This is a genomic window from Kitasatospora sp. NPDC004723, assembly GCF_040609255.1.
In the GTDB taxonomy this organism is placed as follows: domain Bacteria; phylum Actinomycetota; class Actinomycetes; order Streptomycetales; family Streptomycetaceae; genus Kitasatospora.
Window position 1 is genome coordinate 1 of the sequence record NZ_JBEXJT010000015.1, and the last position, 110,869, is coordinate 110,869.

At 74.6% G+C, this 110,869-nt stretch carries 104 protein-coding genes and 2 pseudogenes; 60 read left to right on the forward strand and 46 right to left on the reverse strand.

Features of this window, described 5'->3' with window-relative positions; all coding sequences use genetic code 11:
* Positions 1-88: 88 nt before the first annotated feature.
* Positions 89-1,528, reverse strand: coding sequence for a cation:dicarboxylase symporter family transporter (locus tag ABZW10_RS17115; protein ID WP_355365666.1), 1,440 nt, complete (start codon positions 1,526-1,528; stop codon positions 89-91).
* A gap of 275 nt (positions 1,529-1,803) precedes the next feature.
* Between ABZW10_RS17115 and ABZW10_RS17120 the strand changes: the two genes are divergently transcribed.
* From ABZW10_RS17120 to ABZW10_RS17135, 4 genes are all read left to right on the forward strand, one after another.
* The gene (locus ABZW10_RS17120) at positions 1,804-3,516 is read left to right on the forward strand and encodes a sensor histidine kinase (protein WP_355365669.1); all 1,713 of its coding nucleotides are present in this window, start codon (positions 1,804-1,806) and stop codon (positions 3,514-3,516) included.
* Complete coding sequence (locus ABZW10_RS17125) at positions 3,513-4,295, forward strand: response regulator (RefSeq protein WP_355365672.1); 783 nt, start codon at positions 3,513-3,515, stop codon at positions 4,293-4,295. The genes ABZW10_RS17120 and ABZW10_RS17125 overlap by 4 nt, the downstream gene beginning before the upstream one ends.
* A 147-nt stretch (positions 4,296-4,442) precedes the next feature.
* The gene (locus tag ABZW10_RS17130; protein ID WP_355365675.1) at positions 4,443-5,459 is read left to right on the forward strand and encodes a hypothetical protein; all 1,017 of its coding nucleotides are present in this window, start codon (positions 4,443-4,445) and stop codon (positions 5,457-5,459) included.
* 169 nt (positions 5,460-5,628) lie between these two features.
* A complete protein-coding gene (locus ABZW10_RS17135) occupies positions 5,629-6,534 on the forward strand; it encodes an NADP-dependent oxidoreductase (protein ID WP_355365678.1) in 906 nt (301 codons plus the stop codon).
* A 10-nt stretch (positions 6,535-6,544) separates the two neighbouring features.
* Here ABZW10_RS17135 and ABZW10_RS17140 read toward each other — a convergent pair whose 3' ends face one another.
* Both ABZW10_RS17140 and ABZW10_RS17145 read right to left on the reverse strand, forming a co-directional pair.
* Positions 6,545-6,910: a PH domain-containing protein gene (locus tag ABZW10_RS17140; protein ID WP_355365681.1), complete on the reverse strand. Its 366-nt coding sequence runs from the start codon at positions 6,908-6,910 to the stop codon at positions 6,545-6,547.
* 64 nt (positions 6,911-6,974) lie between these two features.
* Positions 6,975-7,760 carry a methyltransferase domain-containing protein gene (locus ABZW10_RS17145; protein ID WP_355365684.1) on the reverse strand — a complete coding sequence of 262 codons (786 nt, stop codon included), beginning with the start codon at positions 7,758-7,760 and terminating at the stop codon, positions 6,975-6,977.
* Positions 7,761-8,020: 260 nt separating this feature from the next.
* On the opposite strand from ABZW10_RS17145, the gene ABZW10_RS17150 reads away from it, so the two are divergent.
* Positions 8,021-9,379 carry a diaminobutyrate--2-oxoglutarate transaminase family protein gene (locus ABZW10_RS17150; protein WP_355365687.1) on the forward strand — a complete coding sequence of 453 codons (1,359 nt, stop codon included), beginning with the start codon at positions 8,021-8,023 and terminating at the stop codon, positions 9,377-9,379.
* Complete coding sequence (locus tag ABZW10_RS17155) at positions 9,376-10,962, forward strand: pyridoxal-dependent decarboxylase (RefSeq protein ID WP_355365690.1); 1,587 nt, start codon at positions 9,376-9,378, stop codon at positions 10,960-10,962. The genes ABZW10_RS17150 and ABZW10_RS17155 overlap by 4 nt, the downstream gene beginning before the upstream one ends.
* Before the next feature lies 1 nt (position 10,963).
* On the opposite strand, the gene ABZW10_RS17160 is transcribed toward ABZW10_RS17155, so the two are convergent.
* Entirely contained in the window at positions 10,964-11,422 is a 459-nt protein-coding gene (locus tag ABZW10_RS17160) for a hypothetical protein (protein ID WP_355365693.1), read from the reverse strand.
* Here ABZW10_RS17160 and ABZW10_RS17165 point away from each other — a divergent pair.
* On the forward strand, positions 11,412-11,573 hold the full coding sequence (locus tag ABZW10_RS17165) for a hypothetical protein (protein ID WP_355365696.1): 162 nt from the start codon (positions 11,412-11,414) through the stop codon (positions 11,571-11,573). The two genes, ABZW10_RS17160 and ABZW10_RS17165, sit on opposite strands and share 11 nt — an antisense overlap.
* Positions 11,574-11,695: 122 nt before the next feature.
* Here ABZW10_RS17165 and ABZW10_RS17170 read toward each other — a convergent pair whose 3' ends face one another.
* Positions 11,696-12,493, reverse strand: coding sequence for an inositol monophosphatase family protein (locus ABZW10_RS17170; protein WP_355366036.1), 798 nt, complete (start codon positions 12,491-12,493; stop codon positions 11,696-11,698).
* 304 nt (positions 12,494-12,797) lie between these two features.
* Between ABZW10_RS17170 and ABZW10_RS17175 the strand changes: the two genes are divergently transcribed.
* Complete coding sequence (locus ABZW10_RS17175; RefSeq protein ID WP_355365699.1) at positions 12,798-13,199, forward strand: VOC family protein; 402 nt, start codon at positions 12,798-12,800, stop codon at positions 13,197-13,199.
* A 108-nt stretch (positions 13,200-13,307) separates the two neighbouring features.
* On the opposite strand, the gene ABZW10_RS17180 is transcribed toward ABZW10_RS17175, so the two are convergent.
* The 5 genes from ABZW10_RS17180 to ABZW10_RS17200 all read right to left on the reverse strand — a co-directional run bounded on the left by ABZW10_RS17180 (position 13,308) and on the right by ABZW10_RS17200 (position 16,814).
* Positions 13,308-14,015, reverse strand: a complete 708-nt coding sequence (locus tag ABZW10_RS17180) for a VOC family protein (protein WP_355365702.1) — start codon at positions 14,013-14,015, stop codon at positions 13,308-13,310.
* A 363-nt stretch (positions 14,016-14,378) separates the two neighbouring features.
* Complete coding sequence (locus ABZW10_RS17185; RefSeq protein ID WP_355365705.1) at positions 14,379-14,897, reverse strand: GNAT family N-acetyltransferase; 519 nt, start codon at positions 14,895-14,897, stop codon at positions 14,379-14,381.
* A 70-nt stretch (positions 14,898-14,967) separates the two neighbouring features.
* A complete protein-coding gene (locus ABZW10_RS17190; protein WP_355365708.1) occupies positions 14,968-15,438 on the reverse strand; it encodes an NUDIX domain-containing protein in 471 nt (156 codons plus the stop codon).
* 105 nt (positions 15,439-15,543) lie between these two features.
* Positions 15,544-16,404: a hypothetical protein gene (locus tag ABZW10_RS17195; protein WP_355365711.1), complete on the reverse strand. Its 861-nt coding sequence runs from the start codon at positions 16,402-16,404 to the stop codon at positions 15,544-15,546.
* Complete coding sequence (locus tag ABZW10_RS17200) at positions 16,401-16,814, reverse strand: hypothetical protein (protein ID WP_355365714.1); 414 nt, start codon at positions 16,812-16,814, stop codon at positions 16,401-16,403. Before ABZW10_RS17200 ends, ABZW10_RS17195 begins: the two co-directional genes overlap by 4 nt.
* 177 nt (positions 16,815-16,991) lie before the next feature.
* Between ABZW10_RS17200 and ABZW10_RS17205 the strand changes: the two genes are divergently transcribed.
* Entirely contained in the window at positions 16,992-19,058 is a 2,067-nt protein-coding gene (locus ABZW10_RS17205; RefSeq protein ID WP_355365717.1) for an SMI1/KNR4 family protein, read from the forward strand.
* A gap of 77 nt (positions 19,059-19,135) precedes the next feature.
* Here ABZW10_RS17205 and ABZW10_RS17210 read toward each other — a convergent pair.
* From ABZW10_RS17210 to ABZW10_RS17220, 3 genes and pseudogenes are all read right to left on the reverse strand, one after another.
* Positions 19,136-19,627: pseudogene (locus ABZW10_RS17210) on the reverse strand (GNAT family protein); the annotation flags it as partial.
* Between the two features lie 24 nt (positions 19,628-19,651).
* On the reverse strand, positions 19,652-20,641 hold the full coding sequence (locus ABZW10_RS17215; RefSeq protein WP_355365720.1) for an iron-siderophore ABC transporter substrate-binding protein: 990 nt from the start codon (positions 20,639-20,641) through the stop codon (positions 19,652-19,654).
* Positions 20,642-20,785: 144 nt separating this feature from the next.
* Positions 20,786-21,562 (reverse strand): MerR family transcriptional regulator, encoded by a 777-nt coding sequence (locus ABZW10_RS17220; RefSeq protein ID WP_355365723.1) that lies wholly within the window; start codon positions 21,560-21,562, stop codon positions 20,786-20,788.
* A gap of 180 nt (positions 21,563-21,742) precedes the next feature.
* On the opposite strand from ABZW10_RS17220, the gene ABZW10_RS17225 reads away from it, so the two are divergent.
* From ABZW10_RS17225 to ABZW10_RS17235, 3 genes are read left to right on the forward strand one after another with little or no spacing between them, the layout of a single operon-like run.
* Entirely contained in the window at positions 21,743-23,431 is a 1,689-nt protein-coding gene (locus ABZW10_RS17225) for an NAD(P)/FAD-dependent oxidoreductase (protein ID WP_355365726.1), read from the forward strand.
* The gene (locus ABZW10_RS17230) at positions 23,428-24,462 is read left to right on the forward strand and encodes an alpha/beta hydrolase (protein ID WP_355365729.1); all 1,035 of its coding nucleotides are present in this window, start codon (positions 23,428-23,430) and stop codon (positions 24,460-24,462) included. The genes ABZW10_RS17225 and ABZW10_RS17230 overlap by 4 nt, the downstream gene beginning before the upstream one ends.
* The gene (locus ABZW10_RS17235) at positions 24,459-25,352 is read left to right on the forward strand and encodes an SDR family oxidoreductase (protein ID WP_355365732.1); all 894 of its coding nucleotides are present in this window, start codon (positions 24,459-24,461) and stop codon (positions 25,350-25,352) included. The genes ABZW10_RS17230 and ABZW10_RS17235 overlap by 4 nt, the downstream gene beginning before the upstream one ends.
* A 114-nt stretch (positions 25,353-25,466) precedes the next feature.
* Here ABZW10_RS17235 and ABZW10_RS17240 read toward each other — a convergent pair whose 3' ends face one another.
* The 4 genes from ABZW10_RS17240 to ABZW10_RS17255 all read right to left on the reverse strand — a co-directional run bounded on the left by ABZW10_RS17240 (position 25,467) and on the right by ABZW10_RS17255 (position 28,734).
* Positions 25,467-26,504 carry a serine hydrolase domain-containing protein gene (locus tag ABZW10_RS17240; protein ID WP_355365735.1) on the reverse strand — a complete coding sequence of 346 codons (1,038 nt, stop codon included), beginning with the start codon at positions 26,502-26,504 and terminating at the stop codon, positions 25,467-25,469.
* A gap of 54 nt (positions 26,505-26,558) precedes the next feature.
* Positions 26,559-27,536 carry a hypothetical protein gene (locus tag ABZW10_RS17245; RefSeq protein WP_355365738.1) on the reverse strand — a complete coding sequence of 326 codons (978 nt, stop codon included), beginning with the start codon at positions 27,534-27,536 and terminating at the stop codon, positions 26,559-26,561.
* Positions 27,533-28,438: a hypothetical protein gene (locus ABZW10_RS17250; RefSeq protein WP_355365741.1), complete on the reverse strand. Its 906-nt coding sequence runs from the start codon at positions 28,436-28,438 to the stop codon at positions 27,533-27,535. The genes ABZW10_RS17245 and ABZW10_RS17250 overlap by 4 nt, the downstream gene beginning before the upstream one ends.
* 95 nt (positions 28,439-28,533) lie before the next feature.
* Positions 28,534-28,734 carry a hypothetical protein gene (locus ABZW10_RS17255; protein WP_355365744.1) on the reverse strand — a complete coding sequence of 67 codons (201 nt, stop codon included), beginning with the start codon at positions 28,732-28,734 and terminating at the stop codon, positions 28,534-28,536.
* A 186-nt stretch (positions 28,735-28,920) separates the two neighbouring features.
* Here ABZW10_RS17255 and ABZW10_RS17260 point away from each other — a divergent pair, with 186 nt between their 5' ends.
* Together ABZW10_RS17260 and ABZW10_RS17265 are read left to right on the forward strand one after the other, a co-directional pair.
* On the forward strand, positions 28,921-29,694 hold the full coding sequence (locus tag ABZW10_RS17260) for an SDR family oxidoreductase (protein WP_355365747.1): 774 nt from the start codon (positions 28,921-28,923) through the stop codon (positions 29,692-29,694).
* Between the two features lie 273 nt (positions 29,695-29,967).
* The gene (locus ABZW10_RS17265; protein ID WP_355365750.1) at positions 29,968-31,782 is read left to right on the forward strand and encodes an ABC transporter ATP-binding protein; all 1,815 of its coding nucleotides are present in this window, start codon (positions 29,968-29,970) and stop codon (positions 31,780-31,782) included.
* Positions 31,783-31,906: 124 nt separating this feature from the next.
* On the opposite strand, the gene ABZW10_RS17270 is transcribed toward ABZW10_RS17265, so the two are convergent.
* Positions 31,907-32,575, reverse strand: a complete 669-nt coding sequence (locus ABZW10_RS17270; RefSeq protein WP_355365753.1) for a lysophospholipid acyltransferase family protein — start codon at positions 32,573-32,575, stop codon at positions 31,907-31,909.
* Between the two features lie 215 nt (positions 32,576-32,790).
* On the opposite strand from ABZW10_RS17270, the gene ABZW10_RS17275 reads away from it, so the two are divergent.
* Positions 32,791-33,003: an EF-hand domain-containing protein gene (locus tag ABZW10_RS17275; RefSeq protein ID WP_355365756.1), complete on the forward strand. Its 213-nt coding sequence runs from the start codon at positions 32,791-32,793 to the stop codon at positions 33,001-33,003.
* Between the two features lie 104 nt (positions 33,004-33,107).
* Here the strand turns inward: ABZW10_RS17275 and ABZW10_RS17280 are convergent, their stop codons facing one another.
* Positions 33,108-35,318: a CDP-glycerol glycerophosphotransferase family protein gene (locus tag ABZW10_RS17280; RefSeq protein WP_355365759.1), complete on the reverse strand. Its 2,211-nt coding sequence runs from the start codon at positions 35,316-35,318 to the stop codon at positions 33,108-33,110.
* A 666-nt stretch (positions 35,319-35,984) separates the two neighbouring features.
* Here ABZW10_RS17280 and ABZW10_RS17285 point away from each other — a divergent pair.
* Positions 35,985-36,260 (forward strand): hypothetical protein, encoded by a 276-nt coding sequence (locus ABZW10_RS17285; RefSeq protein ID WP_350542760.1) that lies wholly within the window; start codon positions 35,985-35,987, stop codon positions 36,258-36,260.
* Between the two features lie 221 nt (positions 36,261-36,481).
* Positions 36,482-36,931 carry a YjbQ family protein gene (locus ABZW10_RS17290; protein ID WP_355365762.1) on the forward strand — a complete coding sequence of 150 codons (450 nt, stop codon included), beginning with the start codon at positions 36,482-36,484 and terminating at the stop codon, positions 36,929-36,931.
* 52 nt (positions 36,932-36,983) lie between these two features.
* On the opposite strand, the gene ABZW10_RS17295 is transcribed toward ABZW10_RS17290, so the two are convergent.
* On the reverse strand, positions 36,984-37,763 hold the full coding sequence (locus tag ABZW10_RS17295; protein ID WP_355365765.1) for a DUF1990 domain-containing protein: 780 nt from the start codon (positions 37,761-37,763) through the stop codon (positions 36,984-36,986).
* Between the two features lie 68 nt (positions 37,764-37,831).
* Here ABZW10_RS17295 and ABZW10_RS17300 point away from each other — a divergent pair, with 68 nt between their 5' ends.
* Entirely contained in the window at positions 37,832-38,095 is a 264-nt protein-coding gene (locus ABZW10_RS17300) for a hypothetical protein (RefSeq protein WP_355366069.1), read from the forward strand.
* Positions 38,096-38,201: 106 nt separating this feature from the next.
* Here ABZW10_RS17300 and ABZW10_RS17305 read toward each other — a convergent pair whose 3' ends face one another.
* Positions 38,202-41,369 carry an SMC family ATPase gene (locus ABZW10_RS17305; RefSeq protein ID WP_355365768.1) on the reverse strand — a complete coding sequence of 1,056 codons (3,168 nt, stop codon included), beginning with the start codon at positions 41,367-41,369 and terminating at the stop codon, positions 38,202-38,204.
* Complete coding sequence (locus tag ABZW10_RS17310; RefSeq protein WP_355365771.1) at positions 41,366-42,535, reverse strand: exonuclease SbcCD subunit D; 1,170 nt, start codon at positions 42,533-42,535, stop codon at positions 41,366-41,368. The genes ABZW10_RS17305 and ABZW10_RS17310 overlap by 4 nt, the downstream gene beginning before the upstream one ends.
* A gap of 400 nt (positions 42,536-42,935) precedes the next feature.
* Between ABZW10_RS17310 and ABZW10_RS17315 the strand changes: the two genes are divergently transcribed.
* From ABZW10_RS17315 to ABZW10_RS17330, 4 genes are all read left to right on the forward strand, one after another.
* Positions 42,936-43,784, forward strand: coding sequence for a hypothetical protein (locus ABZW10_RS17315; protein WP_355365774.1), 849 nt, complete (start codon positions 42,936-42,938; stop codon positions 43,782-43,784).
* Positions 43,785-44,000: 216 nt separating this feature from the next.
* Positions 44,001-44,879, forward strand: coding sequence for a hypothetical protein (locus tag ABZW10_RS17320; RefSeq protein ID WP_355365777.1), 879 nt, complete (start codon positions 44,001-44,003; stop codon positions 44,877-44,879).
* A 38-nt stretch (positions 44,880-44,917) separates the two neighbouring features.
* Entirely contained in the window at positions 44,918-45,259 is a 342-nt protein-coding gene (locus tag ABZW10_RS17325; protein ID WP_355365780.1) for a glyoxalase, read from the forward strand.
* A gap of 226 nt (positions 45,260-45,485) precedes the next feature.
* The gene (locus ABZW10_RS17330) at positions 45,486-46,265 is read left to right on the forward strand and encodes an SGNH/GDSL hydrolase family protein (protein ID WP_355366039.1); all 780 of its coding nucleotides are present in this window, start codon (positions 45,486-45,488) and stop codon (positions 46,263-46,265) included.
* Positions 46,266-46,597: 332 nt separating this feature from the next.
* Here the strand turns inward: ABZW10_RS17330 and ABZW10_RS17335 are convergent, their stop codons facing one another.
* Together ABZW10_RS17335 and ABZW10_RS17340 are read right to left on the reverse strand one after the other, a co-directional pair.
* Complete coding sequence (locus tag ABZW10_RS17335; RefSeq protein ID WP_355365783.1) at positions 46,598-47,755, reverse strand: polysaccharide deacetylase family protein; 1,158 nt, start codon at positions 47,753-47,755, stop codon at positions 46,598-46,600.
* A gap of 227 nt (positions 47,756-47,982) precedes the next feature.
* Positions 47,983-49,827 carry a long-chain fatty acid--CoA ligase gene (locus tag ABZW10_RS17340; RefSeq protein WP_355365786.1) on the reverse strand — a complete coding sequence of 615 codons (1,845 nt, stop codon included), beginning with the start codon at positions 49,825-49,827 and terminating at the stop codon, positions 47,983-47,985.
* Positions 49,828-50,290: 463 nt separating this feature from the next.
* On the opposite strand from ABZW10_RS17340, the gene ABZW10_RS17345 reads away from it, so the two are divergent.
* From ABZW10_RS17345 to ABZW10_RS17365, 5 genes are all read left to right on the forward strand, one after another.
* Positions 50,291-53,251 carry a nitrate- and nitrite sensing domain-containing protein gene (locus ABZW10_RS17345; protein ID WP_355365789.1) on the forward strand — a complete coding sequence of 987 codons (2,961 nt, stop codon included), beginning with the start codon at positions 50,291-50,293 and terminating at the stop codon, positions 53,249-53,251.
* Positions 53,252-53,378: 127 nt separating this feature from the next.
* A complete protein-coding gene (locus ABZW10_RS17350; protein ID WP_350542745.1) occupies positions 53,379-53,798 on the forward strand; it encodes a roadblock/LC7 domain-containing protein in 420 nt (139 codons plus the stop codon).
* Positions 53,799-53,953: 155 nt separating this feature from the next.
* Positions 53,954-54,358, forward strand: a complete 405-nt coding sequence (locus ABZW10_RS17355; protein ID WP_355366042.1) for a DUF742 domain-containing protein — start codon at positions 53,954-53,956, stop codon at positions 54,356-54,358.
* Between the two features lie 109 nt (positions 54,359-54,467).
* Positions 54,468-55,016 (forward strand): ATP/GTP-binding protein, encoded by a 549-nt coding sequence (locus ABZW10_RS17360; protein ID WP_355366045.1) that lies wholly within the window; start codon positions 54,468-54,470, stop codon positions 55,014-55,016.
* A gap of 1,292 nt (positions 55,017-56,308) precedes the next feature.
* On the forward strand, positions 56,309-56,872 hold the full coding sequence (locus ABZW10_RS17365; RefSeq protein ID WP_355366048.1) for a winged helix-turn-helix domain-containing protein: 564 nt from the start codon (positions 56,309-56,311) through the stop codon (positions 56,870-56,872).
* A gap of 64 nt (positions 56,873-56,936) precedes the next feature.
* Here ABZW10_RS17365 and ABZW10_RS17370 read toward each other — a convergent pair whose 3' ends face one another.
* Positions 56,937-57,719, reverse strand: coding sequence for an IclR family transcriptional regulator (locus tag ABZW10_RS17370; protein ID WP_355365792.1), 783 nt, complete (start codon positions 57,717-57,719; stop codon positions 56,937-56,939).
* Between the two features lie 400 nt (positions 57,720-58,119).
* Between ABZW10_RS17370 and ABZW10_RS17375 the strand changes: the two genes are divergently transcribed.
* From ABZW10_RS17375 to ABZW10_RS17400, 6 genes are all read left to right on the forward strand, one after another.
* Complete coding sequence (locus ABZW10_RS17375; protein WP_355365795.1) at positions 58,120-59,181, forward strand: ABC transporter substrate-binding protein; 1,062 nt, start codon at positions 58,120-58,122, stop codon at positions 59,179-59,181.
* A gap of 122 nt (positions 59,182-59,303) precedes the next feature.
* Positions 59,304-60,323 carry an ABC transporter substrate-binding protein gene (locus ABZW10_RS17380; RefSeq protein WP_355365798.1) on the forward strand — a complete coding sequence of 340 codons (1,020 nt, stop codon included), beginning with the start codon at positions 59,304-59,306 and terminating at the stop codon, positions 60,321-60,323.
* 80 nt (positions 60,324-60,403) lie between these two features.
* Positions 60,404-61,210 (forward strand): ABC transporter permease, encoded by an 807-nt coding sequence (locus ABZW10_RS17385; RefSeq protein ID WP_355366051.1) that lies wholly within the window; start codon positions 60,404-60,406, stop codon positions 61,208-61,210.
* Positions 61,207-62,007, forward strand: a complete 801-nt coding sequence (locus ABZW10_RS17390) for an ABC transporter ATP-binding protein (protein WP_355365801.1) — start codon at positions 61,207-61,209, stop codon at positions 62,005-62,007. The genes ABZW10_RS17385 and ABZW10_RS17390 overlap by 4 nt, the downstream gene beginning before the upstream one ends.
* 96 nt (positions 62,008-62,103) lie before the next feature.
* Complete coding sequence (locus tag ABZW10_RS17395) at positions 62,104-63,042, forward strand: ABC transporter substrate-binding protein (RefSeq protein WP_355365804.1); 939 nt, start codon at positions 62,104-62,106, stop codon at positions 63,040-63,042.
* A gap of 3 nt (positions 63,043-63,045) precedes the next feature.
* Complete coding sequence (locus ABZW10_RS17400; RefSeq protein ID WP_355365807.1) at positions 63,046-64,122, forward strand: LLM class flavin-dependent oxidoreductase; 1,077 nt, start codon at positions 63,046-63,048, stop codon at positions 64,120-64,122.
* Here ABZW10_RS17400 and ABZW10_RS17405 read toward each other — a convergent pair.
* Together ABZW10_RS17405 and ABZW10_RS17410 are read right to left on the reverse strand one after the other, a co-directional pair.
* A complete protein-coding gene (locus tag ABZW10_RS17405; RefSeq protein ID WP_355365809.1) occupies positions 64,093-64,260 on the reverse strand; it encodes a hypothetical protein in 168 nt (55 codons plus the stop codon). The genes ABZW10_RS17400 and ABZW10_RS17405 overlap by 30 nt on opposite strands.
* 170 nt (positions 64,261-64,430) lie before the next feature.
* Positions 64,431-65,423 carry an aldo/keto reductase gene (locus ABZW10_RS17410; protein ID WP_355365812.1) on the reverse strand — a complete coding sequence of 331 codons (993 nt, stop codon included), beginning with the start codon at positions 65,421-65,423 and terminating at the stop codon, positions 64,431-64,433.
* A 209-nt stretch (positions 65,424-65,632) separates the two neighbouring features.
* On the opposite strand from ABZW10_RS17410, the gene ABZW10_RS17415 reads away from it, so the two are divergent.
* The 6 genes and pseudogenes from ABZW10_RS17415 (at position 65,633) to ABZW10_RS17440 (ending at position 69,997) form a co-directional block, all read left to right on the forward strand.
* Positions 65,633-66,199, forward strand: coding sequence for a TetR/AcrR family transcriptional regulator (locus ABZW10_RS17415; RefSeq protein WP_355365815.1), 567 nt, complete (start codon positions 65,633-65,635; stop codon positions 66,197-66,199).
* 96 nt (positions 66,200-66,295) lie between these two features.
* Entirely contained in the window at positions 66,296-66,871 is a 576-nt protein-coding gene (locus ABZW10_RS17420; RefSeq protein ID WP_355365818.1) for a DUF4865 family protein, read from the forward strand.
* 17 nt (positions 66,872-66,888) lie between these two features.
* On the forward strand, positions 66,889-67,410 hold the full coding sequence (locus tag ABZW10_RS17425) for a carboxymuconolactone decarboxylase family protein (protein ID WP_355365821.1): 522 nt from the start codon (positions 66,889-66,891) through the stop codon (positions 67,408-67,410).
* Complete coding sequence (locus ABZW10_RS17430) at positions 67,407-68,345, forward strand: phosphotriesterase (protein WP_355365824.1); 939 nt, start codon at positions 67,407-67,409, stop codon at positions 68,343-68,345. The genes ABZW10_RS17425 and ABZW10_RS17430 overlap by 4 nt, the downstream gene beginning before the upstream one ends.
* A pseudogene (locus tag ABZW10_RS17435) lies at positions 68,341-68,920 on the forward strand (IS5/IS1182 family transposase); the annotation flags it as partial. The gene ABZW10_RS17430 and the pseudogene ABZW10_RS17435, both read left to right, overlap by 5 nt.
* Positions 68,921-69,088: 168 nt before the next feature.
* Positions 69,089-69,997, forward strand: coding sequence for an aldo/keto reductase (locus ABZW10_RS17440; protein WP_355366054.1), 909 nt, complete (start codon positions 69,089-69,091; stop codon positions 69,995-69,997).
* A gap of 247 nt (positions 69,998-70,244) precedes the next feature.
* Here the strand turns inward: ABZW10_RS17440 and ABZW10_RS17445 are convergent, their stop codons facing one another.
* The gene (locus ABZW10_RS17445) at positions 70,245-71,009 is read right to left on the reverse strand and encodes an SDR family NAD(P)-dependent oxidoreductase (RefSeq protein WP_355365827.1); all 765 of its coding nucleotides are present in this window, start codon (positions 71,007-71,009) and stop codon (positions 70,245-70,247) included.
* Between the two features lie 130 nt (positions 71,010-71,139).
* Here ABZW10_RS17445 and ABZW10_RS17450 point away from each other — a divergent pair, with 130 nt between their 5' ends.
* Positions 71,140-71,760 carry a TetR family transcriptional regulator gene (locus ABZW10_RS17450; protein ID WP_355365830.1) on the forward strand — a complete coding sequence of 207 codons (621 nt, stop codon included), beginning with the start codon at positions 71,140-71,142 and terminating at the stop codon, positions 71,758-71,760.
* Positions 71,761-71,966: 206 nt separating this feature from the next.
* Positions 71,967-73,115 carry an alpha/beta hydrolase-fold protein gene (locus ABZW10_RS17455; RefSeq protein WP_355365833.1) on the forward strand — a complete coding sequence of 383 codons (1,149 nt, stop codon included), beginning with the start codon at positions 71,967-71,969 and terminating at the stop codon, positions 73,113-73,115.
* Positions 73,116-73,217: 102 nt separating this feature from the next.
* On the opposite strand, the gene ABZW10_RS17460 is transcribed toward ABZW10_RS17455, so the two are convergent.
* Together ABZW10_RS17460 and ABZW10_RS17465 are read right to left on the reverse strand one after the other, a co-directional pair.
* Positions 73,218-73,547, reverse strand: a complete 330-nt coding sequence (locus tag ABZW10_RS17460) for a hypothetical protein (protein WP_355365836.1) — start codon at positions 73,545-73,547, stop codon at positions 73,218-73,220.
* 292 nt (positions 73,548-73,839) lie between these two features.
* A complete protein-coding gene (locus ABZW10_RS17465; RefSeq protein WP_355365839.1) occupies positions 73,840-74,637 on the reverse strand; it encodes an IclR family transcriptional regulator in 798 nt (265 codons plus the stop codon).
* Between the two features lie 129 nt (positions 74,638-74,766).
* Between ABZW10_RS17465 and aceB the strand changes: the two genes are divergently transcribed.
* Positions 74,767-76,443, forward strand: a complete 1,677-nt coding sequence (gene aceB, locus ABZW10_RS17470) for a malate synthase A (protein WP_355365842.1) — start codon at positions 74,767-74,769, stop codon at positions 76,441-76,443.
* Positions 76,444-76,563: 120 nt separating this feature from the next.
* Here aceB and ABZW10_RS17475 read toward each other — a convergent pair whose 3' ends face one another.
* Positions 76,564-77,661 carry a winged helix-turn-helix domain-containing protein gene (locus tag ABZW10_RS17475; protein ID WP_355365845.1) on the reverse strand — a complete coding sequence of 366 codons (1,098 nt, stop codon included), beginning with the start codon at positions 77,659-77,661 and terminating at the stop codon, positions 76,564-76,566.
* Positions 77,662-77,716: 55 nt separating this feature from the next.
* Between ABZW10_RS17475 and ABZW10_RS17480 the strand changes: the two genes are divergently transcribed.
* Positions 77,717-78,979: an MFS transporter gene (locus ABZW10_RS17480; RefSeq protein ID WP_355365848.1), complete on the forward strand. Its 1,263-nt coding sequence runs from the start codon at positions 77,717-77,719 to the stop codon at positions 78,977-78,979.
* Between the two features lie 110 nt (positions 78,980-79,089).
* Here the strand turns inward: ABZW10_RS17480 and ABZW10_RS17485 are convergent, their stop codons facing one another.
* From ABZW10_RS17485 to ABZW10_RS17510, 6 genes are all read right to left on the reverse strand, one after another.
* On the reverse strand, positions 79,090-80,475 hold the full coding sequence (locus ABZW10_RS17485) for an 8-oxoguanine deaminase (RefSeq protein ID WP_355365851.1): 1,386 nt from the start codon (positions 80,473-80,475) through the stop codon (positions 79,090-79,092).
* Positions 80,476-80,519: 44 nt separating this feature from the next.
* Complete coding sequence (gene pucL, locus ABZW10_RS17490) at positions 80,520-81,437, reverse strand: factor-independent urate hydroxylase (protein ID WP_355365854.1); 918 nt, start codon at positions 81,435-81,437, stop codon at positions 80,520-80,522.
* A gap of 28 nt (positions 81,438-81,465) precedes the next feature.
* The gene (uraH, locus tag ABZW10_RS17495; RefSeq protein WP_355365857.1) at positions 81,466-81,801 is read right to left on the reverse strand and encodes a hydroxyisourate hydrolase; all 336 of its coding nucleotides are present in this window, start codon (positions 81,799-81,801) and stop codon (positions 81,466-81,468) included.
* Positions 81,802-81,890: 89 nt separating this feature from the next.
* Complete coding sequence (gene uraD / locus ABZW10_RS17500; protein WP_355365860.1) at positions 81,891-82,394, reverse strand: 2-oxo-4-hydroxy-4-carboxy-5-ureidoimidazoline decarboxylase; 504 nt, start codon at positions 82,392-82,394, stop codon at positions 81,891-81,893.
* Positions 82,395-82,535: 141 nt separating this feature from the next.
* Positions 82,536-82,916 (reverse strand): helix-turn-helix domain-containing protein, encoded by a 381-nt coding sequence (locus tag ABZW10_RS17505; protein ID WP_355365863.1) that lies wholly within the window; start codon positions 82,914-82,916, stop codon positions 82,536-82,538.
* Entirely contained in the window at positions 82,913-83,185 is a 273-nt protein-coding gene (locus ABZW10_RS17510) for a thiamine-binding protein (RefSeq protein WP_355365866.1), read from the reverse strand. The genes ABZW10_RS17505 and ABZW10_RS17510 overlap by 4 nt, the downstream gene beginning before the upstream one ends.
* A gap of 230 nt (positions 83,186-83,415) precedes the next feature.
* Between ABZW10_RS17510 and ABZW10_RS17515 the strand changes: the two genes are divergently transcribed.
* The 8 genes from ABZW10_RS17515 to ABZW10_RS17550 all read left to right on the forward strand — a co-directional run bounded on the left by ABZW10_RS17515 (position 83,416) and on the right by ABZW10_RS17550 (position 93,093).
* The gene (locus tag ABZW10_RS17515; protein ID WP_355365869.1) at positions 83,416-84,561 is read left to right on the forward strand and encodes a glycerate kinase; all 1,146 of its coding nucleotides are present in this window, start codon (positions 83,416-83,418) and stop codon (positions 84,559-84,561) included.
* 131 nt (positions 84,562-84,692) lie between these two features.
* The gene (locus ABZW10_RS17520) at positions 84,693-85,130 is read left to right on the forward strand and encodes a DUF6882 domain-containing protein (protein WP_355365872.1); all 438 of its coding nucleotides are present in this window, start codon (positions 84,693-84,695) and stop codon (positions 85,128-85,130) included.
* Between the two features lie 114 nt (positions 85,131-85,244).
* Positions 85,245-86,621: an allantoinase AllB gene (gene allB / locus ABZW10_RS17525; RefSeq protein ID WP_355365875.1), complete on the forward strand. Its 1,377-nt coding sequence runs from the start codon at positions 85,245-85,247 to the stop codon at positions 86,619-86,621.
* Between the two features lie 525 nt (positions 86,622-87,146).
* Positions 87,147-87,926: an IclR family transcriptional regulator C-terminal domain-containing protein gene (locus tag ABZW10_RS17530; protein WP_355365878.1), complete on the forward strand. Its 780-nt coding sequence runs from the start codon at positions 87,147-87,149 to the stop codon at positions 87,924-87,926.
* Positions 87,927-88,133: 207 nt separating this feature from the next.
* Complete coding sequence (locus ABZW10_RS17535; protein ID WP_355365881.1) at positions 88,134-89,048, forward strand: metal-dependent hydrolase; 915 nt, start codon at positions 88,134-88,136, stop codon at positions 89,046-89,048.
* 195 nt (positions 89,049-89,243) lie between these two features.
* Complete coding sequence (locus ABZW10_RS17540) at positions 89,244-90,332, forward strand: PDR/VanB family oxidoreductase (RefSeq protein ID WP_355365884.1); 1,089 nt, start codon at positions 89,244-89,246, stop codon at positions 90,330-90,332.
* A 14-nt stretch (positions 90,333-90,346) separates the two neighbouring features.
* Entirely contained in the window at positions 90,347-91,297 is a 951-nt protein-coding gene (locus tag ABZW10_RS17545; RefSeq protein WP_355365887.1) for a M24 family metallopeptidase, read from the forward strand.
* The gene (locus ABZW10_RS17550; protein ID WP_355365890.1) at positions 91,294-93,093 is read left to right on the forward strand and encodes an SDR family oxidoreductase; all 1,800 of its coding nucleotides are present in this window, start codon (positions 91,294-91,296) and stop codon (positions 93,091-93,093) included. The genes ABZW10_RS17545 and ABZW10_RS17550 overlap by 4 nt, the downstream gene beginning before the upstream one ends.
* Positions 93,094-93,156: 63 nt before the next feature.
* On the opposite strand, the gene ABZW10_RS17555 is transcribed toward ABZW10_RS17550, so the two are convergent.
* Both ABZW10_RS17555 and ABZW10_RS17560 read right to left on the reverse strand, forming a co-directional pair.
* On the reverse strand, positions 93,157-93,597 hold the full coding sequence (locus tag ABZW10_RS17555) for a PIN domain-containing protein (RefSeq protein WP_355365893.1): 441 nt from the start codon (positions 93,595-93,597) through the stop codon (positions 93,157-93,159).
* Positions 93,594-93,872: a CopG family transcriptional regulator gene (locus tag ABZW10_RS17560; RefSeq protein ID WP_355365896.1), complete on the reverse strand. Its 279-nt coding sequence runs from the start codon at positions 93,870-93,872 to the stop codon at positions 93,594-93,596. Before ABZW10_RS17560 ends, ABZW10_RS17555 begins: the two co-directional genes overlap by 4 nt.
* 144 nt (positions 93,873-94,016) lie before the next feature.
* Here ABZW10_RS17560 and ABZW10_RS17565 point away from each other — a divergent pair, with 144 nt between their 5' ends.
* The gene (locus ABZW10_RS17565) at positions 94,017-94,934 is read left to right on the forward strand and encodes an SDR family oxidoreductase (RefSeq protein WP_355365899.1); all 918 of its coding nucleotides are present in this window, start codon (positions 94,017-94,019) and stop codon (positions 94,932-94,934) included.
* Here the strand turns inward: ABZW10_RS17565 and ABZW10_RS17570 are convergent.
* Positions 94,925-95,971, reverse strand: coding sequence for a WYL domain-containing protein (locus ABZW10_RS17570; RefSeq protein ID WP_355365902.1), 1,047 nt, complete (start codon positions 95,969-95,971; stop codon positions 94,925-94,927). The genes ABZW10_RS17565 and ABZW10_RS17570 overlap by 10 nt on opposite strands.
* Positions 95,972-96,090: 119 nt before the next feature.
* On the opposite strand from ABZW10_RS17570, the gene ABZW10_RS17575 reads away from it, so the two are divergent.
* Both ABZW10_RS17575 and ABZW10_RS17580 read left to right on the forward strand, forming a co-directional pair.
* Entirely contained in the window at positions 96,091-96,309 is a 219-nt protein-coding gene (locus tag ABZW10_RS17575) for a cold shock domain-containing protein (protein ID WP_355365905.1), read from the forward strand.
* Between the two features lie 79 nt (positions 96,310-96,388).
* On the forward strand, positions 96,389-97,045 hold the full coding sequence (locus ABZW10_RS17580) for a LysE family translocator (RefSeq protein WP_355365908.1): 657 nt from the start codon (positions 96,389-96,391) through the stop codon (positions 97,043-97,045).
* A gap of 25 nt (positions 97,046-97,070) precedes the next feature.
* On the opposite strand, the gene ABZW10_RS17585 is transcribed toward ABZW10_RS17580, so the two are convergent.
* Positions 97,071-97,364 carry a hypothetical protein gene (locus ABZW10_RS17585; RefSeq protein WP_355365911.1) on the reverse strand — a complete coding sequence of 98 codons (294 nt, stop codon included), beginning with the start codon at positions 97,362-97,364 and terminating at the stop codon, positions 97,071-97,073.
* A gap of 180 nt (positions 97,365-97,544) precedes the next feature.
* Here ABZW10_RS17585 and ABZW10_RS17590 point away from each other — a divergent pair, with 180 nt between their 5' ends.
* The gene (locus ABZW10_RS17590) at positions 97,545-97,841 is read left to right on the forward strand and encodes a hypothetical protein (RefSeq protein WP_355365914.1); all 297 of its coding nucleotides are present in this window, start codon (positions 97,545-97,547) and stop codon (positions 97,839-97,841) included.
* A gap of 11 nt (positions 97,842-97,852) precedes the next feature.
* On the opposite strand, the gene ABZW10_RS17595 is transcribed toward ABZW10_RS17590, so the two are convergent.
* From ABZW10_RS17595 to ABZW10_RS17610, 4 genes are all read right to left on the reverse strand, one after another.
* Positions 97,853-99,082 carry an XdhC/CoxI family protein gene (locus ABZW10_RS17595; protein WP_355365917.1) on the reverse strand — a complete coding sequence of 410 codons (1,230 nt, stop codon included), beginning with the start codon at positions 99,080-99,082 and terminating at the stop codon, positions 97,853-97,855.
* 190 nt (positions 99,083-99,272) lie between these two features.
* Positions 99,273-101,645: a xanthine dehydrogenase subunit D gene (pucD, locus tag ABZW10_RS17600; RefSeq protein WP_355365920.1), complete on the reverse strand. Its 2,373-nt coding sequence runs from the start codon at positions 101,643-101,645 to the stop codon at positions 99,273-99,275.
* Positions 101,642-102,202, reverse strand: coding sequence for a (2Fe-2S)-binding protein (locus tag ABZW10_RS17605; RefSeq protein ID WP_355366057.1), 561 nt, complete (start codon positions 102,200-102,202; stop codon positions 101,642-101,644). The genes pucD and ABZW10_RS17605 overlap by 4 nt, the downstream gene beginning before the upstream one ends.
* The gene (locus ABZW10_RS17610) at positions 102,199-103,092 is read right to left on the reverse strand and encodes an FAD binding domain-containing protein (protein WP_355365923.1); all 894 of its coding nucleotides are present in this window, start codon (positions 103,090-103,092) and stop codon (positions 102,199-102,201) included. The genes ABZW10_RS17605 and ABZW10_RS17610 overlap by 4 nt, the downstream gene beginning before the upstream one ends.
* Before the next feature lie 372 nt (positions 103,093-103,464).
* On the opposite strand from ABZW10_RS17610, the gene ABZW10_RS17615 reads away from it, so the two are divergent.
* Positions 103,465-105,075: a helix-turn-helix domain-containing protein gene (locus tag ABZW10_RS17615; protein ID WP_355365926.1), complete on the forward strand. Its 1,611-nt coding sequence runs from the start codon at positions 103,465-103,467 to the stop codon at positions 105,073-105,075.
* 104 nt (positions 105,076-105,179) lie between these two features.
* Here ABZW10_RS17615 and ABZW10_RS17620 read toward each other — a convergent pair whose 3' ends face one another.
* Positions 105,180-106,304, reverse strand: a complete 1,125-nt coding sequence (locus tag ABZW10_RS17620) for an alpha/beta hydrolase-fold protein (protein WP_355365929.1) — start codon at positions 106,302-106,304, stop codon at positions 105,180-105,182.
* Positions 106,305-106,676: 372 nt separating this feature from the next.
* Here ABZW10_RS17620 and ABZW10_RS17625 point away from each other — a divergent pair, with 372 nt between their 5' ends.
* The 4 genes from ABZW10_RS17625 to ABZW10_RS17640 are packed head-to-tail and all read left to right on the forward strand — an operon-like array spanning position 106,677 to position 110,765.
* Positions 106,677-107,690 carry a substrate-binding domain-containing protein gene (locus tag ABZW10_RS17625; protein ID WP_355366060.1) on the forward strand — a complete coding sequence of 338 codons (1,014 nt, stop codon included), beginning with the start codon at positions 106,677-106,679 and terminating at the stop codon, positions 107,688-107,690.
* Complete coding sequence (locus tag ABZW10_RS17630; protein ID WP_355365932.1) at positions 107,687-108,727, forward strand: ABC transporter permease; 1,041 nt, start codon at positions 107,687-107,689, stop codon at positions 108,725-108,727. Before ABZW10_RS17625 ends, ABZW10_RS17630 begins: the two co-directional genes overlap by 4 nt.
* Positions 108,724-109,662: an ATP-binding cassette domain-containing protein gene (locus ABZW10_RS17635; protein ID WP_355365935.1), complete on the forward strand. Its 939-nt coding sequence runs from the start codon at positions 108,724-108,726 to the stop codon at positions 109,660-109,662. Before ABZW10_RS17630 ends, ABZW10_RS17635 begins: the two co-directional genes overlap by 4 nt.
* Before the next feature lie 41 nt (positions 109,663-109,703).
* Complete coding sequence (locus tag ABZW10_RS17640) at positions 109,704-110,765, forward strand: ROK family glucokinase (RefSeq protein ID WP_355366063.1); 1,062 nt, start codon at positions 109,704-109,706, stop codon at positions 110,763-110,765.
* Positions 110,766-110,869: the final 104 nt, after the last annotated feature.

Here is a 110,869-nt window from a genome sequence, read left to right on the forward strand (position 1 = left end):
CATGGCGGTGATCTTCGCGGACGCCACGCCCGCGAAGATCACCGCCAACGCATCACGGCACGCAGTTGATCAATTACCCAACACTTTCTCAGGCGGCGGGCGCCGGGGCCGGGGCGGTGGTGGTGACGGGCCCGGGGGCCGGGGCCGTGGCGGGGCTCGTAGCCGTGGCGGGGGCCGGGTCCGGGTGCGGGGCCGGGGCGCCGTGGGCGTCGGCGTCCAGCAGCGTCCGCTCGTCGAACGGCACCGTGCCCGCCAGCACCTGCCGGGCCCGCTCGCGGTCGAACTCGCCGGTCCACTGGCCGATCAGCACGGTGGCGACGGCGTTGCCCGCGAAGTTGGTCATCGCCCGGGCCTCGGACATGAACCGGTCGATGCCGACGATCAGGCCGACCCCGTCCACCAGCGCGGGCTTGTGCGACTGCAGCCCGCCCGCCAGGGTGGCGAGTCCGGCGCCGGTGACGCCGGCGGCGCCCTTGCTGGCGATCACCATGAAGACCAGCAGCGACAGCTGCTCGCCCACCGACATCGGCTTGTCCATGGCCTCCGAGATGAAGATCGAGGCCATCGTGAGGTAGATCGCGGTCCCGTCCAGGTTGAAGCTGTAGCCGGTCGGGACGGTGATGCCGACCACCGGGCGGCTGACGCCCAGGTGCTCCATCTTGGCGATCAGCCGGGGCAGCGCGCTCTCCGAGGAGGAGGTGGAGAGGATCAGCAGGAACTCGCGGCCCAGGTAGCGCAGCAGGGCGAAGACGTTGACGCCGGCGACCAGGCGCAGCAGCGTGCCGAGCACCACGACCACGAACAGCGCGCAGGTCAGGTAGAAGCCGATCATGATGACGGCGAGACTCCTCAGCGCGGCCGTACCGGTGGCGCCGACCACCGCCGCCATCGCCCCGAACGCGCCGACCGGGGCCACCCACATGATCATCGCCATCACCCGGAAGACCAGCCGCTGCACGTGCTCGACGCCGCGCAGCACGGGCGCGCCGGCCGGGCCCATCGCCTGCAGGGCGAAGCCGACCAGCAGTGCGACCAGCAGGGTCTGCAGCACCTTGCCCTCGGTCAGGGCGGAGAGCAGGGAGGTCGGGATCATCCCGAGCAGGAAGTCGGTGGTCGACTGCGCGCCGCCGGCGGCGGCCTGGGCATGGCCGGACTTGGCGAGCGCGGCGGTCAGGTGGAGGCCGCCACCGGGCTCCAGCAGGTTGCCGACCAGCAGCCCGATGCCGAGGGCGACGGTCGACATGGCGAGGAAGTAGCCGAGGGCCAGGCCGCCGACCCGGCCGACCTTGGCGGCCTTGCTCACCGAGCCGATGCCGAGCACGATGGTGCAGAAGATGACCGGGCTGATCATCATCTTGATGAGGTTGACGAAGCCCGTGCCGACCGGCTTCAGCTCCACCGCGAAGCCCGGCGCGGCCAGGCCCACCACGACGCCCGCGACGACCGCCGCGATCACGGCGAGGTAGAGGTAGTGGGTGCGGTCCTTCGTCGCGGTGCCCGCGCGTGCGGCTCCTGCGGTGATCGACATCTGCGGCTCCTTCGCCACTGCTGTTGCGCGGTCGCGCGTGCGCCGGTGTGTCCGTGGAGGCGCTCTCGTAGGGGGTGAGCCCTGGGGGCGAGCTCGTGAGGGCGAGCTCGTGAGGACGCGCGACCGTGCGGTCCTGGCGGCCCCGGGGGGAGGGCCGCTCCGACTATGCGGGCAGGCGTGACGCGGGTCACGCTTGCGTTCATAGAGTTCACGAGGCCGCCGCTCACGCCCCGGCCCGGACGGGACGACCGGGCCCGTGGTGCACACTGACAGGCATGTCCGCGCGTACCCTCACCCCGCCGCGCCGGCCGGTGCGCAGCCTGGCCGGACAGCTCTTCGTCGTCCAAGTGGTCATCGTCGCCGCCGTGGTGGCCGGCGGGGCGGTGCTCGCGTACCTGTTCACCGCCGACCGCACCGAGGACGCCGCCCGCCGCCAGGTCACCGCCGTCGCCCGCGCCGTCGCCGACTCCCCGGCCGTTCTCGCCGCCGTCACCGCGCCCGACCCCACGGCCGTGCTCCAGCCCTACGCCGAGCGGGTGCGGGCCGACACCGGGGTCTCGTTCGTCACCGTGATGGACACCGAGGGCGTCCGCTGGACCCACCCGCTGCCCGAGCAGATCGGCCATACCTTCCTCGGCCACATCGACTGGGCGCTCGCCGGCCGGACCCGCAGCGAGACGTACACCGGCACGCTCGGCCCCTCGGTGCGGGTGGTCACCCCGGTGCTGGACGAGCGGCACCGGGTGGTCGCCCTGGTCAGCGCGGGCATCACGGTGCAGTCCATCTCCGTCCAGCTGCGCGGGCCGCTGCTCGCCCTGGTCGGCGTCGCGGCGGGCGCGCTGGTGCTCGGCGGCATCGGCACTTACCTCGCCAACTCCCGGCTGCGGCGCCACACCCACGGCATGGGCCCGGACGAGCTCAGCCACCTCTACGAGTACCACCAGGCCACCCTGCACGCCGTCCGGGAGGGGCTGGTGCTGCTCGACAGCGACCGCCGGGTGGTGCTCTGCAACGACGCCGCGCGTGAACTCCTCGGCCTGGCCGGCCCGGTGGAAGGCCGGCCGGTCGCGGAGCTGGGCCTGCCGACGGCACTGGTGACGGCCGTCTCGGGGGCCGATCCGGTCCGCGACGAGGTGCACCTGACCGCCGAGCGGGTGGTGGTGCTCAACACCTCCACCATCGGCACCGGACTCGGCCGCGTCCTCACCCTTCGCGACCACACCGAACTCCAGTCGCTGAGCGGCGAACTGGACTCGGTGCGCGGCTTCACCGAGGCGCTCGGCGCGCAGGCGCACGAGGCCGCCAACCGGCTGCACGCGGTCGTCTCGCTGATCGAACTCGGCCGCCACCGCGAGGCGGTGGAGTTCGCCACCGCCGAACTCGCCCTGGCCCAGCGGCTGACCGACCGGGTGGTGGCCGCCGTCGGCGAACCCGTGCTGGCCGCCCTGCTGCTCGGCAAGGCCGCCCAGGCCGCCGAGCGGGGCGTGGAGTTGGTGCTCACCCCGGACAGCTCCATCGACGACGGGGTGCTGCCGCCTCACCTGAGCGCGCGCGACCTCATCACCGTCCTCGGCAACCTGGTCGACAACGCCGTGGACGCCGCCATCGCCGGCGCGGCCGAGAGCCCTGACCCGCCGGAGGTCACCGTCACCGCCCGGATCGACGGCGAGCACCTGCTGCTGCGGGTCGCGGACACCGGCACCGGCATCGCCCCGGGCGCGGTGGAGGACGTGTTCCGGCGCGGCTGGAGCACCAAGCGGGACGGAGCCGGAGACGGGCACGGGCACGGACACGGACACGGGACCGGCGGGGGCCACGGGCGCGGCATCGGGCTCGCGCTCGTCGCGCAGACCGCCCGGCGCAACGGCGGCACCGTCGAGGTCGGCCGGGAGCGCGGCGCCGTCCTCACCGTCCGGCTGCCGCTGGACCGGCCGACGCGCGCGGACGCGGGGGAGCACGGGCGCGGGCACCTGGCGGTGGCCCCGTGAGCGGCGCGCCGCCGTCGCCGGGGCGGCCCGAGATCTCCGTCCTGGTCGTGGAGGACGACCCGGTGGCCGCCGCGGCCCACGCCCTCTACGTCCGGCGCGAACCCGGCTTCCGGACCGCCGGCACCGTGCACGGCTGCGCACAGGCGCTGCGCTTCCTGGAGCGCGAGCGCGCCGCCGGCCGGCCCGTCGACCTGCTGCTGCTCGACCTCCACCTGCCAGACGGGCACGGCCTGCAGCTCTGCGGCACGCTGCGCGCCGCCGGGCACACCACCGACGTCATCGCCGTCACCTCCGCCCGCGACCTCGCCATGGTCCGCCAGGCGGTCTCCGCGGGCGTCGTCCAGTACCTGCTGAAGCCCTTCGCCGCCGCCGCACTGCACGACCGCCTGGAGCGCTACGCCCGTTACCGGGACACCCTCGGCCGGACCGGTCCGGCCACCGGGCAGGACGAGGTCGACCAGGCGCTCGCGCTGCTCCGCGCACCCGAACGCACGGCCCTGCCCAAGGGGTTGAGCGCGCCGACGCTGGACACCGTGGCCGGTGTGCTGCGCGCGGCCCGCACCGGCCTGTCCGCCGCGGCCGCGGGAACGGCGGCCGGCGTCTCGCGGATCACCGCCCGCCGCTACCTGGAGCACCTGGTGGACACCGGGCTCGCCGCCCGCGAACCCCGGTACGGCACCGTCGGCCGCCCGGAGTTGTGCTACCGCTGGACGGGCGGTGACGGCGAGGGTGGCGACGGCGGCGGGCGCGGCGGGCGCGGTGGGCCGACCGACGGCTGAACGGGTGAACTGCCCTGCTGTCAGGGCCTGTTCGGGTGAGGTGTTCTGAGTACCCGTACTCAGGCGGCGCGCCCGGGTGCGGTGTCACCCTGCCGGTGGGGCGGCCACCGGGCCGGCCGACGGACACGGGAAGCGGGGACGACGCGGATGAAGTGGCCGAGGGCGTTGTGCGGGGCCGTGATCGCGGTGACGTTGGGGTTGGGGCCGGTCGGGACGGCGGGCGCGGCGCCCCGGATCGAACCGGCCCCCGGCATGTCCACCGCCTCGGCGAGCGCGGCGGACGACGCCGCGACCCTGGCGTACTGGACGCCGGAGCGGATGGCGGCCGTGCTGGCCGCGGACCAGGGGGCCGACGGGGCCGCTGCGGACGAGGGGGCCGCCGCGGACGAGGGGGCCGAGGGCGCGAGCGGGTCGGGGGAAGGGAAGCGGGGCGTCGCCGTCGAGGCGGCTGCCCGCTTCGCGGCCGACCGGTCGGTGAGCAGGGCGTCGGTGGACCGGACGGTGGGGCGCGTCTTCTACGTCAACCCCGCCACCCAGCTGCCCGGGGTCTGCTCGGCCAGTGCCGTGAACAGCCCCTCGCGCATGATGGTGATCACCTCGGCGCACTGCGCCGCGGTGGGCGGCAGCCGGATGAACGGTGAGAAGCCGCAGTGGTTCAATGCCAACTGGGTCTACGTGCCGGGGTACAACGGCTCCGACGCCGCCGCCTACGGGAGGTTCACCTGGAAGAACGGCCGGGTGTTCAACAACTGGCTGGACAACGAGCGGGCCGCCGAGTGGGACGTCGCGATGATCACCGTCAACCCCAACGCCGACGGGAAGCGGATCGTCGACGCCACCGGCGCGAACGGCCTGATCGTGAACCAGCGTGACGAGGTGACCGTCACCGCCGTCGGCTACCCGGTCAACCTCGACCAGGGCGAGTACCAGGTCTCGTGCACCGGCACCCTGGAGCGGCTGATCCTCTACCCCAGCCTGCTGGAGCTGCCCTGCCGACTGCTGGGCCACGGGGCGAGCGGCGGGCCCTGGCTGTGGACGGACCCGCAGACGGGGATCACCAAGATCAACGGTGTCACCCGGTCGCACGACGGCATCGAGATCGACACCCCGTACTTCGACGAGGGTGTCTGGAGCATGTACCTCGAACAGGGCTCGGTGACCTGACCTGACCTGACCTGACGTGACGTGACGTGACGTGACGTGACCTGGCCTGGCCTGGCCTGGCCTGACCTGACGTGACCCCGGCCGAGGCGCCCGGCCGGCCGGGAATTCCCATGATCGTCGCGGCGGTTGACCCGGTGACACCGCAACCGCCGTATGAGAAGGGCTCTCCGTGCGCGCCATCCGGATCGACCGCTTCGGCACCCCCGACGTCCTGCGCGTCGTCGACGCCCCCGAGCCCTCGGCGGCCGGCGGGGAGGTGCTGATCCGGGCCACCGCGACCAGCATCAACCCCGTCGACGACAAGACCCGGGAGGGCGCCATCGGTCCGGGGACGCCGCCGCTGCCGATGACGCTCGGCTGGGACCTCGCCGGCACCGTGGTCGACGGCGGCCGCAGCGGGCTGCGCGCCGGGGAGCCCGTCGTGGCGATGTCGCACCAGCTCGGCTCCGGGCGCGGGACGTGGGCCGAGCTGGTCGCGCTGCCCGTCGCGGCGGTGGCCCGCGCGCCCAGGACGGTCGAGCCGGCCGCGGCGGCGACGCTGCCGCTGCCCGGGCTGACGGCCTGGCAGACCCTCGACTGGCTCGGCGTGCGGGCCGGTGAGCGGCTGCTGATCGCCGGCGCCGCCGGGGCCGTCGGCGGGCTGGCCCTGCAGATCGCCCGGGCACGCGGCGTCGAGGTCGACGCCCTGGTCTCCCGGGGCGAGCAGGCCGCCTTCGCCCGCGAGCACGGCGCCGGCCTGGCCACCACCGACCCCGACGAGCTGCGCGAGGGCGGCTACGACGCCGTCTTCGACACCTACGGGGCGTTCGCGACGCGGGCGGTGGCCGACGGTGGCCGCTACGCGTCGATCGCCACCCAGGCCGGCCCCGTCCCCGACCTCTCGGCCCGGGGCGTGCGCACCACGGTCCACCAGGTGCGCGAGGACGGCGCGGCGCTCGCCGAGCTGGTCGCGCTGGTCGACCGCGGCGCGCTGCGCCCCCGGGTGCACGCCGTGTTCGGCCTCGGCGAGGTCCGGGAGGCGCACGAGCGGTTCCGGCGGGGCGGGCTGGGCGGCAAGCTCGCCCTGGTGTTCTGAGCGGCCGGGGTCAGCGGGTGACGAACTCGCTGAGCAGGGCCTGCACCTCGTAGATGTCCACGCCCTTGGTGAAGTTCTTGGAGATCGGCAGCGCGGCGCCCGACAGCCAGATCTTCAGTTCGGCGTCCAGGTCGAAGTTCCCGGAGGTCTCCACGGCGAAGTGGGAGATCGAGCGGTAGGGGATCGAGTGGTACTCGGTCTTCTTGCCGGTGATGCCCTGCTTGTCGACCAGGATCAGCCGGCGGTCGGTGAACAGGAAGGAGTCGCGCAGCAGTTGGTAGGCGGCCTGGAGCTGCTCGCCCTCGCCGAAGAGCTGGGCGAACTCCTTGTGGGCCTCGTCGTTGTCCACGCGGTGGGCGTTGCCGAAGAGCGCCATGCCGGCTCCTCTCGTCGGGCACCCGGTTCGGGTGCGGAGGGTTCCGAGTCTGGCATGCCGGTGATCACGGCCGGGTGGCGCTCCCGCTCGTGTCCCGGCCGGCCGCGCCCCCACCGTTCGTGTCCCGGCCGGCCGTCTCCCCGGCGGCCGCGTCCGGCGTCCGCTCGGCGAGGGCGAGGTAGCGGTCGTCGGCGTCGGTGTAGGAGGTCAGGCGCCAGCCGGCGGCGGTGAGCAGCGGGCGGAGGTTGGGCTCGGCCCGCAGGTCGTCCGGGGTGACGGCGCGGCCGTGGCGGGCGGCGAGGGCGGCGCGGCCGACGGGGTGGAACAGCGCGAGCCGGGCGCCGGGGCGGGCGACCCGGGCGAGTTCGCCGAGGGCGCGGGCCGGGTCGGGCAGGTGGGAGAGCAGGCCGGCGGCGAAGACCGCGTCCAGCGCGGCGTCGGGCAGGGGGAGCCGGGCGCAGTCGGCGACCAGCAGCTCGGCGGTGCCGGGGTGGCGGGCGGCGGCCTCGTGCAGCATCTCCGGGGTCACGTCGGCGCCGAGCACCCGGCCGGCCGGGCCGACCGCCGCGCGCAGCGGCGGCAGGGCGCGGCCGGTGCCGCAGCCCGCGTCCAGCACGGACTCGCCCGGGCGCAGGGCGAGTTCAGCGACGGCGGCGGCGTAGCGCGGGCCGTCGTCGGGGAACTTGGTGTCCCAGCCGGCGGCGCGGACGGCGAAGAACGCGCGGGTGCGGGCCAGTTCGGCGGCGTACGCGGCGGCCTCCTGGGCGGCGTCGGCGTCGGCGTCGGCGTCGGGGTCGGCGCTGGTGTCCGGGCCGGGCGGGGTGGACGGCGAGGGCGGGGTGGACGGCATGCGGTGAGGGTAGCGCGCGGTGGTGTCGCCCGGACCGTGACCTCCGGGCGGGTCGCTCGTTGGGGAAACGGGTCCGCTGTCACTCGCGCGGGTGGTTTCCGGAGGCCGGGGCGGATCCGGGCGAGGCGGAGAAGTAAGGTTAGCCTCACCTAAATTCTTGGGAGCCCACCTTGACGCTCGCCGCTGAGCCCGCCACCGGTCCGACCGTCCCCGTGCCAACCCCCGTACCAACACCTGTACCGACTCCTGTGCCAACCGCCGTGCCGACTCCCGCCCCGGCCGAGGCCGTACTGCGGCGCCAGCGCGTCCGGGAGTCCGCCGCCCGCACCTACGCGCGCTCCTTCCCGATCGTCCCGGTGCGCGCCAACGGCATGACCGTCGAGGGCGCCGACGGCCGCCGCTACCTCGACTGCCTCTCCGGCGCCGGCACCCTCGCCCTCGGCCACAACCACCCCGTCGTCCTGGAGGCGATCCGCCGCACCCTCGACAGCGGTGCCCCGCTCCACCTGCTCGACCTCGCCACCGCCGAGAAGGACGACTTCACCACCGCCCTGTTCGAGAGCCTGCCGCCCGCCTTCGCCGACGGCGCGCGCGTGCACTTCTGCGGCCCCGCCGGGACGGACGCCGTCGAGGCCGCGCTCAAACTGATGCAGACCGCCACCGGCCGCTCCGGCGCCCTCGCCTTCACCGGCGCCTACCACGGGATGACCGCCGGCGCCCTCGCGCTCACCGGCAACGTCGCCGTCAAGGAGCCGCTGCCCGGCGGCGGCGAGGTGGTCCGGCTGCCCTACCCCTACGGCTACCGCTGCCCGTTCGGTGTCGGCGGGGAGGCCGGCGCCGACCTGTCCGCCACCTACGTCGAGCGGCTGCTCGACGACCCCGCCGGCGGCGTCGTCCCGCCCGCCGCGATGATCCTGGAGGCCGTCCAGGGCGAGGGCGGCGTCGTCCCGGCGCCCGACGACTGGCTGCGCGCGATGCGCCGGATCACCGCCGAGCGCCGCATCCCGCTCGTCGTCGACGAAGTGCAGACCGGCGTGGGCCGCACAGGCGCGATGTGGGCGGTCGAGCACAGCGGGATCCTGCCGGACGCGATGGTGCTCTCCAAGGCGATCGGCGGCAGCCTGCCGCTCGCCGTCGTCGTCTACCGCGAGGAGTACGACGGCTGGCGGCCCGGCGCGCACACCGGCACCTTCCGCGGCAACACGCTCGCCATGGCGGCCGGCGCCGCCACCCTGCGCCACGTCGCCGCGAACGGCCTCGCCGAGCGGGCGGCGCTGGTCGGCGCGCGGATGACCGAACGGCTGCGGGCGCTGGCCCGGGAACTGCCGGTGATCGGAGACGTCCGCGGGCGCGGGCTGATGATCGGCGTGGAACTCGTCGACCCGGCGGCGGAACCGGACGCCTGCGGGGCCCGGCCGGCCGCCCCCGGGCTCGCCGTCCGGGTGCGCGAGGCGTGCCTCGCACGCGGACTGATCGTCGAACTCGGCGGGCGGCACGACGCCGTCCTGCGGCTGCTGCCCCCGCTCACCGTCACGGACGAGCAGGCGGCCGCGGTGCTGGACCGGCTCGCCGACGCCATCGCGGCGGCCGCGGCGGCCGGGCCGGCGGTGTCCGCGTGAGCGGGGGCGGGCCGGACGTCGACGGGCCGCTCGGCGGGGCCGGACCGCTGGACGCCCTGTCCGGCGGGGTCGGCGGGCCCGCCGCGCTCGGTCCGCTGCTCGCCACCGTCCTCGACGCGCTGGAGACCGGCGCCACCCGGCGCGGCGGCCCACTGCCCACCGGCCGCCCCGCCGACCTCGCCGCCCGGACCGCCGAGGTACTCGCCGCCGCGCACAGCCGCGACGCCCTCGCCCGCCTCACCGAACTCCTCGCCCACGGCGCCGCCGACCCGGCCGACCCCCACTGCGCCGCCCACCTGCACTGCCCGCCGCTCGCCGTCGCCGCCGCCGCCGACCTCGCCGTCAGCGCCCTCAACCCGTCCCAGGACTCCTGGGACCAGGCCCCCGCCGCGACCGCGCTGGAGACCGGGCTGATCGCCGAGCTCGCCGCCCTGGTCGGCTACGACCCGGAGCTCGCCGCCGGGGTGCTCACCTCCGGCGGCACCGAGTCCAACCTCATGGGCCTCATGCTCGCCCGCGACCAGAAACTCGACGGCATCGTCGAACTCGACGGCCTGCTCGGCCTGCCCGCCGGCACCCGGCCGCGGATCTTCGCCTCCCGGGCCGCGCACTTCTCCGTCCAGCGGGCGGCCGCCCTGCTCGGCCTCGGCGAACGGGCCGTCGTTCCCGTCGACGTCGACCGCGAGCTGCGGATGGACCCGGCCGCACTCGAACGCGCCCTGGCGGAGACCGGCTGGGCCGGCGCCACCCCGCTCGCCGTCGTCGCCACCGCCGGCACCACCGACACCGGCGCCGTCGACCCGCTGTCCGCCGTCGCCGACCTCGCCGCCCGCTACGGTGCCTGGCTGCACGTCGACGCCGCGTACGGCGGCGGCGCACTGCTCTCCGACCGGCTCGCCCCACTGCTGGCGGGCATCGAACGGGCCGACTCCGTCTCGCTGGACTGGCACAAGCTGGGCTGGCAGCCGGCCGCCGCCGGGGTCTTCCTGGTCCGCCGCGCCGAGACGTACGTCTCGCTCGCCCGCCGGGCCGCCTACCTCAACCCGGCCGACGACGAACGGGCCGGCTATCCGAGCCTGCTGGGCCTCTCGCTGCGCACCACCCGGCGCCCGGACGCCTTCAAGCTCGCCGTCACCCTGCGCACCCTCGGCCGCGCCGGACTCGGCCGGCTCGTCGACGCCTGCCACGACCTCGCCCTCGCCGCCGCCGACGCCGTCCGGGCGGAGCCGGAGCTGGAACTGCACACCGAACCGGTCCTCACCGCGCTGCTGTTCCGCTACCGGCCGACGCAGGCCGGTCCCGCGGGGCCTGCGGTGCGCGAACCGGCCGGCGTCGAACCGGCCGGCGTCGAACCGGCCGATGTCGACCCGGTGGTGCTCGACCGGGTCAACGCCGAACTGCGCCGTGCGCTGCTGCGCTCCGGCCGGGCCGTGGTCGGCCGCACCGAACTGCCCGGCGAGGGCCCGGGGCGGGTCCGGCTCAAGCTGACCCTGCTCAATCCGCACACCACCGCCGAGGAGGTCGCCGGGCTGCTCGCCGAGGTCGTCCGGGCGGGCCGGGAGGCGTGGAGCGCGGCACGGTAGCTCAGACGGCCCCGGTGGGGGCGGGGGTGGCGACCCGCAGGTGGTAGTTCACCCCGGTGGAGAAGTCGAGGGTGCCGGGCTCGCCCCGGATCGTCAGTTCGTGGTTCCCGGGTGCCGGCGGGTCCAGCCGCACCCACAGGCCGCAGGACCAGGTGTCGCCGGCGTCCTCCGCGGCCTCGCCGAAGGCGTTGCCGGGGGTGCCGAAGAACCCGATCGGGGTCGCGCCGATCGGCTCGGCGGTCAGCGGGGCGCCGTCCAGCGTGGCGGAGCCCCTGGCCGTGTCCATGAACTCCTGGCAGTCGGCGGACTCGCCGAACATCGTCACCACCGGGAACAGCACCGGGACGCCGACGGGCACGGCGCACGTCCGGTCGACGACCTCACCGCCGGTCGTGCCGGCCAGGTACCAGAGGTTCTCGCGCTGGCGCTCGGCGCACCACCGGCCGGTCGTGTCGAGCACCGGGCTGCGCTCCGCCTCGGTCGACACCGCCCAGCCCCACCAGCCGTTCTGCACCTCCGCCGCGGTCAGCGAGTGCACCGCCACCGGCGGCTTCGGCGACTCCGACGGCTCCTCGGCCGGCGGATGCGCGGAGGAGGCCGAGGAATCGTGACCGGGTGCGGAGGTGCAGGCAGGGGGTCAGGAGGAGGGCGCCGAGGACCGGCGCGACCGGTCGCCGTGACGTCATGATCGCGAAGTGCAGGAGCCCGGCCACGGCCGCTTGCTGCCGGGTGCCTACGGTGCGAGCAGCAGCGCGCGGCAGCGCTCCCAGGTGGCCGGGTCGGCGGCGACCAGCAGGCCGTCCTCGCCGCCGGGGGGCTCGGGGGCGTACGGGGTGCCGTCGAACCGGGCGGCACGGCCGCCGGCCTCAGTGAGGAGGAGGGAGCCGGGCGCGTGGTCCCACGGGAGGGTGCGCCAGTAGAGGAGGAAGTCCATGGCGCCCTCGACGACGTCCGGGTACTCGACGCCGGCGGCGTGGCGGCCCGGGCCCAGCTCGCCGAAGGCGGCGCTGTTGGCCTCGATCAGGCGGCGGCGCGCGGGATCGAGGAAGCGGCTCTTCACCGAGCCGCGCCACTTGGCCGGGTCGGCGGCGGCGGGCGTGCGGGTCAGGCGGTGGCCGTCGCGCCAGGCGCCGGCGCCGAGCTCGGCGGTGTAGGTGGTGGCGGTGACGGGGTGCCGGATCCAGGAGGCGACCGTCCGGCCGTCGCGCACCAGGGAGACCATGACGGCGTACTCGGGCCGGCCGGCGACGAAGTTGGCGGTGCCGTCGACGGGGTCGACGAGCCAGACGGCGGGCTCCGCGTGCAGCGCCCGGCCGAGGGCCGGGTCGGCCGCGACGGCCTCCTCACCCACCACCGGGACGGGCAGCAGCTCGCGCAGCCGTCGGGCGATGATCACCTCGGCCTCCCGGTCGGCGACGGTGACCACCTCGCCGGGGGCCTTCTCCATCACCTCGCCCGCCGCCAGCGCCCGGAACCGGGGCTCCACCGCCTCGGCCGAGGCCTCGGCGATGATCTCCGCCACCTTTTCCATCAGCACGCGCGCGCTCCCTTCGCCGGCTACCACTTTCGCACGTCAGTGCGGGGTCGGCGTGCGGCGGGGCGGGGAGGTTGTCGGCGGACGGGTGCTGACAAATGACAGCTGACAGATATCAGCTGACAGATTTCAATATCTGTCAGCTGTCAATTGTCACCTTCTCCCCGGCGCCGCCGACTTCCGGGCGCTGAGCCGTCGAGCCCGCCCGGGCCTGCGTCGCCTGCCCGCGCACCGGTGACGAGGAGCGGCTGCGCCGGCTCTGGCGCCGCGTCCGGCGCGCACGCGGGTAGGCTCGGCGCCCGTGATCGACTCCACCACCCACATCCGGGTCGCGCGCCCCTCCCGGGACCTCGCCGCGGCCGAGCGCTTCTACGTCGACGGCCTCGGCCTGGCCGTCCTGTGGCGCAGCACCGAACGCGTCTCCGGCGAGCACGACCTCCTGATGGTCGGCCCGTCCGGCGGTGGCTGGCACTTCGAGCTCACCCGCGACCCCGAGCGCCCGGTCGAGCCGACGCCCACCGTCGACGACCTCTTCGTCGTCTACCTCGGCGCCCCCGTCGACGACGCGCTGGTGCGGCGCCTGGAGGAGGCGGGCGGCAGCCGGGTCCCCGCCCACAACCCGTACTGGGACGAGTATGGAGTCACCGTGGCCGACCCGGACGGCTACCGCCTGGTGCTCTGCACCCGTAGTTGGAGCTCCTGACCGCGCGCAGGGTCCCGGAGCGGCGCGCCGGCCGCGCCGTACGCGTGGTGCACGCCGTTCGCGCTGCTCAAGGACCCTGGTGCGTCGGAGCCCGGCTCTGACGCTCGCTCAGAGCAGCACGTCTGCCAGCCGCTTGAGGTCGTCGCGGACCGACTCGCGCTCTTCCTCGGTCAGTTCGGTCGCGACCCGCTCGGCCCGCCGGGTGAACGCCTCGGCGCTGGCGCCGTCCGCGAGGCGGTGCGCCAGATCGGCGCGCAGGGCCAGGATGCGGAACAGCAGCACCGGCGCGGGCGGCCCGTCCGGCAGGGCCAGCGCGCGGTCCAGCACCCGGGCGGCCGCGGCCGGGTCCTCCTTCGAGTCGGCGAACAGCGCCGCGTGGTGCAGCGCCTTCGCGAACGGCTCCTCGGGGGACGGCCGGTGGCGCTGGTCGACGCGGATCGGCTGGCCGATCCGCAGGCAGTTGCCGCCGGGGTCGGTCACCAGGAACTGCCGTACGCCGTGCGAGGTGTCGCCGACCGGGCCGATCCGGGGCAGGCCGCGGGTCGGCACCCGCCCGTAGGCGGAGCGCAGGCCCTCCTGGAACGCGGCGTGCAGCGCGTCCACGTCGTCCGTGCGGACCAGGCAGGTGCTGTACGAGGCGCCCGGGTCGTACTGCTTCATGCCGAAGAAGTGGAGTTGGATGCCGCCGCGCTGGACCACGGCGTACGGGTTGGGGCTCGCCTGATGGAGGGTCACCTCGAAGCCGAGCGCGGTGTAGAACTCGAGCACTGGCGGGAGGGCCTGACAGGGGAGGATCGGAACCGTCGATTCGACCATGCCCGCTGACTTTACCCCTGGTTGACCGCGAATCGGACGCTTCCGGTCAGATGTCGACCCCTGGAAAGCGGCGGCCGTAGGCGGGGAGCAGCTGTTCCCGGGCCGGACGGACGACCGTCCGACTGTCGCTCCCGTACGACCGGTCGAGGTCGGCGGTGCGTAGTTCGACGTCGTCCTGGGCCGGACGGTGTCGGCCGGCTCCCTTCAACCCGTGCGGACGGTGGGGGAGTTCCGGCGCTCGAGCGACAAGCCGTCCAGGAGGATGATGAGTTCGCGCTGCTCGGAGGTACTGCGTACGGAGGTGCTGCGCGGGGGTGCTCCGTGCGACCACCAGGCGCGACCAGCGGGCGGCGGCCGGGCCGGTCACGCCGTGAGCCGCTTCAGCATCACCCGCTCCGCCGCCCCGTTTGCCCCGTCCCCGACCGCGTCGACGAACCCGTGCCGCCGGTAGAGCGCGACGGCGGCCGCGTTGCCCGGCAGTACGGCGAGCCGCAACGACGTGCTGCCCCGGCGCCGCGCCCACGCCTCGACGGCGCCGAGCAGTCCGTCCCCGATCCCGCGACCTCGCGCCCGCGGCCCGACCCACACCGACCGCAGCTCGCTCACCCCGCCCCCGCCGTCCGGCCCGCCGTCCCGCGCGTCGTCCGGCCCGGGGAGCCCGCTGGCAAGCCCGACCGGCCCCCCGTCCGCACCCATCGCGACCACGTGCACGGCATCCGCCCGCGCGAACCGAGCCCGCCACTGCTCCTCGCCGCCCGCCGGCCAGTCCGCCAGCCGCACCTTGAACGCGTACGGGGCCTCGGCGAGCGAGGCCAACCGCGCGTCCCGCCACAGCGGCCAGTCGGTGGGATCGGCGGGCGTCAGAACACGGATCTCGATCACCGGACCAGTCTCACCCGGCCCACGCCGGCCGTCGAGACCGGCCCGCCGCCGGCCCCGTCCGCCGGCCTCCTCAGCGGACCACCGGCCCCGCGCCGGCGCGCGAGTCCGTGAGCCGCTTGCGCACACTCGCCACCATCGGCAGCCGGTCGCTCTCCTCCGCCGTGAACCAGCCGACCTCGTACGACTCGTCGGAGGTCCGCAACGCACCCCCGACCGGCCGCCCCAGCAGACAGATCGAGAACTCCTGCCGCACCTCGCCGTCGTCGTACGCCATGACGTGGCGCGGATCGGTGTAGGTGCCGACGATCCCGGTGACGACCACCTCGATCCCGGTCTCCTCGAACGTCTCCCGCACCGCGCACGCGCCGATCGACTCGCCCAACTCCATCGTTCCCCCGGGCAGCGCCCACATCCCGTTGTCCGTCCGCCGCTGCAACAGCACCCGGCCCGTCGCCTCGTCGACGACGACCATCGAAGCCGCCGGCACCAGACTGTTCGCCGCCGGCGCGTCCGGATCGTCCTCGTAGTCACGCCTGCCCACTCCGTTCTCCTTCCCGTACGCCGCAGCCCCCGTGCCCACAACTCTTCGAGTCCCGGAGCAGGAAGTCGGCGGGCCCGACTTCCTGCTCCGTTCCTCCGCGGAACGTCAGCCGTCGCCCTCCCAGATGAGGGCGTGGCCGTTGAAGGCGCCGCTGCCGAACGGGGCGGCGGCGTAGTCCTCGACGGTCATCAGGCCGATGCGGCCGTTGACGGTCCGGACGCAGAAGCGGGTGTTCGTCTCGATCACCAGGGAGTCCGTCGCCTGGGAGTGGAGGAGGTCGGAGCACCGCTTGCGGGTCGGGGTGGCGTCGTCCTTGTAGGGGGCGAGTCCCGGTCCGAAGTTCGGGAAGACACCGCTGCGGCCCGAGGCCATGGCGCCCCGGCCGCTGGTGTAGCTCGTGTAGAGCACGCCGAAGCCGCCGAGGACGCCCGGTACGTCGTCGCCGGTCAGCTGTGGCGGGTTCGCGTCGAGGTCGATCGAGCCGGACAGGCGGACCGGTCCGTTGTAGCGGACGACGTCCTTGGCCGGGGCCGTCGTGGTCGGTGGCGGTGGTGTGGTGGCCACGGGTACGGGCGTGGGCGCGGGGGCGATGGTGGTCGGTGCAAGCGTGAAGCCGGGCTCGGCGGGCGCGGGTGGCGGCGCAGTGGCTGCCGGCGGCACTGTCGGCGGCGTCGGTGTCGCGGGGGAGGACTGCGGTGCCGCCGCGGTCCGGGTATCGGCGCTGACGGCGTCTCCCTCGGTCAGCTTCCGGTCGAGCAGCGCGCCCGCCACCGCCGCGCAGACCAGGGCGAGGCAGGCGGCGACGATCCATCCCCGGGAGCGGCGCGGCGGCGGCGGCGGTGGTGGGGGTGGCTGGATGATGTTGATGTTGTTTCCGGCGTTCAAGGAGTCGCCGCTGCCCGTCGTGTGCCCCCACTGGCCGCCGGGCGGCGGGCCGATCGGCGGGCCGGTGTGTCCCGTGCTCACCTGGTGATCGTGATGTCGCCGTGTGCGTTGTAAACGCTTCCGTCACCGTTCGCCTGCCCGTACTGGGCCCGCCCGCTGACGACGGTGCCCGCCGACGGAGCCGACCGGTCGGCCGCCAGCAGGGCGCGCAGCCGGTCCGCCAGTTCGGGGTTCTGGAGCAGCAGCCAGGTGAAGCGCTGCTCCCACTCGCGCCCGGTGCGCGTCGCGGTGGTCTCGTCCCCCTGGGCCTGCGCGGCGACGAGCAGCTCGTGCGCCGTGTCGAGCGCGGCGCCGATCTCCTCGCCCTGCTCCGGCGCGACCTGCTGCCACAGCGCGACGATCCCGTCGCGGATCCGGCGCCACGACGTGCCGAGCAGCATGCCGGTCACCGCCGGTCCCGCCGTCCGCGCGAGTTCCAGGACCTGTTCCATGTGCGAGGTTCCCCCCTCGGTCTGCCGGGACGGGCGTGCGGTGCCGGTCCCTTCGGCGCACAGCATAGGGACTGCCGCGTGGCCTTCCGGGCCGTGACGCGCGATCGATGCCCGTTCGCGATCGAGGAGTTGACGGCCGGACAGGAATTGTCAGTGGTGCGTGCAAGGATCACCGCCATGACGGGACGGACGTTCGACTGGCGGTCCTTCCTCGCCCGGTGGAGTGAGGAGTGGGCCGGGGCGTGCACCGATCCGGGGGAGCTTCGGGAGGGCGACGAGGAGGCGTGGCGGGCGCGGTGGCTGGGGTTCGACGCGGCGCCGGCCGAGCGGGTCGCGGCGGTGCAGGCGGAGCTGGGGTGGGTGCTGCCGCCGTCGTACCGGGAGTTCCTCGCGGTGAGCGACGGGTGGCGGCACGCGGGCGGATTCGTCTACCGGCTGGCCGGGGCCGGCGACGCGCGGTGGCACCGGGACGCCCGTGGGCTCAGCGAGTACTTCGACGAAGGAGAGACGGAGGGCCTGTGGCAGCGGGCCCTGCAGCTCGACGTCGAGTCCGACGCGACGCTCGTCCTGCTCGACCCGGGTGACGTCGACGCCGAGGGGGAGTGGGCGGTCTACTGCTACGCCTCGTGGCGGGCCGCGCCGCCGGAGCGGTACCCGTCGTTCCGGGCGTTCATGGTCGCCATGCACCAGGAGTTCCACCGGCTGGCCGCCCACCGGTGCGCCGCGTCGTTCGTCAACGCCACCACCCGGGAGCAGGACGCGCGTGTCGAGGCTGCCCGGCTGGACGCTCTGACGGGGGCGTACGAACGGGCGGCGGAGGCTTTGGCGGAAGCCGTCGCGTACGGACGGCCCCGGGCCGCCGGCATGCTCGACCAGCTGCGTGGGTTCGGCCGGCATCGCTCCGAGCCGACGTTCGGCGAGCTGCCGCGCGACCCCGCCTTCCTCGGCGAGGTGATACCGGTGCTCGCGGTCCACCACGCGCGGAGGGGGCGCGACGCGACGGCGTGGGGGTACACGCTGCGGGTGGACACCGGTGAGCTGCGGGCCGCGGCCGACGAGGTGCTCCGGCAGGTGCGCGAACGCGAGTACCGCTACACCGCGGCCGGTCCGTTCGGTGAGGCGGTCGAACGGGCACGGGAGCAGGCGCGCTGGGGTGGTACGGAGGCCGCCTGGCGGACGCTGCGCGCCGCGCTGCCGCGGTGGGCACCGGTGGGGCCGGACCACCTCGCGCCCGTCGGACTGCTCGCGGACCCGCTGCTCGGGCCGCTGCTCACGGCGGAGCGCGGGCTGGAGCTGCTCGCCACGCCGCGCGGCCTGCCCGACGCGGAGGTGGGGGAGCGGGCGGCGGCGGAGCCGGAAGCCGTGGGCGACGGACTGGCCTGGCTCGCCCTGGAGCCGCGTTCCGGTCGGCCCCGGCCGTACCGTTTCGTGCTGGTGGAGGGGGTGGCCCCGGAGGAACTACCGGCCGTCCTCGCCGGGGAGGGGGCGGTGCTGGACCCGCCCGCGACCCGCTGGGAGGCCGGGACGGACCGGCTCCGGGAGCGGACGGTCTTCTCGTCCGAGGACCCGCAGCCCGCCCTCGTCGGCCATGCGGGCGGCGACGGCGGGGCCGGGTGGAGCTTCGCCTTCGAGGCGCGGACGTCGCCGGTGGCGCTGGGTGCGACGGGGGCCGTGGGGCTCGCGGGGTCGGTGGCGCCGCGTGTCGCGGCCCCCGCCGTGACCGCCTCCGGCCGGACGGGCGGGCGCGCGCTCGCCGTGTTCGTCGAGCCGGAGGCGGGATTCTTCCATCTGTCCGTGGCCGACGGCGGCGCGGAGCGGTACGGGTTCACGGTGCGCGGACCGGAGATCGGGCGCCGTGGAACGACGGAGGTTCCGCCCGCTCTCGACCCGGACCGTCACTTCGGTCCGCACGCCCACGGCCGCCAGGGCGAGTACGGCCTGCTGACCGCGCTCGCCTCGGAGTTCGGGGTGGCACTGCCCCGGTTCGCGCTCACCGAGGGGAGGCTGCACACGTTCGCCGACCCGTCGTGGGCGCCGCCCAGGCTGCCGGGCGAGGCCTATTCGACGGCGAGGATGGTGCTCACGGAGCCCCACCCGACATCGGATGCCCGGGAGGAGGCGCTCTCGGCGTTGCGCTTACGACTCGCCGGGGGCGTGTCGGGCGTGTCGGGTGTTGCGGGCGGCGCTGTGGGTGTTTCGGGGGTGCCGGGCGGTCCGATGAAGGGGCTGTCGGGGGTGTCGTGAGGGCTGTCGGGTGCGGTGAGGCCGCGCTGCTCCTCCCACTCCTGGCGGAGCATGCCGAACAGCAGCCGGTCATAGCGGACGCCGGCCAGCAGCACGGCGGCCCTGCGGCACCCCTCCTCGCGGAAGCCGAGGCGGGTGAAGGCGCGGGCGGCGCGGGCGTTGCCGCTCCAGGTGTCCAGCTCCAGCCGGTGCAGCGGGAAGGCGCCGAACAGGTGGTCCACCAGCAGGCCGAGGGCCTCGGAGCCGTAGCCGCGGTCCCAGAACTTCCGTTCGCCGATGGCGATCCCGACCTCGGCGACGCCCTCGTACGGGTCGAGGCCCCGGTAGTCGACCAGACCGATCGGACGGCCGCCGGCCGTCTCCTCGACGGTCAGCATGCAGGCCTCGCGCGGGTCGAGCCGCAGGATCCGGTCGAACCGGTCCGCCAGGGCCTCGGCGGTGGTCGGGCCGAATCTCGGGTCCCCGGCCGCCGCCTGCCGGATTACCTCGGGATCGTTGCGCCAACGGAGCTGGTGCTTCGAGTCCTCGGCGCGCAGGGCGCGCAGCCGTACTTTCTTTCCTTCGATCATGATCGGATGGTAGGTCCGGTCGCGTCAGGCGGCGAGGTCTTGGCGGATCCGATCGAGGATCAGACCGGCTCCGGTGTAACCGATTCCGAGCATCCAGAGGTTGTCGTCGACCTGGAAGACCTTGCCGTTGCGGACGGCGTCGAGACTCTTCCACAGCGTGCCGCCGACGATCTTCGCCTGGTCGGACTTGGCTGCGTCGCCGTAGACCGAGTAGAAGATGACGTCGGCGGCAGCCTGGTCGACCTGCTCGGGGCTGATCTCGATCGAGAAACCGGGCTTGTCCTGGTTGGCGGGGCGGCCGACGCCGAGGTCGGCGAGGATCGAGCCGACAAAGGTGTCGTTGAGGTACAGACGGGTGGGCGCGCCGGCCAGGAAGCGGGCCACCTCGACCTTGAGGGCCGCCGCCTTCTGCGGCCCGCCGAGCGCGGCGACCACCTCGGCGAGCTTCGCCCGGTACGCCTGTTCGGTGGCCGCTGCCTCGGTCTGACGGCCGAGGGCCTCGGCGTGCAGCCGGACGTTCTCCTTCCAGGCGGGGCCGGTGGTCCTGCTCAGCACGGTCGGCGCGATCTTGGAGAGCTCGTCGTAGCGCTTGTCGTCGCGGACCTGGTTGCTGATGATGACGTCCGGACGGAGGGCGGCGACGGCCTCCAGGTCGGGCGAGCCGATGGTGCCGACGGTCTTGATCCCGGCGAGGCGCTCGGCGGGGAGGTAGGCGGAGAGCGGCGCGCCGGCGGCGACGGTGGTGGCGCCGACCGGGGTGATGCCCAGGGTGACGGCGGAGTCCAGGGCGTCGGTGTCCAGGACGACGACCCGGCCGGCCCGTGCCGGGACGGTGCTCTCGCCGCGCGCGTGCCGTACGACGCGGCCGTCCGGGGCGTTCGATCCGCCCGCCTTCGCCGGGCCGGCGGAGCCGCAGGCGGTGAGCGCGAGCCCGGAGGCCAGCCCGGCGGTCAGGGCGAGCAGCCGGCGGCGGGTCGGAGGAGCGGGCAGGGGGCGGTCGGCGGCATCGGGCATCGGGCGACTCCGTTCCGGTGGCAGACGGCGAGGCGTCCCATCCCTGCCCGGTGCCGCGGATCGCTACGCCTGCGGGCGGCCGTGGGGGGCTGACAACTGACAGCTGACAGATAACAGATGACAGATTTCATCAGCTGTCAGCTGTCAGTCGTCTTCCCGGTGCTCCATGCGCTGGCGGAGCACCTCGTCGTACTCGGCGTGCACCCGGCGGTCCATCGCCAGGGTGAACTGGGCGTCGGTGACCGTCCGTGCGAGGGGTCGGATCCGCAGGACCTGCTCGGTCAGCCGGGCGGCCTCGCCGGGCGGCAGTGGGGTGTCGGCGGCCAGCGCGCCGAGCAGGTGCTCGCGCACCAGGGAGGTGAAGATCTCGGCGATCGCCGTCACGTGCTCCTGGGTCTGCCGACTGGCCTCCAGCACCACCGAGAGCGGCACGCCCTCCGCGACCAGCGCCGTGGTGGCGTCCATCAGCCGTCGGCTGACGTGGGTGACCCCGTCCTCCTCGATCGTGACGAAGCCCTGGGCGACGGACTCGGCGGTGTTCTCCTCGGTGAGCTGGTCGCCGAGGGCCGCCTTCAGTTCGTCCCAGCCGAGGTGGACCGGCGTCTCGTCGGACCACGGCGCGACGATCGCCGCCTCCAGTCCGATCAGCTCGGCGACGTCCCGCCCGCTCTCGCCGGCGCCGATGAGTTCGGCGATGCCGCCGAGGGTGTGGCCGCGTTCCAGCAGTTCGGCGATCATCCGCAGCCGGGCCAGGTGGCCCTCGCCGTACCAGGCGATCCGTCCTTCCTTGCGGGGCGGCTGGAGCAGCTTCCGTTCGCGGTAGAAGCGCAGGGTGCGGGTGGTGATCCCGGCCGCCCGGGCCAGTTCCTCCACCCGGAACTCGCGGTGTCCGTCCTCGGTAGCAGCTTCGACCTTGTCCACGGCGCTCAGCATAGGACCGGCGATCGTCCGGTCGGGTCCGTCGGGCTTCTTCCATCAAGTGTCAACAAGGGCTAACCTGCCAATCGTGCCAGTGATTGCTGGCGCGGTTGGCGTGACCCGCGCCCCGCCGAGCAGCGGTGACACGCGCCCCACGGCCCCCACCCTCCAGGAGGACGCCGCATGGCATCCAGCAGCAAGCGCCCCCGCCCCCACGCGTCCGAAGCGGACCCCGACGCCGCCGCTGACGCCGGCGCGACCGTGCCCGGCCGGGCCGCATCCGGCGAGGAGCAGTCCGTCACGGAGAAGGTCGCCGAGGAGCGGCCCACCGGCGAACAGCCCGTCGACGAACAGCCCGTCCCGCACGTCCGGGTGGCCGTCATCGGCTCCGGCTTCGGCGGCCTCGGCGCGAGCGTCCGGCTGCGCCGTGCCGGCATCACCGACTTCGTCGTCCTGGAGCGCGCCGACTCGGTCGGCGGTACCTGGCGGGACAACAGCTACCCCGGCTGCGCCTGCGACGTCCCCTCCCACCTCTACTCCTTCTCCTTCGCCCCCAATCCGGACTGGCCGCGCAGCTTCTCCGGCCAGCCGGACATCCGCGCCTACCTGGAGAGGGTCGCCGACGTCTTCGGCATCCGCCCCCACCTGCGGCTCAACACCGAGGTCGTCGAGGCTCGTTGGGACGTCGAGCGGGCCCGCTGGCGGATCACCACCACGGCCGGCCGCTGGACGGCGGACGCGATCGTCGCCGCCGCCGGACCGCTAGCCGACCCGCAGATCCCCGACCTGCCCGGTCTGGACTCCTTCCCCGGCGCGGTGTTCCACTCCTCCCGCTGGGACCACGACTTCGACCTCGCCGGCAAGCGCGTCGCGATGGTCGGCACCGGGGCCTCCGCCGCCCAGATCATCCCCGCGATCCAGCCGCGGGTGGGGAAGCTGACGGTCTTCCAACGCACCCCGGCCTGGGTCCTGCCGCGCCGTGACCGGACCATCACCGAACTGGAGAAGTGGCTGCACGGCCGGCTCCCGTTCACCGCCAAGGTGCGCCGCGGCGCGCTGTTCGCGCTGCGCGAGCTCCAGGTGGACGCCTTCGTCCGGCGGCCCGGCCTGCTCAAACTGGTCCAGCGACTCGCCGAGCGGCACATCGCGGACGGCGTCGCCGACCCGGCCCTGCGCGCCCGGCTCACCCCCGACTACCGGATCGGCTGCAAGCGCATCCTGCTCAGCAACACCTACTACCCGGCGCTCGCCGCGGCCAACACCGAGGTGGTGTCCGGTGGCCTGCGCGAGGTGCGCGGCTCGACCCTGGTCGCCGCCGACGGAAGCGAGCACGAGGCGGACGCGATCGTCTTCGGGACCGGCTTCCACGTCACCGACATGCCTCTGGGCTCCAGGGTGTTCGGAGCCAACGGCACCAGCTTCGCCGAGGAGTGGAAGGACGGCATGGAGGCGCTGCGCGGCTCCACCGTGCACGGCTTCCCGAACTTCTTCTTCGTCATCGGCCCCAACACCGGCCTCGGCAACAGCTCGATGATCCTGATGATCGAGTCCCAACTCAACTACATGATCGACGCGTTGACCACGCTCGGCCGGATCGGTGCGGCCGCGATGCAGCCCACCGCCCGGGCGCAGCGCCGGTGGAACCTCGAACTCCAGCACCGGATGGACCGTACCGTCTGGACCACCGGCGGCTGTCGCAGCTGGTACCTGGACAAGAGCGGTAAGAACACCGTGCTCTGGCCGGGGTCGACCACCTCGTTCCGCCGTGCCACCCGGAAGGTCGACCTCACCGAATATGAAGTGACCCTCCGTCAGGAAGGCCGACCGGGCCTGCCCGGAATCGCTGCCGAGGCCGGCGAGGTCCTGGTATGAGTCGCCCGCCGATTCCCGCCGACTTCCTGCATCCCGTGCCCGCGGAGGAGTTGGCCGTCCTCTCGGCCGACGGGACCAGGCTGCACGTCGAGGTCCACGGACAGCCCGGCGCCCCGACGGTCGTGCTCGCGCACGGCTGGACCTGCTCGACGCGGTTCTGGGCGCCGGTGATCCACCGGCTCGCCGACCGGTACCGGGTGGTGGCCTACGACCAGCGCGGTCACGGACTCAGCGAGATCCCGCCGAGCCCGGTGCGCTACTCCACCCGCGCACTGGCCGAGGACCTCGCGGCGGTGCTCACCCAGGTCGTCCCGCAGGGCGAGCGGGCCGTGCTGGCTGGGCACAGCATGGGCGGCATGACCGTCATGGCGGGCGCCGCCCGGCCCGAGGTCGCCGAGCGCACGGCGGCGGCCGTTCTGGTCTCCACCGGACCGTCCGACCTGGTCGAGGAGTTGCGCGTGGTCCCGGGGGCGGTGCGTTCCCCGGGGGTGCGGCGCTTCCTGCACCGGCGGATCCTGCGCTCCCGGCTGCCGCTCGGCCCGGTCGGTCCGGTCGCCCGGGCCGCGCTCGGGTACGCGATCATGGGGAGGGGCGCGCCCGCCGCCCAGGTCGAGGCAGCGGTCCGGATCGTGCACGCCTGTCCGACCGGCGTCCGGGCCAACTGGGCTCAGGTGCTGGACCGGTTGGACGTCCGCGCGGGGCTGGCCCGACTCGCCGCGCCGACGTCCGTCGTGGTCGGCGCCGAGGACCGGCTCACGCCGCCGGTGCACGCGCACCGGATGGTCGCCGCGCTGGCGGACCCGCAGGGGCTGCTTCTGCTGCCCGGGGTCGGCCACATGGCGCCGATCGAGCGGTCGGCCGAGATCGCCGCCGAGATCGACCGGATGGCGACCGCCCACCTGCCGGGCGTCCGCGCCGACGTGCCCGCAACGGCCACGGCCGACGCCTCGGACGCCCTTGCCGCCGTCGACGCCACGACCGCCGTCGATGCCACGACCGATACCGACCCCGAGAGGACCGCCGTCGCATGACCGCCACCCCGCCGCTCTCCGCCCAGGTCGTCGTCGTCACCGGAGCCGCGCGCGGCGTCGGCGCCTCGCTGGCCCGCGCCCTCGCCCGTCGCGGCGCCAAGGTCGCGCTGCTCGGCCTGGAGCCGGAGGAGCTCAAGGCCGTGGCCGCCCAGTGCGGCCCGGACGCCACCGCCTGGGAGGCCGACGTCACCGACGTCGAGGCGCTCACCGAACTCGCCGGGCGGATCAAGGAGCACTACGGCCGGATCGACGCCGTCGTCGCCAACGCGGGCATCGCGATCGGCGGCCCGCTGCTGCAGAACGACCACCGGGCGTTCAGCCGGGTGATCGAGGTCAACCTGCTCGGCAGCGTGGCGACCGCCCGGGCCTTCCTCCCGGTGCTCGCCGAGAGTCGTGGCTATCTGCTGCAGATCGCCTCGCTGGCCGCGCTCATCCCGGCACCGCTGATGAGCGCGTACTGCGCGAGCAAGTCCGGGGTCGAGGCCTTCGCCCACGCGATCCGCGCCGAGGTCGCCCATGAGGGTGTCAAGGTGGGTGTGGGTTACCTGAGTTGGACCGACACCGACATGGTGCGCGGGGCCGACGAGGACACCGTGCTCAAGCAGATGCGCTCGAGGCTGCCGTGGCCGGCGAACAAGACGTACCCGCTGGAGCCGGCGGTGGACCGCTTGGTCGCCGGGATCGCCCGGCGCTCCGCCCACGTCTACGCCCAGGCCTGGCTGCGCGGCATGCAGCCGGTCCGCTGGGTCCTGCCGTCGCTGATTGCGGTGGTCGGTTCCCGCGACGTGGCCCGCCTCGCGCCCCAGCTCGCCGCCACCGCCGCCACCCGCCTGCGCGCGGTCGGCGCCGGCGGTGCCGCCGACACAGCCGCCCGCTCCGAGCGGCGGTGATGGGCGGAGCTGACGAGCGGCGGCTGACAACTGACAGCTGACAGATATCAGCTAACAGATGACAGCTGACGGATTTCAATATCTGTCAGCTGTCATCTGTCAGCCGCCCCGCTTTCACCCCCCGTCCGCCGCCCGGGCGAACTGCTTGAAGACGTCGTAGGCCGCCTGCGCGAAGTTGTCCCGCCGGCTCGGGCCGGCGTTGCAGAGGGCGGCGACGGCGGTGGCGGTCTGCGGGCAGAACGCGATGAGCGTGGTGCAGCCGCGGGTGCCGCCGGAGTGGAAGAGGAGGTCCCGGCCGTCCCGGGTGCGCCGGAGGTTCCAGGCCAGGCAGAGCCGGTCGCCCGACCGCGGCAGTCTCAGCCGCGGCCGCTGCACCTCCCGAAGGGCTTCCCCCAACGTGCCCCCGCCCGTCGGCCCGCCCTCGCCCGGCCGCAGGTGCGCGCGCAGGTACCGCAGCAGGTCGGCGCCGCTGGCCCGGACGGCGCCCGCGCCCGGGAGGCCGGGGATGCGCCACGGCGGCAGCGGACGCCCGTGCCGGTGGCCGATCGCCCGGTGCGGCGAGTCGGGCGAGCAGGTGGTGGCTCGCAGCCCGAGCGGGCGGCAGACCCGGTCGGCGAGCAGTTCCGCGTAGCCCGCGCCGCGCCCCGCCTCGGTGAGCAGCCGCCCGAGCAGCCCGACCCCGAAATTGGAGTAGCCGAACCGTTCGCCGGGCCGGTGCCGCACGGTGGTCCGGGCGAGGCCCGCCCGAAGCTGCCGGTCGCCGTACGCGGCGTACGGATTGCTGCTCCAGGCCGCGACGGCGCTGGTCATCAGTCCCGGCGGCAGCCTCGGCAGGCCGGAGGTGTGGGTGGCCAGGTGGAGCAGCCGGATCGGCCCGCCGCGCCGGACGTCGGCGGGCCGCCAGTCGGCCGGGAGGTGCCGCTCCACCGGGTCGTCGAGGGCGAGTTCGCCTCCCGCGGCCAGTTCGGCGAGCAGCAGGGCGGTGAACGTCTTGGTGATGGAGCCCAGTTCGAAGACGGTGTCGGGCGTGCAGGGCTCGCCGGCGTCGTGGTCCACCCGTCCGGCGCACCGCACCGCTTGACGCTCGCCCTGTGCCACGGCGAGCGTCACGGCGCTGGCGACCGGTCCGGCGGCGCGGACGAGTTCAGTCAACTCCGGTTCACCCCAAGGGCCGTCGTCCTTCGAAGCGTCGCCGAGGGAGTCCACCTAGTGCTCCGGCGGCGCTCCGACCGCCACCGCCGGCGCGCCCGCCGAGGCCCCGGTCGTGCCGCCGAGAGCGCGGGCCAGGGTGGTGGTGGCGGCGACCACGGCGACCACGGCGGTGTGCCCGTGGTCGGTGAGCAGCTGGGCCGGGTCCCCCTCCGTCGCCGTGTTGGCGTCCTTGGGCAGGAGCCCGTCGGGCAGTTGGGCGGCGGCCAGCGCGGCCCAGCCCGTCGTGCCCTGGTCGAGTTCGCCGATGCAGGCGGCGACGATGAGCAGTTCGCCCACGAGGTCCCAGTGGCCGACCTCCTGCCAGACGTCGAGCCAGGCCGGCAGCCAGTCGCGCAGGTAGTCGCGGATGTGCGCGGGCAGGCACTCGGGGCGGGCGCCCCAGTCGGTGAGGTGGAAGACGGAGTGCGTGACGTAGTACGCGGTGAGCCAGTCGATGATCCACGGCTCGGGCGTGGCGCCCAGCCAGGTGGCGGCGGCCAGTTCGTTCCAGTCCTCCAGCTGGTCCAGGCCGATCACGCGCCGGGCGTTGGCCGAGGCCAGACGGCGGCTGGGGAGCTGCTCGGCGGCCCGGACGGAGTGCAGCCGGTTCAGCGTCGCCAGCTGGTCCTCCAGGGCCGGGTGGCGGAAGCCGGCCCGCGCGAAGTGGACGTAGACCTCCAGCGGGTCGGTCATCAGCGGGTAGCGCAGCTGCCGGTCGTACAGCAGGTCCCCCTCGCGCAGTTCGGCCCAGGCGAGGTCGATGACCTGGCGGGCGATCCGCGTGTCGTCGGCGCCGGCGACCCCCTCGCGCAGCAGCAGGCCGGTGGCCAGGGCGACTTCACCGAGGGGCTTGTAGATCTCGTTGGGGTTGGCGAGGTCGGTGGTGACGTCCTCCTGGAAGCCGCCGAGGCCGCTCTCGTAGTAGGAGTGCAGCCAGCGCAGCGACTTCGATCCGACCTGCTGGGCGATGGCGATGATCTGGCTGTCCGTCATGCTGCCGCTCCGTCCGGGGAGTCGCCGGAATGTCCGCCGGGATTCGCGCCGGGGTTCCCGGTTGTGCGCCCGCCGGAGGGTTCGCCGGCGCTCGACAGCTGCTCGGTGATGGCGAGTTCGAGCCACATCCGGGTGCTGCCGTCGCCGACCGCGCGGATCCGGTCCAGGACGGGTCCGAGGTCCAGGTGCGCCGGGCCGCCGTCCGCCTCGTTCCAGGCCAGCCAGCGGGCGAGCCGGGCGGCGGTGCGGTAGTCGCGGCGGAGCATGGAGCGGGTGACGCCGCGTGCCAGCGTCAGCGAGTGGCGGCGGGCCAGTTCGTGCACGGGGCCGTCGAGCCGGGGGAGGGCGAGGGCGGAGAGCCGGGCCATGTCCACGGACCACCGCGGCCAGTCGCGCGGGGTGGGCTCCTGGGGGCGGACCGGGTCGGGGCCCAGTGCCGGGACGGGGCGGCCCGCCAGCGCGACGAGCTGCGCGGTGGCCCGGTCCCGCCAGGCGTTGGCGAGCGCGGCGCCCGTTGCGGCCGGGCTCGCGGCGGCGGTGGCGGTGGCGGTGGCGGTGGCGTCGGGGACGGGGGAGGCCGCGCTCATCGGGAAGGTGCCGAGGGCCTCGGCCGCGGCGTCGGCGGTCGGTCCGTCGAGGCGCTGGCCGGCGAGCAGCTGGGCGGCGAAGAGGTCGGGCCCCAGGACTCGCACCGCGGCCAACTCGGCTCGGGAGAGGGGGCCTTCGGCGGGGAGGGGGCCCTCGGGCGTCGCGTGGGCGAGCCGGGCGGCGGCGTCCGGGGCGGACCGGCGGGTGGGCGCGGCCGGGTCCCCGGCGCCCCGGAGGGCGTCGAGGACCCGGCCCGCCACTCGCTCGACGGCCGCCGCGTACTCGTCGCGGAGTGTGGTGTCGGCGAACGGCATGGAGTGGGATTCTCCTGTCTGGAGCGTGCTCAGGACCTTCGGGCCCGGTCGGTGGCCCGGCCGAGGTCTCGACCGGGTCGACCGGATCCAGGGGTCTACCGGGTCTTCTCCTTGGGCTGCTTCTGCGGCGAGAGCAGGAGGAGTCCGAGCAGCAGGAGCAGGCCTGCGGCTTCGGGCTGGTACGTGGGCGCGTCGCTGACGGCCGCCTCGTCCTCCGTGATCAACGTACCGAGGGTGTCGATCTCGGCCTGGGTGGCGAGCGGAGCCCGCGTGGTACGGGTGGTCTGAGCAAGCATCTGCGTGCCTCCTCATCGAAGTTCCACCGCCTGGTCCGGCGGTGCCCCCTCGACCGACGATACGAGCACGAACCGAACGGCGCCACCCCTGTACGCTCCGTCACCGCCGTCACGAAGCGCCACCACCCCGGGGTGCAGCGGCGCCACGGGGTGTCGCGGGTACTCGGGAGTAGGTACGGTCGCTGCATGACCACTGCCTTGATCACCGGCGCGACCGCCGGCATCGGAGCCGCGTTCGCCCGCCGGCTCGCGCGGAGCGGCTACCGGCTCGTCCTGGTGGCCCGGGACACCGAGCGGCTGGAACGTTCCGCCGAGGAGCTGCGGGGGAGGTTCGGTGTGGCGGTGGAGGTGCTCGGTGCCGACCTCGCCACGGACGAGGGCATCGCGGACGTCGAGGCCCGGCTGTCGGAGGCCGACCGGCCGGTGGACCTGCTGGTGAACAATGCCGGCTTCGGCAACCGGGGCGCGTTCTCCACCGTGCCGCTGCAGGACGAGCTGGACATGCTGAAGGTGCACATCGAGGCGGTGCTGCGGCTGACCACGGCCGCCCTGCCGGGGATGCGCGAGCGCGGGCGCGGCGCGATCGTCAACGTGGCCTCGGTGGCGGCGTTCCTGCCGCGCGGCACCTACGGCGCGAGCAAGGCCTGGGTGGTGAGCTTCACCCAGGGCGTGATGCGCGACCTCGGAGGCACCGGGGTGCGGATGATGGCGCTCTGCCCGGGCTTCACCCGTACCGAGTTCCACCAGCGGGCCGGCATGGGGACGGACAACATCCCGGCCTGGGGCTGGCTGTCGGCCGAGCGCGTGGTGGACGAGGCGATGCGCGACCTGGCACGGGGCCGTTCGGTCTCGGTGCCGAGCAAGCGCTACAAGCTGGCGGTGGCGATCGCCCGGGTGCTGCCGTCCGGGAAGCTCGGCGGCGTCTCCTCCAAGGCGGCGCGCACCTATCGCACCAACTGACCCGCCCGGGGCACGCACCCGCCGTACCGGCCACGGCGCGGCGGGTGCGCGGCCTTGCGCGGGCGGCCTTGTGCGGGCGGCGGCGTTGCGCGGGCGGCGTTGCGTGGGGCGGGCGGGCGTCCGGACCCGGTAACGCAGAGGGCATCTCACTATTAGCTTTGCTAACTATGAGCCTTTCTCGTTATGCTGGCGGCCGCCCGACCGCCCACCCCGCCGTCGGCGCGCGCCCCCGGGCGCCGCGCCCGTTCGGCCGTCCGAGGGAGGCTGCCGCCCGTGCGCCCCGAAGGCATCCAGTGGACCCCGCCCGACCGCGCCGAGGACGACCCGCGCCCGCCGACCCAGTGGCGCCGCATCCTCGCGCTCTTCCGCCCCTACTCCGGCCGCCTGGCCGTCGTCGGCCTGCTGGTCGCCGCCTCCGCCGTGGTCTCGGTGACCACGCCCTTCCTGCTGCGCGCCGTCCTGGACACCGCCATCCCGCAGGGCCGCACCGGGCTGCTGACCGCCCTGGTGCTGGGCATGGTCGCCGCCGCCGTGGTCAACAGCATCTTCAGCGTGCTGCAGACGCTGATCTCCACCACCGTCGGCCAGCGGGTCATGCACGACCTGCGCACCGCCGTCTACGGCCACCTCCAGCGGATGTCGCTGGCGTTCTTCACCCGCACCCGCACCGGCGAGGTGCAGTCCCGGATCGCCAACGACATCGGCGGCATGCAGTCCACGGTGACCTCCACCGCCACCTCCCTGGTCTCCAACTTCACCGCCGTGATCGCCTCGGTGGTCGCCATGGTGGCGCTGGACTGGCGGCTGACGGTGGTCTCGCTGCTGCTCCTGCCGCTGTTCGTCTGGATCAGCCGCCGGGTCGGCAACGAACGCAAGAAGATCACCGGTGAGCGGCAGAAGCAGCTCGCCGCGATGAGCTCGGCGGTCCAGGAGTCGCTCTCGGTCAGCGGCATCCTGCTCGGCCGCACCATGGGCCGCTCCGACTCGCTGTCGCGCGAGTTCACCGGCCAGTCCGACCGGCTGGCCGAGCTGGAGGTGCGCGCCTCGATGGCCGGCCGCTGGCGGATGAACACCATCCAGATCGTGATGGCCGCGATGCCCGCGGTGATCTACTGGGCGGCCGGCATGACGGCGGCCGGCGGCGCCCCGATCGTCTCGGTCGGCACCCTGGTCGCCTTCGTCTCGCTCCAGCAGGGCCTGTTCCGCCCGACCGTCAGCCTGCTCGCCACCGGCGTCCAGGTGCAGACCTCGCTCGCGCTCTTCCAGCGGATCTTCGAGTACCTCGACCTGACCGTGGAGATCGACGAGCCCGAGCACCCCGTCACCCTGGACACCGTCCGCGGCGAGGTCCGCTTCGAGGGCGTCGACTTCCGCTACGACCCGGAGCAGGAGCGGCCCACCCTGGCCGGGGTGGACCTGCGGATCCCGGCCGGCGGCTCGCTCGCGGTGGTCGGCGGGACCGGCTCGGGGAAGACCACGCTCAGCTACCTGGTGCCCCGGCTCTACGACGTCACCGGCGGCCGGGTCACCCTCGACGGCGTCGACGTCCGCGAGCTGTCCTTCGACACGCTCGCCCGCGCGGTGGGCGTGGTCTCCCAGGAGACCTACCTCTTCCACGCCTCCGTCGCCGACAACCTGCGCTTCGCCAAGCCGGACGCCACCGACGCCGAACTCGTCGCCGCCGCCCGGGCCGCGCGGATCCACGAGACCGTCGCCGCCCTGCCGGACGGCTACGACACCCTGGTCGGCGAGCGCGGCTACCGCTTCTCGGGAGGGGAGAAGCAGCGCCTCGCGCTCGCCCGCACCATCCTGCGCAACCCGCCGGTGCTGATCCTCGACGAGGCCACCAGCGCGCTGGACAACAGCACCGAACGCGCCGTCCAGGAGGCCATCGACACCCTCGCGGTCGGACGCACCACCATCACCATCGCGCACCGGCTCTCCACCGTGCGCGCGGCCGACCAGATCGCCGTCCTGGACCACGGCGAGGTCGCCGAACTCGGCACCCACGAGGAGCTGCTGGCGGCGGACGGCCGCTACGCCGCGCTGCTGCGCCGGGAGTCCCCGGCCGTGGCCGTCGCGCCCTGACCCGGGCGGACGGACGCTGCGCCGCTCCCGCCGCCCGGGTGCCGCCGCCGGATGGCCGCCGTGCGATCGGCGCCGACCGCTTGGCGCCGACCGCTTGGCGTCGCTCGGGTGCCGCCGCTCGGGGTCAGGCGGCCTTGGGGACCTCGTTGTACGTCTCCACGACCTCCTGGCCGGAGAGCCGCTGGATCGCCGCCATCACCTCGTCGGTGACCTGGCGGCGGGCCTTGAGCGAACGGGCCTGGCCGTGCAGCTCGTCGAAGCGCAGCGGCTCGCCGAAACGGACCGTCACCTTCTTGAGCCGCGGCAGCCGCTTGCCGACCGGCAGGATCCCCTCCGGCCCCTCCAGCGCCACCGGCACCACCGGGACGCCGGCGGTCAGCGCCAGCCAGGCCACGCCGGTCTTGCCGCGGTAGAGCCGGCCGTCCAGCGAGCGGGTGCCCTCCGGGTAGATGCCGAAGGCCTTGCCGTCCTCCAGGATCTCCAGCGCCCGCTCCAGCGAGGCCTGAGCCGAGCGGTAGGTGCCGCGCTCGACCGGCACCGCGCCGATGCCCTGGAAGAAGCCGCGGGACAGCGCGCCCTTGAGCCCGGTGCCGGTGAAGTACTCGGCCTTGGCCAGGAAGTGCACCCGGCGCGGTGCGGTGAGCGGGATCACCACGCTGTCGATGAACGAGAGGTGATTGCTGGCCAGGATGACGCCGCCCTTGCGCGGCACGTTCTCGATGCCCTCGATGGTGGGCCGCCAGATCCCCCGGGCGAGCGGTTTCAGTACCAGCCTGGTGACGAGATCGAGCATGGTCCCTCCCTGGACGAGCATGCCCGAGAGGTGCCCGGGCCTGGGGTTGCAACGAGCGGCGTGCGCCGGCCCGGCCGGGCCGGGATCAGAACCGCAGACTACGACACCCACCCCGGCGGCCGTCCACTCCCGGCGGCCGTGGCGCTCACCACGGCCGGGTAGGGTACGGCCGTCGGAAATACACATCAACAGCTGATCACCCCAGGGAGGGACCGATGGCAGACGTCGACGACATCCGCGCGGCGTTCGACAAGTACGACGTGAACGGCGACGGCCGGATCACCGCCACCGAGTACGCGCTGGTCGCGCGCGAGCTCGGCGACCTGACCACCTCGATCGCCGTGGCCGAGGCCGTCATCAACACGATGGACACCAACCACGACGGCGAGCTGACCTTCGACGAGTTCCTGGCCGCGCGCCAGGGCTGACGCGGCCCCGGACGGGTCCGGACGAGTCCGAAACGGATCCGGACGGTTGCGAACGGGGCCCCGGGGAACGCCCCGGGGCCCCGTCGCCGCGTCGCCGCGTGCGCTCAGCCGGTGATCGGGAACACCCGGCGGACCACCCGCTCCGCCGCCCCGCCGTCGTCCCACGGGCAGAACCGCTTGCGGAACTCCGCCCGCGCCGCCGGCTCCGGGTCCCCGGCCAGCAGCGCCGCCACCAGCCCCTGCGGATCCGTCGTCAGCGCGCCCGGCGGCTGCTCGAACAGGTCGAAGTAGACGCCCCGGTCCCGCTTGTACTCCTCCCAGTCCGGCGCGAAGATCACGATCGGCCGGTCCAGCACGGCGTAGTCGAACATCATCGACGAGTAGTCGGTGACCAGCACGTCCGCCGCCAGGTAGAGGTCCTCCACGGTCGGGTGCGCCGACACGTCCAGGATCCGCGCCGCGCCCTCCTGCTCCGCCAGGTCGCCCGCGCCGCCGGTGTGGAAGTAGTGGGTGCGCACCAGCAGCGTGAACTCCGGTCCCAGCTGCCGGGCCAGCTCCCGCACGTCCAGCAGCGGCACGTACCCGCCGCGCGCCTCCCGGTGGGTGGGCGCGTACAGCACGGCGGTGCTCCCGGGCGCCAGCCCGAACCGCTCGCGCATCGCCGCGGTCGCCTCCGGCGTCGCGGTGGCCAGCCGGTCGTTGCGCGGGTAGCCGGTGTCCAGCATCTCGTAGCGGCCGGGGAAGGCGCGGGCGAAGTGCTCGCTGGTGTGCGGGTTGGAGGAGACCAGGAAGTCCCAGCGGTCGACGGCCTCCTGGAGCCGGTCGAAGTCCATGCCGTCGGCGGCCACCGGATGGTCCCTGAGGTCCATGCCCATCGCCTTGAGCGGTGTGCCGTGCTGGGTCTGGACGTGCACCGTGCCGGGGCGCTTCGCCATCGTGCGCGGGAAGTTGACGTTGTTCACGAAGTACTTGGCCGTGGCCATCGCCTTCAGGTAGGCCGGGGTGTTGACGATGACGTACGGCACGCCGTCCGGCAGCGTCGCCGCCTGGGCGCGGTTCTCCACCACCCAGACCCCGCGGATCTCCGGTGCCAGCTCCTTCGCCTTCTCGTAGATCGCGGCCGGGCTGCACGCGTAACCCCGGTGCCAGTACGCGGCGTACACCGCGAGACGGGGGTTGAGCGGCATCCGGCGGAAGGCGTTGTACGCGGTGAACCGGGCGCTGCCGCGCACCCCCTTCTTCAGGGCCGGCGCCACCGCCCGGGCCCCGCGCTTGAGTTCGCGCGGCAGCCGTCCGGTACGGCGCAGTTCCGCGTACGCGCGCCGGGCACCGCGAGCCGCGAGCCGGTACTGCACCCCCCGCACGCCCCCGGGGAAGCGGTAGCCCGCCGGACGGTGCCGGGCGAAGTGCTCGGCGATCCGGCGGAAGAACTCGGGCCGCAGCCCGACCGGTACCAGCCCCGGGGTGTCGTAGACGGTGAGTGCCTGCTGCACGGTCCGCTCGAAGACCAGGGTGCGCAGCGCCTCCGGGACGGGCCGGCCGGGGCGGTCGGGCCGGTCCAGGAACGCGAAGATCGCGTCGTACTGGGCGAAGGCGTCGGCGTGCTTGGCGGAGGCGGTGCTGGTGATCGCCCCGGCCCGGCCGCGCCGGTAGAAGTAGCAGGGGCGGTCGAGGTGGCGCAGCCGCTCGGCGGCGAGCAGTGCGGGGTAGGTGACGGAGATGTCCTCGTAGTAGCCGCGGCCGAAGGAGACGCCGAGGCCGAGCAGGAACTCCCGGCGGAACACCTTGTTCCAGACCGACATCACGGTCCTGAACAGCGCGGGGTGCTCGGCCAGCGTGCACCCCGCGACCAGCGGGGAGCCGGTCAGCACGTGCTGCCAGGGGTTGGGCTCGGTGCCGCCGTCGGGGTAGACGTGGGTGAAGTCGGTCAGCAGCACGTCGACGGGCGCCTCGCCGCGCTCGGCGCGCCCGGTCTCCGCGGTGAGCTCGTCGAGCAGCGCGGTCACCGTCCCCTCGGGCACCCAGTCGTCGCTGTCGACGAACCAGACGTAGGTGCCCCGGGTCTCCGGGAGGGCGGCGGTCCGGGCGCCGCCGAGGCCCTGGTTCTCGGCGAGGTGGAGGACGCGCAGGCGCGGATCGCGGGCCGCGTACTCGTCCAGGATCGCGCCGCAGCGGTCGGGGGAGCGGTCGTCGACCGCGATCACCTCGAAGCGGGACTCGGTGGAGGGGGTGTCCGCCAGGAGGGAGTCGAGGCAGCGCGGCAGGAAGCGCTCCACCCCGTGGACCGGGAGCACGATGCTGAGGAGGACTGGCACGCTGGCCGAGTCTACCGAGGCGGCGCAAGGGCGGAACGCGCAGGTCCGCGACACAGGGACCGCCGGTGCCGGGCCCCGTACGGGGTGGCACCGGCAGCCTGGTGGCGGCCCGGCCGACCCTCTACGGCCGGCCGCCGGTCCGGGCACCGCCCGAGCCTGGCCGCCGCAGCGTCGAGGCGGCCTGGCAGTAGGCACGGGGGAGCCGGAATCTTCATCAGTCGAACACGGTGGCGGGCGCGGCTCGCGCCCGCGCGACAGGTTCGGCTGTCATTTGGAGCCGATACAGATATTGCTTGGAGACACCGCTCGCGTCAATCCCTCGCCTGTGTTCACTTCCTAAACGGATAGTCCTACTGTGCGGGGGTGGGGCCGCCGTTCCGGACGGTATTCGGGTGGGTGCGGAGAGTGGCGGGCGGGTGGTGGAGTGCGCCCGGCGTGCACCCTCGCCGGCGGGCGCCGGGTGCGTGCTCCGGCGAACCCGCTGACGAACCGCCGGTCGTGCACCATCATTGATGCCTAGTCGTGACCGCCCGGGCCGCCCCTGGTGCGGTGTCAGTTGACGCCGCACGGTACGGTGGCAGAACACCGGGACGGTTGCGCGAAGACCGTCTGTCGCGGATAGTCTTCGCCTCACGGCCCTGGCGCCTCGTAGGGGTGGGAAATCAGATGGAACACATGCAAGTGCGGACTCGGCCCCGCGTGCCGGCGATCCAGTGCGGCGTCGGTACCACCGGCCGCCGGATCGACCGGCACCTGGCTGTGCTCGGCGCGCCCGCACTCCCGGCGGTGGACACCGCCGAGGCGCTCGGGTTGATAAGGGAGCTGACGCCGCGCGGTGTCGGCGCCCCGACCGCGCCGCCGCGCCGCCACGCCCGGGTCAGGCTGCTGGCGCCACTGCGCCGGCTGCGCCGCGGGCTCTTCGGCGGGCGCGGGCGCGGCTGACAGGCCGGCCGGCCCCGGGGCGCACCGCCGCCCCTCCCGCGCGCATCCGCACCGGCCCGACGGATTCCCATGACCGTCGGGCCTTCGGCGTGCCCGGAACCGGGCCCTCCCGCGGCGCCCAAATTGGTCTGAACCTCTCAGCGTACGCCGACTTGCCCCACCGGCACGGGAAGTCGGCGAGGCTGGTCGGACCGCCCCCGGACGTGGGTGAGGATGGCGCCATGGCGGACCACAAGCACACCACCCCCCACTCCCCGTCCTTCCGGACCGAGACCTTCGAGATCACCACCGGCAGCCGCGAGGTCGCACTCGACATCACCGACCGCTGCGCCCGGTTCCTCGACGGGCACGCCCCCGGCCGGGACGGCCTGCTCAACGTCTTCGTCCCGCACGCGACGGCCGGGATCGCCGTTCTGGAGACCGGCTCCGGCAGCGACGCCGACCTGCTCGCGAGCCTGCGCGACCTGCTGCCGGCCGACGACCGCTGGCAGCACCGGCACGGCAGCGCGGGCCACGGCCGCGACCACGTCGTCCCCGGCCTGGTCGCCCCGCACGCCACCCTGCCGGTGATCGGCGGGCGGCTCGCGCTGGGCGTCTGGCAGTCGGTCGTCCTCGTCGACACCAACGGCGACAACCCACGGCGGACGGTCCGGCTCTCCTTCCTCGGCTGACCGGCGCCCGGGGGCGGTCCGGTCCGGGCAGGCGGGAGCGTGAACACAGCCCCTACCGGCCTCGGGTCGGCCCGCCCCCGGGGGCCCCTTCGGCGCCGACGGCTCCTGTCGCGGGGGCCTCGCCGCTCGCGGCTCCGGTGGCTGCCGCCCCGGCGACCGCTGTCCCGGCGACGGCCGGCTCGCTGACAGCCGGCTCGCTGACGGTCGCCTCGGCGGCTGCCGCCTCGGCGACGGCCGTGAGGTACCGCTCGATCGCCAGGTACTGGCAGAGCGCGGCGACCGGGCGGCCGAGCCGGGCGTACCAGGAGGCGAGCCGGGCGAAGGCGCTCACCTCGAACCACACCTCGCCCGCCGCGTCCATGGACACCATGAACGCCTCCTCGCCGCGCTCCGGGTGCCCCGGCAGCGTTCCGTAGGCGAAGCCGATCCGGTCCGGCTCGTCCACCGTCCACACCACCCGGCACGGGATCACCAGCCGCGGCCACCGGGTACCGGGCAGCGTGAGGCGCAGCAGCACGGTCGCCCCCGTCTCGACGGGCGCGTGCGGGTACACGGCGAAGCCCGTCCCCAGCTGGCAGCCCCAGCCGAGTACGAACCGCCCGGCCCGGTCCAGGACGTCGGGGCCGTGCCCGAGGTGCACCCGCCGCCGCAGGTGGGCGTAGCCCTCCGGCAGCCGGGCGTCCCGGGTGGCGCCCACCTCGCGGTAGCTGGGCGCGGACGCCCGGGCGGCCAGCAGCCGCCGCTCCAGGGCGGACGACGGCCGGACGGTGCGCTGCGTGCGGGCGTCGGTGCGGGCGTCGGTGCGGGCGTGGGTGCCGGGCGAGTCGGGCATGCGGCCACCGTATCCGCCGTCCGGGAGCAACCTTGCGCGGGGCCCGGCCGAGGAGTAGAGAAGGCCCCATGAGCGAAACAGCCGTGAACGGCAGGGTCCCCACCGGCACGCCGGACGGCGACGGCACCGCGGCGGCCGGCCAGGTCTGCGCCCTCGCCCCGGCCGACGGCGACGCCGTCGCGGCCCTGCTGCCCGACCCGGACCTCACCGGCCCGCGCGCGGACTGCGTGCTGTGCGGCGAGCCGACCGAACTGCCCGCCGACCACCCGGGCAGCACCCTCTGCCCCGTCTGCACCTGGCAGCAGGCCCAGCGGATCGCCTGCTCCGGCTGAAGCGGTCCGGGTCGCACGGGCCCGTCCGGCCGGGACCGGTCACGGCCGCGACCGGCGTTGCGCGTCGGGCTTCGGGCATCGGGTGTTGGGCATCGGGCGTCAGGCGTCAGGCGTCCTCCCGCCCTGCCAGGGCCAGGGTGGAGCCGTGCCGGCCCTTGCGGACCAGCAGCTGGGCCGGGATCCGGCTGCGCAGATCGGCGACGTGGCTGACGATGCCGACCGCCCGGTCCCGCTCGCGCAGACCGTCGAGGACGTCCATCACCTCCTCCAGGGTGTGCTCGTCCAGGCTGCCGAAGCCCTCGTCGATGAACAGGGTGTCCAGCGGCATGCCCCCGGCCTCGTCGGTGACCACGTCGGCCAGGCCGAGTGCCAGGGCCAGCGAGGCGAAGAAGCTCTCGCCGCCGGAGAGCGTGGCGGTGTCGCGCTCGGTGCCGGTCCAGGCGTCCACCACCCGCAGGGCGAGCCCCGAGCGCTTGTTGCCCGCGCCCCGGTCGTCGCTGTGGACGAGGGTGTAGCGGCCGCCGGACATCCGGACCAGCCGGTCGCTGGCCGCCGCCGCCACCTGCTCCAGCCGCGCCGCCAGGACGTACGACTCCAGACGCATCCGGAGCCGGTTGTCGGCCGAGGTGCCGGCCGCCAGCGCGGCCAGCCGGCTGATCCGCGCGTACCCGTCCAGCTCCGGGGCGAGCGCGCGGGCCAGCTCGGCCAGCTGTCGCCCGATCGCCGCGAGCGCCTCGCACCGCGCCCGGGCCGCGTCCCGCGCGGCGTGCGCGGCCCGCAGCCGGTCGGTGGCGGCCCCGAGTGCGGCACGGGCGCCCGGCAGGTCGGCGGGGGGCAGGGCCGCCGCCGCGGCCGACTCCGGCTCGGCGAGCCGCCGCTCGGCCGCCGCCAGCTCCGCCCGGTGCCGGTCCAGCCGCTGCTCCAGCCGCTCGCGCTCCGGCCGGGGCAGGAGGACGGCGGCGGCGTCCTGCGCGCTCGCGAACCCGGCCGCCACCGCGGCGTCGGCCAGTTCGTCGTCGGCCCGCTTGAGCTGGTCCGCCGCCTCGGTGGTGGCCCGCGCCGCGCCCGCCAGCTCCGCCACGGCCGAGGCGAGCCGGTCCAGGGCGGTCGCGCGCGCCGCCACCGACGGCGCGTCACCCCGGGCCGCCGCCACCCGGGCGCCCAGCTTCTCCTGCTCGGCGTGCAGGGTCCGCGCCTGGGCGGCCAGCTCGGCGCTCCGCTCACGGGCCTCGGCCAGCGCCGTACGGCGGACGGCCTGCTCGGCGGTGAGCCGCTCGATCGCCCGGCCCGCCGGGCCGAGCCCCTCCGCGGACCGGAGCGCCTCGCGGTGCTCGCGCTCCAGTCCGGTGAGCGCTCCGGCGAGGGCGTCGGCGGGCTCCTCACCCGCCGCGCCGGCCGCCGCCGCCCGGCGCACCTGGAGGCCGGACAGCTTCCGCTCCGCCGCGTCGGCGGCCTGCTCGGCGGCCGTCTGGGCCTGCCGGGCGCGCTCCTCGTCCTCGGCCCGGACCGGTTGGCCGACCGCGCGGGCGGGGTCGGGGTGCTCCGGTGAGCCGCAGACCCGGCACGGCTGGCCGGTGCTCAGCTGCGCGGCCAGCTCGGCGGCCATCCCGGCCAGCCGGCGCTCGCGCAGGTCCAGGCCGTACTGCCGGGCGTCCAGTGCCTCGGCGCGCAGCGCGAGGACACGTGGCCGGGCGTGGTCGATCTCCAGGTCCAGCGCGTCCCGGTCGCGGGCGGCGGACAGCCGGGCGGCCAGCTCGGCGCGCCGGGCGTCCAGCCGCTCGACACGACCGGCGGCGTCCCGCGCGGCGGACTCCTCCGCCTGGAGCGCGGCCAGCCGGGCCTCGAACTCGGCCAGCCAGTCGCCCGCCTCCTCGGCGAGGTCCTCTGCGCTCCGCAGGTCGGCGGCCAGGGCCGCCCGTGCGCCGGCCAGCTCGGCGCACTGCCGCTCGTCCTCACGGGCCGCCTCCAGCCGGACGACCTCCGCCCGCAGCCGCTGTTCGGCCGCGGCCAGCTCCGCGGCCTCGGCGTGCGCCAGTGCCGGCCCGCCGCCCGCCGCGCGCCCGTCCGCCGTGGCCCCGTCCGTCGTGCGCGTGCCCCTCGCGCCCGCGACGTCCTCGCGTGCCAGGACATCGCGCCCCGCCGGGCCGTCGGCGACCTCGGCCAGCGCCGCGCGGTGCCGGTGTTCCGTGTCCCGGGCCCGCCGGTACGCCTGCGCCGCGCGCTCGCGCAGGTGCAGCACCGACTCGACGCCGACCGCCGCCTGCGCCGCCACCAGCCGCTGCCGGTCCGCCGCCCGGGCCGGCTCGTCCTCGGCCAGCCGGGCCGCCTCCCGCACCGCCTGCCGGTGCCGCTCCTGCCGGTCGGCCAACTGCTCGGCGGCCTCCCGCGCCCGCTGCGCCGCCCGGTGCGACTCCTCCGCGCCCGCCAGCGCCGCCCCGGCGACCGTCAACCGCTCGGCCGCGCCGACCCGCAGCACGGCCGCCCAGCCCAGCACGCCGGCGGTGAGGTCGGCACCCCCCGGAGCACCCGCGGGACCGGATTCCTCCTCGACGGGCACCGGGCCGGCGGCCGGCTCGGCGCCCGGACCGGCCGCCTGCTCCGCCTTGCTCGCCAAGTCCCGCAGTCGGCGGCGCCCCGCCTGGACGGCGGCCTCGTGGGCCCGGCGCTGCTCGGCCAGCCAGGCCTCGACGGACTGGAACCGCTCGGTGTCGAACAGCCGGCGCAGCAGCTTGCCGCGCTCCTCCGAGTCCGCCCGCAGGAACCGCGCGAAGTCGCCCTGCGGCAGCAGCACCACCTGGCAGAACTGGTCCCGGCTCATCCCGATCAGCCGGTGGATCTCCTCCCCGGCCTCCTGGTGCGACTTGCTGACCGCCCGCCAGCCCGGTGCGCCGTCGCCGGTCCCCGCGCCGTCGGCCGACCACTCGCGCAGCAGCGTCTGCGCGCGCTCGGTCGTCGTACCGCGGCCCACCTTCTTCGGCCGCGGCTGCTCCGGGACGCGGGTGACCTCAAGCCGCCGCCCGCCCAGCGTCAGCTCCAGCCGGACGGTGGTCAGCCGGCTGGCCTCGGCGTGGTCGCTGCGCAGCCGGTTGGCCCGGCGGGTGCCGGGCACCTCGCCGTAGAGGGCGTAGCAGACCGCGTCCAGCACGCTGCTCTTGCCCGCGCCGGTGGCGCCGCGCAGCAGGAACAGTCCGCCGGCGGCCAGCGCGTCGAAGTCGACCGTCTCGGAGGCCGCGAACGGGCCGAACGCGGTCACGGTCAGCCGGTGGAGTCTCATCGCGGCAGCTCCGCCTTCCGGTCGGTGGTCTCCCGGACGCGCTCGAAGCCCTCGCGCAGCCAGTCCAGCTCGGCGGCGTCCGGCTCGGCGCCGGGGCGGACGTGCCGCAGGAATCCCTCGGCGATCTCCAGGTCCGTCCGGCCGCCGACCCGCGCGGCGTAGGAGACGGAGGCGGCGGCGGTCGTCTCCTCGGGATCGAAGAGCAACTGGAGGGTGTGCGGGAAGCGCCGGCGCAGCCGCTCCATCGGCTCGCCCGGGCGGCTCGGGTCGGTGAGGGTGGCCTGCACCCACGACTGCTCGTCGGCGGTGTACCGCTCGTCGGTGAGCAGGTCCTCCAGCCGGCCGCGCAGCCGGGCCAGCGGGCGCGGCACCGGGCACGGGACCCGCTCGGCGGCGACCGCGCCGTCGGCGGCGAGGTCGACCAGCCACATGCTCTTGCGGTGCTCGTGCTCGGAGAAGGAGTAGGCGAGCGGGGAGCCGCTGTAGCGCAGGTGCGGGGCGAGGGTCTGGCTGCCGTGCAGATGGCCGAGCGCGGCGTAGTGCACGCCGTCGAAGACGGCGGCGGGGACGGCCGCGACCCCGCCGACCGCGATGTCGCGTTCGCTGTCGCTCGGCTCGCCGCCGGTGACGAAGGCGTGGGCCAGCACCACCGCGCGGGTGCCGGCCGGCCGGGCCGCGAGGTCGGTCCGGACCTGGTCCATCGCCGCGCCGAGCACCGCGGCGTGGCCACCGCGCGCCAGCCCGAACCGCTCCCGGACCAGCGTCGGCTCCAGGTAGGGCAGCCCGTAGACGGCGACCGGACCGTGCTCGTCGGCGAGCAGCACGGGTTCGGCGCACTCGCCCGGGTCGGTCCGCAGGTGGACGCCGGCCCGGCCGATGAGTCCCGCGCCCACCCCGAGGCGGCGGGCGGAGTCGTGGTTGCCGCTGATGAAGACCGTCGGCACGCCGAGGCCGGCCAGCCGGTGCAGCACGTCGTCGAAGAGCGCCACCGCCTCCAGGCCGGGCAGCGCGCGGTCGTACACGTCACCGGCGACCAGCACGGCGTCCACGCCTCGGTCCCGGACCACCGCCACCAGGTGGTCCAGGAACGCGCGCTGGGCGTCGTGCAGGCTCTCCCGGTGGAACGATCGCCCGAGGTGCCAGTCGGAGGTATGCAGCAGTCGCATGGTCCCCGACCATAACGGGCGGCACCGACAACCCGGCGTGGACCGGAGCTCCCCGCCCGCCCCGCCGGTCCTCGGGGCCCCTCCCGGCGGTCGCGCTGGGTGGATTGTCAGTGACCGTGTGTATGTTCGCGGTTGCCGGGAGCCGAGGGGCTCGTGGGGCCGGTGTGACAGGTGCGGCAGGTCCGGACAGCGGGAGGAAGGGAGCGTGGTCGTGCGGGACGGGATGCGCGGTGGGAGCGGGTACGGGGGTCGGCGGCGACCGGGGCCGGGCGGGCCGGGTGCGCCGGGGGCGCGGGGCCGGGGTGGACGGCCCCCGGGCGGCGGGCCTGGCGGGCCGGGCGGGCCCGGGGCGCGCGGGTGGCGGTGGGGGCGGCCGCGTGGGGCGCCGCCGCCGCAGCCGGTGGCGCTCGCGGTGGTGGTGCGCGCCGCCGACTTCGCCGAGCTCGCGGGGTACGGGCTGTTCGGCGGGCTGTCGTACCGGGCCTACCTGCGGCGGCTGGCGCTCCAGCTCCGGGCGCTGGGCGGGCACGGCTTCGAGGTCCACCTGAGGGTGCTGGACCCGGCGGACTACGAGGAGTACTGCGAGGCGTTCGGCTTCGACCCCGGGGACGCGGCGGCCGGGGTCGCGTACGCGGCCGACCCCGAGCTGGCCGGGGAGCCGTTCGTCTACACCGGGCAGCGGTCGGCGGTGCTGCTGCCGCGGTTGGCCGACGACCACCGGGCCAGGGTGCGGATCTCGATCGCGACGGTGGCGCTGCTGGCGGCGGTCGGCGAGGGCCCGCCGGGGGAGCGGCGGCTGGTGGCGGTGATGCGGCACGCGATCGAGGTCCGGTCGGCGGTGGCGGCGGGCGCCGGTGACGGGTTCCACCTGCTGACTCTGCGCTGCCACGGCCCCGAGGACGGCGAGGAGCTGACCACCGCGCTCGACCTCCTGGTGGAGCGGGGGCGGTCCGCGGTGGGCGACCGGGACGGGGAGGCGTTCTGCGTGACGCTGGCGGCGGGGCTGGCCGCCGGCGGCGCCGGGGCGATGGTGCTGCACGGGGATCCGGCGGCGCCCGGCGGTCACACGGTGCGGGGCTGGGCGCTGTGCGGCGGGCTGCTGCGGCCGATGACCGCCCGGGAGGTGCTGGACGAGCTGGCCGACGACGTCGGCCGCGGCCTGCCGTTCCCGCCGGCCGCCGTCCCGCTGCCGGGCTTCCCCCTCCCGGTGCCGCCCGCGCCGCAGGAGGGTGGTGAGCCCCTGGACTGACCGCGGCTGACCAGGGTGTTCGGCTCCCGGTGTCCACCAAGCGGCGCTGGGGACTGTTCATCGACCGCCTGTTCGGGGAAGATTTCGGGGAAGATCAACAGTGGGAACGGCCGGTGCCCCACGCCGCCGTGCCCGCCCGATCGGCCCCGAACCGCGCACCGCGAACCGTCCCCGCGCACCGTCGGTCCGGCGAGCCCGACACCGAAAGGGGGACGCATGAGCCGGATCGAGTACAGCGCGGAGATCGCCGAACTGCTCGGCCGGGTACGGCGGCGTCCCACCGCGGGGTGGCCGTGGCGGCCGGGCGAGCGGGTGCCTCCCGGGCTTCCGGTCAAGCAGTCGTGGGGGTGGCTGTTCGCCCCCGACGGCCGGGTGCTGACACTGGTCAACCCCAGGGACGGCATCGTCTCGCTGCCCGGCGGTTCGCTGGAGCCGGAGGACGCCGGCGATCCCGGCTCGGCGCTGGCCCGGGAGGCGGGCGAGGAGGCGCAGGCGCTGATCGGCACGGCGTACTACCTCGGGTACCTCTACGACCGCGTCGGGTCGGCCAACGGCGGGCACGAGTGCGCGCGGGTCCGGATGGCCGCCGCGCTGCGGGCGGTCGGTCCGAGCGTGCCGGACCCGGCGTCCGGGCGGCACTACCGGCGGCTGCTGGTGGCGCCGGGCCTCGCTGTCGAACTGCTCGGCTGGGGCACGCCCGGTCTGCGCCAGGCCCGGGCGGCGGTGACGACCGCCGCCCGGTGGCTCGGCGTGCCCGCGGTGGCCAACGAGACGATCGAGGAGCTGCCCCTCGACGGCTGCGAGGTCTTCCCCGGTGTCGGACCGGGAGACGGCCCCGGTGCCGGACCCGGCGTCGGCCGGGGTACCGCCCCCGGCGAGGTCCAGGGCGCCGCCGTCCAGGGCGCCGTCCAGGATGTGGTCCGGGGCACGGTCCAGGGCGCCCCCGCCGACCCGGGCCGTCCGTCGGCCCTTCCGCCGCACCTTCCGCCGAACGGCTCGTCAGCCCGTCCGCCGAAACGCCCGCCGGACCACCCGCTGGACCTTCCGCCGGACCACCCGTCGGACCGTCCGTCGAACCGGGCCGGTGGCAGCTGAGCGCCGGCCGCCCCCGCCCCCGGGGCCTGTTCCACCACGTGGAGCTGTGGACGGACGACCTGGCGGTCGCGGCGGAGCAGTGGGGCCCGGTGCTGCTCGCGCTCGGGTGCGAGCCGTTCCAGCAGTGGCCGAGCGGTCGCAGCTGGCGCCTCGGGGACGCCTACCTGGTGATCGAGCAGTCGCCGGCCCTGCTGCCGGGCGGTCACCAGCGGCTGCGTGCCGGCCTCAACCACCTCGCCGTGCACGGCGGCCGGGCGGCGGTGGCCGTCGCCCTCGCCGCCGGCTGGACGGTCCGGGTGGACACCGGCGAGGCGGTCCATCTGATCGACCGCCAGGGCTTCGAGCTGGAGATCGTCGTCCACGACGGCGAGTCCGAGTAGCCGCCGCCTGACCGCCGCCCCTCCGCGGCCGGATGACGCGCCGTCCGGTCACCACCGGCGCACGCCCGGTCGCCCGTAGTGAGAAACGGGCGCGTTCACCCCGCCGTTGTCAGACTGTTCGTCAATTGACTTGGCATGACAACTTCACATGAAAGCTACCGCCTGGTATCAAATTCCGTGACACACGTCACTACCAGGAGACCTCATGTCGCGCCCTGCCCGAGTCATGTCCGTCGCCGTCACGGCGGCCCTCCTCACCCTCACCACGCTGGCGACGGCCGGCACGGCCCACGCCGCCGGCGTCAACTACGTCGCCCTGGGCGACTCCTACTCCGCCGGTGTCGGTGCCGGCGGCTACACCAGCGAGAGCGGCAGCTGCAAGCGCAGCACCAACGCGTACGCCTACCTGTGGAAGAACGCCCACACGCCGACGTCCTTCAAGTTCGTCGCCTGCTCCGGAGCCAGAACCGGCGACGTGCTCAACAGTCAGATCTCCGCCCTGAGCTCGACCACCACGCTGGTCAGCATCACCATCGGCGGCAACGACGCCGGCTTCGCGGACACGATGCAGACGTGCGTCCTGGACTCCGAGAGCGCCTGCCTCAACGCCGTCGCCACCGCGAAGAACTACGCCACCAGCACCCTGCCCGGCCAGCTCGACAAGGTCTACTCGACGATCCGGGCCAAGGCGCCGAACGCCCGCGTCGTCGTGCTCGGCTACCCGCACATGTACAAGGTCGGCGGCAGCTGCATCCTCGGCATCGGAGACACCAAGCGGGCCGCCATCAACGGCGCCGCCGACACGCTCGACGACGTCCTCGCCAAGCGGGCGGCCAACGCGGGCTTCGCCTTCGGCGACGTCCGCACGATCTTCCGCGAGCACGAGATCTGCGGCTCCGGCACCACCTGGCTGAACAGCACCACCCTGCCGGTCGACGAGAGCTACCACCCCAAGGCCGCCGGCCAGTCGGGCGGTTACCTCCCGGTCTTCTCCGCCCAGGTCTGAGCGGAGGCGCACAGGGTCTGAACAGGCCCGGGCCCGCCGGTCCCTCACAGGGGGAGGGACCGGCGGGCCCGTCCGTTCGTGGCGAGCGACCCGCAGCACCCCGTCCGCGGCGGTACCGCCGTCAGCGCGGCGACGGTGACTGTCCGGCACCCGGCAGCGGGTTCGTACCCCCGGTCTCCCCAGGGGACGAGTCTGGCGCCGGAGGGCCTCGTCCCGTCCACGGGCAGGGCGCGGAACGGGCGCACCGCCGGCCCGTACGGGGACCGGCGGTGCGGCGATCGGTGTGTGGTGCGTGACGGCGGGCGCGGGCCCGGGTACGGGCGGCTACCCCGTCAGCGCAGGTAGGAGGTCAGGCCGGCGGGCTTGAGGCCGGCCGTCCCGGCGGCGGCCAGGGCGCGCTGGAGGTCACCGGCGAGGGTGTCGCTCCAGTGCATCAGCACGACGTCCCCGGGCGACAGGGTCCCCTCGTGCCAGATGTTGGAGGCGCCCCAGCTGAAGTCCGCGTCGGCGGTGAGCACGGTGCGCATCCCGCAGTTGGCGGCGGCCTGCAGGGTGTCGGCGTTCCAGCTGAAGAACGGCGGGCGGAAGACGGTCGGCGCGGTGCCGAAGAGACGGGTCAGCGAGTCCCGTGCGTCGCAGATCTCCACCTGCTGCTCGGCGGGCGACAGCTTGGTGAGGTCCGGGTGGGAGACGCTGTGGTCCTGGACGGAGGAGCCGGGCACGGCGGTGACCCGCTGGAAGTAGCCGGGGTCGGCGGCGGCGGCCATCGGCAGCGGGAAGGCGGTGATCGGCAGCTGGTGGTCGGTGATGAACCGCTCCGCCTCCGGGGAGGTCTGCCAGCCGTCGTCGATGGTGAAGAAGACCACCTTGTCGCTGGTCGGCACCGACGGGGCGGCCGTGGCCGGGGCGGGCGCGGGGCCGTCCACCCGGACGTCGTCGACCGCGAACGGGCCCTGCTGGTACCAGCCGTGGACGGCGAGGCGGACGGTGGTGGCGGTGGGCCCGGCGGTGAAGCGGGTGGTGAGCTTCTGCCAGCCGCCGTGGGTGTCCTCGGTCCAGGCGGGCGCGGTCGGACGGTCGGTGCCGTCGGTGGCGCCGAGGAAGACGAACTTCCCGCGGACCCAGGCGGAGGCGGTGTAGGTGGTACCGGGCTGGACCGAGACGGTCTGCGCGCACTCGCCGGTGGACTCGTCGCCGGCCGGGGTGACGGCCAGCGCGGAGCCGCCCGAGTGCGGGGCGGCGGTGGTGACGGAGGCCTCGGCGGGCCCGCCGGAACAGCGCCAGCCGGGCACGCTGCCCCAGTCGGCGAGCGAGGAGGCGGGGATCTCGAACCCGGGGTTGGTGGCCAGATTGACGGTGGGCGCGGCGGCGTCGGACGCGGCGGCGGTCCCGGGCGCGGCGGCGGCGGGCCCGGCGAGGCCGGCCGTCAGCAGCGCCGCGCAGGCGCCCAGGGCCGACAGGCGTGCGGACATGCGCGAGGAGATGGACACGTGGGGACTCCTGCGTGGGGACGCGCCCGTTGGGGCGGGCGCGCGGAGACGTGGATGTGGGGATGTGGGGATGTCTGGATGTGGGGTGCTCCCGGAGGGGGCGGGAGCGGTCGGCGCGCCGCACTCGGACCGGGAGGAAAACAATGGACTGGACCACTCCGATCGTCAAGGACCGGAGGCCGCCCGGCCGGTCACCGCTGCTGCGGCAAAAGGGACAAGACGATCCGTCAGGGGGCGTAGAGCTCTTCGATGTCCGCCGCGTAGTAGTCCGTGATCGCCGTCCGCCGCAGCTTCAGCGAGGGTGTCAGGAGCCCCTGCTCGAAGCCGAACTCCCGGGGCAGCAACCGGAACGCGCGGATCGACTCGGCGCGTGAGACCGCGGTGTTGGCCGCCGCGACGGCGCGCTGGATCTCGGTGTGCAGCTCCTCGTCGGAGAGCACCGCCCACGGGTCCGCCTGCCCGCGCCCGCGCCGTTTCAGCCAGTGCGACAGCGCCCCCGGGTCGAGGGTGATCAGCGCGGCCACGTACGGGCGGTCGTCGCCCACCACCAGGCACTGCGAGACCAGCGGGTGCGTCTCGACCCGGAGCTCCAGGGCGGCGGGGGCGAGGTTCTTGCCGCTGCTGGTGACGATGACGTCCTTCTTGCGGCCGGTGATGGTGAGGTAGCCGTCCTCGTCCAGGCTGCCGAGGTCGCCGGTGCCGAACCAGCCGTCGAACAGCGACTCGGCGGTGCAGCGCGGATGGTTGAGGTAGCCGCCGAACACGCCGGGGCCGCGCACCCACACCTCGCCGTCGTCGGCGATGGCCACGGTGGCGCCGGGCACCGGCTGCCCGACCGTGCCGATCTTCGCGCGCCCGGGCGGGTTGCCGGTGATCGCCGCCGAGGTCTCGGTGAGCCCGTAGCCCTCGTACAGCTGGATGCCGGTCCCGGCGAAGAAGAGGCCGAGTTCGCGCTCCAGCGTCGAGCCGCCGCACATCAGCGTCCGCAGCCGGCCGCCGAACACGGCCCGCAGCCGCTGGTAGACCGTCCGCTCGTAGGCCAGGTGGCGCAGCCGCAGCGCGGGGCCAGGACCGGGGCCGCGCCCGAGGCCGCGCTTCTCCCGGCAGGCCGCCCAGTCGACCGCCACTTGCCGGGCCTGGTCGAACAGTTCGCCGCGCCCGGCCTCCTCGGCGGCCCGCCGGGCCTGCTGGAACACCTTGTCGAGCACGTACGGGACGACGAGCAGGAAGGTGGGCCGCAGCGCGGCGAGCACGGGCAGCAGGGCGTCGGTGGACATCTCGGAGACGTGGCCGAGCCGGAAGCCGCCGCGCACCGCCGCGATCTGCACCATCCGCCCGTAGACGTGCGACAGCGGCAGGAACAGCACGGTGGAGGGCTGGTGGCCGCCGGTGTCGCGCAGGGCCTCGTCCCAGCAGGCGAGCAGCGCGTCGGCCGCGTCGGCCAGGGCGCCGTGGGTGATCAGGCAGCCCTTGGGGCGGCCGGTGGCGCCGGAGGTGTAGACGACGGTGGCGACGGTGTCGGCGCCGACGCCGAGCCGTTGGCGGTGCACCAGCGAGTCGGGGACCCCGCGCCCGTCCTCGACGATCGCGGCGACGCAGCCCCGGTCCAGCTGCCAGATGCCGGTCAGGTCGGGTAACGCGTCGCAGACCGCGCCGACGGTCATCGCGTGGTCCTCGTCCTCGACCAGGCAGGCCACCGCCTGGGTCTCGGCGAGGATCCAGCGGACCTGCTCGGCCGAGGCGGTGGGGTAGACGGGGACGGAGATCGCGCCGATCGACCAGAGCGCGTAGTCGAACAGCGTCCACTCGTAGCGGGTGCGGGACATCAGGGCGACCCGGTCGCCGTAGCGCACGCCCCGGGTGAGCAGGCCCTTGGCGAGGGCGAGCACCTCGTCGCGGAAGCCGGCCGCGGTGACGTCCTGCCAGTCGTCGTCGGGGGCGCGCCGGGTGCCCTCGCCGCGGCGGGCCAACTGGACCAGTCCGGGGGAGCGCTCGGCGGTGTCGTAGAGCGAGTCGGCCAGCCCGCCGGCGGCCGGACCGCCGGCCGGGGCGGGGGTGGTGAACTCGCGCACGATCCCCCCGATCCGTCCTGCAGGTGGAGCGAAACTATCGGATAGCGTGCCGACTGCCCAGGGGTTGTGACCGGGACGCGACGAGATCGGCACCGGCTCGTGCGGAAAGTGCCGTGCGCGTCGGAGCCGCTGCTCGCGGTGGCGCTCGCGGCGGTGACCGGGTCATGACGGAGCGTGCGACGGAGACCCGGCGGCGGGGTGAAAGCGGTGATCTCGGTGCCGATCCGGACACGATCCGGGCCGGGGCGAAGAGAGGCCGGGTTCGACCCTCGAACGAGTGGTCAGGGCGTAGTAGAGTCTCGCAGACCTGCGGCCGGGGCATCCCGGTCCGCCCCGAGATCCACCCCCGGACCGGGACTTGGTCCGTACCAACCCGCCGTCCGTCCGCGCCGCCCCACGCCCCCCCCACCGACCCCGCCGCCCGCACCCCGTCCGCGCCTGGCACTTCCCGACCGAGGACTCCATGCGTCTGCGCAGCAGCTCGATCCGCGCGAAGATCATCGCGCTGCTCCTGGTGCCCATCGTCGCCCTCGCCGCCCTCTGGGCGTACGCGACGCTCACCACCGCCGGAGACGTCTGGAGCCGACTGGACCTCAGCAGGACGTACCAGGAGTTCGGCACCCCCGTCGACCAGTACGCGCACGACCTGCAGAGCGAACGCCGGGCCGCCGTCAAGCGGCTGGCCGACCCGACCTCGGGCACCGCGCGCGAGGCCTTCGAGCAGGCCCAGGCCGCCACCGACCGGGACCTCGCCCAGCTGCGGCAGAAGAAGGACACCGCCGGCGGCCGGCTCGACGAGTCCCAGCGCGGCCGGCTGCTGCAGATCCTCGCCGCCGCCGACCAGTTGCCCCCGCTGCGCGCGCAGGTCGGCCGCGCCGCGCTCAACTGGGAGTTCGCGCTCGGCCAGTACACCGACCTGGTCAAGCCCACCTTCGCCTTCCGGTCGGCCTTCGTCGCCCGGCAGAGCGGCCAGCTCCCGCGGCAGGGGACCATCCTGACCGAGCTGGTGCGCGCCCGCGAGTACCTCTCGCAGGAGGACGCGGCGATGGAGGGCCTGCGCACCGCGACCTCCCGGCCCACCCCTGAGCAGTACCAGGTCGCGCTCGACGCCCTGCACAACCAGCAGGCCCTGTTCACCGTCTACATCGCCGAGCTGGACCCGGTCGACCAGGCCGACTACATCGCCCTGCGCGGCGGCGAGGCCTGGGCCTCGCTGGCCCGGGCCGAGGCGGACTTCGTCGGCGCGGGCGGCCCCGAGCGGGTGGTCCAGGCGATCAACGGCGGCGACTGGCGCAAGACCGCCGACCACGCGCTCGGCGACCTCGCGGCGATCAACGCCCGGCTGGCCGGCACCATCGACGACCGCGACCACTCGTACGCGATCGGCCTGCTCTGGCGCGGCGGCATCGCCGGTGTGATCGGCCTGGTCGCGGTGGTGCTCTCGATCCTCATCTCCTACCGGATCGGCCGGGGCCTGGTCCGCGAGCTGATCGGCCTGCGCAACGCCGCCAACGAGCTGGCCGGCACCCGCCTGCCCTCGGTGATGCTGCGGCTGCGCAAGGGCGAAGCGGTGGACGTCGCCACCGAGGCCCCCGAGCTGGAGTTCGGCCCTGCCGAGATCGGCCAGGTCGGACGGGCCATCAACGCGGTGCAGCGGGCCGCCGTCGAGGCCGCCGTCGAACAGGCCGAACTGCGGCGCGGCGTCTCCGCGGTCTTCGTCAACCTGGCGCGGCGCAGCCAGGTGCTGCTGCACCGCCAGCTGACCCTGCTCGACACCATGGAACGGCGCACCGAGGACCCGGCGGAGCTGGAGGACCTCTTCAAGGTCGACCACCTCACCACCCGCATGCGCCGGCACGCCGAGGGCCTGATCATCCTGGCCGGCGGCTCGCCGGGCCGGGCCTGGCGCAAGCCGGTGCGGATGGTGGACGTGGTCCGCGCGGCGGTCGGCGAGGTCGAGGACTACGCCCGGGTGATCGTCCGGCCGTTCCCCGGCACCGGACTGCTCGGCAGCGCGGTCGCGGACGTCACCCACCTGGTCGCCGAACTGGTCGAGAACGCGGCGGTCTACTCGCCGCCGGCCACCCAGGTCACCGTCCAGGGCGAGGTGGTGGCGCACGGCTTCGCGCTGGAGATCGACGACCGCGGGCTCGGGCTGAGCGAGCAGGCGCTCGCCGGGATCAACGAACGCCTCACCGTGGAGCAGGAGTTCGACCTCGCCGACACCGACCGGCTGGGCCTGTTCGTGGTCAGCCGACTGGCCCGGCGGCACGGCATCCGGGTGCACCTGAGGCCCTCGCCGTACGGCGGGACCACGGCGGTGGTGCTGATACCGCGCGAGCTGCTGGCGGAGGCGCCGGACGGGCTGCCGGAGCCGCCGCCCGCGGGAGGTACGGGCGTCGGGGCCGCTTCCGGTGCGGGTGCGGGTTCCGGTGCGGGCGCCGCCGGTGGACGGCGGGCGGCGGCGGGTCGGCGCGACCTCGTCGCGGTGCCGGCGCTCGGCGCGGACGGGACGGCGGGTGCGGGCGGTCCGGGCGCTGCGCGGGCCTCCGGCGGGGCCAACGGATCGAGTGGGTCGAACGGCTCCAACGGCTCCAACGGATTCAATGGCTCGACGGGCTCCGACGGCGAGGGCGGGCGGCACCGGGGCAGCGGGGGGCCGCGTCCCTCGGCGCCCGAACCGGCGCGCACCCCCGGTGGACTGCCGCGCCGGTCGCGGGGCGGCGGCGGGCCGGTGCTCGTCCCGGCACCGGCCGGCGAGCCCGCCGGGCCGGGCAGCGGGCGGCACCGGCGCGCCGAGGCGCGGGGCACGGCGGTGGCGGACGCCGCCGCGGAGGCCTCGGCGCCGCGTGACGGCTCCTCGCCCTCGTCCGTTCCCGCGCCCGCTCCCTCGCCCGCGTCTGACGCCGCGCCACGTACCGGTGGGTCGTGCGCCGGCGCCTCGTCGGGCGGTCTGCCGCGCCGCGTCCGGCAGGCGAGCCTCGCCCCGCAGCTGCGCGAGCGCGCGGCCGAGGCCGCTACCGCCCCGTCGGCCGAGGCCCGTCCGGACGGCGGCGCCGAGGCGGCGCGCGAGCGTTCGCCGGAGGAGGCCCGGGCCACCTTCGCCTCGTTCCAGCGCGGCTTCACCCGAGGCCGGGGCGCGAGCGGCACCCCGGCGGCTCCCCGGCCGGCGCCGGCGCCGCGGCCCGTCCCCGGCTGGCAGCCGCCGGACCCGGGGCGCCGCGCGATCAGTCCGGCACCCGCCCCGGCGGCGCTGCCCGGCCCCGCCGGGGGCGAACCGGCGCCGCTGGCCCGCCGCGCGCCCGTCCCGCCGCCGACCAGGTTCGTCCGCGCTCCGCGCGTCACGGCGGAACCGGACGCACCCGCCGGTCCGTTGTCCGACGGGCCGTCCGAAGGCACGGCACCACCGGCACCACCGGTCTGACCCGCTCCACCCCGTCGACCATGCACGACCCGTACCACCCGCATGACCCGTACGACCTGTACGACCGAGCAGCACCCGCACCACCGGCACGACCCGCACCACCCGCTCCAGCGGAAGGAACAGACTCATGACCACTTCGACGCAGTCGCCCGGAGACCTCAACTGGCTCCTGGACGACCTGGTCGGACGCGTCGCCGCGCTGCGGCACGCGGTGATCCTCTCCAGCGACGGCCTGGCCACCGGCGCCTCCCGTGACCTCGACCGGGAGGACGCCGAGCACCTGGCCGCCGTCGCGGCCGGCTTCCACAGCCTGGCGAAGGGCGCCGGCGGGCACTTCAAGGTCGGCGGCGTGCGCCAGACCATGGTCGAGCTGGACGAGGCCTTCCTGTTCATCACCGCGGCCGGCGACGGCAGCTGCCTGGCGGTGCTGAGCGAGGCCGAGGCGGACATCGGCCAGATCGCCTACGAGATGGCCCTGCTGGTCAAGCGGGTCGGCGAGCACCTGGCCGCCGAGCCGCGCGCCGACGTGGCCCCGCCCGGGAGATGAGCGGTCCGATGGCGGACGAGGAGCCGATACCGGTGCCTCGGGATCCGGAACCGGGAGCGGAGGGCCGGGGACCGGGCGACCGCGCGCCGGACGACGCCTCCGCCGGGGCCGCCTCCGGCGCGGACGGGCCCGGCGCGGACGGGCCCGAGGTCGACCTGTTCCGGGCGCGGACCCCGGTCGACGACCGCTGGTTCGACGACGACGCCGGCCCGGTGGTGCGGCTGTACTCGATGACCCGCGGCCGCACCCGGCCGGTCGAGGACGGCCTGTTCGACCTGATCTCGCTGATCACCGCCAAGGACCCCGGGCCGGTCACGGGCGCCGTGCCCGCCCACGTGCTCGACCCGGAGCACCAGACCATCCTGGCCTGGTGCCGCCGGGAGCCGATCTCCGTGGCCGAGCTCGGCTCGTACACCGACCTGCCGGTCAGCGTCGTACGCGTCCTGCTCGGCGACCTCTACGACGCCGATCTGATCAGCGTCACCCGACCCGTTCCGCTCGCCGAGCTGCCGGACGAGCGCCTGCTGCGAGACGTGATCAATGGACTCCGTGCGCTCTGACCCGACCGCGACCGCCGCCGCCCCGGTGCCGCCCGCCCACGACCGGGCCGGCGGCGGGTCCGGCGATCGGGCGAACGACCCGCGCTGGCGGGGCGGCCCGGCGGTCGCGGTGAAGATCCTGGTGGCCGGCGGCTTCGGCGCGGGCAAGACCACCCTGGTCGGCGCGGTCAGCGAGATCCGCCCGCTGCGTACCGAGGAGGAGCTCAGCGAGCTGGGCCGGCCGGTGGACGACACGGCGGGGGTGGAGGCCAAGCGCACCACCACGGTGGCGATGGACTTCGGCCGGATCGACGTACGGCCCGGGCTCGCCCTCTACCTGTTCGGCACGCCCGGCCAGGACCGGTTCTGGTTCGTCTGGGACGAGCTGGCCCGGGGCGCGCTCGGCGCGGTGGTGCTGGCCGACACCCGGCGGCTGGCGGACTGCTTCCCCTCGGTGGACTTCTTCGAGCAGCGGGGCATCCCCTTCCTGGTGGCCGTGAACTGCTTCGACGGCAGCGAGGTCTTCTCCCCGGAGGAGGTCCGGGACGCGCTCGACCTGGACCCGGGCATCCCGGTGATCCTCTGCGACGCCCGGCTGCGCGAGGACGGCAAGGAACTGCTGGTGGCACTGGTCGAGCACGCCGCCGACCGCCGCCGGGGAGCGCCGGCCGCGGTCTGAGCCGACGGTTCGGCAGGCCGCCGGGACCGGGCCCCGGTGCCCGCCGCGGTGGGTGGCGCCGCGTCAGCGTCTCATTTCCGTGTTCACATGCCGGACGATCGGTGTCAGGCAGGTTGCCTTGACCGGCCCGGCGTGGAAGGCTCTGTGGACGGAGGCCGCCCGGCCCGTTGCCGGGGTGCCGCCAATGTGCCGCGCACCGAGTGCGTCGGGCACGAGCGCCGCGGCACGACACAGGGACGTGCCGGCGCACCGAGACCAGTGGGGGGAGGACCGTACCGTGAACGTCGAGCAGCGACGTGCCGTGTCCGTGTCCGCCTCCCTGGTTCTCCCCCTCCCGGTCACTCCGGCGCTGACCGTTCGGCGGTACATCGACCACGCGCTCATCTGCAGCGCCTGCTGTCGCTGACGTCGCCACCCTTCGCCGTCCACGTCACCGTCGCCGCCGCCCACCGCCCGGGGAGCCCTCCCGTCCGGTACGGCCCGTCCGGGTCGCCCGTCCGGGCCCGGCGGAACCGGCGGCCCCTCGCACCGTCGACCCGGCAGCACCGGACAGCCGTCCGGTGAGCCGCCGTCGTCCCTGCCCGCTCAGCGGAGAGCACCAGTGAACCTCGCCAGCACCACCCGTCACCCCGCCACCACCGTCACCGTCGGCGTCGCCGCCCGCGCCGCCATCGGGACGGCAGGGGTGGTCGGGGCGACCGGCGGCGGCGCGGGGTCCACCCGGTCGGATCGGCGCGGGAAGCACGCCGCGGACGGAGGAAGAGGTCGGTACGTCGACCTCGAGCCGTTCTGGCCGTCCCGGCAGCCGCACCTGTTCGACCAGACATGTCCCGGCTCGCCCAGCGCGTCCCGGCACTCCTTCCGCTGACCCAGGGTCAGTCCTCGGCAGTACGCCCGGTCGACGCGCAGACGACTCCACCCCGTCCGTCACGCGCGAAATGAGCGGCATCATGTCCACCCCTTCCACCGCCACCCTCCACCTCCCCTCCGCGACCCCGCACCTGCGCGCGGTCCGCTCCGTCCCCTCGAACCCCGAACGCCGGCACGGCGGGCCCGGCCCGCAGCGCCCGGCGGCCGGTCAGCCCGGGGCCGTCCCGCCCGCCGCGGCGGGTCCGGCCGTCTCCCCGGTGGTGCCCGGCGCGACCCAGGCCGTGCCGGCGCTGCCGCCGCAGACGCTGCTCGCGGCGCTCCCGGAGGGCGCGGCGGTCGTCGCCGCGCTGCCGCAGGGCTCGCTGCCGCAGGCCCTCCTTGCCCAGTACGGGGCGCAGTTCGGCGCCTCGGCCGGACAGCCGATGGTCGGCTACCTGGTGCTGGTCCCGGCCCAGGCCGGCGCCGCCCCGGCGGGCGGGACGGCGCCGACCGGCTTCCCGGTCGCGTCGATCGGGACCCCGTCCTCGGCTTCGGCTTCGGCCCCGGTTTCGACTCCGACCCCGACCCCGACCCCCGTCCCGGCCATCGCGACCGGCTCGTCCGTCCCCGGCCCGTCCGCCCCGGGTCCGCTCGGTACCGGTCCGCTCGGTGCCGGTTCGTTCGGCGCGGGGGCTCCGGTCCGTCCGGTACGGCCCGCCGGCCGCGGCATCGCCGTCGACGTGGAGCGCCGCAACGCCTATGTGGACGGGCGGCTGCTCGATCTCACCTACCTGGAGTTCGAGCTGCTCGCCCACCTGACCGAGCACCCGCAGCGGGTGCACACCCGCGACCACCTGGTCTCCGCCGTCTGGGGCTACGGTCACGTCGGTGACGGCCGTACCGTCGACGTGCACGTGGCCCGGCTGCGCCGCAAGCTCGGAGTGGCCTACCGCGACAGCATCGTGACGGTCCGTCGGGTCGGCTACAAGTACACCCCGGTCGCCTGATCCGCGTCCACCGGGCCGGGCGTTCCCGTGAACGCCCGGCCCTTTGCGTTTTCGTGACGAACCGTCATATCCGCTGGTCCGGCGGCAGCAGGAGGACGGCGAGCGCGCCGGCGCAGGACCGCGCGTGCCCGAGGAACCAGTCCAGCCGCTCGTCGGCGAGGTGGGCGGGCGTGGAGCGGACGGCGAGCGCGAAACGGGCCTGCCCGGCGCCGTCCAGCACCGGCACCGCCACCGTGCGCACGCCGGCCGCCGACTCGCCGTCGTTCAGCGCGTAGCCGGCCGTCCGGACCCGCTCCAACTCCTCGTCCAGGAGCTCCGGTTCGGTGATGGTCCGGTCGGTGAACGGCGGCAGCGGACCCAGCGTCGAGACCCCGGCGTCACCCGGGCGCGGCCAGGCCAGCAGCACCTTGCCGAGCGCCGTCGAGTGCAGGGGGCGGCGCAGTCCCAGCCCGGTGTCCGGGCGGACGGAGGCACCGACCAGGATCACCGCGTGCGGGCCGCTGCGGATCGCCAGGTCGGCCGCGGCGCCGGTGCGGCGCGACAGCAGGTCGAGCTCGGGTGCGGCCAGGTGCAGGCCCCGCTGGTGGAAGCTCAGTTGGCCCAGCTCGGCGACGGCCGGGCCGAGCCGGTAGCGGGCCGTGTGCTCGTCCTGCTCCAGGAACCCGGCGCTGACCAGGGTGCGGGCCAGCCGGTGCGCGGTGGAGACCGACAGGCCCATCCGGCGGGCCAGGTCCGAGGCGCTCAGATCGGGGCCGTTGTCGTGGAAGCAGTGCAGCAACCCGAGGGCCCGTTGAACGGCCTGGGCGCCGGCCGGCGGGCTCTGGACGGCGGTGACGGCCTCGGCCATGGCACCTCTCGTTCTGTCCTTGGCTCCGGCCGGTTCACCGGAGTCGCTCCCAGACTATGGCAGCGGGTGCTGCGGGAATGTGTCAACGGCGTTGCAAAAGTATGCCGTTCATGAACAACCGATCCCATGATGTGGCAAACCCTTGTCCGCTGCCGGTCCGCCGTGGAACGCTCGGCTCAGCGCACCGGGCGAGCCCCGTCCACCGCGCCCCGACCCGCAGGAAGGAGCAGCGCCGTGACGAACCGCCGGTGCCCCGCCCCCTGCGTCTGTTGTCGCTGACGCGCCGCTTCCGTCCGCGCCGACCACCCCTCGGACTTCCCGCCCCACCACGCCTGGTGACCCGTGCCGCGCCGCGCCCCGCCGCGTTCGCCCGCACCCTGCCGCAGAGGACCCGCCCACCGTGCCCAGCCACGACAGCCCCACCGCCGCCGCGCCGACCGCGTCCACCCCCGAGGCGCCCGACACCCTCTGGTTCACCCGCTGCCCGGTGCCCACCGCGACCGGCGTCGCGGCCGACCAGGGCTGGCTCGGCCGGGAGTTCGCCGCTGACGGCATCGCCGTCCGCTCGCTCCAGGACGTGCCGCCGGAGGTGGCCGCCGACCACCACTACACCCACGCCCTGACCGGGCTGTTCCGCGAGGGCGGCAACGTTCCGGCGCTCTGGGCCCGTTCGCGCGGCGAGCGGACCAGGCTGATCGGGCTCACCTGGATCGAGGAGCGCCAGGTCGTCCTGGTTCGGGCGGGCAGCGGTATCACCGGCGCCGCACAGCTGCGCGGCCGCAGGCTCGCCGTCCCACGACATGGGATCGCGATCGACTTCTGGCGGGCGATGGCCCTGGCCGGCCTGCACGGCGCACTCTCGCTCGCCGGACTCACACTCGACGACGCCGAGTTGGTGGACGTGCCGGCCGTGCCGGACGGCGGGCAGTGGGCCGCGGAGCTGGCGGCGCTGCGCGACGGCGTCGTGGACGCGGTCTATGTGAAGGGCGCGCTCGCGGTCGAGGCGGCCCGCCGGATCGGCGCGGAGATCGCCGTCGACCTGGACGAGGCGCCGGACCGGCGGGCCAGGGTGAACAACGGCACGCCCCGGCCGATCACCGTCCACCAGCAGCTGCTCGACGAGCACCCGGAGCTGGTGGCCCGCTTCCTGGCCGTCCTGCTGGAGGCCGCGGACTGGGCCGCCGGGCGCCCGGCGGAGGTCGCGCGCATCCTCAGCGCCGAGACCGGCGCGGGGGAGGAGGGCGTCGCCGGCGCGTACGCCCGGGGCGGCCACCGGACTCTGCACCTCGATCTCTCCGCGGAGCGGCTTGCCCTCCTGGAGCAGCAGGAACGCTTCCTTGAGCGACACGGATTCCTGGCCGGCCCGGTCGACGTCCACGCCTGGACCGACCCCGAACCCCTGCGCGCCGCCCGCGCCCTGCTCGCCGCCCGCCGCGCCGAAGGGCGCACGCACGGCGACTGACAAATGACAGCTGACAGATTTCGTCATCTGTTATCTGTCATCTGAAATCTGTCAGCCGTCAACCGCCACCCGTCATTCGCCCGCCCCGCCACGCGCCCACCCCGTCCTCAGGAGTCGACCCCGTGAACCCCTCCCGCCTCGCCCTCGCCGCCACCGCACTGCTCGCCACCACCGCCCTGGCCGCCTGCGGCTCGTCCACCGACGGGGCCAAGGCCTCCGCCGACGGTGGCAAGGCCGAGGTGGTGCTCCGGGTGCCCGACCCCGGTAACAACGGCTTCCTCGCCCTCGGCAAGAAGGACGGCTCGCTGGACCGGGCACTGGCCACCGTCCACGCCAAGGTCGCCTGGACCGGAAGCGCCGGCCCGTTCGCGCCCGCCGCCCAGGCGCTCTCCGCCGACCAACTCGACGTCGCCCAGGGCTCGATCACCTCCGCCGTCGCCGCGCTCGCCCAGAAGCCCGGCTTCAAGCTGTTCGCCCAGACCGCCCCCGACGGCGTCGGCGAGGGCATCCTGGTGAAGAACGACTCACCGATCAAGAGCGTGCAGGACCTCGCCGGCCGCAAGGTCGCCGTCAGCCAGGGCGGCACCAGCGAGTACCTGCTGCTCAAGGCCCTGGAGAAGAACGGCGTCCCGGCGGACAAGGTCGAGCGGGTCTACCTGCGGGCCGACCAGACCTCGGGCGTCTTCAACTCCGGCCAGGTCGACGCCTGGGCGACCTGGAACACCTTCTCCACCCCGTCGATCGCCAACTCCGGCGCCCACTTCCTGGTCAACGGCAAGGAGGTCGGCTCCGACAACTATGCCGTCTGGGCCGTGCGCAACGCCTTCGCGGACAAGCACCCCGAGGTGGTCAGGGCCTTCTATGACTACCTGCGTGAGAACGGCCTCAAGGAGAAGGCCGACCCGGCCGCCTACCTGAACGTGTTCACCGACTCCGGGCCGACCGCCGTCACGCCGGCCGAGAAGGGCGTAGCGATCGAGGTCTCCCGGCAGGGCGCCGCCGCCGGCCCCATCGGCGAGGCCGACATCACCCGGTTCGGCACCGTCGCCGCCTTCTTCGCCGACCAGAAGGTCACCAAGCAGCTGGTCGACGTCAAGCCCTACCTGATCGACGTCGACAAGCTCGGGACCGGTGCCAAGTGAGCACCACCAACGACCTCTTGAGCACCACGGCCGCCGGGGAAGGCGCCGACCGCGGCACTGCCGCCGCCCGCGCGGCCGGCCTGGTCGAGCCCCGTACCCGGATCCAGGCACCGCGCCCCCGGGCGCTCGCCCTCATCCTGCGCACCCTCGGTCCGCTCGCCCTGCTCGGCGGCTGGGCCCTCGCCTCCGCGACCGGCGCCCTCACCCAGGACGTGCTGGCCTCGCCCGCCCAGGTCGCCGAGGCGGTCGGTGAACTGTGGGGCAACGGCCAACTCGCCGACGCCCTCGCGGTCTCGCTCACCCGGGCCGGCCTCGGCCTGCTGATCGGCGCCACCACCGGCCTGGTGCTCGGCGTCGTGACCGGCTTCTTCCGCCTCGGCGAGGAGCTGCTGGACTCCGCCGTGCAGGTGCTGCGCACCGTCCCCTTCCTCGCGCTCGTCCCGCTGTTCATGGTCTGGTTCGGCATCACCGAGACCGCCAAGGTCGCGCTGATCGGCGTCGCCACCAGCTTCCCGATGTACGTGTCGACCTCCGGCGGCGTCCGGAACACCGACCGCAAGCTCATCGAGGCGATGCGCAGCTTCGGCCTCGGCCGCTGGGCGATCGTACGCACCGTGGTCCTGCCCGGCGCCCTGCCGGCGCTGCTCTCCGGGCTGCGGCTGTCCATGACGCTCAGCGTGATCGCGCTGATCGCTGCCGAGGAGATCAACTCCACCGAAGGTATCGGGTACTTGATGGCCCAGGCGCAGAACTACTCCCGCACCGACGTCCTCGCCGTCTGCATCCTGATCTACGGACTGCTGGGACTCACCGCCGACGGCGTCGTCCGCCTCCTGGAGCGGTTCCTGATGCCCTGGCGCAAGGCCGTCCACGGAGCCGCCCGATGAACACCGCACCCGTCACCGCACCCGTCACTGTGCCCGCCACCTCACCCGCCGCCACCTCGGCGCCCGGTGACCCGGAAGCGCCCGAGAGCCCCGTGCCCGCACCCGTACCCGCCGTCCATCTGCGCGGCCTGCGACGGGTGTTCGGCACCCGGGCCGTCCTCGACGGCGTCGACCTCTCCATCGACCGCGGCGAGTTCGTCGCCCTGCTCGGCGCCAGTGGCACCGGCAAGACCACCCTGCTGCGCATCCTCGGCGCCCTGGACCGGGCCGACGCCGGCACCGTCCTGGTGCCGCCGGTGCGTACCGTCGTCTTCCAGGAGCCCCGGCTGGTCCCCTCGAAGCGGGTGCTCGCCAACGTCACGGTCGGGCTGCCGCGTGGCGCCGCCACTCGGGAGACCGGGCTCAAGGCGCTCGCCGAGGTAGGCCTCGACCGGCACGCCGACGCCTGGCCGGCCACCCTGTCCGGCGGCGAGGCACAGCGGGCGGCGCTCGCCCGGGCACTCGTCCGCGAGCCCCAACTTCTTCTTCTGGATGAGCCGTTCGCCGCACTGGACGCGCTCACCCGGCTGCGCATGCAGGACCTCGTGGGCGACCTGGTCCGCCGCCACCGGCCGGCCGTCCTGCTGGTCACCCACGACGTGGACGAGGCCGTGCGGCTCGCCGACCGGGTCGCCGTGCTCCGGGCCGGCGCCCTGGTGCGCGACGAACGCGTCACGGTCGAGCGCCCGCGCGACCCGGCCGATCCGGCCTTCGCCGATCTGCGCCGCCGCCTGCTCGCCGACCTCGGCGTCCACTGACCCCTCCGACCGTCCACCCCGCGAACCGCACGAACCCCGCGAACCAGCCGACCCCCCCGATTCGTCCGACCGCCCGCACCACAGGAGTTGATCCCCATGGCCATCACCCTCGGCGTCCACGCCAGCAACCCCTCGCTCTACTACCTCTCCCGACTCGACTACCTGGACGAGGAGTTGGCCCCGCTCGGCGAGACCGGAGCGTTCCACCGCTACAGCGACGGCACCCGCACCGGCGAGCTCCTCGCCGACGGCACCATCGACTTCGGCGGCACCGGCTCCACCCCTCCGGTCACCGCCCAGGCCGCCGGACACGACCTCGTCTACGCGGCGGTCTCCGCGCCCCGCCCGGACCACGGCGCCCTGCTGGTGCGCGCCGACGGCCCGGTGCGGACGGTCGCCGACCTCAAGGGCGGCACCGTCGTCCTCGCCATCGGCTCCTGGCAGACCCACCTGCTCGCCAAGGCCCTGCACGCCGAGGGCCTCTCCTACGCCACCGACGTCACCGCCGTCCGCCCGGTCGCCGGCGAGGACCAGGCCCGGCGGCTGCGCGAGGGCGAGATCGTCGGCTGGATCGCCCAGGGAGCCGAGCTGGCCGCCGCCCGGCGGGACGGCGGGTTCCGCGAACTGGTCCGCACCGGTGACGTGATCACCGACCGCTCGGTGTTCTTCACCCGCCGGGGCTTCGCGGCCGACCGCCCCGAGGTCGTCGCCGCGATCGCCACCGCCCTGCGCCGCGCGGACGCCTGGGTGGCCGGGCACCTGTCGGAGGCCGCCGCGATCGCCGCCGAGGACCTGGGCGGCAGCGCCGAGGACTGGCGGACGGCGCTGGCCGGGCTGCCGTGGCGGCTGGAGCCGGCGACCGCCGCGTTTGTCGCCGAGCAGCAGGAGGCGGCCGACATCTTCCACCGGGTCGGGTTCATCGACCGCGCGGTGACGGTCGCCGACGCCCACCTGCCCGCGCTGGAGGCCCCGGTGGCCGCGGCCGTGACCGTCGCCGCTGCCGCTGCCGCCGGAACCGTCACCGAGGCGGTCTGACCGATGGCCTCCGAAATCCTCTGGTACATCATCCCGCGCGAGGGCCACTACCCCTGGGAGCCGGCCGGACGTCGCCCGGTCGACCTCCGCTACCTGCAGCAACTCGCCGGCAGCGTCGAGCGCCTGGGCTACACAGGCGCGCTGCTGGCGACCGACCTCTACGACGTGTGGGACCTCGGCAACGCCCTGGCCGCCGCCACCACCCCGGCGTTCAAGCCGCTGCTGGCCGTCCACCCCGGGCTGATCGCGCCCACCCTGCTGGCCAAGATGGCGCTCAGCTTCGACCACCTGCACGGCGGACGGCTGCGCTTCAACGTGGTCAACGGCTCCACCGAACAACTGCGCGAGTACGGCCTGCACGTCGAGCACGACGACCGCTACCGCCTCAGCGCCGAGTACTGGTCGATCGTCAAGCGCCTCACCGCCGGCGAGGTCTTCGACCACAAGGGAGAGTTCTACGATCTGCGGAACGCCGGGGCGAGCCTGCGCGAACTCGCGCCGGTGCAGCCGGGCGGCATCCCGCTCTGGTTCGGCGGCAGTTCGGCGGCCGGCATCGAGATGGCCGCCGAGCACGTCGACGTCTACCTCACCTGGGGCGAGCCGCCGCAGCAGCTGAAGGAGAAGCTCGACCTGGTCCGTGAGCGGGCCGCCGCGCACGGCCGCAGCCTGCGGATCGGACTGCGGCTGCACCTGATCGTCCGCGACACCGAGGACGAGGCCTGGGCCGCCGCCGACCGGCTGCTCGACGTCACCAGCGAGGCCACCTACGCCCGTCAGCTCGGCGGCGTGCGCGGGGAGGACGGGGTCGGCTGGCAGCGGCAGTTCCGCCAGCACGGCGGCAAGGTGCCCGCCCGGGCGCGGGAGCTGGAGGTGTACCCCAACCTCTGGCCCGGGATGAGCCTGTTCCGTCCCGGCCCGGGCACCGCCGTCGTCGGCTCGACGGCCCAGGTGATCGAGCGGCTCCAGGAGTTCGAGTCGCTCGGCGTGGACACCTTCATCCTCTCCGGCAACCCGCTGCTGGAGGAGGCCCACCGGGTCGCCGAGACGGTGCTACCGGCGCTGGGCGTCACCCGGCGGTAGGGCACCCGGCACCACACCCGGCAGGGTGCCCGAGAGAACGCCCGGCAGGGCACCCGGCAGGACGGGGAACGGCAGCGGCGAGGTCAGCGCCAGCTGCCGGGCGAAACGGGCGACGGCCCGGAGGAGGTACGTCCGCACGACGGGCTCCCGAGGTCTCGAAGGACGCGTACGGACGGTCCCGTACGCGCGGTCCAACGAGCGCGGTGCCCGACCGGTCACGCATCGACCGGCCGGGCGCCGCGGCACGCCTTGCCGAACCCCCGCCCGGAGCGGGGCCCGAACCGCCGTCCGTAGCGTCGCCCGAGGGCTCAGTGGCTCAGGACGTCGATCTCGGCCAGTTCCTCGGCGGTCAGCGGAGCGCCCGCCAGCGCGTCGAGGTTCTGGTCCAGCTGCGCCACACTGCTGGCCCCGATGATCACCGAGACCACCCGCGGGTCCCGCAGCACCCAGCTCAGCGCCAGCTGCGCCAGCGTCTGCCCGCGCCGCTCCGCCACCTTGTTCAGTGCCCGCAGCTGCTCCAGCTTCGCCTCGGTGAGCGCCTCCTCGCGGAGGAACTTGCCGATCGACATCCGCGACCCGGCCGGTACCTGCCCGGACAGGTAGCGGTCGGTCAGCAGGCCCTGGGCCAGCGGCGAGTAGGCGATCAGGCTGGTCTGTGTGTCGGCGACCGCGTCCAGCACGCCCTCGTCCTCGACGTAGCGGTTGAGGACGGAGTACGCGCACTGGTTCATCAGGATCGGCGTGCCCAGCTCGCGCAGGATCGCCACCGCCTCCCGGTGCTGCTCCGCCGGGTAGTTGGAGATGCCCGCGTACAGCGCCTTGCCCGCGCGGACCGCCGAGTCCAGGGCGCCCATGGTCTCCTCGAGCGGGGTGTCCGGGTCGTAGCGGTGCGAGTAGAAGACGTCCACGTAGTCGAGGCCCATCCGACCCAGCGACTGGTCCAGGCTGGCCAGCAGGTACTTGCGGCTGCCGCCCACGCCGTACGGGCCGGGCCACATGTCGTAGCCGGCCTTGGAGGCGATGAACAGCTCGTCCCGGTACGGGCGGAAGTCCTGCGCGAAGAGGTAGCCGAAGTTGCGCTCCGCGCTGCCGTACGGCGGGCCGTAGTTGTTGGCCAGGTCGAAGTGGGTGACACCCCGGTCGAAGGCGCGGCGCAGCACCGCCCGCTGGACGTCGAGCGGCTGGGCGTCACCGAAGTTGTGCCACAGGCCCAGCGAGACGGCGGGGAGCAGCACACCACTGCGGCCGGCCCGGCGGTAGGTCATCGAGGTGTAGCGGTCATCCGCGGCGAGGTAGGTCATGGCGGCCATCCTGCCAGGCCGTGGGCGTCCGGGGTGATCTGTGCCACCGTCCGTCGAGGAATGCCGGGCGGGGCGGGCGGGGACGACGATCACGCGAGGCCGTGGACCGCCGGGGGGCGGCCCACGGTCTCGTGGCCTTCCCGGGCTCGCCGCGGATTCTGTACCTACTGGTGTGTACATCTGCTGTACCAGTAGGTACAGTCGTCGGCATGGCAACCCAGGACCGTCTCATCGAGAGCACCCAGGAACTGCTGTGGGAGCGGGGCTACGTCGGCACCAGCCCGAAGGCCATCCAGCAGCGCGCCGGCGTCGGCCAGGGCAGCATGTACCACCACTTCGACGGGAAGCCGGACCTCGCCGCCGCCGCCCTGCGCCGCAGCGCCGAGCAGATGCGAGCCGTCGCCGAGGCCGACCTCGCCGGTCCCGGCACCGCCCACGACCGGGTCGCCGCCTATCTGCGGCGCGAGCGCGACGTGCTGCGCGGCTGCCGGATCGGGCGGATGGCCCAGGACCCGGAGGTGGTCGCCGACCCCCGGCTGCGGGCGCCCGTCGAGGAGACCTTCGACTGGCTGCGCGGTCGGCTCGCCGAGGTGATCGCCGAGGGGCAGACGGCCGGAGACCTGCGGCCGGGTGCCGAGCCCGCCGACCTCGCCGCCGCCGTGGTCGCCGTGGTGCAGGGCGGCTACGTGCTCGCCCGCGCCGCCGACAGCGCCGAACCGTTCGAGCAGGCCGTCCGCGGCGCCCTCGCCCTGCTGGCCGCCCACCGCACCGACTGAGCGATCGCGGACCGCAGCCGTACCGGCCGAGTCGCCGTACCGGCTGAGCCGCTGCGCCGGCCGGGCCGTCGGCCCAACCCCCTTCCGGAGCCCGCCGTGCACGCCATGCAGTACGAGATCACCCTCCCCGCCGACTACGACATGGGCATCATCCACCGGCGGATCGCCACCCGGGGCCACCTGCTCGACGGCCACCCCGGCCTCGGCCTCAAGGCCTACCTGGTGCGCGAACGCGGTCTGGACGGCTCTCCCGTCAACCAGTACGCGCCCTTCTACCTCTGGCGCACCGTCGAGGGCATGAATGCCTTCCTCTGGGGGCCGGGCTTCCGCGGGGTCGGCGCCGACTTCGGCCGTCCCGTCGTGCGCCACTGGCTCGGTGCGGGTCTGCGCCGCGGTCCTGCCGCGGGCGCACCGGCCACCGCCACCCGTCAGGCCGTCCTCCTCCCGGAAGGTGCCGACCCCGCCGAGGCCGTCGGACACGCCCTGGCCGAACTGCCGGACCACCCTGACCTGCACACCGCCGCCGTCGCCGTCGACCCGGACCGCTGGGAACTGCTGCGCTTCGCCCTCTGGCGCGACGCCGCCCCGGACGAGGTGCCCGGCACCCGGTACCGCGTGCACCACCTCTCCAGTCCCGAACTCGACCGGCTGCCCGCCGGCCGTCACTGGTGAAAGGACCATCCCGACCCATGAACCCGGCCGCAACCCCCGGATCCGGCAGGCGCGTCGACGAGGGCCCCATCGACGCGGGCCCCATCGACGCGGGCCCCATCGACGAGGGCCCCGGCGACGAGGGCCCCGGCGCCGCAGGTCCCGATGCCGCTGGCCTCGCCCCCGCGCCGCTCGACCGGGCCGCGGGCTACGCCCTGCTCGCCGAACTCGCCGGGCCGGGAACGCGGGCCGATACCCTCGGCCCCCTCGACGAACTCGCCCCCGGATTCCCCGACTGGATCGTCACCGCGCTCTTCGGCGGCACCTACCAGCGGCCCGGACTCGCCCTGCGCGACCGCCAGGTGGCCAACCTGGCCGCGCTCACCGCGCTCGGCGGGGTGGAGCCACAGCTTGCCGACCACGTCCGCAACAGCCTGCGGATCGGCCTGACCAGGGAGGAGATCACCGAGGTGCTGGTCCACCTCGCGCCCTACGTCGGCGTCCCCAAGGCGCTGGCCGGGCTGCGGGTCGCCGCCGCCACCTTCGCGGAGAGCGCATGAGCGCCCACACCGCCACGAGCGCGGTCCGGACCGTCCTCGGCGACCTCGACCCCGCCGAACTCGGTGTCTGCGACGCCCACGACCACCTCTTCCTGCGCAGCCCCAGGCTGCCGGGCGAGGAACTCGACGACCCGGCCGCCGCCGAGGAGGTACTGCGCGCCTTCGCGGCGGCCGGCGGCGGGGCGCTCGTCCAGTGGACGCCCGCCGGGATGGGGCGGCGGGCCGACGCGCTGCCGGCGCTCTCCCGTGCCACCGGGGTCCACCTGATCGCCGCCACCGGGCTCCACCAGGCCGTCCACTACGATCCGGCGGACCTCGAACGGCGCTACGCCGGACTCGCCGGGTTCTTCACCGCTGAGCTCACCACCGCACTGCACGGCGCTGCCGACGGCGTGCGGGCCGGACTGATCAAGGTGGCCGGCGACTACCACGGCCTGGACGCCCACGCCCGGCGGGTCATGGCGGCCGCCGCCGAGGCGCACCACGCCACCGGCGCGCCGATCGCCGTCCACCACGAGCTCGGCACCGCCGCGCCGGACGTCCTCGACCTGCTCTGCGAGCGGCACGGCGTCCCGCCGCGGCGGGTGATCCTCGGCCATCTCAACCGGCACCCGGATCTCCGCCTGCACCGCGAACTCGCCGCCACCGGTGCCTTCCTGGCCCTGGACGGTCCCTCCCGCGCGCACCACGCGACCGACCACCATCTCTTCGACACGGTGGCCGCTCTGGTCGAGGCCGGGCACGCCGACCGCCTGCTCCTCGGCGGCGACACCACCACCCGCACCGCTCGCCACGCCCCCGGCCCCACCCACCTCCTCACCGTCCTCGGCCCCCGCCTGGCCCGAGAGTTCGGCCCCGACCTCCCGCACCGCCTCCTCACGGACAACCCGGCCCGGGCCTTCGCGGCCGAGTGGCGGGCGGCGTCCGACGGCTGACAAGAATTGTTCCGCCACCACGCTGCGGCGTCGGCGCGACGAGTGGGTCGCCGCCGGGGTGATGGAGACGCTGAGGCTACTTGTTCTCGCCGCCCTACGACCGCGTGATCGGCCTCGAACTCCAACTATCGGTCCGCCGACGGCTGCATCACCGAGGCACCCTCTGCCAGTGAGTGCGCTGGCGATAGTCCCGTCGACCGATCCGAAAAGGGCATCAAGTGTTCACAGTTGACTGATGGCCAGGGAATTGGTCTGGTCACCGATCCTCTTTGTCGACCTCCAAGCATCCCTGGGGCCGCTACCCACCAGCCTGCGGCTGAGCCTGGACGCCGGATGCGACGACAGCATGGCCCACCAGGACCTGCGGCGAGAGGGATCACCGGGCAGATTGCACTGAGCGACGAAAGGCTTCGGCCGAGTTCTGCATCGCAATTTCCAGCGCCATCATCACCGTCCACTGCCTCATCCGGCGCGCCCGGTCCCTTTGCCGCTGGGATCCCGTGCCCTCGAAGCCCCCGCATCCGATGACCTGCCGGTGGACGCCTTGCGCTGCTAGAATGCCGGTTGTCACGTGAGCCTTCTCGGTGCGGATTCCGATCCGCCGGGGAGGCTTTTTTCATGCCCGGGGCCTGCCTGCCTCGACACCGGTGGACCCGCGTCGAGTCCTTGCCCTGCCGAGCGACCTGAACGCGCCGCGCCGAACCCATCGGTTCCCGATTCCCAGCCGCAAGGAGATCCACGTCATGAGCCCAGGGACGAACACCGCTACCGCCACGAGTACTTGGCGACTTGGCGACCGGACCGTCAACCGCGTCGGGTTCGGCGCGATGCGACTGACCGGTACCGCGCCTTTCGACCTCGGCGTGCCGCGCGACCGCGATCGGTCGATCGGCCTGCTCCGGCGGGCGATCGAGCTCGGCGTGAACCACGTCGACACCGCCGCCTTCTACTTCTCGGCGACACGCTCCGCCAACGAGCTGATCAGCCGGGCGCTGGCGCCCTATCCGGACGATCTGGTCATCACCACCAAGGTCTGGCCGGCCCGCGATCCCTCGGGCGCGTGGTGGTGGGCCATGCCGGCGCAGTTGCGCGGCCAGGTCGAGGAGAACCTGCGCCAACTCGGTCGTGATCACCTGGACGTGGTGAACCTGCGCGTGCCGCCGAGCCGGCGGACCGGCTCGATCGGCGAGCACTTCGGTGCGCTGGCCGAACTCCGCGATGCCGGGCTTATTCGCCACCTCGGCCTCTCCAACGTCACGTCCGAGCAACTGGCCGAGGCCCGGGCCATCGCCCCCGTCGTCTGCGTGCAGAACCCCTACGGGATCGGTGCGTCGAGCGAGGACCAGGCGCTCCTGCGGCTCTGCGGTGAACTTGGCCTCGCCTTCGTCCCGTTCTTCGCGATCGCCGGTTCCAGGCGCGAGGCGGGTCCGGCTGCGGGCGACCGCGAGGAGGTGTGCGCCGTCGCCCGCGCGCACGGTGTGTCCGCCGCGCAGGTCCGGCTGGCCTGGACCTTGCAGCAGGGGCCGCACGTGCTGGCGATCCCGGGGACCGGCGATCCGGACCACCTCGCGCAGAACGTGGCGGCCGGGGCACTGCGGCTCTCGGAAGACGAGATGGCGCGCCTCACCTCGCTGCGGCCGGCCGAGGCATAGCGGGCCACCGCCGGCCGGAGTCCATTCCACCGGCCACCGCTCGCACAGAAAGGGTCCGCCGGCCCCCTGCCGGCGGACCCTCCAACAGGTTTCAGATGACAGAATCTGAAATCTGTTAGCTGTCATCTGAAATCTGTCATTTGTCAGCTGTCAGTCCTGGCCGGGGCTCCGCCGCCGCCCGGCCTGGCGGCCCGGGCGGCGGCGAAGACCGGACCCGGCGAGGACCGGGTCCGGCGAAGCGCGGGCCTCACATGTGGGTGCCGCCGTCGATCCGCAGCTCGGTCCCGGTGACGAACGCGCCGTCGTCCGAGGCGAGCATGGCGATCACACCGGCCACCGCCTCCGGCCCGGCGAAGCCCTGCCCGATCGCGGGGGAGAGCTTGGCGAGGAGGCTGAAGTCGGCGTCCGCCGGCAGGCCCGGGTTGTTGGTCATGCCGCTGTCGATGCTGCCCGGAGCGACGCAGACCGCGCGCAGCCCCTGCTTGGCGTACTCGGCGGCGATCGCGTGCGTGAAGGACTGGATGCCGCCCTTGGTCGCGGCGTACGCGGCCATGTAGGGGTGGGCGAAGGTCGCGGAGGTGGAGCTGAAGTTCACCACCACGCCCTTGCCGCCCGCGAGCAGCGCGGGCAGCGCCTCGCGGGTCATCAGGAAGGTGCCGGTCAGGTTGACCGCGATCACCTTGTTCCAGAAGTCCAGGCTGGTCTCGTGGGTGTGCGCGGAGCGCAGGATGCCGGCCGCGTTGACCAGCACGTCCAGACCGCCGAGCGCGGCCACGGCCTCGGCGACGCCGGCCCGGACGGCGGCCTCGTCCGACACGTCCAGCACCGTCGTGGTGAGGCGGTCGGCGGCGCCGTCGGCGGTGGCGCGGTCCAGGGTGGCCTTCAGGCCGTCCTCGTTGACGTCGACGGCGACGACCCGCCCGCCCTCGGCGAGGATCCGGTGGACGGTGGCCTGGCCGATGCCCGAGCCGCCGCCGGTGATCAGGACGTTGTGTCCGGTGAAGCGCTCCATGGTGGTGCTCCGTTTCGTTCGTGGTCGAGGTCTCGTTCGTGGTCCAGCGACCTCAATGGCACGGTACGCCTAAGTGGCATGTTGTGCCAAAAAGTCTCGATGTGCCGACCGACTCGCGTACCCTGAGCCCGTGACCGGACGCCCCACCCTGACCCAGCGCCGCCGCGAGAGCACCCGGCTGGAGATCGCCCGGGCCGCGGCGCAACTGTTCGCCGCGCGCGGGGCCGAGGCGACCACCGCCGAGGAGATCGCCAACGCCTCGGGCATCTCGCTGCGCACCTTCTACCGCTACTTCTCGGAGAAGGAGGACGCTGTCGCCCCACTGCTCGCGGCCGGCGGCGAGCGCTGGGTGCGGCTGTTCGCCGAGAGCGCGTCCGACCTGCCGGTCCGCGAGGCGCTGGAGCGCTCGGCCGCCGAGTCGTTGAGTCCGGCCGACGCGCAGGACGGCGAGGCCATGCGCTGGACCCGCGAACTGCTGCGCGACCCCCGCCTCGCCTCGGTCTGGCAACGGGTGCACGCCGACTCCGAGGGGCGGTTGCGGGCGGCGATCGCCGACCGCTGCCCGCCCGGCACCGACGCGCTGGAGATCCGGCTCGCCGCTGCCGCCGCCACCGCCGCCATCCGGGTCGCCCTGGAGGAGTGGGCGTTCTCCGGCGCCCCGCCCACCGGACCCGGTTCGCCCCGCGAACTCGGCGCCCGCTGCGTGCACGAACTCACCGGTGGCCTCGGCCTCTGGAACCACCTCGGCTGACGGCGGGCGCCGGCCGGCGCGGGGACTCCTCCTCCAGGTCGAGGCCGTCACCGCTGGTCGGCGGGGGCGACGGGGTCCGCGCGGGCGTTAGGCTGAGTGGTCGCGCCCGGGCGACGAACCTGCTGCGGACGGGGGAACCGGGGCGGCCCTCCCGGGTGTCCTTCCCCCGGGGGTGGGGGAGTACGAGGCGTGGGAGCAAACAAGACATGGGTCTGACGAGCCACAAGGTGCTGGCGTTGACCGTCCTGATCGCCGTCGCGGCGATGGCCGGGACGGTCTGGCTGTGGCCGAGACTGTCGAAGCGCAGCTGGCAGGCCGTCCTCGGTCGGATCGGCGCGCTGCTCGCCACCCAGCTGACGGTACTCGCCGCGCTCGGTCTGGTGGCCAACAACTACTTCGCGTTCTACAGCAGTTGGGACGACCTGCTGGGCACCGGCGACAGCGGCCCGGTGGTCATCCAGAACAAGGTGGACGCCTCCGGCCGGCTGCGCGTCGAGACCATCGGCCACGCCGAGGTGCAGGGCGGCGGAGCGCTCGGCCGCGACCCCGGGAAGTCCGGCGAGATCCGCGAGGTCCGGATCGACGGCGCCACCACCCGGCTCTCCACCGAGGGCTACGTCTACCTGCCGCCGCAGTACTTCCAGCCGGAGTACGCGCAGAAGCAGTTCCCGGTGCTGATCGTGAGCACCGGCTTCCCCGGCCTCGCGAAGAACCTCGTCACCCGGCTCAACTACCCGGGCGCGGCGCTCAAGCTGCTCCAGGAGGGCCGCATGCAGCCGACCGTGATGGTGCTGGTGCGCCCCTCGCCGGCGCTGCCGCAGGACACCGAGTGCGAGGACATCCCGGGCGGCGCGCAGTCCGAGACCTATTTCACCAAGGACGTGCCCTCGGCGGTCCAGGCGAGCTTCCGGGTGTCGGCCGACCCGCAGGCCTGGGCGTTCATGGGCAACTCGACCGGCGGCTACTGCGCCCTCAAGCTGGCGATGCGCCACCCCGAGGTCTTCCCGACCGCCGTCTCGCTCTCCGGCTACTACCGGGCCGCCGAGGACCCGACCACCGGCGACCTCTTCAAGGGCAGCGCCCAGCGGCGCGACGAGGCCGACCTGATGTGGCGGCTCAAGAACCTCCCGCAGCCGAAGATCGCGGTGCTGCTGGCCGGCACCAAGGAGGGGGACGGCGACTACCGGCGCGAGACCGAGGCGTTCGTGGCCGCCGCGCACAGCCCGATGAAGGTCTCCTACAGCATGCTGGAGACCGGTGGCCACAACTTCGAGACCTGGAGCAGGCTGCTCCCGTCCTCACTGGAGTGGATCTCCCAGCACCTGTCCGTCCCGGCCGCCGGCCAGTCGGCCTGACCGGCCCGGAGCCGGCCCAGGACCGGCCCGGGACAGGCAAGGAACCACCTCGGAGCCGCCGCGGGACCGGAACCGATCCGGTCCCGGCACGCGGCCGCGGGCTCAGGCCACCTGCTCCAGCGTGCCGGTGTGCAGCTCGCCGACCCGGCCGCCCTCGCCCTCGTACGTCCAGAACGCGCGGACCGTCATCCGGGCCAGGTCCATGACGTGGCTGACGGTGATGCCGCTCACCTCGGTCCAACTCACGAAGTACAGCTGCGGGCCGATCTCGGCCACGTGCAGGGTCACGTCCTCCCACTGGCCCGCCGACTCGCCGAGGCCCTCCCAGCGCAGCCGCTTGCCGTCGGCCGAGTAGGCGTTGCGGAAGGCCGCGCCGTTGTCGACCCGGAACAGGTAGGTACGGCCGGCGAAGGCGGGCAGGGGCGCGGTCATGGTGGGGCGGATCTCCTTGTCGGGCGGCGCGGACGGAGCTCCAACTTATCCGACCACCCCGCCCCCGCGGCGCACTTTCCCCGTCGGACCCGCCACACCGGACATCTCCGCGGCGCCGTTCCCCCGGCCGGCCCGGCGCCCGCCGGGGCCTGCGGCGGCCCAACTGATCCACCCCGCCCGACCGTTGCCCGTCCACGGGCGAAGCGGTGCGGGCCGTGCGACGGCTGCCACGGCCCGGCAGGCCCGCCCGGCCCGCCGGGGCCTCCGCGCAGCCGCAGGGCCGTCAGGGCCGTCAGGGCGCCAGGACCTGCCCGAGCCGGGTCGCGATCCCCTGCATCACCGGTACCAGGGACGCCGCCCCGGCCTGCTCCTCCAGGGCCCGGACGCGGGCCTCGGGACCGGAAACCGACAGCGCCGTCGGGGTGGGCGCGCCCGGGACGGCGAGCGCGATGCAGCGCACCCCGATCTCCTGCTCCTGGTCGTCGACGACGTAGCCGCGCTCGCGCGCCTCGGCGAGCTGGCGCATCAGCTCCCGCGGGTCGGTCACCGTGTGCGGGGTGTGCGCGGGCAGCGGGTCGGGTCCGAGGACGGCGCGCGCCTCCTCCTCCGGCAGCTGTGCCAGCAGCGCCTTGCCGACGCCGGTGCAGTGCGGCTGCACCCGCCGGCCGACCTCGGTGAACATCCGCATCGAACGCCGCGACTGCACCTGGCCGACGTACACCACCTCACCGCCCTCCAGCACCGCCAGGTTGGCGGTCTCGCCGGTGGCCTCCATCAGCTCCGCCAGGTAGGGGCGGGCCCAGCTGCCGAGCAGCCGGCCGGCGGTCTCGCCGAGCCGGATCAGCCGGGGGCCGAGGGTGTAGCGGCGGGCGGTGTCCTGGCGGACATAGCCCTGCTGGAGGAGGGTGCGAACGAGGCGGTGGATGGTCGGCATCGGCAGGCCGGAGGAGGTGGAGAGCTCGCTGAGCGTCGCCACGCCGCCGGAGTCGGCGAGCGCCTCCAGCAGCTGGAAGGCCCGCTCGACGGACTGCACCCCGCCGCTCGCGCGCTCCGGGGTCGTTCTCTCGGTGCTGTCGGAGGTCGGGGCCACCGGCGGTTCCCTTCGCTGTGGGGGAGGAGTACGGTCCCGGCGATCCTCTCAACACACCGTTGGAATTCTGTATCGCGGAAACTAGTCTCCACCTTACAGAATCGAGCCCTCCATCGAGGAGTCCCGCTGATGGCTGAAGACCACGGACCCGCAGCCCCCGCAGCCCATGCGGCCCATGCGGCCCCCACCGCCGCTCCGGCCGTCACGGTCGCGGGTCCGGACGTCGACCGGGCCGAGGAGGTGCTGACCGCACCGGCGGTCGCCTTCGTCGCCGGCCTGCACCGCGCCTTCGACGGCCGGCGCCGCGAACTGCTCGCCCGCCGCCGCGAACGCCGCGCCGAGATCGCCCGCACCGGCACCCTGGACTTCCTGCCGGAGACGGCCGCCGTGCGCGCCGCGGAGTGGCGGGTAGCCGACGCCCCCAGGGCGCTCCAGGACCGCCGGGTGGAGATCACCGGCCCCACCGACCGCAAGACGGTGATCAACGCGCTCAACTCCGGCGCCCGGGTCTGGCTCGCCGACTTCGAGGACGCCACTTCCCCCACCTGGGAGAACGTCATCGGCGGCCAGGCCAGCCTGATCGACGCCTTCGAGCGCCGGATCGACTTCACCACCCCCGCCGGCAAGGCCTACACCCTGCGGCCCGCCGCCGAACTCGCCACCGTCGTGGTCCGCCCGCGCGGCTGGCACCTCGACGAGAACCACCTGCTCGTCGACGGCGAACCGGTGGCCGGCGCCTTCCTCGACTTCGGCCTCTACTTCTTCCACAACGCCGCCCGGCTGCTCGCCCGCGGCGCCGACGACCCCAACTCCGGGCCGTACTTCTACCTCCCGAAGACCGAGAGCCACCTGGAGGCCCGGCTCTGGAACGACGTCTTCGCCCACGCCCAGGCCGAACTCGGCATCCCGTACGGCACGATCCGCGCCACCGTGCTCATCGAGACCATCACCGCCGCCTTCGAGATGGACGAGATCCTCCACGAACTGCGTGACCACGCGGCCGGCCTCAACGCCGGCCGCTGGGACTACCTGTTCTCCCTCGTCAAGAACTTCCGCGACGCCGGCGCGCACTACATCCTGCCGGACCGCAACACCGTCACCATGACCTCCCCGTTCATGGCCGCCTACACCCGACTGCTGGTGCGCACCTGCCACCGGCGCGGCGCCCACGCCATCGGCGGCATGGCCGCGTTCATCCCCAGCCGCAAGGACCCCGAGGTCAACGCGGCGGCCCTGGAGAAGGTCACGGCGGACAAGGACCGCGAGGCCGGCCACGGCTTCGACGGCTCGTGGGTCGCCCACCCCGACCTCGTCCCGGTCGCCCACGCCTGCTTCGACGCCGTCCTCGGCGAGCGCCCGCACCAGAAGGACAATCCGGGCCCGGCCGAGCCGGTCACCGCCGCCGAACTGCTCGACGTCGCCGGCGCCGGCGGCAGCTGCACCCGTGCCGGGCTGCACAACGCCGTCCAGGTCGGCGTCCGCTACATCGAAGCCTGGCTGCGCGGCCTCGGCGCGGTCGCCGTCTTCCACATGATGGAGGACGCCGCCACCGCCGAGATCTCCCGCTCGCAGGTCTGGCAGTGGATCCACAACGACGTCGTCCTCGCCGACACCGGCGAGAAGGCCACCGCCGAGCTGGTCCGTCGGCTGGTCGCCGAGGAGCTGATCGCGCTGCGGGCCGAACTCGGCGACCGGACCTACGCCGCCGGGCGCTGGGAGGAGGCCGCGCGGCTCTTCGAACAAGTCTCCCTGGGCGAGGAGTTCGAGGACTTCCTGACGGTGCCCGCGCTGCCGCTGCTGGGCTGAGCCGCCCGGCGGGGCGCGCGGCCCGCCCGGGGGGAGTGGCGGACCCGGGACCGGGTTCAGGGACAGCCGGGCTCAGGGACAGCCGGGCTCAGGGACAGCCGGGCTCAGGGACGGCCGCGCTCAGGGCCGGCCGGCCGCCAGCGCCTCGCCGAGGCCGCTGCGCCGGTAGAGCACCCGGCGGCCGTGCCGGGTGCGCTCCAGCAGACCGGCGGCGGCCAGTGCGCCCAGGTGCCGGCTGACCGCGCCCGGCGTCACCCCCAGCCGGTGGGCGAGTTCCGTGGTGCTGGCCGGGGCCGCCAGCAGCATCAGCAGCCGCGCCCGGGCCGGGCCGATCAGCCCCACCAGCCCGGCCGGCGCGGCCCGCACACCGGTCGCCACCGCGGCGCCCGCCCCAGCCGTCACCCCGACCCCCATCCCGCCCGCCACCGCGGGCGGACCGTCCGGCCCGGCGGTCCGCGGCAGGCCCTCCGCCATGGTCGCCCTGCCGCGTGCCGGGTAGGTGATCAGCAGCGGGTCGTCCTGAGTGATGTCGGTCTGCGCCCCGAGTCCGGCCAGTGTCGGGATCAGCACCAGCCCCCGCCCGGCCACGTCCACCGTGGTGCCCAGCGCCCGGACCGCCGGATTGTCGTCGATCAGCCGCAGCACGCCGTCCCGCCAGGAGATCCGGGCGTCCAGGTCCGCGAACAGGCCTTCCGCGCCGCGCTCCGACAGCAGCCGCGCCCGGTACGCGAGGTCCGCCTCCAGCACCGACCGCGCCCGTGGCCACCACACGGGGGCCAGGCACCGCCGCCAGTACGCCGACAGCGCCTCCGCCAGCCGGGCGGTCAGCGCGGTCAGCGCCGCCGGGTCGTCGATCGGCGCGGCGAGCACGGGGGGCAACGGGTTCCCGCCGCCCGGGTAGGCGGCGAGCAGGTCCGCCCGCACCACCTCCGGCGGGGTGCACGCCATCCGGGCGACCTCGCTGTCGAAGTCCGGCCGGGGCATTGTCGGACGGGGCGTCAGAAAGTCGGGCACGAAGGCGTTCGGGGCGATGAGCACGTCCAGCAGTTCGGTGTCCAGGGTGGCGTAGCGGTCCTGCCAGCCGGCGATCCAGGGCTGCTGCTCCGGGTAGTACGACGTCCAGCGGCGGGCGCGCAGGCCCAGCACCGTCTCCTGCAGCGGGGAGTAGGCGAACCAGGTGGCGGCGAGGTCGTCCACGCCGAGTCGGAACTCGAACATTGACCGTAACGGTAAAAGAATTCCACCCGCCCGGGAACCCCGCTGTGCTGGTGCCATGACCTCCTCCACCGCTGCGGCGGCGCGTCCGCGTGCCCTCGTCCGCCGCCTGCTGCCCGCCGATCCGCTGCTGCGCAGGCTTGCGCTGATGACCCTGGTGAACGCCGTCGGCGACGGGCTGTTCGTCACGGTGAACGTGCTGTTCTTCACCCGCTCCATCGGCCTGACGCCCGGTTCGGTGGCGCTCGGCCTCACCGTCGCCGGGGTGTGCGGGGTGTTCGCCGGGGTGCCGATGGGGCGGCTCGCCGACCGGACCGGGAGCAGACGGCTGCTGCTCGTGCTCGGGCCGCTGGAGGCGGCGGCGGTGCTCGGCTACGCCTTCGTGCACTCCTTCGCCGCGTTCGTGGCGCTGGCCTGCGCCGCGACGGTGCTCTCGCGCGGGGCGGTGGCGGTGCGCAGCGCGCTGATCGCGCGGGCGCTGCCGGCCGAGGGGCAGGTGCGGTCGCGGGCGCTGCTGCGCTCGGTGGCGAACGCGGGCCTGGTGGTCGGCTCGGGCGGTGCGGCGCTCGCGCTGCAGGCGGACTCCTACGCTGGGTACGTGACGATGCTGGTGCTGGACGCGGTGGGGTTCCTGGTGGTGACGGCGCTGCTGACGGGGCTGGCCGAACCCGCGACGGCCCTTCCCCGCAAGGGAGTCGAGGGGAGAAGCGCGGTCGGGCGCCGGACGGCGCTGCGGGACCGGCGGTACCTGCTGGTCACCGCGCTGCACGCCGTCCTGGAGTTGCAACTCGCTGTGCTGACCGTGGGGTTGCCGCTGTGGATCGTGCTCGGCACCGAGGCGCCGGCGGCGACGGTGGCGGCCGTGAACGTGGTCAACTGCCTGCTGGTGGTGCTGTTCCAGGTACGGGCGAGCCGGGGCGTCACGGACGTCCCCTCGGCGGCGCGGGCCTGTGCGCGCGGGGCGCTGCTGCTGGCGGCCGGCTGCCTGGGGTACGCGGCGGCGCGGTACGGCCCGGCCTGGGCGGCGGCCGCGGCGCTGCTGGCGGGCGCGCTGGTGCACACCCTGGGCGAGCTGCTCACCTCGGCGGGCGGCTGGACGCTCAGCCTGGATCTGGCGGACGCCGGTGCGCACGGCGAGTACCAGGGGGTGTTCCTGAGCGGGCAGGCGGGCGCGCACGTGATCGGGCCGCTGGTGGTCACGCTCACGGCGGTGGACCACGGGGCGGTCGGCTGGGTGGTGCTGGCGGGCCTGTTCGCGCTGGCCGGGCCCGCGTTGCCGGCGGCCGTGCGCGGGTCGGCTTCCGGGCCGCGGGCCTCGTGAGCCGGGGGCGGTGATGTGCGACCGGTGATGCGCCACCGGTGGTCGGACCGCTGCCGGCGTCCCACGGGGGTGGGCGCCGGCGCCGGTCCGGCGGAGTCCGGGTGGCGCCGTCAGTTCCTCCGCGCGGTGAGGTCCCTGGCGGCGCGGGCGCAGGCCCGCGCGATCCGGTCCTCGTCCACCGTGGTCAGCCGCCCCCGCTCGACGACGGCCTTGCCGTCGACCAGCAGCAGCGCCAGCGGCGGCAGCGCGCCGAGGGCGAGCGCGGCGACCGGGTCGGCGATCGACGAGTGCATCAGGCCGTCGACCTTCCACAGCGCGAGGTCGGCGAGCTTGCCGGCCTCGATCGAGCCGATCTCCTCCTGCCGTCCGAGCACCCGGGCGCCGCCCATGGTGCCCAGCCGCAGCACCCGGCGGGCGGTGAGCGCCTGCGGCGAGCCGTGCAGGCGGTTGATCAGCAGGGCGTTGCGCAGTTCGGTGCCGAGTTCGCCGGACTCGTTGGAGGCGGTGCCGTCGACGCCGAGGCCGACCGGGACGCCGGCCGCCAGCATGGCGGGCACCCGCGCCACCCCGGCGGCCAGGCGGGCATTGGAGGACGGGCAGTGCGCCACGCCGGTGCCGGTCTCGGCGAACTTGGCGATGTCGGCGTCGTTCATGTGGACGCCGTGCGCCATCCAGACGTCCTCGCCGAGCCAGCCGACCGACTCGAAGTAGTCGGTGGGGCCCATGCCGAACTGCTCCCGGCAGAAGGCCTCCTCCTGGGCCGTCTCGGAGCCGTGGGTGTGCAGCCGCACGCCCTTGCGGCGGGCGAGTTCGGCGGACTCCCGCATCAGCCGGGTGGAGACCGAGAACGGGGAGCACGGGGCGAGGGCGATCCGCAGCATGGAGCCGGGGGAGGCGTCGTGGTGGCGGTCGACGGCCTCCTCGGAGGCGGTGAGGATGGCGTCGAGTTCCTCGACGGCGTGGTCCGGGGGCAGGCCGCCGTCCTTCTCGCCGCGGTCCATCGAACCGCGCAGCGCGGTGAAGCGCAGGCCGAGTTCGCGTACGGCCTCGATCTCGGCGCCGAGGATGTCGCCGCCGTGCCGGGGGAAGACGTAGTGGTGATCGGCGGCGGTGGTGCAGCCGGACTTGAGCAGCGCGGCGGCGGAGCCCTGGGCGGCGGCGTGCACCAGCCGGTCGTCGATCCGGGCCCAGGTCGGGTAGAGGGCGACCAGCCAGTCGAAGAGGTTGTCGTCCTGGGCGAGGCCGCGGGTGATCCACTGGTAGAAGTGGTGGTGGGTGTTGACCAGGCCGGGGGTGAGGAGGTGGCCCTCGGCGTCGATCCGGCGCTCCGCGCCGTCCGGCCGGGCCGGGGCGGGGCCGTCGCCGACCGACTCGATCCGGTTGCCGAGGACGACCACGTGCCCGCGGGAGTACTCGGTGTCGTGGGCGTCGACGGTGGCGATCGCCGCGTTCTCGATGACGATCCGTCGGCCGGCGGGCGGGTGCTGGACTGCCATGGTGACTCCAGGGGGAGGCCGGGCGGGCACGGGGCGTCCGCGGGTCAGGCGACCGGGATGACCGGGACGACGCCCTCGCGGTGCACGGTGCCCTCGATGAGGCCGTACATCCGGTCGGCGGCGTAGTAGACCTCGTTGTCGTTGTCGAGGCCGAACGGCTTCAGGTCGACCAGGAAGTGGTGCCTGTTGGGGAGTTCGAGGCGGATCTCGTCGACCTCGGCGCGGTGGTCGAGGACGCGGGTGCCCATGGCGTGCAGGGTCTGCTGCAGCGAGTGGGAGTAGGTGCCGGCGAAGGCCTCCAGCAGGTGTCGTCTGACCTGGGTGTAGCAGTGGTCCCACGGGGGCGGGGCCTCGCCGTCGCGACCGGTGTGGCCGTACTTCCAGCGGGCGGTGATCCGGGTGGAGAGGATCCGGTCGTCCGCCTCCTGGAGGGTGGTGTACCCGTCCTTGAGGTAGCCCCGGAACTCGGAGTCGGTGGAGTTCAGCACGACCAGGTCCTTGAGGCCGGAGACCACCTGGACGGAGCGGCCGTCGTAGACGATCTCGCTGGTGCGGACCTCCTGGCCGGTGCGGACGAAGGAGTGGTCGTGGCCGGTTTGCCCGGGACCGGAGACGGGGCCGGGACCGGGGATCCGTTGCCAGGCGTACTCCTCGATCCGGATCCGGGCCCGGTGGACGACGCCGCGCTCGATGTCCTCCACGAAGTGCCGGGCCAGCAGGATGCCGAAGGCCTCGGCGGATTCGATGCCGTACTGCTTGGCGAAGGCGTAGACGGTGTTCTTGGTGGAGTCGGTGGGCAGGCAGTTGGCGTTGGACCCGGTGAGGTGGACGTCCTCGAACTCGCCGGAGAGGGAGACCGAGACGTTCAGGTCCTTGATCTCGTGGCGGCCGGAGCCCCGCTGGACGCGGACGATGCGGTTCTCCGCCTTGCCGTACTGGTTCTGGCCGAGCACGTGGGCCATGACGCGGTTCCCCTGTCAATCGATCGGTCTAGCTTCCGCGGTAGACCGAGTAGCCGAACGGGTTCAGCAGCAGTGGCACGTGGTAGTGGTGCTGTGCGGGCGCGACCGTGAAGACGATCGAGACCTCGGGGAAGAACGGCGGGTCCTCGGTGGTCCGCGCGAAGTACGCGGTGGTGTCGAAGACCAGCCGGACGACCGAGCCCGCCCCGACGGCCGGCAGGCCCGCGGTCCGGCCGTCGGCGTCGGTGGTGGACGTGCCGAGCACCGTCCAGCCGCCCTCGGTGCGCAGGGCGAGCTCGACCGGGACGCCCTCGGCCGGGCGGCCGAGGCTGGTGTCGAGCACGTGGGTGGAGATGCCGGTCATGGGAGGGGTGGCCTAACTGGTGGTGGTGCGGCGGTGGCACTGCTGGTGCGTACTAAGTGGACTGACGGTACGTCGGAAACGATGGGGCGTCAGTCACCTTCGAGCAGGCGGGTGATACGGATGTCGTTGATCCTCCGCAGTTCACCCCGGGCGATCTCCGTCTCGGTGGCGGGGTCGTTGGGGTGGCGCTCGCGCAGCGCGGTGAGCATGGCGGCCGGGGTGCGGCCGGTCGCGCAGATCAGGAACACGTGGCCGAACTTGACCTCGTACGCGGCGTTCGCCCGGCGCAGTTCGTCGAGCAGGGCCTCGTCGGCCCCGCGGACCGCGGCCTGATCCCGTCGGGAGGCGTCATTGCCCGGCTCCGGTGCGCCGATCCGGGGGTGGCCGGCCATCGCCTCGTGCAGATCGGCGGTGGAGAGGGCCGCCATCGCCGCGGCGTTGGCGTCGAGCAGGGCCCGGCGGTCCCGCCAGGGGCGGGCCGCCGCGACGGCGTCGGCCCAGGCGGGGCTGGCGCAGATGTCCAGCAGGATCCTCCGCAGTTCGCCGGCGTCGGTGGCCGCCAGGCAGTCGAGCGCGAGGGGACGGTCGGTCACGGGTGGACCTCCTGGGGAGTGGTGCCACCCGCACAAGCTAGATCCGAGGGATCGGGCCGTCAACACTCTGTTGAACAGTTGGTGGTGCGTGTCGCGGCGCGCACCCGTTGGCGGCGGCGTGCGGAGCGGATCGGCTCCGGGTCAGCCCGATTTCGAGCCGTCCTGGCGGTTCAGGTAGTTGTACACGGTGAAGCGGCTGACGCCGAGCGCCGTGGCGACCGTCTCCACGCCGTGGCGGACGGTGAACGCTCCGCGCTCCTCCAGCTGTGCGACCACGCGCTGCTTCTCCGAGCGGTCCAGCTCGGCCAGCGGCCGGCCGTCGAACCGGCGGGCCGTCTCGGCCAGCAGACGGTCCAGTGCATCGCCGAGGTGTGGCAGCCGGACGGCCAGCGCCCGCTCGCCCTCCCACTCCAGGACGATGTCCTCGGGCTTCGCCTCGCCCAGCGGGACGGGCGTCGCGCCGACCGCGTCCAGCAGCGGCTTGAGCGCTGCGGCGAGCGGGTGTTGCGGCTGCTCGGTCACGGCCGGCCGCCCGAGGCCGCGTCGTCGTCGGGCTGGCCGAGGACGCTGACCTGGAGCGAGATCCGGGTCGCGCCGGCGTCCAGGCTCTCCCGGAGCAGCGCGGTCACGGCGGCCAGGACCTGCTCGGCCCCGCCCTCGGCGCCGGTGCCGAACGGGCCGACCGAGACGGCCAGTCCGGCCTCGTCGACCGCCTGGCGGGCCGCCACGGCGTGCGGCGGGAATGTGTCCAGTTCGAACGGTTCTGTTGTGAACTCCACCATCAATCGCACCCGCTCACTCTAGCGATCACGGGCCGGGGTGGTGCTTCGCTTCGAGGGACTCGGGCGTTGGGGGGGTCCGGAGGGCGCGCGGTGAGAGCTGACAGAATCTGTTATCTGTTATCTGTTATCTGAAATCTGTCAGCCGTCAGCTGTCAGCCGTCCCAAGGCATCGACCGGGGCCGCCGGGGCTCATGCTTGATGAACCATCGCCGGACCGGTTCGGAATCGAGGCCCACGCCATGCCCGCCACCCCCCACCAGGGCCATGTGGTCGTCGCTCCCGACAAGTTCAAGGGAACCCTGGAGGGCGCCGAGGCGGCCGCCCGGATCGCCGCAGGCATCCGCCGCGCAGTGCCTGGTACCGAGGTGCGTGAACTGCCCGTCGCCGATGGCGGCGAGGGCACCCTGGCCGCCGCTCTCGCGGCCGGCTTCGCCCGTGTCCCCGCCGAGGTGGCCGGCCCCACCGGCCTGCCGGTGGACGCCGCGCTCGCCGTCCGTGGCACCACCGCCGTCGTCGAGCTCGCCCAGGCCGCAGGCCTGGCCCGGCTCCCCGACGGCCGGACCGCCCCGCTGACGGCCGGCTCCTACGGGGTCGGCCAGCTGATCGCCCGGGCCGTCGGCCAGGGGGCCCGGCGGGTCGTGCTCGGTCTCGGCGGCAGCGCGAGCACCGACGGCGGGGCCGGTCTGCTCCAGGCGCTGGGTGTCTCCCTGTTGGATGCGGACGGCGCGGAACTTCCCTCCGGCGGCGCCGCGTTGCGCCGGTTGGCGCGAATCGACCCCGGCCCGCTGGCCCGCACCCTGGCGGGCGTCGAGGTCGTCGTGGCCTGCGACGTCGACAATCCGCTGACCGGCCCGCGCGGCGCCGCAGCCGTCTACGGACCGCAGAAGGGCGCGAGCCGCGAGGACCTGGTGGTGCTGGAGGACGGCCTGACCCGGTTCGCCGAGGTCGTCGGCGCCGCGGTCGGCAGGGACGTCCGCGACGCCCCCGGTGCCGGCGCTGCGGGCGGGGTCGGATTCGCCGCGCTGGCGCTGCTCGGCGCCACCGTGCGACCCGGCATCGAGTTCCTGCTCGACCTGCTCGGTTTCGACGAGGCGGTCCGCGGGGCGCGCCTCGTCGTCACCGGCGAGGGCTGCCTGGACGCGCAGACGCTCCACGGCAAGGCCCCCGCCGGAGTCGCGGCGGCAGCGGCCAGGGCGGGGGTGCCGGTGGCCGCCGTGGCGGGGCGGGTGGAGCTGTCCGAGCGCGAGTGGCGGGCGGCCGGCTTCGTCGCCGCCTACGCGCTCAGCGAACTGGGCGACGGCCCCGCCGACAGCCTGACCAGGGCTGGTGAGCTGGCCGAGGTCGCGGGGGAGCGACTGGCGGCGGCCCTGCTGCTGCGCGCCTAGCTCGGCGTTCGGCATCCGGGCCCGCTGACCTGGGCCGTCAGTCCGAAGGGGAGGATCTGGCCGACCGTTCCGGCGCGAGGAGACACGGCAGCGACCGATCGAAGCACGACCACCGCGCATGGGAGGAGGTCGTGCTCGCGGCCCGCGAACGCGCTCGTACTCGGCAGGTCCTCATGATCGACCGTTTCGGACTGTCGGGTGACGTGCAGGACGAGTGGTCGATGGATGACGCGCGGATCACCTGGTCGCGCGCCGGCAAGGTCTTCCTCGCCGGTCGGCTCACGGTGATCGGCAGTGTCGGCATCCCCCGGCAGTCCTGGCTGTGGACGTGGGCGAACGAGCCACTTCCGCCCGCGACCCTGGGCGACATCGAGCGGGTTCGGCGGTTCGGCGAGGAGAACGGCTACCCCGTCCTGCCGTGGCCGGGCTTCAACCACCACCCCGAACTCGTCGCCGAGGCCCGGATGGTCGCAGCATCCGTCCTCGACGCGGAAGGGCTGTGGGCGGATTCCACCGACGACGTGCAACTCCACTTCCTGGTCCATGACGTGGATCCCGTCGCTGGATGACGGCATGGGACTCGCCGCACCGCCGCCCGGTCCATTGACGTCCTGTCGAAGGCGGGCCTAGGCTCCGGGCCGTCCTTCGATCCACCCGCCCTCGTCCAGGCTTCGGAGGTCCCCGTGCCCCTGGGTGAAACCGTGGTGATCCGCTCCCGTCGGGTGGTCCTGCCGGACGGCGAACGCCCCGCAGACGTACTGGTCCGCGACGGGAGGATCGCGCGGATCGCCGCGCACGGCTCCTTCCCGGCCGACGGTGCCCCGACGGCCGACCTGGGTGGGACCGCCCTGCTGCCCGGCCTGGTCGACACCCACGTGCACGCCAATGAGCCCGGTCGCACCGAATGGGAGGGCTTCGCCGCCGCCACCCGGGCCGCTGCGGCCGGCGGCGTCACCACCCTCGTCGACATGCCGCTCAACGCGGTTCCCCCCACCACCACGACCGCCGGCCTGGCGGCCAAGCGGAAGGCCGCCGAGGGTCGGGCCTGGGTGGACCTCGGCTTCTGGGGCGGGGCCGTCCCCGAGAACCTGGCCGACCTCGAACCCCTGCACCGTGCGGGCGTGTTCGGCTTCAAGTCCTTCCTCGCGCCGAGCGGCGTCGAGGAGTTCCCGCACCTGGACGCGGCCGGACTGGAGGCCGCGCTCGCCGAGCAGGCCCGGCTCGGCGCGCTGGCGGTCGTCCATGCCGAGGACCCGGCCGTGCTGGCCGCGGCACCGTGGCAACCCGGGGTCCGCTACCGGGACTTCCTCGCCTCCCGCCCCGCCGCCGCCGAGACCGCCGCCGTCGCCCGGCTGCTGGCGGCGGCTCGCCGCACCGGCGCCCGGGTGCACGTCCTGCACGTCTCCTCGGCGGGGGTGCTGCCACTGCTGCGCCGGGCCCGCGCGGAGGGCGTCGACGTTTCCGCCGAGACCTGCCCGCACTACCTCACCCTGGGGGCGGAGGAGGTCCCGGACGGCGGCACCGCGTTCAAGTGCTGCCCGCCGATCCGCGAGGAGGCCAACCGCGAGGCGCTCTGGGCGGCCCTGGCGGCGGGGGAGTTCGCCGCCGTGGTGTCCGACCACTCGCCGTCCACGCCCGACCTCAAGTTACTTCCCGCGCACGGCGGCAGCGGGGACTTCGCGGCGGCCTGGGGCGGCATCGCCTCGCTCCAGCTGGGCCTGCGGGCCGTCTGGACCGAGGCGCGGCGGCGCGGCCACACCCTCGCCGACGTGGTCCGCTGGATGTCCGCGGGGCCGGCCCGGCTGGCCGGCCTCGACGGGCGGAAGGGCGCCATAGCGGTCGGCCACGATGCCGATCTGGTCGCCTTCGACCCGGACGGCGAGTTCACCGTCCACGCCGCCGAGTTGCACCACCGCCACCCGGTGACCCCGTACGCGGGCCGTACTCTCACCGGTGCCGTGCGCACCACCTGGCTGCGCGGCCGCGTGGTGGACCTTGCCGGCGAGCCCTTCGGCGTCCAGCTCCACCGCCCCGGTTCCGCCCCGGCCCAGTGCGGGTGACCGCGCCCGCGGCCGGGGCGAATCGGCCCAGGTGCGGTCGGCGACGATCGTCCGCACCAGCTGCACCGCGGTCACGGACCGTCTGCGGTCCGCTGCTGCGGCGGGCGCCCGGAGGCCGCCTGGTCCGGCGAGTGCTTGACGGCCTTCCCGTACAACACCGGGCTGTCGGTTCGCCGCCGGCCCGGCGGCCCGCCGGTCGACGGGCCGTGGGGCGCCGGCGCGATCGGGGGGCACGGTGGTGTTCTGCGAGTGGCCAGGCGTGCCGGCGGGACGGGCTTCGGCTTCCGCGACCTCGCGGTTTCGGAGACCCGGGTCGGTACGGGCAGCAACGACCCCGTGGTGCCGCACCGCTGATCACCCGTGACCGCAAGGGGGTATGAGGGGGCGCGGTGGGGCATATGCCAGTCAAGTGTTCCACCGGGCCTGCCCGAATATCCCGCGAGGAGGCGATGGCGGCGTCCGCCGGTCGATAGGCTGGACCCTACCCGCCGGTCACGCCGCGGGGGGACATCGGAAGGGGACGACATGTCGACACCAGCCCCGGGCCGTCACGCCGTACCGGAGCAGGGCGTGCCCGGTTCGTTCGCCTCCCTGCAGCACGCCCTCAGACTGCTGGAGGCGGTCGACCGGCACCCCGGCGGTGCCACCCTGGTCACCCTGGCGAGGGAGACGTCCCTGGGGCTGCCGACGGTCCGCCGGCTCGCGGAGATCCTGGAGATCGAGGGCTACCTGGCCTGCCAGGACGGTGGTTGGGTGCTCGGCGGGACGTTCGCGCTGCTCGGCCAGCACAACCGGGAGCAGCTGGTCCGCGCCCGGCTGGACAGCAAACTCGCGCAGCTGCGGGACGAGTTGGGTGCCGCGGTGTACTTCGGCCGGTATCACGAGGGGGAGTTGTCGGTCGAGGCGGTCTCGGCGTCGGACGACGCTCCGGCGGTGCAGGAGTGGGTGGACTTCCGCGCCACCGCGCACGCGAGTGCGATCGGCAAGTGCCTGCTCGGCCAGCTCGACCACGACGCGCGCCGCGACCACCTCTCCCGCCACCCGGTGGCCCGGCTCACCTCGCGGACGGTCACCGACGCCGACCAGTTGATGCACCGGCTGGAGCGCCAGCCGGCCACCGTGCCGGTGCTGGACATCCAGGAGTACGCCCTCGGCACGGTCTGCGCGGCCGTCCCGGTGACCGCCGGCAGCACGGTCGGCTGCCTGGCCACCTCGATGCCGGTGGACAACGTGCACCGGCTGAAGGCGGCGGCCGAACTGCTCGCTGCCCGCGCCGCGCCGCTGATGCTCGCGATGGCGGTCTGACCGGACCGCGTGCCCAGGGACCCCGCTCCGGCGGGGTCCTCGTGTTTCCGGGAGGCGGTTCGCCGGGCGGCCGGGCGTGGGGCCCGTGCCGGGGACACTTATTAGACTCGATGTCGATAAGGCGTGCCGAAGCCCTTGTGGCGAGGGCTACCCGCGAGTACGTTGTGCCGGGTCGAGCCGCCACCCGCAGGTCAGGAGGGCCCTCCCATGCCCAGCCCCACCCCCGTCCCGGCCCTCGCCGCACCCGCCGCCCGGGTGCACGAGGGCCTCGTCCTGGAACCCCGCGACGTCCACTTCGACTGGGCCGGTCTGCCGCTGCACTGGATCCCCGACGAGCCGATGGCCACCCACGTCATCAACGTCCTGCACCTGCTCCTGCCCGAGGGCGAGCGCTGGTTCGTCAAGGTCTTCAAGGAGGCCCTGCCGATGGTCCGCGACGAGCAACTCCGGGAGGAGGTCCTGGGGTTCATCGGCCAGGAGGCCATCCACGCCGAGGCGCACCAGGAGGTCCTCGAACACCTGCTCGGCCAGGGCCTCGACCCGCGCCCCTACGTGCGCCAGATCGCCTGGCTGTTCCAGCGGGTGCTCGGCGACAAGCCCGGCCTCTCGGCCGCCCGGCAGCGCGAGAACCTCATCGAGCGGGTCGCCTTCGTCGCGGCGATCGAGCACTTCACCGCCTTCCTCGGCAACTGGGCGCTCAACTCGCCGGGCCTGGACCGCGCCAAGGCCGACCCGACCATGCTCGACCTGCTGCGCTGGCACGGGGCCGAGGAGGTCGAGCACCGCAGCGTGGCCTTCGACCTGATGGTGCACCTCGACCCCGGCTACGCGCGCCGGATCCGCGGCATGCTGGTCTCCGGGCCGCTGCTGGTCCACCTCTGGGTGCGCGGCGCCCGCTTCCTGCTCGCCGCCGACCCCACCCTCGACGGCCGGCTCAAGCCCACCTGGCGCGAGGCCGGCCGGATCGCCCGGCGCGGTCTGCTGCCCGACCCGGTCCGGTCGCTCCGCTCCGGCCTGCGCTACCTGCGCCCTGGCTACCACCCCACCCAGGAGGGCTCTTCCAGCCAGGCCCTCGGCTACCTCGCGACCTCCCCGGCCGCCCGCGCCGCCGCCGGCCGCTGACCGCCGGAGCCGACGGTCGAGCGCCGACCGAGAACGGCTGACGGCCGACAGGTAGCAGATGACAGCTGACAGATTTCAGCTGACGTTATCTGTCAGCTGTCAGCTGTCAGTCGTCAGCTGTCAGCTGTCAGGCCCCCAGCCCCCAGCCCCCAGGACCCGAGCCCGTACCACCCGAGCCCCCAAGGACCCCGCCGGATGGACCTGCGCACCCCGCCCCCCGACCTCTACGGCCGTCCCCGCGCCGACACCTTCTTCCGCTTCCTCACCGCGTTCGGCGACCGCTACAGCCCCGCCCTCGGCGGCCCGCTGCTGCGCCGCAACCCGCGACGCCCCCTCAGCCGCCCGGCCACGGCGCTCCACCTGGTCGTCACCGCCCGCCGGGCCGTCGCCGCCGACGCCGTCGAGCTGACCCTCGCCGACCCCTCCGGCGGCCTCCTCCCGGCCTGGCAGCCCGGCGCCCACCTGGGCCTCACGCTCCCCTCCGGCCGCCGGCGCCACTACTCGCTCTGCGGGGACCCCGCCGACCGCTCGGCCTACCGGATCGCCGTGCGCCGCCTGCCCGATGGTGGCGGCGGCTCCGTCGAGATCCACGACAGCGTGCACCCCGGTACCCGGCTCACCGTCCGCCGCCCGCGCAACGGCTTCGCCTTCTGCGCCGAGCCGGCCGTGCTGCTGCTGGCCGGCGGCATCGGCGTCACCCCGCTGCTCCCGATGGCCCGCGAGGCCCAGCGGCACGGCCTGGACTGGCAGTTGGTCCACGCCGGCCGCGGCGCCGACACCCTCCCGTTCGCCGCCGAACTGCGCGCCCTCGACCCCCGCCGGGTCCACCTGCGCACCGACGAGGAGCACGGTGCCCCGCCCACCGGCGCGGAACTGCTCGCCCACGCCCCCCGCGGCGCCGCCGTCTACTGCTGCGGCCCGGCCCCGATGCTCGCCGCCGTGCAGCGCGCCCTCGACGCCTCGCCCGCCGCCTCCCTGCACTTCGAACGCTTCGGCGCCGCCCCGGTCACCGGCGGTGAGCCGTTCACCGTCCGCCTCGGCACCGACGGCCCCGAGCTGGCCGTCCCCGCCGACCGCTCCGCCCTGGACGTGCTCCGCGAGGCCCGCCCCGACCTCGCCTACTCCTGCAAGCAGGGCTTCTGCGGCACCTGCGAGGTCCGCCTGCTGGCCGGCACCCCCGACCACCGCGACCGCCGCCTCACCCCCGACCGGCGCGCCGCCGGCGCCCTGCTGCCCTGCGTCTCCCGCGCAGCCGAGGGCGAGACCCTCGTGCTCGACGTCTAGAAGGGACCCCCGCCGTGCCGAGCACCTCCGCCACCCCCGTCTTCCCGTTCACCGAGCGCGACCTCGCCCGCTTCCGCGAGACCCAGCAGCTCGCCTACGACTGCGCCGAGCAGGTCGCCGCCTGGATCGAACCCGGCGTCACCGAACGCCAGGCCACCGCCGAACTGCGCCGCCGTCTGGTCGCCGCCGGGGTCCAGGACTTCTTCCACATCCCGTTCGCCTGGTTCGGCGACCGGACGGCGTTCCGCCACTTCCACACCCCGCTGCAGTTCTTCGCCGGCAACCGCCGCCTCCAGGAGGGCATGCCGTACGTGCTGGACTGCGCGCCCGTCGTCGACGGCTACACCGCCGACATCGGCTTCGGCGGCAAGGTCGGCGAGAACCGCGTCTGGGACCGCCTCGCCGCCGACCTGCGGGTCTACCGCGAGCTGATCCTCGACGAGGTCCGCGCCCGCAGGCCGCTCGCCGAGGTGTACGCGGCCGTCGACGCGCAGATCGAGGCGCACGGCTACGACAACCGCCACCGCGTCTACCCGGGCCGGGTGATCGGCCACCAGGTCACCCGGACGACGGCCCGCGGCCCGGCCGGGGTGAACGTCTTCGGCTTCGGCGTGCGCACCCTCCAGACGCTCGGGCGCGAACTCGTCAGCGAGCGCCTGCACGGCCGTTCCCCGCTATGGGCGGACGGCCGGTCCTCCCGGCACGCTCCCACCCCGGGCCTGTGGGCGGTGGAGCCGCACATCGGCTTCCGCGAGGTCGGCATCAAGTTCGAGGAGCTGCTGGTGGTGACGGAGGACGACGCCTACTGGCTCGACGACGACCTCCCGCACGTCCGCCGCTGGAATACTGCCCCCACCGCGACCGGGACCGGCCCGACCGGCACCGGCCCGACCGCGGCCGGCCGGACCAGTCCCGGCCCGACCGTGACCGAGCCCACCGCCGCCCCCGAGGGAGCCGTCCGATGAGCACCCCCACCCGCCGCCGCACGGTCCACTCCGGAGGCCTGCCGCTCGCCGTCCACGAGCAGGGCGACCCGGCCGCGCCCACCGTCCTGCTGGTCCACGGCTACCCCGACACCCACGCCGTCTGGGACGACGTCGCCGCCGACCTCGCCCGCGACCACCACGTGGTCCGCTACGACGTGCGCGGCGCCGGCGCCTCCGGCGTCCCCGCCGACCGGGCCGGCTACCGCCTCGACCAGCTGGCCGCCGACCTGTTCGCCGTCGCCGACGCCGTCAGCCCGGACCGCCCGGTGCACCTCGTCGCCCATGACTGGGGCTCGCTGCAGTCCTGGGAGGCCGTCACCGCCCCCGGCGCCGAACGCCGCCTCGCCTCCTACACCACCATGTCCGGCCCCTGCCTGGACCACACGGGCTTCTGGCTTCGCGAGCGCCTGCGCCGCCCCACCCCGCGCCACCTGAGGCAACTGCTCGCCCAGGGCGCCCACTCCTGGTACATCACCGCCTTCCACCTGCCCTTCCTCGCCCCCGGCGTCTGGCGGCTCGGCCTCGCCCGGGCCTGGCCGCGGGTGCTGCGCGACCTGGAGGGCGTCACCCCGCGCCCCGGTCACCCGCAGCCCAGCCTGCGGCGCGACGCGGTGCGCGGCATCGAGCTCTACCGGGCCAACATGCGCCCCACCCTGCGCAACCCGCGCGAACGACCCACCGAGGTGCCGGTCCAGCTGATCACCCTCACCGAGGACCACTACGTCGGCGGTTACCTCTTCGAGGGCCTGGAGCGCTGGGTGCCCAGGCTGACCCGCCGCACCCTGCGCGCCACCCACTGGTCCGCGCTGCTGGAGAAGGGAGCCACCGTGGCGGCCATGGTCCGCGAGCACGTCACCCGCACCGAGGCCGGCGACGGCGCCGCGTCCGCCGCGTCCGCCGCGTCCGCCGCATCCGCCGCGTCCGGAGCGTCCGGAGCGTCCGGAGCGTCCAGTGCACCCACCGTCGACGACGGCCGGCTGGTCGTCGTCACCGGAGGCGGCAGCGGCATCGGCCGGGCCACCGCGCTCGCCTTCGCCGAGGAGGGCGCCCGGGTGGTGGTCTGCGACCTCGACCTCGACGCGGCCCGCCGCACCGCCGAACTCGCCGGCCTGCTCGGCCCGACCGCGCACGCCTACCGCGTCGACGTCAGCGACGGCGCCGCCGTCGACGCCTTCGCCCAGCAGGTGGCCGCCGAGCACGGCGTGCCCGACGTGGTCGTCAACAACGCGGGCATCGGTCACTCCGGCACCTTCCTGGAGACCACCGAGAAGGAGTGGCAGCGGGTCCTGGACGTCAACCTCTGGGGCGTCATCCACGGCTGCCGCGCCTTCGGCACCCTGATGGCCGAACGCGACGAGGGAGGCCACATCGTCAACCTCTCCTCGGCCGCCGCCTACCTGCCGTCCAAGGCGCTCACCGCCTACGCGACCAGCAAGGCCGCCGTCTTCATGCTCTCCGACTGCCTGCGCGCCGAACTCGCCGGCCACGGCATCGGCGTCTCCACCATCTGCCCCGGCATCGTCAACACCAACATCACCCGCACCTCCACCTTCTCCGGTACCACCGCCGACGAACAGGCCGCCAAGCAGGCCCGCGCCGCCCGCCTCTACGCCCGCCGGGGCTTCCCGCCCGAGAAGGTCGCCGCCGCCGTCCTCGCCGCCGTCCGCACCGGCAAGGCCGTCGTCCCCGTCACCCCCGAGGCCAAGGCCGCCCGCTTCCTCAGCCGCCTCGCCCCGGGCCTGCTGCGCCTGGCCGCCCGCCTCAACGTCACCTGAGTGGAGGTGACGAGACCCGGGGTGCGGTGTGACACCGCGTACCCGGGGGCGGTGAAGGGCGACTCACAGGTCGAAGGGCAGGATCCGGAAGGCCTTGTGCTCGGTCGTCAGGGGGCGGAGGGCGCGGAAGTCCCGTTGATCGAGCGTCAGGATCGCATCCGTCCGGAATTGCGCGGCCAGGGCGACGTTGACGGCGTCCGTCAGGTCAAGGCGCAGGCCGAGATGCCGGGCCCGAACGGCCTGCGCCGCTTCCAGAATCTCGGCGGTGATCTCGGGCATCACCGCTCGTCCGGACCGAACCCGTTGCAGGACGTCGTTCACCGCGCCGAGTGCGGCGCCGAATCCCAGGATTCGCCGGGCGAGGTGATCGAGTTCGCTCAGCAGCACAGGGGATATGACCAGGAGGCCCGAGCGGTCCAGTACCTCGCGTGCGGCGGGGCCGGTCGGGTGGCTTTCGTCGAGGGCGGCGAGCAGGCCCGACGTGTCCGCCACCACGACGATCACGCAGCGCCCCGCTCTTGCCCGGGCGGGACGGCGGCCTGCTTCGTCTGCTCGTAGGCCGCTGCCCTTTCTGCCCAGACGTCGTCCTCGGTGGCCTCACCGATCGGCTGGTAGGTCCGGCTGAAGAACGGTTCGTCCCAGGTGCGCCTGGACATCGCCGCGAGGTGGATCCCCTCCCGGATGATCTCGGCCTCCGCTATCCCATCCCGGGCCGCCGCCTCCTTGATCACGGCAAGATCCTCGGCTTCGACGTAGACGGTCGTGCGCTTGAGAGCCATATGCGTATGGTACCGCTGCCATATGTCCCGGGGCTTCGGTGGATCGTGGATCGGTCCCGGAATCCCGACAGGAGGTGTCGGGATTCCGGGGGAGCATCGGTGGTGACGGGTGGAGACACCACCGGACGCGAGGAAGGGCGAGGGATGACGGAGCAGCCGCTGAAGGGCAAGGTCGCGCTGGTGGCGGGGGCCACCCGGGGGGCCGGGCGGGGGATCGCGGTGGCGCTGGGGGCCGCCGGGGCGACCGTGTACGGGACGGGGCGCAGCGCCGGGGGGCACCGGGGCGAGTACGGGCGCGCGGAGACCCTGGAGGAGACGGCCGAGCTGGTCACGGCGGCCGGCGGGCACGGCATCGCGGTGCGCGCCGACCACCTGGTGCCCGCCGAGGTCGCGGCGGTGGCCGCGCGGATCGAGGCCGAGCAGGGCGGGCTGGACGTCCTGGTGAACGACATCTGGGGCGGCGAGCACCTGTTCGGGTGGGAGGAGCCGGTCTGGGAGCACGACCTGGACAAGGGGCTGCGGCTGCTGCGGCTGGCCGTCGAGACGCACGCGATCACCAGCCACCACCTGCTGCCCCTGCTGCTGCGCCGCCCCGGCGGGCTGGTGGTGGAGATGACCGACGGCACCGCCGAGTACAACGCCACCCGCTACCGGAACTCCTTCTTCTACGACGTCGCCAAGGCCGCCGTGCTGCGGATGGCCTTCGCGCTGGGGCACGAGCTGGGCCCGCGCGGGGCGACGGCGGTGGCGCTGACGCCGGGGTGGATGCGTTCGGAGATGATGCTGGAGCACTTCGGCGTCACCGAGGCGACCTGGCGCGAGGCGACGGCGGCCGAGCCGCAGTTCGGCATCTCGGAGTCCCCGGCGTACGTCGGGCGCGCGGTGGTGGCGCTGGCCGCCGACCCGGGGGTGGCGCGGTTCAACGGTGGTTCGTTCTCCAGCGGCGGGCTGGCGCTGGAGTACGGCTTCACCGATCTGGACGGCAGCCGGCCGGATTCCTGGCGCTACCTGGTGGACGTGGAGGCGGCGGACGGCCCCGTCGACCCGGCCGGCTACCGCTGAGGCGGGCCGTAGCGGGCGGCGGTGCGGGCCGCGGCCTCGGCCAGCCGCCGCCGCAGCTCCGGCGGTTCGAGGACCTCGGCCTCCGGTCCGAGCCGCAGCAGTTCCTCGTAGCCGACGTCCAGCGACTCCACGGGCAGCCGGACCGTCACCCAGCCGTGCGCGTCCGGTGGTCCGGCGGTGGCCAGCGCCTCCTGGACGGCGACCGGTTCGAGCAGGTGCGGCAGCCGGTCGAGGCCGTAGGGGCTGAGCCGGACGGTCACCCGCTCGCGCAGCAGTGAGCGGGCGAACCCGGCGGCCTTGGCGTCCCAGAACGCGGCGAGGTCGAACGCCTCGTCGCGCCGGAACGGCCGGTCGGCCAGCGCTTCGGCGGCGGCCAGCCGGTCGACCCGGTAGACCCGGTGGGCGGCGGCTCCGTCGTCGTCGGGCCGGGCGACCAGGTACCAGGTGCCCGCTTTCAGCACCAGCCCGTACGGCCGCAGCACCCGCATCCGTTCGACCGCGATCGCGTCCGCGTCGGCCGCCGGGGCCCCGGCCGAGGCCGAGGCCGCCTCCGGGCTGGCCCCGGGACGCCGCCGGTAGCCCGCCCGCAGCAGCCGCCCGCCCCACACCGCCCGCGCGACCTCGGCCAGCAGCGGCGGCACGGGCGCGTCGCGGAACCAACCGGGCGCGTCCAGGTGGAACCGCCGGGCCCCGGCGGCCGGTGCCTCGCCGAGTTCGCCGGCCACCTTGAGCCGGGCGGCCAGCGCCGGATCGGCGAGGCCCATGTCCCCGAGCGGACCGGGCAGTCCGGCCAGCAGCAGCACCTCCGCCTCGGCGCGGTCGAGGCCGGTCAGCCGGGTGCGGTAGCCGTCGAGCAGCCGGTAGCCGCCGGCCCGCCCGCGGTCGGCGTACACCGGGACGCCGGCCTCGGCCAGGGCCAGCACGTCACGCTGCACGGTGCGCTCGGAGACCTCCAGTGCGGCGGCGAGTTCGGCGCCGGTCATGCTGCGGCGCGCCTGGAGCAGCAGGAGCAGCGAGATCGCCCGGGCGGTGCGCATCGGCGGGCCGTCCTCCCGTAGGTCGGGGCCGGGGCGCGCGCCCGGCCGGTTCAGCACCGATCATGGGTGCCGGGGGGTGTGCGGGCCCACGCGCCCATCACCGGAATCGAGGAGACCCGATGGCCACCGGCACCGTGCAGTCCTACCACGCGCACCACGGGTACGGTCTGATCACCCCCGACGACGACGGTCCGCCGCTGTACGTGTACTTCGACTCGATCCTGACGGCCGGCGGGGGCGACGGTGACCGGGTGCTGACCGAGGGTCAGCGGGTGGAGTACGACCCGACCGAGCAGGAAGGGCGCCGGGTCGCCGAGCGGGTGCGCCGGTCGGCCTGACCGGCCGCCGTTTTCCTGAGAATCCGCAGGTCAAAAACCGGTGCGGCCGACGATCCGTCCCCCCGTACGATGAGGGTCCATGGAAATGACGACTGCTCTCTGGTCCTTCGCCCTCGTCGTGGGACTGCTGACGCTCACCCCGGGGCTGGACACCGCCCTGATCCTGCGGACATCGGCCCTGGGCCACCGGCGACAGGCCTGGGGCGTGGTGCTCGGCATCCAGACCGGCACGCTGCTCTGGGGGACGCTCACCTCCGCCGGGGTGACGGCGCTGCTCACCGCCTCCCGGGTCGGCTACGAGGTGCTGCGCTGGGCGGGCGCCGCGTACCTGGTGTGGATGGGGATCGGGATGATCCGCGCCCGGGCCGGGGGCGGCGACGCGGACGCGGACGGGGACGAGCAGGCGCAGGGGGCGGCCGAGGAGAAGGCCCCGGCGGGCGGACTGGCGTCCGGGTGGCGGCGCGGCCTGCTGACCAATCTGCTGAACCCCAAGGTGGGCGTCTTCTACGTGGCGGTGCTGCCGCAGTTCATCCCGGCGGGGGTCCCGCACTTCGCCGCCGGGGTGGCGTTGACCTGCGTGCACGTCGTGGAGGGCCTGCTCTGGTCGCTGGTGCTGGTGGGCTTCGCCCGGGTGCTGCGCGGCTGGCTGCGCCGTCCGGCGGCGCGCCGGGCGATGGACCGGGTGACCGGTGTGGTGGTGGTCGGGTTCGGCGTGAAGCTCGCGGTCTCCGACTGACGCGGCGGGGCGGGTCTTCGGGGGCTCAGCGGCCCAGCCGCCGCAGGCCCTCGGCCAACTGCTCCGGGTCCATGCAGATGTGCATGTCGACATGGGCGTTGAACTCCAGCCAGAAGGGCTCGCAGACCGCCACCACGGCGGCCTCGTCGGGCACGTCCACGACGATGATCTGACAGCGCCGGCCGTGGCGGGGGAAGGCGTAGGCGGCCTCGGGCTTGAGGTCGGCCATGATCCGGCCGAACTTCTCCGCGACGGCGCCGCCGGCGACGGCCCCGTTGGCGGTCTGGGTGTCGAGTTCGATCTCCAGCAGCACACGCATGGCGGTGCCCCTTCCCGGGCTCGGGCGAGTCCTCGTCTCCAGCCTCCCGCCGCCGCGCGGGGCCCGCAATTCACCCGTTCGGCGGTACCGGGTTGGCCGACGCGGCGGCGAGCGGGCTGCACTGGGAGGCACCGAGCGGCGACGGACCGTCGGGCCGTCGGCAGGAACAGGAGCCGCCCCATGGCGATCATCGCGGTGCTCGACCTCCCCGGGGTGACCCTGGAGCAGTACGAGGAGGCGGTGGACCGGCTGACCGGCGGCGCCGGCCTGAACCGGCCCGAGGACTGGCCGGTGCGCGGCCTGCTGCTGCACGCGGCCGGTCCGACGGAGGACGGCGAGGGCTGGCACGTCACCGATGTCTGGGAGTCGCGCGAGGCGTACGAGCACTTCGCGGCGGTGCTGATGCCGATCCTGCGCGAGGTCGGTGTGCCGACGGCCGCGCCGCTGATCTGCGAGGCCTACAACGTCGTGAGCTGAAGCCGCACCGCTCAGGCGGCGTGCGGCTCACCAGGGCCCTCCACCCGGCCCTTCGCCCGGCCCGCCACCCGGCCCTCCGCCGGACCGTCCACCACCGCGGCGTGGTCGTGGTCGTGGTGGATCGGCCCGTCCCCGGAGCTCAGCGGCAGGCAGCCGCCGCCCCGCCGGTGCGCGACGATCTCGGCGGCGACCGAGACGGCCGTCTCCTCGGGGGTACGGGCGCCGAGGTCGAGGCCGATGGGGGAGTGCAGCCGGGCGAGTTCGGCGTCGGTCAGCCCGGCCTCGCGCAGCTTCGCCTCCCGCTCGCGGTGGGTGCGGCGCGAGCCCATCGCCCCGACGAAGCCGAGCGGCAGCCGCAGCGCGCGCTCCAGCAGCGGGAGGTCGAACCTGGCGTCGTGGGTGAGCACGCAGAGCACCGTGCGGCCGTCCAGCCGGTCCAGCTGGGAGTCCAGGTAGCGGTGCGGCCAGTCGACGACGACCCGGTCGGCCTCGGGGAAGCGCCGCTCGGTGGCGAAGACGGGCCGGGCGTCGCAGACGGTGACGTGGTAGCCGAGGAACCGGCCGATCCGCACGACCGCCGCGGCGAAGTCGATCGCACCGAACACCAGCATCCTCGGCGCGGGCACGTACGACTCGACGAACAGGGTGACGGTGCCCCGCCCGCGCTCGTCGCAGGGGCGCCCGTCGAGGCCGAGGACGAGCCGGCCGGTGCGGCCGGCGTCGAGCAGGGCGCGCGTTTCGGCGACGGCGGCCCGGTCCAGCGCGGTCGACACCGCGGGGGCGGGCGCGAGGGCGCCGTGGTGGCCGTCGGCGGTGACGGCGAGGGTGGCGCCGAGCAGTCCGGCCGGTCCGGCGACGACCCGGGCGAGCGCCACGGGGGTGCCGGCGGCGATGAGCGCGATGCCGGCGTCCAGCGCCGGGTCCGCGCCGGGCACGACCGGCTGGACGAGGACGTCCAGGGCGCCGCCGCAGGTCAGTCCGACGGCGAAGGCGTCCTCGTCGCTGTAGCCGAACCGTTCCAGCACCGGTTCGCCGGAGGCGAGGGCGGCCCGGCACAGCTCGTAGACGGCCCCTTCGACGCAGCCGCCGGAGACGCTGCCGACGGCCTCGCCGTGCGCGTCGACGGCGAGCGCGGCGCCCGGGTCGCGCGGCGCGCTGCCGGTGACCCCGACGACGGTGGCCACGGCGAACGGGCGGCCGGCCGCGTGCCAGGCCAGCAACTGCTCGGCGATGTCCTGCATGACGGGAGCTCCTTCGCGCTGTCGAGGGTGGGCGAACCGGGCCGCCGGGGGCACCGCCGCCGTACGGGAGAACGATCCCGTACGGCGGCGGGCACCCGGGCGGCCAGGTCGCACCGTCCCGGCACCGGCCGTCCGGCGCCCGCACCGTCCCCGCGCCGTACGCTGCCCGGCGCCCACGGCCTCGCCGCGCCTACGCCGTCCCGGGCCGTTCGGTGGTCAGGTGCTCGGGCCGCACCGGGATCCGGTTCAGGGCCAGCCCGGTGGCCGCGCGGACGGCCGCCACGATCGACGGCGTGGCCGAGACGGTCGGTGCCTCGCCCACCCCGCGCAGCCCGTACGGGGCGTGCGGGTCGGGCAGTTCGAGGATCTCGACCGGGATCGGCGGGGTGTCCAGGATGGTCGGGACGAGGTAGTCGGTGAAGGAGGCGTTGCGCACCTTCCCGTCCCGCAGGACGATCTCCTCCATCACCGCGAGCCCGAGCGCCTGGGTGCAGGCGCCCTGGATCTGGCCGACCACCGCGAGCGGGTTGACCGCCCGCCCGACGTCCTGGACGGCGCTCAGCTCGACCACCTTGACCAGCCCCAGTTCGACGTCCACGTCGACCACCGCGCGGTTGGCGCAGAAGGAGTACTGGACGTGGCCGAAGCCCTGCCCGGTCTCCGGGTCGAACGGGGCGGTGGGGCGGTGGCGGTGCTCGCGGGTCAGGTCGATCGCCTCGTCGCCGAGCAGGTCGGCGATGGGGACCAGCGGCCCGGCCGACGCGGAGACGACCTTGCCGTCGGCGAGCGTGAGGTCGTCCCCGGTCCAGCCGTAGCGGCGCCGGCCGCGCTCGATCAGCTCCCGCCGCACGGCCTCGGCGGCCAGCTTGACCGCGCCGCCGGTCATGTAGGTCTGCCGGGAGGCGGAGGTGGAGCCGGCCGAGCCGATCCGGGTGTCGGCGGGCTGGATGGTCACCTGCTCGACGCCCAGCTCGGTGCGGGCGATCTGCGCGTGCACGGTGACACCGCCCTGGCCGACCTCGGCCATCGCCGTGTGCACCAGGGCGACCGGCTCGCCGCCGATCACCTCCAGCCGCACCCGCGCGGTGGAGTGGTCGTCGAAGCCCTCGGAGAAGCCGACGTTCTTGATGCCGACCGAGTAGCCGACGCCGCGCACGACGCCCTCGCCGTGCGAGGTGTTGGACAGCCCGCCGGGCAGCCGGCGCAGGTCGGGGTCCCGCGCCTCCAGCGGCGGGGGCAGCGGCATGTCCTTGACCCGCCGCAGCAGTTCGGCGACCGGCGCGGGCGCGTCGATCTCCTGGCCGGTGGGCATCCGGTCGCCCTGCCGCACGGCGTTGAGCTGCCGGAACCCGACCGGGTCCATGCCCAGTTCGGCGGCCAGCCGGTCCATCTGGCTCTCGTAGCCGAACGCCGCCTGCACCGCGCCGAAGCCGCGCATCGCCCCGCAGGACGGGTTGTTGCTGTACAGCGCGAGGGCGTGCATCCGCACGTTCGGGATCACGTACGGGCCGTTGCCCAGCGAGGCCGCGTTGCCGACCACGGCGGGGGAGGTGGAGGCGTACGCGCCGCCGTCCAGCACGATCCGGGCGTCGGAGTAGACCAGCCTGCCGTCCCGGGTGGCGCCATGCTCGTAGGTCATGCGCGCGGGGTGGCGGTGGACGTGGCCGAGGAACGACTCGTCCCGGGAGTAGACGATCTTGACCGGTCTGCCGGTGCGCAGCGCCAGCAGGCAGGCGTGGATCTGCATCGAGAGGTCCTCCCGGCCGCCGAACGCCCCGCCGACTCCGGCCAGGGTGAGCCGGACCTTCTCCTCGGGCAGCCCGAGCACCGGCGCCATCTGCCGGCGGTCCGCGTGCAGCCACTGGGTGGCGACGTAGAGGTCGACGCCGCCGTCCTCGGCCGGCACCGCCAGCCCGGACTCCGGGCCGAGGAAGGCCTGGTCCTGCATGCCGACCTCGTAGCTGCCGCGGACCACCACGTCCGCCATCGCCCGCACCTCGTCGGTGACGCCCAGGCCGTGGACCAGCCGCTGCTCGTGGCAGATGTTGCCGTGGGCGTGCGAGCGGTACTCGTGCGGCTCGTGCACGTAGCCGTACGTCCGCGGGTCGAGGCACTGCTCCTCGGTGACGATCGGGGTGAGCACCTCGTAGTCGACCTCGATGTTCCGGGCCGCGCGCCGGGCGGTCTCCGGGTGGTCGGCGGCGACGAGTGCGACGGGCTCGCCGTGGTAGCGGATCCGGTCGATCGCCAGGGCCGGCTGGTCGGGGACGTCCAGCCCGTAGTACTTCTCGCCGGGGATGTCCTCGTGGGTGAGCACCGCGAACACGCCGGGCACGGCGAGCGCCCCGGAGACGTCGACGGAGCGGATGTTCGCCCGGGCGTGCGGCGAGCGCAGCGTCGTGCCCCAGAGCATCGACTCGTGCCACAGGTCGGAGGAGTACGCGAACTCGCCGCGCACCTTCAGCGTGCCGTCCGGGCGCAGCGGTGAGCCGCCGACACCGTGCGGGCTGCTCTGCCGGATGTCCTGCAGGTTCTTCTCGCCCTGCACGGTCCGCGCGCTCATCCGGTCACCGTCCCCTCGGTCCGGTCCGCCCGGTCCGCCCGGTCCGCCCGGTCCGCCCGGTCCGCCCGGTCGGCCCCGGCCCCCCGGCCCGCGCGGGTGCGGGCGGCGGCCAGCCGCACCGCGTCCATGATCGTCTCGTAGCCGGTGCACCGGCACAGGTTGCCCGACAGCGCCTCGCGGATGTCCGCGTCGCACGGCCGCGGGTCCCGGGCCAGCAGCGCGTCGGTCTGCACCAGCAGGCCGGGCGTGCAGAAGCCGCACTGGACGGCGCCGGCGTCCAGGAACGCCTGCTGGACGACGCCCAGCCCGCCGTCCCGCGCGCCGAGGCCCTCGACGGTGCGCACCTCGCGGTCCTGGACCTGACCGGCCGCGACCAGGCAGGCGCAGACCGGCAGGCCGTCCAGGTAGACCGTGCAGGAGCCGCACTCGCCCTGCTCGCAGGCGTTCTTCGAGCCGGGCAGGCCGAGGCGCTCGCGCAGCACGTACAGCAGGCTCTCGCCCTCCCACACGTCGTCGGCCTCGACCGGCCTGCCGTTGGCGGTGAACGTGACCCTCATGCCCATGCCGCGCTCCCGGTCCGCTCGCGGTAGTCGTTCCAGGCCCAGGTGAGCGTGCGCCGCGCCATCACGGCGAGCGCGTGGCGCCGGTAGTCGGCGCTGCCCCGGACGTCGTCGATCGGGTCGGCGGCGGCGGCGACCAGCTCGCCGAACCGCCGGAGCTCCTCGGCGCCCGGCGGCTCGCCGCTGTCCCACCGGCCGCGTTCGGCGAGCACCTCCCGCAGGTACTGCTCGGCCTCGACGGCGCGCCGCGGGGTGGGGGCGGCCGAGCCGAGGCCGGTGCCGACGGTGCGGGTGCGCGGGTGCAGCGCGAGGGCGAACGCGCAGACCGCGATCACCATCGCGTTGCGGGTGCCGACCTTGGAGAACTGCTGCGGGCCGTCGGCGACCGGGATCCGCACGGCGCGGATCAGCTCGTCGGGTTCCAGGGCGTTGCGCTTCACCCCGCGGTAGAAGTCGTCGATCGGGATCAGCCGGGTGCCGCGCACCGAGTCCGCTTCGACGAGCACGTCCCGTCCGGCCGCCAGCAGCGGCGGGTGCGCGTCGCCGGCCGGCGAGGCGGCGCCCAGGTTGCCGCCGACGCTGCCCCGGTTGCGGATCTGCGGGGAGCCGACGGTGCGGGCGGCCAGCGCCAGACCGGGCAGCGGCCCGGACAGCTCGCCGATGATCCGGCTGTAGGGGACGGCGGCGCCGAGCCGGACCACCGCGCCGTCCCGCGACCACTCGGCGAGCTCGCCGACGCGGTTCAGGTCGAGGACCGCGGGCGGCCGGCGCAGACCGAAGTTCAGCTCGACCATGACGTCGGTGCCGCCGGCGACGGGCAGCGCGGCCGGGTGCTCGGCCTTCGCCGCGAGCGCCCCGGCCCAGTCGGAGGGGCGAAGGAACTCCATCCGGATGCCTCCTCACGTCGTCCCGTCCCGGCCCGGCAGGATCCGGCCGCGGGGCGTGTCCGGCACTGTCCGGCCAGTGAACCCGGTGACCTCCGCCGGGGGCAGTCACCGATGGCATGAATCCCCGGCGGCCGTGCCGTCCGGCATCCTGTACGTTCCTCCAAGGGGCCCGCGCGCGGGACGGCCGCCGCGGCCCGGCGTCCCCGCGGTCCCACCTACGACCGTAGTCCGCCCGTGATTCCCCGGCCACGGCCCGCGACCCGGGCACCCCGCGGACGTCACGCCGAGCACGGATGTTCGGGCAGACTGTGACCGCGGACCGAGCGCTCGGACCACCCCCACCCCACCCCCTGCCCCTGAAGGAGCCCGCGGATGCGTGTCCGTGACCTGCTCGCCCCCGGCGCCCCGCGCCTGCGCCTGCTCGCGGCCGAGGAGGAGCTGGACCGGCAGGTCAGCGGTGTGATGACGACCGACCTGCACGACCCCGGGCGGTACCTGCACGGCGGCGAGCTGGTCCTCACCGGCATGCTCTGGCGCACCGCCCCGGCCGACTCCGAGCGCTTCGTGCGCACCCTGGCCGCCGGCGGCGCGGTCGCCCTGGCGGCCGGCGAGGCCGAGGTCGGGCCGGTCCCCGAGGACCTCGTCGAGGCCTGCCGCCGGCACCGGATGCCACTGCTCGCCGTGCCCGACGACATCGCCTTCGGCACCGTCACCGAGTTCGTCGGCCGCCAGGTCTCCGCCGACCGGGCCGCCGACCTGGCCGCCCTGGTCGACCGGCACCGGCTGCTGGTCTCGGCGGCCGGCGGCGGGGGCCTGGACGCCGTGCTCGACCTGCTCGGCGGCGACCTCGACCTCGACTGCTGGGTGCTCGGCCCGACCGGCGCGGTGATCGCCGGCCCCGCCGACCGGCTGCCCGCCGGGGACCGCGACCAGCTGGTCCGCGCCCACCTCACCGCCCGCCGCCAGCACCGCCGCCCCCCGCACCGGGTGCGCCTGGCGGCTGGCACCTACTCGCTGCTGCCCGCGCCCGCCGCCGCGCCGGCGCCGTCCACGCCGGCCCCGTCCCCGCTCGCCGACTGGGTGCTCGTGGTCGCCGGCGACGTCACCGAGTGGACCGCCAAGCGCCAGCAGCTCGCCGAGAACCTCGCCCGGCTGGTCGCCGCCGAGCGCCACCGCCGCGACGAGGGCCGCCGGCTGCGCCGCCGTCTCGCCGACGAGCTGCTCGCCTTGCTGCGGCGCGACGCCGAGCCGGCCGAGATCGGCCGCACCCTGTACGCGTCCTCGGCGATGACCGCCCGCGACGAGGGCCCCGGGTCGGGGGCGACGGCGGCGGCCGGCGCCTGGCTGGTGCTCAGCGCCGAGGGCGCCGGCCTGCCCGAGGGCGCGGTGCGGGCCGTCCTGGAGGAGGCGCTGGACGGTGCTGCCGACCGCGCGCTGGTCGCCGGCGCCGGGACCGGCGCGGTGGTGGTGATGCCCGCGCCGCAGGACGGCCCGGTGGCCGCCGAGGCGCTGCGCGAGCTGCTGGCCCCGCTGGAGGCCGGGCTCGGCGCGGAGGGCCGGATCACCCTCGGCGTCTCCGCCCCCGCCCGCGAGGCGGCCGGCCTGCGCGGCGCGCTGGAGGAGGCCCGGCACGCCGGCCGGATCGCCGCCTCCCGGGCCGGCCGGGTCCGGGTGGCCGGGCCGGAGGAGCTGGCCTCGCACGTGCTGCTGCTGGCGGCCGTGCCGGACGAGGTCCGCCGGGCCTTCCGCAGCCGGCTGCTGGACACCGTGATCGCCTACGACCTGGAGCACCAGGGGGACCTGGTCCGCACCCTGGAGGCGTTCCTGCGCTCGGACGGCTCGTGGACCAGGTGCGCCGCCCAGCTGCACGTCCACGTCAACACGCTGCGCTACCGGATCGGCCGCATCGAGGAGTTGACCGGCCGCGACCTTTCCCGCCTGGAGGACCGGGTGGACTTCTACCTGGCGCTGGAACTCGCCTAGCCGCCCGGCGGGAACGACGGCGGCCCCGGAGCGCGAGGACGCTCCGGGGCCGCTTCGCCTCGAACGGGCCGGCCGGGCCGACCGGTCCGACCGGTCCGACCGGGCTACTGGACCGGGATGACGCCGGTCATCCACTCGAAGACGCCCGGCACCATGTCCTTCCACACGTCGCTGGAGTGCGGGCCGGTGGTCTCGACCACCTGCACGGTGGTGGGCGCCTTGGCGGCGGCGGCGATCGCCTGGCCGTCCTCGTAGCCGTCGCCCTTGTTGCCGGAGACGTACAGCGAGACCTTCGGCGGCTGGGCGGAGCCCTTCAGGATGTTGACCGGGTTGTTGGCCTCGCGCAGCTTGGCGTCCTTGCCGACCAGCGAGTCCTTCTCGGTCGCCGGGTCGTTGTAGCCGGAGAGGCTGACGCCGGCCCGGTAGCGGTTCGGGTGCGCCAGCGAGAGCTTGGCGGCGCAGTGGGCCCCCGCCGAGTAGCCGGCGATGCCCCAGCGGTCGGCGGACGGGTCGGCCCGGAAGTTGTCCAGGATCATCTGCGGCACGTCCCGGGTCAGCCAGGTGTCCGCGTTGACCTTGCCCGGCACGTCGGTGCAGCCCGCGTCGGTGTGGTTGCCCAGCAGCAGGGTGCGCGGGGAGACCAGGATGAACGGCGCCACCTTGCCCTGCTGCATCAGCGGCTTCAGCTGCTCGGAGACCTTGAGCGTGCCGTACCAGGTGGAGGAGGAGCCCGGGTAGCCGGGGATCAGCTCGACCACCGGGAACTTCTTGTCCTTGAACGCCGGGTCGTTGTACTGCGGCGGCAGCCAGACCAGCACCTCGCCGTCGACGCCGGACAGCTGGCCCTTGAGGTCGGTCTTCTGGACGTCGCCCGGCACCTTCGGGTCGTCCACGCCGCGGAAGGACTGCTGGACCTTGTTGGCCGCCGGGTGGGCCGCGTCGCCCGCCGGCGCACCGCCCCCGCCGCCCGCCGGGGCCGCGGTGCCCTGGCCCGCCGCGGCCGGCTCCTGCGGCGGGACGGGGGGCACGGCCCGCACGTGGTTGCCGGTGCCGAGCAGGTCGTCCCAGTTGCCGTAGATGAGGTTGGCGTTGTTGACCATGACGAACACCATGACCACCGCGGTGACCTGGCAGAACACCAGCATGGCGAGCCTGGACAGGACGCGCACCGGCTCGGGGCCCTTGACCCGGCCCCAGAACCACATCGCCACCGCGATGGAGATCGGCACGAGAACGACCGTGCAGATGAAGAATGGCGTACCTGTCAGTTGCATGAAGTTCTCGTATCCGGGTTCGAAGCCGCCCGGGCCCCACTCGCCCGGACCGCCACCTCAATGGCATCAGACGGCCTGAAACGGGGATCGGTTGCCGTCGGAATCTGTGCGGAACCTGAGAGGAACATCACGTTCACGCGAAGCCCCCCTTTTCGGGTCCGCCCTAGTCTGCCATCCTGGCGGGCTCCACCCGGACGCCGTACTCAGCGGACTCCCAGGAATCCCCCCGCGGGGCACGATACCGTCCGGACGGATCGGCCCGCCGGGCGAGGCGGTGCGAAGGCGCGTCCGCGGGGAAGCGAGACTATGGGGATGAGCACAACCCGCATGAGTCCCGTCCGCCGGCTGAGGCCCGCCGCCGCCGCGCTGGCCGTCCTGGCCTTCACGGTCGCCGTCGCCGGCTGCAGCAGCACCGGAGGCAGACGCGCCGAGGAGGCCCGCGCCAAGGCCGCAGCCGCCGCCGGCGGCGCCGTCACCACCCCCCGCTGGAAGGTCGCGATGGTGACCCACGCGGGCGCCGGCGACGCCTTCTGGGACACCGTGCGCAAGGGCGCCGAGCAGGCCGCCGCCAAGGACAACATCACCTTCCTGTACTCCAACGACGCGCAGACCCAGAACCAGGTCCAGCTCGTCCAGGCCGCCATCGACCAGAAGGTCGACGGCCTGCTGGTCACCCTCGCCAAGGGCGACGCGATGGCCGACGTGCTGGCCAAGGCCAAGGCCGCCGGCATCCCGGTGATCACCATCAACTCCGGCCAGGAGTTCTCCGCGAAGTTCGGCGCGCTCACCCACATCGGCCAGGACGAGGTCACCGCCGGCCGGGCCGCCGGCGGCGCGCTGTCCGAGCGCGGCCGCAAGAACGTGCTCTGCGTGATCCACGAGCAGGGCAACGTCGGCCAGGAGCAGCGCTGCTCCGGTGCGCAGAGCACCGCCGGCGGCGCCTTCCAGGTGCTGTACGTCGACGGCGTCAACATGCCCGACGCCCGCGCCGCGATCTCCGCCAAGCTGCAGGCCGACCCGGCGATCGACACCGTGCTGACCCTCTCCGGCCCGATGGCCGCCACCGGTCTGCAGGCGATCCAGGACGCCCGCCGCCCGGTCGAGCTCGACACCTTCGACCTGGGCACCCAGGTGGTGGCCGGCCTGAAGGCGGGCACCGTCGGCTTCGCCGTCGACCAGCAGCCCTACCTCCAGGGCTACGAGGGCGTCGACCTGATCTGGCTCTACCGCTTCAACCTCAACATGCTCGGCGGCGGCCAGCCGGTGGCCACCGGCCCGCAGATCCTCACCAAGGAGAACGCGGACGCCCTCGCCGAGTACGTCGCGAGGGGGACCAGGTGAGCAGCACCGACGTCCTGGCCGCCGGGCGCCGGGAGCGCCCGGCCGCGCTGCGCCGACTGGCCGGCCGGCCGGAACTGGGCGCGCTGATCGCCGCCGCCGCGGTCTTCCTGGTCTTCGCCGCCGTCGCCGAGCCGTTCCTGCGGGTCTCCTCGCTGGGCACCGTGCTGTACGCGGCCTCCACCATCGGGATCATGGCCGTGCCGGTGGCGCTGCTGATGATCGGCGGCGAGTTCGACCTGTCGGCGGGCGTGCTGGTCACCACCGCCGCGCTGACCTCCTCGATGGTCTCCTACCAGCTCACCGCGGTGACCTGGGTGGGCGTGCTGGTCTCGCTGGCCGTCACGCTGGCGGTCGGCCTGTTCAACGGCTGGATGCTGGCGCGCACCAAGCTGCCCAGCTTCATCGTCACCCTCGGCACCTTCCTGATGCTGACCGGTGCCAACCTCGGCGTCACCAAGCTGGTCTCCGGCACCGTCTCCACCAAGCCGATCTCCGACATGCAGGGCTTCGCCTCCTGCCGCTGGCTGTTCGCCTCCGAGGTCACCGTCGGCGGGCTGACGATCAAGGCGACCGTGTGGTGGTGGCTGGGCCTGCTGCTGGCCGGCAGCTGGGTGCTGCTGCGCACCCGCTTCGGCAACTGGATCTTCGCGGTCGGCGGGGACGCGGCCGCGGCCCGCGCGGTGGGCGTCCCGGTCGCGCGGACGAAGACCGTGCTCTACCTGTTCGTCGGCTTCGGCGCCTGGGTGCTGGGGCAGCACCTGCTGTTCTCCTTCGACACCGTGCAGTCCGGCGAGGGCGTCGGCAACGAGCTGATCTACATCGTCGCGGCCGTCATCGGCGGCTGCCTGATCACCGGCGGCTACGGCTCGGTGGTCGGCTCCGCGCTGGGCGCGCTGATCTTCGGCATGGTCAGCAAGGGCATCATCTACGCCCAGTGGAACCCCGACTGGTTCAAGTTCTTCCTGGGTGCGATGCTGCTGCTGGCCGCCCTGCTGAACTCCCTGGTCAAGCGCCGTGCCGAACGGGGGCCCCGATGACCTCGCCCACCGAGTCGGCCTCGCCCGCCGCGCCGACCCCGCCCGCCGAGCTGCTCGCGCTCACCGGCGTCGGCAAGACCTACGGCACCGTGCGCGCCCTGGAGGACGTCTCACTGACCCTGCGGGCCGGTGAGATCAGCTGCGTGCTCGGCGACAACGGCGCCGGCAAGTCCACCCTCATCAAGATCATCGCCGGGCTGCACCGGCACGACGAGGGCACCTTCACGGTGGGCGGCGAGGAGGTCCGCCTGGACTCCCCGCGCCAGGCCCTGGACCGCGGCATCGCCACCGTCTACCAGGACCTCGCCGTGGTGCCGCTGATGCCGGTCTGGCGCAACTTCTTCCTCGGCTCCGAGCAGGGGTACAAGCGCTGGGGCGGGCTGCGGATCGACGCCGACGGCATGCGCGCCACCACCCGCCGGGCGCTCGCCGACATGGGCATCGACCTGCCCGACGTCGACCGCCCGATCGGCACCCTGTCCGGCGGTCAGCGCCAGTGCGTGGCCATCGCCCGTGCCGTGCACTTCGGCGCCAAGGTGCTCGTCCTGGACGAGCCGACCGCCGCGCTCGGCGTCAAGCAGTCCGGGGTGGTGCTCAAGTACGTCACCGCCGCCCGGGACGCCGGCCTCGGCGTGGTGCTGATCACCCACAACCCGCACCACGCGTACCTGGTCGGGGACCACTTCACCCTGCTCAAGCGCGGCCGGATGGCCGGCAGCCACCCCAGGGCGGAGATCGGCCTCGAACAGCTCACCACCGAGATGGCCGGCGGCTCCGACCTCGCCGAGCTCTCCCACGAGCTGTCCCGGGCCGACGCCCCCGGTCCCGGCCCCGCCGGCCCGACCGCAGGTCCCGTCGCCCCGACCGCCGATCCGACCGCCGGCCCGACCGCCGGCCCGACCACCGATCCCGGCAAGGAGCGTCCGCAGCCGTGACCAGCCCCCACGGCGGCAACCGGCCGCCGGTCCTGCCCACCCTGCTCGGCCTCGGCCCGCGCGCCGAGCGCCGCCGCCGGGCGCTTCCCGCCGGCGTGCTGCGGCTGCCGACCATCGGCGTCGACATCGGCGGCACCAAGGTCGTCGCGGGCGTGGTCGACGGCGAGGGCAAGGTGCTGGAGAAGCTGCGCACCGACACGCCCCACAAGTCCAAGAGCCCCAAGGTGGTCGAGGACGTCATCGTCGAGCTGGTGCTGGAGCTCGCCGACCGGCACGACGTGCACGCCGTGGGCATCGGCGCGGCCGGCTGGGTCGACGCCGAGCGCTCCACCGTGCTCTTCGCCCCGCACCTCAACTGGCGCGGCGAACCGCTGCGGGAGGCGCTCAGTGCCCGCCTGCGGTTCCCGGTGATCGTCGAGAACGACGCCAACGCCGCCGCCTGGGCCGAGTGGCGCTTCGGCGCGGGCCGGGGCGAGGAACACATGGTGATGCTGACCCTCGGCACCGGCATCGGCGGCGCCGTCGTCCGCGACGGCTACGTGGACCGGGGCAAGTACGGGCTGGCCGGCGAGTTCGGGCACATGCAGGTGGTGCCGGGCGGCCACCGCTGCCCGTGCGGCAACCGCGGCTGCTGGGAGCAGTACTCCTCCGGCAACGCGCTGGTGCGCGACGCCCGCGAGCTGGTCGCCGAGGAGTCCCCGGTGGTCCAGCCGCTGCTGGCCCGGGCCGGCGGCGCCGTCGAGGGCATCACCGGCCCGCTGGTCACCGAGGCCGCCCGGGCCGGCGACCCGACCGCCACCGAGCTGCTCTACGAGGTCGGCACCTGGCTCGGCGTCGGCATCGCCAACCTGGCCGCCGCCCTCGACCCGGGCCGCTTCGTCATCGGCGGCGGCGTCTCCGAGGCCGGCGACCTGCTGCTCGGCCCGGCCCGGGACACTTTCCGCCGCACCCTCACCGGCCGCGGCTTCCGGCCCGAGGCGGCCATCGTGCACGCCGCGCTCGGCAACGAGGCCGGGCTGGTCGGCGCCGCGGACCTGGCCCGCCAGGTCGCCCGGCGCTTTCGCACCATCAAGCGGCGGCGGGTGGAGCGCGCCGTGCCGTAGCGGCGGGGCGGGTGACAGCCGGCGAGTAACGGATAACAGCTGACAGATAACAGATGACGTTATCTGTCAGCTGTTATCTGTCAGCTGAAAGTTGTCAGTTGTCA

What these genes read in the sequence shown, in the direction of transcription:
- ABZW10_RS17115 (WP_355365666.1), bottom strand. Translation starts at nt 1,528, where the DNA reads ATGTCGATCACCGCAGGAGCCGCACGCGCGGGCACCGCGACGAAGGAC.
- ABZW10_RS17120 (WP_355365669.1), top strand. Translation starts at nt 1,804, where the DNA reads ATGTCCGCGCGTACCCTCACCCCGCCGCGCCGGCCGGTGCGCAGCCTG.
- ABZW10_RS17130 (WP_355365675.1), top strand. Translation starts at nt 4,443, where the DNA reads ATGAAGTGGCCGAGGGCGTTGTGCGGGGCCGTGATCGCGGTGACGTTG.
- ABZW10_RS17140 (WP_355365681.1), bottom strand. Translation starts at nt 6,910, where the DNA reads ATGGCGCTCTTCGGCAACGCCCACCGCGTGGACAACGACGAGGCCCAC.
- ABZW10_RS17145 (WP_355365684.1), bottom strand. Translation starts at nt 7,760, where the DNA reads ATGCCGTCCACCCCGCCCTCGCCGTCCACCCCGCCCGGCCCGGACACC.
- ABZW10_RS17170 (WP_355366036.1), bottom strand. Translation starts at nt 12,493, where the DNA reads ATGGAAAAGGTGGCGGAGATCATCGCCGAGGCCTCGGCCGAGGCGGTG.
- ABZW10_RS17180 (WP_355365702.1), bottom strand. Translation starts at nt 14,015, where the DNA reads ATGGTCGAATCGACGGTTCCGATCCTCCCCTGTCAGGCCCTCCCGCCA.
- ABZW10_RS17200 (WP_355365714.1), bottom strand. Translation starts at nt 16,814, where the DNA reads ATGGAACAGGTCCTGGAACTCGCGCGGACGGCGGGACCGGCGGTGACC.
- ABZW10_RS17205 (WP_355365717.1), top strand. Translation starts at nt 16,992, where the DNA reads ATGACGGGACGGACGTTCGACTGGCGGTCCTTCCTCGCCCGGTGGAGT.
- ABZW10_RS17215 (WP_355365720.1), bottom strand. Translation starts at nt 20,641, where the DNA reads ATGCCCGATGCCGCCGACCGCCCCCTGCCCGCTCCTCCGACCCGCCGC.
- ABZW10_RS17225 (WP_355365726.1), top strand. Translation starts at nt 21,743, where the DNA reads ATGGCATCCAGCAGCAAGCGCCCCCGCCCCCACGCGTCCGAAGCGGAC.
- ABZW10_RS17230 (WP_355365729.1), top strand. Translation starts at nt 23,428, where the DNA reads ATGAGTCGCCCGCCGATTCCCGCCGACTTCCTGCATCCCGTGCCCGCG.
- ABZW10_RS17235 (WP_355365732.1), top strand. Translation starts at nt 24,459, where the DNA reads ATGACCGCCACCCCGCCGCTCTCCGCCCAGGTCGTCGTCGTCACCGGA.
- ABZW10_RS17245 (WP_355365738.1), bottom strand. Translation starts at nt 27,536, where the DNA reads ATGACGGACAGCCAGATCATCGCCATCGCCCAGCAGGTCGGATCGAAG.
- ABZW10_RS17250 (WP_355365741.1), bottom strand. Translation starts at nt 28,438, where the DNA reads ATGCCGTTCGCCGACACCACACTCCGCGACGAGTACGCGGCGGCCGTC.
- ABZW10_RS17255 (WP_355365744.1), bottom strand. Translation starts at nt 28,734, where the DNA reads ATGCTTGCTCAGACCACCCGTACCACGCGGGCTCCGCTCGCCACCCAG.
- ABZW10_RS17260 (WP_355365747.1), top strand. Translation starts at nt 28,921, where the DNA reads ATGACCACTGCCTTGATCACCGGCGCGACCGCCGGCATCGGAGCCGCG.
- ABZW10_RS17270 (WP_355365753.1), bottom strand. Translation starts at nt 32,575, where the DNA reads ATGCTCGATCTCGTCACCAGGCTGGTACTGAAACCGCTCGCCCGGGGG.
- ABZW10_RS17275 (WP_355365756.1), top strand. Translation starts at nt 32,791, where the DNA reads ATGGCAGACGTCGACGACATCCGCGCGGCGTTCGACAAGTACGACGTG.
- ABZW10_RS17285 (WP_350542760.1), top strand. Translation starts at nt 35,985, where the DNA reads ATGGAACACATGCAAGTGCGGACTCGGCCCCGCGTGCCGGCGATCCAG.
- ABZW10_RS17290 (WP_355365762.1), top strand. Translation starts at nt 36,482, where the DNA reads ATGGCGGACCACAAGCACACCACCCCCCACTCCCCGTCCTTCCGGACC.
- ABZW10_RS17295 (WP_355365765.1), bottom strand. Translation starts at nt 37,763, where the DNA reads ATGCCCGACTCGCCCGGCACCCACGCCCGCACCGACGCCCGCACCGAC.
- ABZW10_RS17300 (WP_355366069.1), top strand. Translation starts at nt 37,832, where the DNA reads ATGAGCGAAACAGCCGTGAACGGCAGGGTCCCCACCGGCACGCCGGAC.
- ABZW10_RS17305 (WP_355365768.1), bottom strand. Translation starts at nt 41,369, where the DNA reads ATGAGACTCCACCGGCTGACCGTGACCGCGTTCGGCCCGTTCGCGGCC.
- ABZW10_RS17310 (WP_355365771.1), bottom strand. Translation starts at nt 42,535, where the DNA reads ATGCGACTGCTGCATACCTCCGACTGGCACCTCGGGCGATCGTTCCAC.
- ABZW10_RS17320 (WP_355365777.1), top strand. Translation starts at nt 44,001, where the DNA reads ATGAGCCGGATCGAGTACAGCGCGGAGATCGCCGAACTGCTCGGCCGG.
- ABZW10_RS17330 (WP_355366039.1), top strand. Translation starts at nt 45,486, where the DNA reads ATGTCCGTCGCCGTCACGGCGGCCCTCCTCACCCTCACCACGCTGGCG.
- ABZW10_RS17345 (WP_355365789.1), top strand. Translation starts at nt 50,291, where the DNA reads ATGCGTCTGCGCAGCAGCTCGATCCGCGCGAAGATCATCGCGCTGCTC.
- ABZW10_RS17350 (WP_350542745.1), top strand. Translation starts at nt 53,379, where the DNA reads ATGACCACTTCGACGCAGTCGCCCGGAGACCTCAACTGGCTCCTGGAC.
- ABZW10_RS17365 (WP_355366048.1), top strand. Translation starts at nt 56,309, where the DNA reads ATGGTCGGCTACCTGGTGCTGGTCCCGGCCCAGGCCGGCGCCGCCCCG.
- ABZW10_RS17370 (WP_355365792.1), bottom strand. Translation starts at nt 57,719, where the DNA reads ATGGCCGAGGCCGTCACCGCCGTCCAGAGCCCGCCGGCCGGCGCCCAG.
- ABZW10_RS17390 (WP_355365801.1), top strand. Translation starts at nt 61,207, where the DNA reads ATGAACACCGCACCCGTCACCGCACCCGTCACTGTGCCCGCCACCTCA.
- ABZW10_RS17395 (WP_355365804.1), top strand. Translation starts at nt 62,104, where the DNA reads ATGGCCATCACCCTCGGCGTCCACGCCAGCAACCCCTCGCTCTACTAC.
- ABZW10_RS17400 (WP_355365807.1), top strand. Translation starts at nt 63,046, where the DNA reads ATGGCCTCCGAAATCCTCTGGTACATCATCCCGCGCGAGGGCCACTAC.
- ABZW10_RS17410 (WP_355365812.1), bottom strand. Translation starts at nt 65,423, where the DNA reads ATGACCTACCTCGCCGCGGATGACCGCTACACCTCGATGACCTACCGC.
- ABZW10_RS17415 (WP_355365815.1), top strand. Translation starts at nt 65,633, where the DNA reads ATGGCAACCCAGGACCGTCTCATCGAGAGCACCCAGGAACTGCTGTGG.
- ABZW10_RS17425 (WP_355365821.1), top strand. Translation starts at nt 66,889, where the DNA reads ATGAACCCGGCCGCAACCCCCGGATCCGGCAGGCGCGTCGACGAGGGC.
- ABZW10_RS17430 (WP_355365824.1), top strand. Translation starts at nt 67,407, where the DNA reads ATGAGCGCCCACACCGCCACGAGCGCGGTCCGGACCGTCCTCGGCGAC.
- ABZW10_RS17440 (WP_355366054.1), top strand. Translation starts at nt 69,089, where the DNA reads ATGAGCCCAGGGACGAACACCGCTACCGCCACGAGTACTTGGCGACTT.
- ABZW10_RS17445 (WP_355365827.1), bottom strand. Translation starts at nt 71,009, where the DNA reads ATGGAGCGCTTCACCGGACACAACGTCCTGATCACCGGCGGCGGCTCG.
- ABZW10_RS17455 (WP_355365833.1), top strand. Translation starts at nt 71,967, where the DNA reads ATGGGTCTGACGAGCCACAAGGTGCTGGCGTTGACCGTCCTGATCGCC.
- ABZW10_RS17460 (WP_355365836.1), bottom strand. Translation starts at nt 73,547, where the DNA reads ATGACCGCGCCCCTGCCCGCCTTCGCCGGCCGTACCTACCTGTTCCGG.
- aceB (WP_355365842.1), top strand. Translation starts at nt 74,767, where the DNA reads ATGGCTGAAGACCACGGACCCGCAGCCCCCGCAGCCCATGCGGCCCAT.
- ABZW10_RS17475 (WP_355365845.1), bottom strand. Translation starts at nt 77,661, where the DNA reads ATGTTCGAGTTCCGACTCGGCGTGGACGACCTCGCCGCCACCTGGTTC.
- ABZW10_RS17480 (WP_355365848.1), top strand. Translation starts at nt 77,717, where the DNA reads ATGACCTCCTCCACCGCTGCGGCGGCGCGTCCGCGTGCCCTCGTCCGC.
- ABZW10_RS17485 (WP_355365851.1), bottom strand. Translation starts at nt 80,475, where the DNA reads ATGGCAGTCCAGCACCCGCCCGCCGGCCGACGGATCGTCATCGAGAAC.
- pucL (WP_355365854.1), bottom strand. Translation starts at nt 81,437, where the DNA reads ATGGCCCACGTGCTCGGCCAGAACCAGTACGGCAAGGCGGAGAACCGC.
- uraH (WP_355365857.1), bottom strand. Translation starts at nt 81,801, where the DNA reads ATGACCGGCATCTCCACCCACGTGCTCGACACCAGCCTCGGCCGCCCG.
- ABZW10_RS17515 (WP_355365869.1), top strand. Translation starts at nt 83,416, where the DNA reads ATGCCCGCCACCCCCCACCAGGGCCATGTGGTCGTCGCTCCCGACAAG.
- ABZW10_RS17530 (WP_355365878.1), top strand. Translation starts at nt 87,147, where the DNA reads ATGTCGACACCAGCCCCGGGCCGTCACGCCGTACCGGAGCAGGGCGTG.
- ABZW10_RS17535 (WP_355365881.1), top strand. Translation starts at nt 88,134, where the DNA reads ATGCCCAGCCCCACCCCCGTCCCGGCCCTCGCCGCACCCGCCGCCCGG.
- ABZW10_RS17540 (WP_355365884.1), top strand. Translation starts at nt 89,244, where the DNA reads ATGGACCTGCGCACCCCGCCCCCCGACCTCTACGGCCGTCCCCGCGCC.
- ABZW10_RS17550 (WP_355365890.1), top strand. Translation starts at nt 91,294, where the DNA reads ATGAGCACCCCCACCCGCCGCCGCACGGTCCACTCCGGAGGCCTGCCG.
- ABZW10_RS17560 (WP_355365896.1), bottom strand. Translation starts at nt 93,872, where the DNA reads ATGGCTCTCAAGCGCACGACCGTCTACGTCGAAGCCGAGGATCTTGCC.
- ABZW10_RS17565 (WP_355365899.1), top strand. Translation starts at nt 94,017, where the DNA reads ATGACGGAGCAGCCGCTGAAGGGCAAGGTCGCGCTGGTGGCGGGGGCC.
- ABZW10_RS17570 (WP_355365902.1), bottom strand. Translation starts at nt 95,971, where the DNA reads ATGCGCACCGCCCGGGCGATCTCGCTGCTCCTGCTGCTCCAGGCGCGC.
- ABZW10_RS17575 (WP_355365905.1), top strand. Translation starts at nt 96,091, where the DNA reads ATGGCCACCGGCACCGTGCAGTCCTACCACGCGCACCACGGGTACGGT.
- ABZW10_RS17580 (WP_355365908.1), top strand. Translation starts at nt 96,389, where the DNA reads ATGGAAATGACGACTGCTCTCTGGTCCTTCGCCCTCGTCGTGGGACTG.
- ABZW10_RS17585 (WP_355365911.1), bottom strand. Translation starts at nt 97,364, where the DNA reads ATGCGTGTGCTGCTGGAGATCGAACTCGACACCCAGACCGCCAACGGG.
- ABZW10_RS17590 (WP_355365914.1), top strand. Translation starts at nt 97,545, where the DNA reads ATGGCGATCATCGCGGTGCTCGACCTCCCCGGGGTGACCCTGGAGCAG.
- ABZW10_RS17595 (WP_355365917.1), bottom strand. Translation starts at nt 99,082, where the DNA reads ATGCAGGACATCGCCGAGCAGTTGCTGGCCTGGCACGCGGCCGGCCGC.
- pucD (WP_355365920.1), bottom strand. Translation starts at nt 101,645, where the DNA reads ATGAGCGCGCGGACCGTGCAGGGCGAGAAGAACCTGCAGGACATCCGG.
- ABZW10_RS17605 (WP_355366057.1), bottom strand. Translation starts at nt 102,202, where the DNA reads ATGAGGGTCACGTTCACCGCCAACGGCAGGCCGGTCGAGGCCGACGAC.
- ABZW10_RS17610 (WP_355365923.1), bottom strand. Translation starts at nt 103,092, where the DNA reads ATGGAGTTCCTTCGCCCCTCCGACTGGGCCGGGGCGCTCGCGGCGAAG.
- ABZW10_RS17615 (WP_355365926.1), top strand. Translation starts at nt 103,465, where the DNA reads ATGCGTGTCCGTGACCTGCTCGCCCCCGGCGCCCCGCGCCTGCGCCTG.
- ABZW10_RS17625 (WP_355366060.1), top strand. Translation starts at nt 106,677, where the DNA reads ATGAGTCCCGTCCGCCGGCTGAGGCCCGCCGCCGCCGCGCTGGCCGTC.
- ABZW10_RS17635 (WP_355365935.1), top strand. Translation starts at nt 108,724, where the DNA reads ATGACCTCGCCCACCGAGTCGGCCTCGCCCGCCGCGCCGACCCCGCCC.